At 26.4% G+C, this 115,343-nt stretch carries 105 protein-coding genes and 9 tRNA genes (2 of these 114 only partly in view); 30 read left to right on the top strand and 84 right to left on the bottom strand.

Annotation, left to right across the window (positions count from 1 at the left end):
* Both HF996_RS02090 and HF996_RS02085 read right to left on the bottom strand, forming a co-directional pair.
* Positions 1-692, bottom strand: partial view of a tRNA1(Val) (adenine(37)-N6)-methyltransferase gene (locus tag HF996_RS02090; RefSeq protein WP_168910415.1) — the 5' portion only. It extends 82 nt beyond the left edge of the window; the window shows 692 of its 774 coding nt (coding positions 1-692); the start codon lies at positions 690-692; the stop codon falls past the left edge of the window.
* Positions 679-1,686, bottom strand: a complete 1,008-nt coding sequence (locus HF996_RS02085) for a nicotinate phosphoribosyltransferase (protein ID WP_168910414.1) — start codon at positions 1,684-1,686, stop codon at positions 679-681. The genes HF996_RS02090 and HF996_RS02085 overlap by 14 nt, the downstream gene beginning before the upstream one ends.
* Before the next feature lie 283 nt (positions 1,687-1,969).
* On the opposite strand from HF996_RS02085, the gene HF996_RS02080 reads away from it, so the two are divergent.
* The 8 genes from HF996_RS02080 to HF996_RS02045 all read left to right on the top strand — a co-directional run bounded on the left by HF996_RS02080 (position 1,970) and on the right by HF996_RS02045 (position 9,999).
* Positions 1,970-3,175 (top strand): hypothetical protein, encoded by a 1,206-nt coding sequence (locus tag HF996_RS02080; protein WP_168910413.1) that lies wholly within the window; start codon positions 1,970-1,972, stop codon positions 3,173-3,175.
* Between the two features lie 46 nt (positions 3,176-3,221).
* Complete coding sequence (locus HF996_RS02075; RefSeq protein WP_168910412.1) at positions 3,222-3,482, top strand: hypothetical protein; 261 nt, start codon at positions 3,222-3,224, stop codon at positions 3,480-3,482.
* Between the two features lie 381 nt (positions 3,483-3,863).
* Complete coding sequence (locus HF996_RS02070; protein ID WP_168910411.1) at positions 3,864-4,865, top strand: NAD(P)H-dependent glycerol-3-phosphate dehydrogenase; 1,002 nt, start codon at positions 3,864-3,866, stop codon at positions 4,863-4,865.
* Positions 4,866-5,009: 144 nt separating this feature from the next.
* On the top strand, positions 5,010-5,453 hold the full coding sequence (gene mraZ, locus HF996_RS02065) for a division/cell wall cluster transcriptional repressor MraZ (protein WP_168910410.1): 444 nt from the start codon (positions 5,010-5,012) through the stop codon (positions 5,451-5,453).
* Positions 5,453-6,349: a 16S rRNA (cytosine(1402)-N(4))-methyltransferase RsmH gene (gene rsmH / locus HF996_RS02060; protein WP_168910409.1), complete on the top strand. Its 897-nt coding sequence runs from the start codon at positions 5,453-5,455 to the stop codon at positions 6,347-6,349. The genes mraZ and rsmH overlap by 1 nt, the downstream gene beginning before the upstream one ends.
* 56 nt (positions 6,350-6,405) lie before the next feature.
* Positions 6,406-7,509 carry a cell division protein FtsZ gene (locus HF996_RS02055; RefSeq protein WP_168910408.1) on the top strand — a complete coding sequence of 368 codons (1,104 nt, stop codon included), beginning with the start codon at positions 6,406-6,408 and terminating at the stop codon, positions 7,507-7,509.
* A 223-nt stretch (positions 7,510-7,732) separates the two neighbouring features.
* Entirely contained in the window at positions 7,733-8,962 is a 1,230-nt protein-coding gene (locus HF996_RS02050; protein ID WP_168910407.1) for a YbhB/YbcL family Raf kinase inhibitor-like protein, read from the top strand.
* A gap of 116 nt (positions 8,963-9,078) precedes the next feature.
* Positions 9,079-9,999, top strand: coding sequence for a site-specific integrase (locus HF996_RS02045; RefSeq protein ID WP_168910406.1), 921 nt, complete (start codon positions 9,079-9,081; stop codon positions 9,997-9,999).
* 64 nt (positions 10,000-10,063) lie between these two features.
* On the opposite strand, the gene pepF (HF996_RS02040) is transcribed toward HF996_RS02045, so the two are convergent.
* The 10 genes from pepF (HF996_RS02040) to pepF (HF996_RS01995) all read right to left on the bottom strand — a co-directional run bounded on the left by pepF (HF996_RS02040) (position 10,064) and on the right by pepF (HF996_RS01995) (position 41,759).
* The gene (pepF, locus tag HF996_RS02040; protein ID WP_168910405.1) at positions 10,064-11,896 is read right to left on the bottom strand and encodes an oligoendopeptidase F; all 1,833 of its coding nucleotides are present in this window, start codon (positions 11,894-11,896) and stop codon (positions 10,064-10,066) included.
* Positions 11,897-11,999: 103 nt separating this feature from the next.
* Positions 12,000-14,696 carry an ABC transporter substrate-binding protein gene (locus HF996_RS02035; protein ID WP_168910404.1) on the bottom strand — a complete coding sequence of 899 codons (2,697 nt, stop codon included), beginning with the start codon at positions 14,694-14,696 and terminating at the stop codon, positions 12,000-12,002.
* Between the two features lie 15 nt (positions 14,697-14,711).
* Positions 14,712-23,156 (bottom strand): PDxFFG protein, encoded by an 8,445-nt coding sequence (locus HF996_RS04090; RefSeq protein WP_168910068.1) that lies wholly within the window; start codon positions 23,154-23,156, stop codon positions 14,712-14,714.
* A gap of 184 nt (positions 23,157-23,340) precedes the next feature.
* Entirely contained in the window at positions 23,341-26,064 is a 2,724-nt protein-coding gene (locus HF996_RS02025; RefSeq protein ID WP_168910403.1) for an ABC transporter substrate-binding protein, read from the bottom strand.
* A gap of 17 nt (positions 26,065-26,081) precedes the next feature.
* Positions 26,082-34,979: a PDxFFG protein gene (locus HF996_RS02020; protein WP_168910402.1), complete on the bottom strand. Its 8,898-nt coding sequence runs from the start codon at positions 34,977-34,979 to the stop codon at positions 26,082-26,084.
* A complete protein-coding gene (locus tag HF996_RS02015; protein ID WP_168910401.1) occupies positions 34,979-36,301 on the bottom strand; it encodes an ABC transporter ATP-binding protein in 1,323 nt (440 codons plus the stop codon). The genes HF996_RS02020 and HF996_RS02015 overlap by 1 nt, the downstream gene beginning before the upstream one ends.
* Before the next feature lie 23 nt (positions 36,302-36,324).
* Complete coding sequence (locus HF996_RS02010) at positions 36,325-37,737, bottom strand: ABC transporter ATP-binding protein (RefSeq protein WP_168910400.1); 1,413 nt, start codon at positions 37,735-37,737, stop codon at positions 36,325-36,327.
* Positions 37,738-37,879: 142 nt separating this feature from the next.
* The gene (locus tag HF996_RS02005; RefSeq protein WP_334199183.1) at positions 37,880-38,707 is read right to left on the bottom strand and encodes an ABC transporter permease; all 828 of its coding nucleotides are present in this window, start codon (positions 38,705-38,707) and stop codon (positions 37,880-37,882) included.
* 1 nt (position 38,708) lies between these two features.
* On the bottom strand, positions 38,709-39,821 hold the full coding sequence (locus HF996_RS02000; RefSeq protein WP_168910399.1) for an ABC transporter permease: 1,113 nt from the start codon (positions 39,819-39,821) through the stop codon (positions 38,709-38,711).
* Between the two features lie 111 nt (positions 39,822-39,932).
* A complete protein-coding gene (gene pepF / locus HF996_RS01995) occupies positions 39,933-41,759 on the bottom strand; it encodes an oligoendopeptidase F (RefSeq protein WP_168910398.1) in 1,827 nt (608 codons plus the stop codon).
* 182 nt (positions 41,760-41,941) lie between these two features.
* On the opposite strand from pepF (HF996_RS01995), the gene efp reads away from it, so the two are divergent.
* Genes efp through HF996_RS01980 form a run of 3 tightly spaced genes read left to right on the top strand, consistent with a single transcriptional unit; the run spans position 41,942 to position 44,656 of the window.
* Positions 41,942-42,502: an elongation factor P gene (gene efp, locus HF996_RS01990; RefSeq protein WP_168910397.1), complete on the top strand. Its 561-nt coding sequence runs from the start codon at positions 41,942-41,944 to the stop codon at positions 42,500-42,502.
* Between the two features lie 2 nt (positions 42,503-42,504).
* A complete protein-coding gene (locus tag HF996_RS01985; RefSeq protein ID WP_168910396.1) occupies positions 42,505-42,816 on the top strand; it encodes an MMB_0454 family protein in 312 nt (103 codons plus the stop codon).
* Positions 42,809-44,656, top strand: a complete 1,848-nt coding sequence (locus HF996_RS01980) for a transketolase (protein ID WP_168910395.1) — start codon at positions 42,809-42,811, stop codon at positions 44,654-44,656. Before HF996_RS01985 ends, HF996_RS01980 begins: the two co-directional genes overlap by 8 nt.
* Before the next feature lie 54 nt (positions 44,657-44,710).
* Here the strand turns inward: HF996_RS01980 and HF996_RS01975 are convergent, their stop codons facing one another.
* Genes HF996_RS01975 through HF996_RS04085 form a run of 3 tightly spaced genes read right to left on the bottom strand, consistent with a single transcriptional unit; the run spans position 44,711 to position 50,098 of the window.
* On the bottom strand, positions 44,711-46,333 hold the full coding sequence (locus HF996_RS01975; protein ID WP_168910394.1) for an ATP-binding cassette domain-containing protein: 1,623 nt from the start codon (positions 46,331-46,333) through the stop codon (positions 44,711-44,713).
* 1 nt (position 46,334) lies between these two features.
* The gene (locus tag HF996_RS01970) at positions 46,335-47,957 is read right to left on the bottom strand and encodes an ATP-binding cassette domain-containing protein (protein ID WP_168910393.1); all 1,623 of its coding nucleotides are present in this window, start codon (positions 47,955-47,957) and stop codon (positions 46,335-46,337) included.
* Positions 47,958-47,959: 2 nt separating this feature from the next.
* Complete coding sequence (locus HF996_RS04085; RefSeq protein WP_254427742.1) at positions 47,960-50,098, bottom strand: class III lanthionine synthetase LanKC N-terminal domain-containing protein; 2,139 nt, start codon at positions 50,096-50,098, stop codon at positions 47,960-47,962.
* Positions 50,099-50,254: 156 nt separating this feature from the next.
* Between HF996_RS04085 and HF996_RS01960 the strand changes: the two genes are divergently transcribed.
* Together HF996_RS01960 and HF996_RS01955 are read left to right on the top strand one after the other, a co-directional pair.
* Positions 50,255-50,584, top strand: coding sequence for a restriction endonuclease subunit S (locus tag HF996_RS01960; protein WP_168910392.1), 330 nt, complete (start codon positions 50,255-50,257; stop codon positions 50,582-50,584).
* Between the two features lie 38 nt (positions 50,585-50,622).
* A complete protein-coding gene (locus HF996_RS01955) occupies positions 50,623-51,468 on the top strand; it encodes a restriction endonuclease subunit S (RefSeq protein ID WP_168910391.1) in 846 nt (281 codons plus the stop codon).
* Here HF996_RS01955 and HF996_RS01950 read toward each other — a convergent pair.
* Both HF996_RS01950 and HF996_RS01945 read right to left on the bottom strand, forming a co-directional pair.
* A complete protein-coding gene (locus tag HF996_RS01950) occupies positions 51,448-52,338 on the bottom strand; it encodes a restriction endonuclease subunit S (protein ID WP_168910390.1) in 891 nt (296 codons plus the stop codon). The two genes, HF996_RS01955 and HF996_RS01950, sit on opposite strands and share 21 nt — an antisense overlap.
* Positions 52,339-52,820: 482 nt before the next feature.
* A complete protein-coding gene (locus tag HF996_RS01945; RefSeq protein ID WP_168910389.1) occupies positions 52,821-53,657 on the bottom strand; it encodes an ECF transporter S component in 837 nt (278 codons plus the stop codon).
* Positions 53,658-53,881: 224 nt separating this feature from the next.
* Here HF996_RS01945 and HF996_RS01940 point away from each other — a divergent pair, with 224 nt between their 5' ends.
* A complete protein-coding gene (locus HF996_RS01940) occupies positions 53,882-54,409 on the top strand; it encodes a DUF402 domain-containing protein (RefSeq protein WP_168910388.1) in 528 nt (175 codons plus the stop codon).
* A gap of 63 nt (positions 54,410-54,472) precedes the next feature.
* Here HF996_RS01940 and HF996_RS01935 read toward each other — a convergent pair whose 3' ends face one another.
* Positions 54,473-54,793, bottom strand: coding sequence for a hypothetical protein (locus HF996_RS01935; RefSeq protein WP_168910387.1), 321 nt, complete (start codon positions 54,791-54,793; stop codon positions 54,473-54,475).
* Positions 54,794-54,907: 114 nt separating this feature from the next.
* On the opposite strand from HF996_RS01935, the gene HF996_RS01930 reads away from it, so the two are divergent.
* Complete coding sequence (locus tag HF996_RS01930) at positions 54,908-55,801, top strand: RluA family pseudouridine synthase (protein WP_334199182.1); 894 nt, start codon at positions 54,908-54,910, stop codon at positions 55,799-55,801.
* Positions 55,802-55,865: 64 nt separating this feature from the next.
* On the opposite strand, the gene HF996_RS01925 is transcribed toward HF996_RS01930, so the two are convergent.
* Genes HF996_RS01925 through HF996_RS01915 form a run of 3 tightly spaced genes read right to left on the bottom strand, consistent with a single transcriptional unit; the run spans position 55,866 to position 59,283 of the window.
* On the bottom strand, positions 55,866-57,494 hold the full coding sequence (locus HF996_RS01925) for an ATP-binding cassette domain-containing protein (protein ID WP_168910386.1): 1,629 nt from the start codon (positions 57,492-57,494) through the stop codon (positions 55,866-55,868).
* 13 nt (positions 57,495-57,507) lie between these two features.
* Positions 57,508-59,097, bottom strand: a complete 1,590-nt coding sequence (locus tag HF996_RS01920) for an ATP-binding cassette domain-containing protein (RefSeq protein WP_168910385.1) — start codon at positions 59,095-59,097, stop codon at positions 57,508-57,510.
* 21 nt (positions 59,098-59,118) lie between these two features.
* Complete coding sequence (locus HF996_RS01915; protein ID WP_168910384.1) at positions 59,119-59,283, bottom strand: hypothetical protein; 165 nt, start codon at positions 59,281-59,283, stop codon at positions 59,119-59,121.
* An 86-nt stretch (positions 59,284-59,369) separates the two neighbouring features.
* Between HF996_RS01915 and HF996_RS01910 the strand changes: the two genes are divergently transcribed.
* Both HF996_RS01910 and HF996_RS01905 read left to right on the top strand, forming a co-directional pair.
* Positions 59,370-60,053 carry a restriction endonuclease subunit S gene (locus tag HF996_RS01910; protein WP_168910383.1) on the top strand — a complete coding sequence of 228 codons (684 nt, stop codon included), beginning with the start codon at positions 59,370-59,372 and terminating at the stop codon, positions 60,051-60,053.
* A gap of 118 nt (positions 60,054-60,171) precedes the next feature.
* On the top strand, positions 60,172-60,555 hold the full coding sequence (locus HF996_RS01905; protein WP_334199186.1) for a restriction endonuclease subunit S: 384 nt from the start codon (positions 60,172-60,174) through the stop codon (positions 60,553-60,555).
* Here the strand turns inward: HF996_RS01905 and HF996_RS04080 are convergent.
* Positions 60,552-61,805 (bottom strand): restriction endonuclease subunit S, encoded by a 1,254-nt coding sequence (locus tag HF996_RS04080; RefSeq protein WP_254427741.1) that lies wholly within the window; start codon positions 61,803-61,805, stop codon positions 60,552-60,554. The genes HF996_RS01905 and HF996_RS04080 overlap by 4 nt on opposite strands.
* A gap of 156 nt (positions 61,806-61,961) precedes the next feature.
* On the opposite strand from HF996_RS04080, the gene HF996_RS01895 reads away from it, so the two are divergent.
* The gene (locus HF996_RS01895; RefSeq protein ID WP_168910382.1) at positions 61,962-62,117 is read left to right on the top strand and encodes a hypothetical protein; all 156 of its coding nucleotides are present in this window, start codon (positions 61,962-61,964) and stop codon (positions 62,115-62,117) included.
* Between the two features lie 545 nt (positions 62,118-62,662).
* Here HF996_RS01895 and rplQ read toward each other — a convergent pair.
* From rplQ to rpsJ, 29 genes are all read right to left on the bottom strand, one after another.
* Positions 62,663-63,025, bottom strand: coding sequence for a 50S ribosomal protein L17 (gene rplQ, locus HF996_RS01890; protein ID WP_168910381.1), 363 nt, complete (start codon positions 63,023-63,025; stop codon positions 62,663-62,665).
* Positions 63,026-63,027: 2 nt separating this feature from the next.
* Positions 63,028-64,029, bottom strand: a complete 1,002-nt coding sequence (locus HF996_RS01885) for a DNA-directed RNA polymerase subunit alpha (RefSeq protein WP_168910380.1) — start codon at positions 64,027-64,029, stop codon at positions 63,028-63,030.
* Between the two features lie 14 nt (positions 64,030-64,043).
* Positions 64,044-64,448, bottom strand: a complete 405-nt coding sequence (rpsK, locus tag HF996_RS01880) for a 30S ribosomal protein S11 (RefSeq protein ID WP_168910379.1) — start codon at positions 64,446-64,448, stop codon at positions 64,044-64,046.
* Between the two features lie 15 nt (positions 64,449-64,463).
* The gene (gene rpsM / locus HF996_RS01875) at positions 64,464-64,832 is read right to left on the bottom strand and encodes a 30S ribosomal protein S13 (RefSeq protein ID WP_168910378.1); all 369 of its coding nucleotides are present in this window, start codon (positions 64,830-64,832) and stop codon (positions 64,464-64,466) included.
* 6 nt (positions 64,833-64,838) lie between these two features.
* Positions 64,839-64,955, bottom strand: a complete 117-nt coding sequence (gene rpmJ, locus HF996_RS01870) for a 50S ribosomal protein L36 (protein WP_013302496.1) — start codon at positions 64,953-64,955, stop codon at positions 64,839-64,841.
* A 33-nt stretch (positions 64,956-64,988) separates the two neighbouring features.
* Positions 64,989-65,207 (bottom strand): translation initiation factor IF-1, encoded by a 219-nt coding sequence (gene infA / locus HF996_RS01865; RefSeq protein WP_168910377.1) that lies wholly within the window; start codon positions 65,205-65,207, stop codon positions 64,989-64,991.
* The gene (gene map, locus HF996_RS01860) at positions 65,208-65,963 is read right to left on the bottom strand and encodes a type I methionyl aminopeptidase (RefSeq protein WP_168910376.1); all 756 of its coding nucleotides are present in this window, start codon (positions 65,961-65,963) and stop codon (positions 65,208-65,210) included.
* The gene (locus HF996_RS01855) at positions 65,951-66,619 is read right to left on the bottom strand and encodes an adenylate kinase family protein (protein WP_168910375.1); all 669 of its coding nucleotides are present in this window, start codon (positions 66,617-66,619) and stop codon (positions 65,951-65,953) included. Before HF996_RS01855 ends, map begins: the two co-directional genes overlap by 13 nt.
* On the bottom strand, positions 66,613-68,052 hold the full coding sequence (secY, locus tag HF996_RS01850; protein WP_168910374.1) for a preprotein translocase subunit SecY: 1,440 nt from the start codon (positions 68,050-68,052) through the stop codon (positions 66,613-66,615). Before secY ends, HF996_RS01855 begins: the two co-directional genes overlap by 7 nt.
* Positions 68,052-68,498: a 50S ribosomal protein L15 gene (gene rplO / locus HF996_RS01845; protein WP_168910373.1), complete on the bottom strand. Its 447-nt coding sequence runs from the start codon at positions 68,496-68,498 to the stop codon at positions 68,052-68,054. Before rplO ends, secY begins: the two co-directional genes overlap by 1 nt.
* Before the next feature lie 23 nt (positions 68,499-68,521).
* Complete coding sequence (gene rpsE / locus HF996_RS01840; protein ID WP_168910372.1) at positions 68,522-69,196, bottom strand: 30S ribosomal protein S5; 675 nt, start codon at positions 69,194-69,196, stop codon at positions 68,522-68,524.
* A gap of 2 nt (positions 69,197-69,198) precedes the next feature.
* A complete protein-coding gene (rplR, locus tag HF996_RS01835; protein ID WP_168910371.1) occupies positions 69,199-69,570 on the bottom strand; it encodes a 50S ribosomal protein L18 in 372 nt (123 codons plus the stop codon).
* A 12-nt stretch (positions 69,571-69,582) separates the two neighbouring features.
* Positions 69,583-70,122 carry a 50S ribosomal protein L6 gene (rplF, locus tag HF996_RS01830; RefSeq protein WP_168910370.1) on the bottom strand — a complete coding sequence of 180 codons (540 nt, stop codon included), beginning with the start codon at positions 70,120-70,122 and terminating at the stop codon, positions 69,583-69,585.
* A 5-nt stretch (positions 70,123-70,127) separates the two neighbouring features.
* On the bottom strand, positions 70,128-70,520 hold the full coding sequence (gene rpsH, locus HF996_RS01825) for a 30S ribosomal protein S8 (protein WP_013302210.1): 393 nt from the start codon (positions 70,518-70,520) through the stop codon (positions 70,128-70,130).
* 1 nt (position 70,521) lies between these two features.
* Entirely contained in the window at positions 70,522-70,707 is a 186-nt protein-coding gene (locus tag HF996_RS01820) for a type Z 30S ribosomal protein S14 (RefSeq protein WP_168910369.1), read from the bottom strand.
* A gap of 20 nt (positions 70,708-70,727) precedes the next feature.
* The gene (rplE, locus tag HF996_RS01815) at positions 70,728-71,273 is read right to left on the bottom strand and encodes a 50S ribosomal protein L5 (RefSeq protein ID WP_168910368.1); all 546 of its coding nucleotides are present in this window, start codon (positions 71,271-71,273) and stop codon (positions 70,728-70,730) included.
* A 1-nt stretch (position 71,274) separates the two neighbouring features.
* On the bottom strand, positions 71,275-71,595 hold the full coding sequence (gene rplX, locus HF996_RS01810; protein ID WP_168910367.1) for a 50S ribosomal protein L24: 321 nt from the start codon (positions 71,593-71,595) through the stop codon (positions 71,275-71,277).
* A gap of 73 nt (positions 71,596-71,668) precedes the next feature.
* Positions 71,669-72,040, bottom strand: a complete 372-nt coding sequence (rplN, locus tag HF996_RS01805) for a 50S ribosomal protein L14 (RefSeq protein WP_168910366.1) — start codon at positions 72,038-72,040, stop codon at positions 71,669-71,671.
* Positions 72,040-72,342 carry a 30S ribosomal protein S17 gene (rpsQ, locus tag HF996_RS01800; protein ID WP_168910365.1) on the bottom strand — a complete coding sequence of 101 codons (303 nt, stop codon included), beginning with the start codon at positions 72,340-72,342 and terminating at the stop codon, positions 72,040-72,042. Before rpsQ ends, rplN begins: the two co-directional genes overlap by 1 nt.
* Positions 72,343-72,344: 2 nt before the next feature.
* The gene (gene rpmC, locus HF996_RS01795; RefSeq protein WP_168910364.1) at positions 72,345-72,554 is read right to left on the bottom strand and encodes a 50S ribosomal protein L29; all 210 of its coding nucleotides are present in this window, start codon (positions 72,552-72,554) and stop codon (positions 72,345-72,347) included.
* A gap of 4 nt (positions 72,555-72,558) precedes the next feature.
* The gene (rplP, locus tag HF996_RS01790) at positions 72,559-72,972 is read right to left on the bottom strand and encodes a 50S ribosomal protein L16 (protein WP_168910363.1); all 414 of its coding nucleotides are present in this window, start codon (positions 72,970-72,972) and stop codon (positions 72,559-72,561) included.
* Between the two features lie 3 nt (positions 72,973-72,975).
* Positions 72,976-73,704 carry a 30S ribosomal protein S3 gene (rpsC, locus tag HF996_RS01785; RefSeq protein ID WP_168910362.1) on the bottom strand — a complete coding sequence of 243 codons (729 nt, stop codon included), beginning with the start codon at positions 73,702-73,704 and terminating at the stop codon, positions 72,976-72,978.
* Positions 73,705-73,706: 2 nt separating this feature from the next.
* A complete protein-coding gene (gene rplV, locus HF996_RS01780) occupies positions 73,707-74,072 on the bottom strand; it encodes a 50S ribosomal protein L22 (protein ID WP_168910361.1) in 366 nt (121 codons plus the stop codon).
* A gap of 13 nt (positions 74,073-74,085) precedes the next feature.
* Entirely contained in the window at positions 74,086-74,361 is a 276-nt protein-coding gene (rpsS, locus tag HF996_RS01775; protein ID WP_168910360.1) for a 30S ribosomal protein S19, read from the bottom strand.
* A complete protein-coding gene (rplB, locus tag HF996_RS01770) occupies positions 74,361-75,206 on the bottom strand; it encodes a 50S ribosomal protein L2 (RefSeq protein ID WP_168910359.1) in 846 nt (281 codons plus the stop codon). Before rplB ends, rpsS begins: the two co-directional genes overlap by 1 nt.
* A gap of 2 nt (positions 75,207-75,208) precedes the next feature.
* Positions 75,209-75,685, bottom strand: a complete 477-nt coding sequence (rplW, locus tag HF996_RS01765) for a 50S ribosomal protein L23 (protein ID WP_168910358.1) — start codon at positions 75,683-75,685, stop codon at positions 75,209-75,211.
* Positions 75,685-76,566 (bottom strand): 50S ribosomal protein L4, encoded by an 882-nt coding sequence (gene rplD, locus HF996_RS01760; RefSeq protein ID WP_168910357.1) that lies wholly within the window; start codon positions 76,564-76,566, stop codon positions 75,685-75,687. The genes rplW and rplD overlap by 1 nt, the downstream gene beginning before the upstream one ends.
* Positions 76,559-77,254, bottom strand: a complete 696-nt coding sequence (gene rplC / locus HF996_RS01755) for a 50S ribosomal protein L3 (protein WP_168910356.1) — start codon at positions 77,252-77,254, stop codon at positions 76,559-76,561. The genes rplD and rplC overlap by 8 nt, the downstream gene beginning before the upstream one ends.
* Before the next feature lie 7 nt (positions 77,255-77,261).
* The gene (gene rpsJ, locus HF996_RS01750) at positions 77,262-77,576 is read right to left on the bottom strand and encodes a 30S ribosomal protein S10 (RefSeq protein ID WP_168910355.1); all 315 of its coding nucleotides are present in this window, start codon (positions 77,574-77,576) and stop codon (positions 77,262-77,264) included.
* Between the two features lie 353 nt (positions 77,577-77,929).
* Between rpsJ and HF996_RS01745 the strand changes: the two genes are divergently transcribed.
* The 4 genes from HF996_RS01745 (at position 77,930) to HF996_RS01730 (ending at position 80,990) form a co-directional block, all read left to right on the top strand.
* Positions 77,930-78,259 carry a hypothetical protein gene (locus HF996_RS01745; RefSeq protein ID WP_168910354.1) on the top strand — a complete coding sequence of 110 codons (330 nt, stop codon included), beginning with the start codon at positions 77,930-77,932 and terminating at the stop codon, positions 78,257-78,259.
* A 137-nt stretch (positions 78,260-78,396) separates the two neighbouring features.
* Positions 78,397-78,915 carry a hypothetical protein gene (locus tag HF996_RS01740; protein ID WP_168910353.1) on the top strand — a complete coding sequence of 173 codons (519 nt, stop codon included), beginning with the start codon at positions 78,397-78,399 and terminating at the stop codon, positions 78,913-78,915.
* 175 nt (positions 78,916-79,090) lie between these two features.
* On the top strand, positions 79,091-79,843 hold the full coding sequence (locus HF996_RS01735) for a sugar phosphate nucleotidyltransferase (protein ID WP_168910352.1): 753 nt from the start codon (positions 79,091-79,093) through the stop codon (positions 79,841-79,843).
* Positions 79,833-80,990: a WavE lipopolysaccharide synthesis family protein gene (locus tag HF996_RS01730; protein ID WP_168910351.1), complete on the top strand. Its 1,158-nt coding sequence runs from the start codon at positions 79,833-79,835 to the stop codon at positions 80,988-80,990. Before HF996_RS01735 ends, HF996_RS01730 begins: the two co-directional genes overlap by 11 nt.
* 7 nt (positions 80,991-80,997) lie before the next feature.
* On the opposite strand, the gene HF996_RS01725 is transcribed toward HF996_RS01730, so the two are convergent.
* The 9 genes from HF996_RS01725 to recU form a co-directional block, all read right to left on the bottom strand.
* Positions 80,998-81,825, bottom strand: coding sequence for a deoxyribonuclease IV (locus tag HF996_RS01725; protein ID WP_168910350.1), 828 nt, complete (start codon positions 81,823-81,825; stop codon positions 80,998-81,000).
* A gap of 7 nt (positions 81,826-81,832) precedes the next feature.
* Positions 81,833-82,603, bottom strand: a complete 771-nt coding sequence (locus tag HF996_RS01720) for a Nif3-like dinuclear metal center hexameric protein (RefSeq protein ID WP_168910349.1) — start codon at positions 82,601-82,603, stop codon at positions 81,833-81,835.
* Between the two features lies 1 nt (position 82,604).
* Complete coding sequence (locus HF996_RS01715) at positions 82,605-84,233, bottom strand: RNA polymerase sigma factor (protein ID WP_174813140.1); 1,629 nt, start codon at positions 84,231-84,233, stop codon at positions 82,605-82,607.
* Between the two features lie 9 nt (positions 84,234-84,242).
* On the bottom strand, positions 84,243-86,066 hold the full coding sequence (gene dnaG, locus HF996_RS01710) for a DNA primase (RefSeq protein ID WP_168910348.1): 1,824 nt from the start codon (positions 86,064-86,066) through the stop codon (positions 84,243-84,245).
* Positions 86,066-87,448, bottom strand: a complete 1,383-nt coding sequence (locus HF996_RS01705) for a glycine--tRNA ligase (protein WP_168910347.1) — start codon at positions 87,446-87,448, stop codon at positions 86,066-86,068. Before HF996_RS01705 ends, dnaG begins: the two co-directional genes overlap by 1 nt.
* A gap of 14 nt (positions 87,449-87,462) precedes the next feature.
* Positions 87,463-88,800, bottom strand: coding sequence for a signal recognition particle protein (ffh, locus tag HF996_RS01700; RefSeq protein WP_168910346.1), 1,338 nt, complete (start codon positions 88,798-88,800; stop codon positions 87,463-87,465).
* A gap of 50 nt (positions 88,801-88,850) precedes the next feature.
* Positions 88,851-89,741, bottom strand: a complete 891-nt coding sequence (tsf, locus tag HF996_RS01695; RefSeq protein WP_168910345.1) for a translation elongation factor Ts — start codon at positions 89,739-89,741, stop codon at positions 88,851-88,853.
* 1 nt (position 89,742) lies between these two features.
* Positions 89,743-90,747, bottom strand: coding sequence for a 30S ribosomal protein S2 (rpsB, locus tag HF996_RS01690; RefSeq protein WP_168910344.1), 1,005 nt, complete (start codon positions 90,745-90,747; stop codon positions 89,743-89,745).
* A gap of 191 nt (positions 90,748-90,938) precedes the next feature.
* A complete protein-coding gene (gene recU, locus HF996_RS01685; RefSeq protein WP_168910343.1) occupies positions 90,939-91,427 on the bottom strand; it encodes a Holliday junction resolvase RecU in 489 nt (162 codons plus the stop codon).
* Positions 91,428-91,505: 78 nt separating this feature from the next.
* Between recU and HF996_RS01680 the strand changes: the two genes are divergently transcribed.
* The 5 genes from HF996_RS01680 to HF996_RS01660 are packed head-to-tail and all read left to right on the top strand — an operon-like array spanning position 91,506 to position 96,855.
* On the top strand, positions 91,506-91,826 hold the full coding sequence (locus HF996_RS01680; RefSeq protein ID WP_168910342.1) for a 4'-phosphopantetheinyl transferase superfamily protein: 321 nt from the start codon (positions 91,506-91,508) through the stop codon (positions 91,824-91,826).
* 1 nt (position 91,827) lies between these two features.
* Positions 91,828-92,604: a lysophospholipid acyltransferase family protein gene (locus tag HF996_RS01675; protein ID WP_168910341.1), complete on the top strand. Its 777-nt coding sequence runs from the start codon at positions 91,828-91,830 to the stop codon at positions 92,602-92,604.
* A gap of 1 nt (position 92,605) precedes the next feature.
* Positions 92,606-93,355: a segregation/condensation protein A gene (locus HF996_RS01670; protein WP_168910340.1), complete on the top strand. Its 750-nt coding sequence runs from the start codon at positions 92,606-92,608 to the stop codon at positions 93,353-93,355.
* Positions 93,345-93,956 (top strand): SMC-Scp complex subunit ScpB, encoded by a 612-nt coding sequence (scpB, locus tag HF996_RS01665; protein ID WP_168910339.1) that lies wholly within the window; start codon positions 93,345-93,347, stop codon positions 93,954-93,956. The genes HF996_RS01670 and scpB overlap by 11 nt, the downstream gene beginning before the upstream one ends.
* Positions 93,949-96,855 (top strand): lysylphosphatidylglycerol synthase transmembrane domain-containing protein, encoded by a 2,907-nt coding sequence (locus tag HF996_RS01660; protein WP_168910338.1) that lies wholly within the window; start codon positions 93,949-93,951, stop codon positions 96,853-96,855. The genes scpB and HF996_RS01660 overlap by 8 nt, the downstream gene beginning before the upstream one ends.
* A gap of 17 nt (positions 96,856-96,872) precedes the next feature.
* Here HF996_RS01660 and HF996_RS01655 read toward each other — a convergent pair.
* A tRNA-Ser gene (locus HF996_RS01655) sits at positions 96,873-96,963 on the bottom strand.
* 56 nt (positions 96,964-97,019) lie between these two features.
* Between HF996_RS01655 and tsaD the strand changes: the two genes are divergently transcribed.
* The gene (gene tsaD / locus HF996_RS01650) at positions 97,020-98,012 is read left to right on the top strand and encodes a tRNA (adenosine(37)-N6)-threonylcarbamoyltransferase complex transferase subunit TsaD (protein ID WP_168910337.1); all 993 of its coding nucleotides are present in this window, start codon (positions 97,020-97,022) and stop codon (positions 98,010-98,012) included.
* Between the two features lie 53 nt (positions 98,013-98,065).
* Here tsaD and rpsT read toward each other — a convergent pair whose 3' ends face one another.
* From rpsT to HF996_RS01575, 15 genes are all read right to left on the bottom strand, one after another.
* Entirely contained in the window at positions 98,066-98,338 is a 273-nt protein-coding gene (gene rpsT / locus HF996_RS01645; RefSeq protein ID WP_168910336.1) for a 30S ribosomal protein S20, read from the bottom strand.
* Positions 98,339-98,427: 89 nt separating this feature from the next.
* Positions 98,428-99,084, bottom strand: coding sequence for a ribulose-phosphate 3-epimerase (locus tag HF996_RS01640; RefSeq protein WP_168910335.1), 657 nt, complete (start codon positions 99,082-99,084; stop codon positions 98,428-98,430).
* Positions 99,065-99,919 (bottom strand): ribosome small subunit-dependent GTPase A, encoded by an 855-nt coding sequence (rsgA, locus tag HF996_RS01635; protein WP_168910334.1) that lies wholly within the window; start codon positions 99,917-99,919, stop codon positions 99,065-99,067. The genes HF996_RS01640 and rsgA overlap by 20 nt, the downstream gene beginning before the upstream one ends.
* A complete protein-coding gene (locus HF996_RS01630; protein WP_168910333.1) occupies positions 99,920-100,666 on the bottom strand; it encodes a PP2C family protein-serine/threonine phosphatase in 747 nt (248 codons plus the stop codon).
* On the bottom strand, positions 100,666-101,244 hold the full coding sequence (gene gmk / locus HF996_RS01625) for a guanylate kinase (RefSeq protein WP_168910332.1): 579 nt from the start codon (positions 101,242-101,244) through the stop codon (positions 100,666-100,668). Before gmk ends, HF996_RS01630 begins: the two co-directional genes overlap by 1 nt.
* Complete coding sequence (gene rsmD / locus HF996_RS01620) at positions 101,245-101,796, bottom strand: 16S rRNA (guanine(966)-N(2))-methyltransferase RsmD (RefSeq protein WP_168910331.1); 552 nt, start codon at positions 101,794-101,796, stop codon at positions 101,245-101,247. It abuts the gene before it with no gap.
* A 12-nt stretch (positions 101,797-101,808) separates the two neighbouring features.
* Complete coding sequence (locus tag HF996_RS01615) at positions 101,809-102,501, bottom strand: recombination protein O N-terminal domain-containing protein (protein ID WP_168910330.1); 693 nt, start codon at positions 102,499-102,501, stop codon at positions 101,809-101,811.
* A 202-nt stretch (positions 102,502-102,703) separates the two neighbouring features.
* Positions 102,704-102,779, bottom strand: a tRNA-Phe gene (locus HF996_RS01610).
* A 3-nt stretch (positions 102,780-102,782) separates the two neighbouring features.
* A tRNA-Asp gene (locus HF996_RS01605) sits at positions 102,783-102,858 on the bottom strand.
* A 3-nt stretch (positions 102,859-102,861) separates the two neighbouring features.
* Positions 102,862-102,937: transfer RNA gene (locus tag HF996_RS01600), tRNA-Met, on the bottom strand.
* Between the two features lie 91 nt (positions 102,938-103,028).
* Positions 103,029-103,119, bottom strand: a tRNA-Ser gene (locus HF996_RS01595).
* Position 103,120: 1 nt separating this feature from the next.
* Positions 103,121-103,197 (bottom strand) — tRNA-Ile (locus tag HF996_RS01590).
* 21 nt (positions 103,198-103,218) lie between these two features.
* Positions 103,219-103,295: transfer RNA gene (locus HF996_RS01585), tRNA-Met, on the bottom strand.
* Between the two features lies 1 nt (position 103,296).
* Positions 103,297-103,373: transfer RNA gene (locus HF996_RS01580), tRNA-Ala, on the bottom strand.
* A 1-nt stretch (position 103,374) separates the two neighbouring features.
* Positions 103,375-103,451: transfer RNA gene (locus HF996_RS01575), tRNA-Pro, on the bottom strand.
* Between the two features lie 139 nt (positions 103,452-103,590).
* Between HF996_RS01575 and plsY the strand changes: the two genes are divergently transcribed.
* Positions 103,591-104,256 carry a glycerol-3-phosphate 1-O-acyltransferase PlsY gene (plsY, locus tag HF996_RS01570; protein ID WP_168910329.1) on the top strand — a complete coding sequence of 222 codons (666 nt, stop codon included), beginning with the start codon at positions 103,591-103,593 and terminating at the stop codon, positions 104,254-104,256.
* Between the two features lie 2 nt (positions 104,257-104,258).
* On the opposite strand, the gene HF996_RS04075 is transcribed toward plsY, so the two are convergent.
* The 7 genes from HF996_RS04075 to HF996_RS01540 form a co-directional block, all read right to left on the bottom strand.
* Positions 104,259-104,471, bottom strand: a complete 213-nt coding sequence (locus HF996_RS04075; RefSeq protein ID WP_254427740.1) for a hypothetical protein — start codon at positions 104,469-104,471, stop codon at positions 104,259-104,261.
* Positions 104,472-104,524: 53 nt separating this feature from the next.
* The gene (locus tag HF996_RS04070) at positions 104,525-105,001 is read right to left on the bottom strand and encodes a hypothetical protein (protein ID WP_254427739.1); all 477 of its coding nucleotides are present in this window, start codon (positions 104,999-105,001) and stop codon (positions 104,525-104,527) included.
* Between the two features lie 92 nt (positions 105,002-105,093).
* Positions 105,094-106,035, bottom strand: coding sequence for an L-lactate dehydrogenase (locus tag HF996_RS01560; protein WP_168910328.1), 942 nt, complete (start codon positions 106,033-106,035; stop codon positions 105,094-105,096).
* A 49-nt stretch (positions 106,036-106,084) separates the two neighbouring features.
* A complete protein-coding gene (locus HF996_RS01555; RefSeq protein ID WP_168910327.1) occupies positions 106,085-107,533 on the bottom strand; it encodes a hexose phosphate transporter in 1,449 nt (482 codons plus the stop codon).
* 125 nt (positions 107,534-107,658) lie between these two features.
* Positions 107,659-109,137, bottom strand: a complete 1,479-nt coding sequence (gene mgtE, locus HF996_RS01550) for a magnesium transporter (RefSeq protein ID WP_168910326.1) — start codon at positions 109,135-109,137, stop codon at positions 107,659-107,661.
* 18 nt (positions 109,138-109,155) lie between these two features.
* The gene (locus HF996_RS01545) at positions 109,156-109,749 is read right to left on the bottom strand and encodes a diadenylate cyclase (RefSeq protein ID WP_168910325.1); all 594 of its coding nucleotides are present in this window, start codon (positions 109,747-109,749) and stop codon (positions 109,156-109,158) included.
* 100 nt (positions 109,750-109,849) lie between these two features.
* Positions 109,850-111,715, bottom strand: coding sequence for a hypothetical protein (locus HF996_RS01540; RefSeq protein WP_168910324.1), 1,866 nt, complete (start codon positions 111,713-111,715; stop codon positions 109,850-109,852).
* Positions 111,716-111,982: 267 nt separating this feature from the next.
* On the opposite strand from HF996_RS01540, the gene HF996_RS01535 reads away from it, so the two are divergent.
* A complete protein-coding gene (locus HF996_RS01535; protein ID WP_168910323.1) occupies positions 111,983-113,191 on the top strand; it encodes a phosphoglycerate kinase in 1,209 nt (402 codons plus the stop codon).
* A 49-nt stretch (positions 113,192-113,240) separates the two neighbouring features.
* On the opposite strand, the gene HF996_RS01530 is transcribed toward HF996_RS01535, so the two are convergent.
* A protein-coding gene (locus HF996_RS01530; protein WP_168910322.1) for a P110/LppT family adhesin N-terminal domain crosses the window boundary here: on the bottom strand, positions 113,241-115,343 show its 3' portion. The gene runs 897 nt beyond the window's last position; the window shows 2,103 of its 3,000 coding nt (coding positions 898-3,000); its start codon lies off the right edge, out of view; it ends in the stop codon at positions 113,241-113,243.

Here is a 115,343-nt window from a genome sequence, read left to right as displayed (position 1 = left end):
AAATTAGGTAAATAGTGGGTTCCTCAAGTTGCTGCAAATGCTGATTCAATTAAAACAAAAGAAGGTTTGGTATCTATTCTGGCAAAAATAAATTGAATTTTTTTTGGTTCAAATTTATATTTTCTTAATAACTCGATTGCGTCAACAAATCTTTCTGTAGGTAAAACCATAGATAAAATACCTTTTTGTTGAATTATTTTAGAAGAACCTAAAATTATTTGTTCCAAATTAATACTTATTTCGTATATGGCTTTTTTTACTTGTTCACTTATGTTGTTTTTAATGTTTTTTGTACCTAATTTGTAATATGGAGGATTGGTAAAAATTAGGTCATACTTTCTTTTTTGTGCTTTTGTATGTTCTTTTCAAAAATCATTAAAATCTTGAGCAATTAAGTTAATTTGTGCTTCTTTTTTGTTCAAAATTACATTTTTTTTTGCTAAGTCTATTGCTTTTGGCTCTATATCTATTGCATCGATTTTCAAATCTTTATCTCGTTCAGCAACAAAAATTGCAAGAGCTGCATTATTAGTTCCGATTTCTAATAAGTTTTTGGTTTTTTTACTTAAACTTATAAAATTTCCCAGCATTATTGTATCTACTGAGTAATTAAACATTGTTTTATCTTGATATACGAATAAATTTGAATCAAAACCCAAAGAGTTTTTAACTACATTTTTATCTTTTATCATTTTTGTATTCTTTTAGTTTTGGATTAAAGCTATATCCACGTCCAAATTTAGCTATTTTTTTGTTGTTAATCATTGTTGCATCAGCGCTAAAATGAACTTTAATTTCAAGCATATATTCTCCAACACCGTATGAATCAACTGGAGCATTTTGTGCTTCAAATTCTGCAATTTTTTTAGCATTAAAACCAGATGAAACAATAATTTTTACATGTTTTCCACCGTGTTCATCTAAAGCTTTTCTTAGTCTTTTGATTTGCTCTACAGTAACACCAAATTGGTTTTCTCCGTCTTTAAACATTTTATCCTGTACAGCTGATGATGTATCTACTCTCACTCCGAAAAGTTTTTTACCAAAACGTTTTAATACTTTTAAAGAATCTGTAATTACATCATTATTAAAATCAACCAGAGCAATTAAATCAAGTTCAGGAAATAGTTCATGATAACATTCAAGCGCTTTTACTAAATCTCCTTCAAAAGATTGAATAAGTGCATGTGGAATTGATCCAAAAATATCTTCTAAGTTCTTTCTTGCTCCAGCTTCTGTACTATGTGTTTTTATTCCGGCTACTTCAGCTGCTAGTCCATCAATATGTTGATTTATATAGTGATCAGCACGATCTGCCATATAAATTATTTCTTTTCCATTAGCTGCTTGAATACATCTGTGTGCATTAGTTGCTATTGAAGATGATCTAGCTAAAATTCCATCTATCATTCCTTCAAAAACACCAAAGTCTTGATAATGTCCTTCTAATTCCAACACAACTTCTCTAGGCTGAATTATACTTCCGTCTTCTAAATATCTGATTTTGTACTTACTTGTATCTGTATGATCTTCTAAAAGTTTTAAGGCTTCTTTCATACCAGCAAGCATTGTGTTTTCTTTTCTTTGAAAAAATTGTAAAACTACAATTGCATCTGGATTGTATTTTTTAATTACTTCTTCAGTTCTAAAAAAATAATCTGATATATATTTTTTAATATTGTCCATATTTTTCCTGTTGTAAATTTATTTATAAATTTTAGCTGAATTAAATAAAAAAAGTAAATTTATGTTTATTTTTCTTATTTTTTTCTTTAAAAATCTATAAAAAAGAAGTAAACAGATTAGCTTTAATTTAATTATATTTTTATTGAAATTTAAAAAATTTGCTTCAAATGCTTGGCAAAAAAAAAAAAAAAAGTAAAATATTGCCACTCAAAATATTTTTTAGAATTTTACAAAACATATTTCAAGATTTATTTATTTATTCAAATACATAAAAGGAGAATTTATGAAAATAAAAAAATTATTATTACCTCTTGCATTAATGCCAACAATGGCGATGATACCAATAGTTGCACTAAGTTGTTCAAAAACAGAAGCTCAACCACCAAAACAAATTCAACCAACCAGAGCTAATAAAGAACAAGTAGATGAGTTAAAAACAGTATTAACAGAAGAAAACAAGAAAATTACTGATACAGTTTTACCAATAGTTAATAAAATTCAACTAGCAAAAAATGCAGGTCAGATAGGGTTTGTTAAATTAGCAAAATTTGATGGCTATATTAAACAATTAAAAAAAGAAAACGAAGAGTTGATTAAAGAATTAAAAGATGACCTTACAGAAGTTAAGTTTAACGAAATAAAAAGATCTCAGGCAACAAAAGCCGAAAAAACTCGTACACAATTTGAGTCCTTATTAGCTTTATATAATGAAGGAATTATTGAAAAAACACCTGATTTTGAATTTCAAAAAGATGAACTCTTTAAAGTGGCTGAAGAATATATAGCTAATAAACCTACAACAGAAAATACAACCACTCAAGGAACACCAACTCAAGGAAAAAGTACAACTAATGAAGGAAGTACAACTAATAACAAACCTAAAACCAAAACTATTAAGGAACAGGCTGATGAGCTAAAAACTGCATTAACAGAAGAAAACAAAAAAATTACTGATACAGTTTTACCAATAGTTAAAACTATTCAGCCAACTCAAACAGCAGGTCAGATACAACTTAATAGATTAATGGATGTTTATAGTGGTATTGAAAAACATCAAAAAGAAAACAAAAAGTTGATTCAAAGATTAGAAAAAGACCTTACAGAAGATGACTTTAGAAAAGTAAAATACTCTCTGGCAGAAATGTCCAAAACAATCGCTAAACAATTTCAGAACTTATTGTCTTTATATAAAGAGGGAATTATTGAAAAAACACCTGATTTTGAATTTCAAAAAGACGAACTGTTTAAAGTAGCTGAAGATTATATAGCTAAAGAAACTCCTATGGAAGCAACTAAAGAAACTCCTATGGAAGCAACTAAAGAAACTTCTATGGAAACACCTAAAGAAACTCCAATGAAGAAAAAAACTCCAACGGAAACACCTAAAGAAACTCCAATGATGAAAGAAACATCAATGAATAATAACACATCAATGAAGGAAAAAACTCCTATGGAAGCACCTAAAGAAACTCCAATGGAGCAACGATAGCATAGACATACATGGATATAAAATCCCATTAGCAGAGATTGAAGCTTTGTTAGAAAATGATGACAAAGTCAAAGAATTTTTAACAAATAAAGGTAAAGACGCTTATCCTTCAATTAAAAAGAAATATCAAGATGGTATAGATAAAGCAGATGAAGATATTGCCCAAGCACAAAAAGAGATGGACAATGAAAAACTAAAAGCTGCAGAGCAATTAAAAATGAATGCTAGACTTCAAAAATTAGCTGCTCTTTTTCCTCATTTAGATACAGTAAAATATTTATATCATTATCTTTACGGTGATAAGTAGTTAATAAGTTTGAGCTGATTAATAACTTACTATAACACTAGATAAAAAAGTAGGATTTCCTACTTTTTTGTTACTACTATAGAAATATAGAAAAACTGCTTCTAAATGAAGCATCCCAGATAAGTTGGTGTTCTTAATATTACACTTACCACCCACATAGGAAACATTAAATATTCATTTTATAATAATTAAAACATATTCTTTATATTTCCTGTTTGGTTAGTCTTCCGATTGGTTCCTAAATTCAACAACATCAAAAAGATAAACGGGATCTACTAAAAGGTCTTCAAACAGCAAATAATAATTTATACAATTTTGAAAAAACTAATTTTTATTGGTTTTTTCTTCATTTTTAAAGCTTTTTTATTAAAATTTGACTATATGAAACATCAAAAAGTTAGTATTATAGGTTCTGGAGCGATGGGTACTGCTATTGCAAAAGTAATCTATGATTCAGGTTATAAAAACGTTTGAATTTACGGAATTGATAATAAAGAATTAGAACAACTAAGTCAAGGAAAAAATACAAAATATTTTCCTGAAACAGTGAAAATTCCTTGTTTTAATACCTCTAGTGATTTAAAAAAAGTGCTTGATAATTCTTCATATGTTGTAATTGCTTTGCCTTCTAAAGTAGTAGATGTTGTATTAGAACAAATTCTTTTAAATCTAAATTCAAACGTTTATATAATAAATGCTTCTAAAGGTTTTTATCCTAATAGCTTTTTATCTTTGCAACAAGGAATCAGAAAAGCAAGTAGCAAAAATAAATACGTAAAAGAAGTAATTTCTCTACTAGGCCCTTCACATGCTGAAGAAATCATAAAATCAGCACATACTTTAGTTTGCTTAGTAAATAAAGATTTAAATATTTCCAAACAAGTTCAACCTTTATTTAATAATTCATATTTTAGAACTTATTTATTAGAAGACGAAATTGGTGCTGAAGTAGGTTCAGCTTATAAAAATATTTTAGCTATTGCTTCAGGTATGCTTTTTGCAAAAGGATTTGGCATTAATACTGTTGCTGCTTTTTTAACTCGTGGTTTATCAGAAGCTAGAAAATTTAATGCTTTTTTAGGTGGTAAAGAATCTACACTAATGGGTCTTACTGGTTTAGGAGATTTAATAGTAACTGCACTTTCAGATTTATCAAGAAATTATTCATTTGGTTTGGATTTTATAAAAAATAAAGAAAATGCTTTAAAAACAAGTAAAACAGTTGAAGGATTAACAGCTTTAGATAGTGTAATAAAAATAGCAAAAAACAAACATTTAGATCTGCCAATTATTTTTTCTTTATATGACATTATTTATAATAATCAAGATTTTGAATCTATAGTAGAAAAACTTTGAGCTAGAAAATTAAAACAAGAAGATTAATTATTTATAAATAAACATTAAAAAAACTCGGAAAAATTACAAAAAAGTAATTGTCCGAGTTTTTTATTTGAAAAAAAATAAAAAAATTTCTTTGCATTTGTAAAAAAAGTGTATAATAGTGGGGAATAGTGGTGAAAAGTAGATATGTACGGGACACATTTAAGAACATTAGACGAAAAAAATAGAATAGCTATTCCAAGCTCATATCGTGAAGAATTGGGTAATATATTTTATATAAGTCTAAGCTTAGATTATGTACTCGAAGTAAGATCTGCTGAAGAATTTGACAAGATTAAAAGCAAAATCGCGCAAGCCAACTCATTAAACAAAACAACTAGAAATTTTGCAAGATTTTTCTTTGCTAACACAGCTCAAGTTTCACCAGACAAACAAGGAAGAGTACTTTTACCGAAGAATCTACTTGAATTATCTGCTATTCAAAATAAAGAGCTCACACTTGTTGGAGTAGGGCGAAAATTAGAAATTTGACCAAAAGACAGATTTGATCAACTACAAAGCAAATTCCAAGATGCAAATAGCATTGAAGAACTAGAAAAAGAATTATTAGAAGCTGGGGTTGAACTATAATGGAACATATCCCGGTGTTGCTTAATGAAGTAATTGAACAACTCAAAATCAAAGCAGATGGTATCTATTTGGATCTTACATTAGGTCGTGGTGGACACTCAAGTCAAATTTTAAAAAAACTTACTACAGGAAAGCTTATTGTTTTTGACAAAGACAAACAAGCTATTGAAGAAACAAAAGAAAAATTACTTCAAATTTCTTCAAACATCGAATTTATCTGATCTGATTTTAAAGATTTTGATCTAGAACTTAAAAAACTTCAAGTTGATAAAGTAGATGGTATTTTACTAGATTTGGGAGTATCTTCTCCTCAGTTAGACGAAGCAAATAGAGGATTTTCATACAACAAACAAGCTCGTTTAGATATGAGAATGAATCAAGCTCAATCATTTTCAGCTTATGAGTTAGTAAATGAATATTCCAAAGAAAAATTAGTTAGTATATTCACAAATTATGGGCAAGTAAGTCATGCTAATAATATTGCTGAAAATATTATCAAACACAGACCTATTACTTACACAACTGAATTAGTAGATATAATCAAAGAATCTTTACCTAACTTTATTTTGCGTAAGAAAAATCCAGCTAAAAATGTTTTTCAAGCCATTAGAATTGAAGTAAATCAAGAACTAGAATCGTTAAATACATTTTTAGAAAAAGTTGATAAATTTTTGCACAAAGATTCTAAAGTAGCAATTATTACATTTCATTCTTTAGAAGATAAAATTGTAAAAAATTATTTCAAAAAATTGCTCGATAAAAATCAAACTTTATTTTTTGAACAAACCCAAGCAAAATATATAGTTAAAACCATTTGAGCAAAACAAAATGAAATAGAAAACAATAAAAGATCGAAAAGCGCTAAATTAAGAGTGCTTACAAAGCTCGAAAATTAAAAATACTTCATTTTTGTATATAAAAGTTAAAAGTGAAGATAACATGAGAAGGAAAAATGACAAATAACAATTCAAATATCCAAGTTATAAAAGCTAAAATTATCGCAATAGGTAGTTGTGGGTCAAATATCTTAGTAGATTTTATTAGAAATAAACAACTTCGTGATATTTCATATTTATTTGTAAATTCTAAAAGTGCTGGCAACACTTTAAGATTACTAAATCCTTCACAAACTTTGTTATTAGATGACAAAAGCAAAGAATTAGGATTTGAACTAAATCCAGATTTAGCTGAGCGGGCAGCTCTTTTAGCAGAGCAAGAAATTAAAACACAATTAGCAGATTCTAAGTTGCTATTTATTCTTGCCGGTATGGGCGGAGCAACAGGGACTGGAGCTTCACATATTTTTGCTAAAGTAGCCAAAACTCTGAAATCTATGACAATAGCCATTGTTGTTGAACCTTTTGATTTTGAAGATCAAAAACGACTTTCTATTGCTTCAGAAGGTATAGAAAAATTACAAAAAAATTCAGATGCGCTAATAGTAATTTCAAATACCAAAATTCAAAAGCAATTTGAAGGAATTATTGTTTCAGAAGTATGAAAAAAAGCTAACCAAATAATCTTTGATATTGTAAAAACTATCATCGATTTAATCAGCAAACCGGCTTTTATGCAAATCGATTTTTCTATCCTTAAAAAAGCCATTAGAAATAATAAAAAATTATTTGTAAACTCAGGCATTGGTTTTGGAAAACATATCGGTGACAGAGCAAAAAGAGCAGCTATTTCAGCACTTAATGATTCAATTATTGACTTTGATTTTAAACAAACTAAAGAAGTAATTATTATAATTTCAGTCAAAAATTCTTTCATAGAAGAAAATGAAGAAATTGTAAAAACAATAATAGAATTTTTAGAATCTAAAGGTGCACGTAATTTTGAATACTCAGTCGGAATTTATTTAGCACCAGAATTAGATGAAAATATTAAAGTAGGTTTAATCATCTCTGCAGATGAAAACACACAAAATTTAAAACTACAACTTGATTACGAAATTCAAAAAGAACCACAGGTCTTTGAAGAAGAAATTCAAGATACTAAATTAGAACAAGACGATGATGATGATTTTCTAAATCCTTTTACAGCTGATTTTTAAAATGTCTTAGTTTTATTTACTAAAATAATCTTACAAAAACAAAACAAAAAAATTATTATTGAAAAAAGCAAAAAACCAATTTAAATTTTAATAAATTAAATATCTGACTAAAACAAAACGAGGTCTTAGAAGTTATGTATGACAGATACCAATTTAGAAAAATTTAAATTGGTTTTTTGTATATTTTTGAAGCAAATTTTTACTTTTCTATTAAAATTTAACTATGATAAAAATTGAAATTAAAGATGTAAAAGATGGTGTTTTAGATACACAATTTGGTAATGCTAATTTAGGTGGAAAATATAAAAATACAGTAAGTTTTCCCATAAAATGAAGCAAAGTTAAAGATGCTAAATCCTATGCAATAACGCTAGTTGACTTAGAAGCTAGTGGAGCTATGGGAATTGTGTTTATTCATTGAATAGCTGCTAATATTAAAACTAATAAACTAAGTTGAGATTTTTCTTTTGAGCACAAAGACAAAATATATCAATTTGAAAATAGCATTACTGATAAAGCTGAAAATTATTTATTAAAGGCATTTTATACCGAACATCCTAATGGAGTTTATTACGGTCCTTTTCCTCCAGATCAAGATCATAACTATGAATTTAGAGTTTATGCTTTAAATGTTGATGATATTTTTGGTTCGCATCCTCAATTAAAAAATAACAATTTATTCTATGATGACTTTATCAATTTAATTCATAATAAAGTAATTGACCAAGGATTTACTACTTTTTTGTATCGAGCTAAAACAAAAATAAATGCAGATTATACACTAGAAAAACTAGATAAAAGTCCTAAAGAATTAAATGCTCCTTTAAAAAAAGAAAAACAAAATTTTTATGCTATAGAACATCCAGTAGACTTTCAAATTTTTTCTAATTCGCTTGAAAAAATTAATGATAATACTTTTTTATTAGATATTAATAATCTTATGTCTCTTGCAAATTTAGGATATTTTCATGGAAAAGAGCTCGAATTACAATGAAATAAAGTAGATTCTGTTCAAGAATATGTTATTTTACTTTATAGTATAGCAGAAACTAAAACACTCGGAGTTGGTTTAGTTGAATGAGTAAAAGTAGGTATTAGAAGTAAAGATTTTCCTAATAATGTCATTTCTTCTTTAAATTCAAAAGAAAGTGTGAAAATTTCTAATACTTTTTCTTCTATTAGTTTATTTAATATTGCTAAATTAGCTGACTTAGATGAAACTGCGTTTGATTATATTAAAAATGGTTATGGACTTTGCTATATTCCTTATTTAACAAATAATCAAGGTAATTATATTTTAAATGTATATGGACTTAATCAAGAAATTGACTGAGAACAATATCAAAAAGAACTTAATCGAGAGTTAAATTTAGCTGATGTATATAGGAAAATAAAGTCAAAAGTGATTGCAAAATCAGAAAAAATAATCAAAATAAGTCCAACATTAATATAATAAAATTACTCTCAAATTATTGGGAGTAATTTTAAATTTTTAGATAATGAATTTAGTAAAATGCTTCATTTTTCTTTTTAATTTTGCAATTTTGTGTGAATTGATACGGAGGAAAAATGAAAAAATTAGATATACTATTTCACGAATATTTTAAAAATTGAATATTTTTATACAAAAAAGATTCCATTAGAGCTGTTAGTTTTTTAAAATACCAAACTACTTTAGATTGAATTATCAAATTAGCTCCTGATTTAAAGCTAAAAGAAATTGATAGATACAAATATCAAGAAATTTTAAATATGTATGCGCAATGCCATGAAAAATCTACTACTTTGGATTTTCATCATCATATTAAAAGAGTTTTACTAGATGCATTTGAAGATGGTTTTATCAAAAAAGATCCAACAAGAAATGTTGTAGTAAAAGGGAAACCACCAGGAAAAAAACGCCCTAAATTTTTAAGCTTGTTTGAGCTACAGTTATTGTTAAAAACACTGGATTTAAAAGCTGAAATTAACTACGATTGACTTATTTTGTTAATAGCAAAAACAGGATTAAGATTTTCTGAAGCACTTGCTGTTACTCCAGCTGACTTTGACTTTACAAAACAGATGTTAAATATTTCAAAAACTTGAAATTATAAAGAAAATGGAGGTTTTTTACCTACTAAAAATAATTCATCAATAAGAAAAATACCTCTTGATTGACAAACTTGTTCACAATTTTCAACTTTAGTTTTAAATCTTGAACAAAATAAACCTATTTTTTTATTTAAAGAAAAGATTTTTAATTCAACTATTAACGAAATTCTACACAAAAAATGTTTATCAGTGAATATTCCACAGATATCCTTACACGGATTAAGACATTCCCATGCTTCGATTTTGCTCTATGCAGGGGTTTCTATAGCTTCTGTAGCTAAAAGACTAGGGCACGCAAGTATGAATACTACAGAAAGAGTTTATTTACATATCATAAATGAACTCGAAAGTAAAGATGTCGATATTGTAATGCGTTCTATTTCAACACTTAATTAAATTATTAATAAATTCAATTCACACAAATAAAAAAACAAAAGGAATTACCTTTTGTTTTTCTTGATTATTGTTTAATTTTGAAGATTTTTTGACCAAGTTTGATGTAGTCTTTAATGTTTTTATTAAACACTGAAAATGCTTGTTGATAAATTGATTCGTCTTCTAAATCAACTCCTGCTTCTTTTAATATAAGTGCAGGTCAGTCTTTCCCTCCAGCTGATAAGAATTTTTCAATGTATAAATCAAGCGCTTGTTTTCCTTCTTGTTTATATTTTTGAAAAAACACATTTGCAACAATATAACCAATTGCATATTTATATACATAATAACCATAGTAAAAGTGAGGAACTATTACTGAATAAATATTCGTAGGCTTATTTACTTTGTGCTTATTAGGATTTTTTTCATATTTATTTAAAACTTCGACATAAAGTTTTTCCATTTCTGTGTAGGAATTAATCGGAATACCTTGATCTACTTTTTTATACAACTCATATTCAAATTCAGCTCATTGAGTTTGTTTTATTACTGTTTGATAAAAATCTGAAATTGATTCATCAAGTAAACTAAATTTTACTTTGTCATCTTTAGTATTTGAAATTACATAATCACTTAACATTAGTTCATTGAAAATTGAAGCTATTTCAGCTAAAAAAATAGGATAAGAAGCTAATGAATAAGGCATAGTTTTATCAGAATAATAAGAATGCATAGAATGACCTAATTCATGAGCTAGTGTTGAGACTGAATTGAAAGTAAAATCAAAATTCATTAAAATATATTTTTTATCAACTCCATAAGATCCACCAATTGAATAAGCTCCACTTACTTTATTATCTACATTATAATAATCTACTCATCTTTGTTCAAAAGCTTGTTTAATTACTTGTTTATATTCTTTGCCAAGTGGTGAAATAGCTTTAAATACCAAATCTTGTGCTTCTTTTACTGAATAATTTTGTTTAACTTTTACTAATGGAACTAAATTATCTCAAGGCTTTAGATCTTTATTGAATTTAGCTTTATAAAATTGTTTTTTTGCTGTTTTAAATTTATCTAAAACTTTTGAATTATCTTGAACATTTTTAAACAATTTTTCTAATAAAGATTTTGAGATTTTATCTGGAAAAATACAGTAATCAATTAACGAATCGAATTTTCTTATTTTAGCATCAGTAGAAAGATGTTTCACGTGTTGATATAACAAAGAAGAATAAGTTTCTTTATGAACTAAATACCCATTTAAATAGTTTTTATAAGCCTGTTCTCTTACTTTATCTTCTTTGTGTTTTAATAATTTAGAATAAGTAGAAATAGTAAGAGTTAGTGATTTATTATCTTTTGTTTTAACTGACTTAAATTCAGTTTCTGAATTATTTAAAATAGAAAAAGTAGAATCTAATTCTATGTTTCCAAATGAAGTTTGGGTTAAATATTCTTCTACTTCGTCTGAAAGTTTGTGTTTTTTAGATTCAATTAAAAAATCAATTTCTTTTTTATAGTTTTTAACTTTTGGATTATCTTTTCAAGTTAAAACTTTATCTATATTTTTAAAGAAAATATTTTCAATAGAACCTAATTTTGCTTCTAATTGGGACATTTTAAAACTAAATTCACCAGAGTATTTATTAATCATTGCATCAACTAAATTAGTATTTAATTTATTAAAAATATAATTGTGCAACTTGTTTGTAAAAATCAAAAATTCTTCATATACATTTTTGTACTCTATGAATTTATCTACTGAATCAAATTGATTATCTTTTAATGAAACTAATTTTTCTGTATATAAATCAATTTTTTGAAGATTTTCTTCAACAGTTTTATTCTCTAAAAGAGGTTCTAGATCAAAACGATATTTTTGAGGAATATCTTGATATTTTTTATAAGTTTTCATAGTATTTCCTTTGTTTTTAATTATAAAATTTTACTAAAAAATATAAAAAACTAATCAAGAAAAATTCCTGATTAGTTTTAAATTAAGTTGTAATTAGTAAAGACTAACTAACATTTTCTACCGGAAGACCTCTAACGTTGTTATTAATATCAAAAGCAAATTGTAGTGAGAAAGTAAAATCACTTCCTACTCCTCTAAGTCTTGAAATTTTTCAATAAGTATCGACTTCCATTAATGGCACTATTGGAGCACTTTCTCTTAATATTTTTTCAAAAACAGCTATTAATTTAAAGACTTCTATTGAGTTTCAACCTTCACTTTTTTCTTTTGCAGTAAATACACCATTAAAAAATGCATTAACTCTTTCGTTATAGTCTGTACTAGATTCTGCAAAGACTGGAGTTTCAATTATATTTCCTTTAATATCTTTTGCGTAAATTAGTTTGTTGCCTTCAATTTTTTCTACTAGTTTTTTAGTTTTTACTTGTTTAGTTTGTGGGTCTATTTCCACTCTTCTTGTAATTAATTCTTTAAATTTTGACAAGAATTTTCCTTTAATTCCTAAACGAGTAACAACTTCATCTTGTTGTTGTTTTGTCATAGAATTTCATCAGTTTTGATAAGTAAATGAAGAAGACGGATTATAAACTAAACCATTAAATTTGTTATCTTCTGGATTAATTTCATCAGCTGTAAAAAATGCTGTTATATAACCTTGAGCAGTTGATCCGAAAGTATCAAAGTTTTGTGTAGTTAAATCAAAATCTCCACTTATTATTCTTTGTTTATAAATATTTTCTGGTAGAGCAACTATATCGACATTAATAAATTTATTAAATGCTCTATTTATTTGATCTTGAATACCAATTGCTATCCCTGTTTGACCAGCACCTGAATAAATAAATTCAAGTTTTATACCTTTTAAATTTGGATGTTTTGACTTAAATCTATTTAAGTAAAAATTGGCTGTTTTAATATCATAAGAAGGATCTTTACGTGAAACATTTTCAAAATTATAACTTTTAGCTAAGTGATCTATAAATGGTAGTGATTGAAGTGGAAATTCTTTTTCTTTTCCATCTTCTACATACTCACTTTTAAAAGTTTGTCCATCAAAAAATGTTTCTAAATTAATACCACGTTCTGTTTTAGCTTGACCAAAAGCAGTTCAAGTTGTAACTCCAAATGAAGAATCTAATTGTGATAATTTAAGCATAGATTCACGATCGATTGCATAGTAAATAGCTTTTCTTAAATCTGCATCTTGTAAATAACTATTTCCTTTTTTAGAATGATCTAAATTATATTGAAGAGCAATGGTTCCATATCCTTGTGATTTTTCCATAAACCTTCTAGAAGATAATTCTGATCAGAATTTTTTTTGAAATACTGGCGAAATTTGGGAAAAGGCTATATATCCGTCTGAAAATAAGTTAGATAATAACTCTGGTTGATCAGCAAAAAAGACTTTTACTTGATCTGGAACTGTTTTATCTGCAGAATAATATGATGATCTTTTAGTTAAAAGCATGTTTCCTTGAGGGCCTAATTTTAAGTCTTTAATATCGAAAGGTCCATTTCACAAAAACTTAGAAAGATCTGAACCTAAATCATCAATATTTTTTAAGTCATATTCAACATATTTTCTATTAATAGGAAGAAGTAAAGAAGAACTTATTACTTTATTGAAAAGATCTATAAAACTTTTTGGTGCTGAATCTTCAAATTCTATTCTTAAATCATATTCATCAGCTGCAAAGTTTTTGAATTTTGGAGTAAGTTCTGCACCTTCAAATTCTTGTAATGGATCTAAAAATGGATTTTTAGTCAAGCTTTTTCTAATTTCTTCACCTTTTTCGTTTAAGAAGGAAATTGAAGAAGAATTTGCAGAAAATGAAGGATTTAAAGATTTATTGTCTTTTAAAATTGTTCTTATTTCTTCATTTGAAAACTCATTAAAAATTCTTCCAGTATAAAGACCGATTGATCTTGCAATTTCTTGCATCTTTTTAACTAGTTCTTCATCACCTTTGTTTTGTGATTGGAAAATTGGCTGTGATTGATCTTCTACTATTTTGCCTTCAACATCTTTAATAAAGCTTCTTCTACCAAAAGGATTTTTATAACTAGTTGTAAAGCGTTTTAAATAATCATTTTGAATATCTCTCATAGCTCTTACATTTTTAATATCCATATTTAGAAGCTCGTTCAATCTTGTAGAGGCTGTATTAGTATCTAAAATATATAAAATATTGTCTATAAAATCTTGTGCTTTTACTTCATCTCCATTTGATCATTTTGAAGCACCTTTATTTAAGTGTGACAAGACAGTAACATATTTATTTTCTGAGTTTAAAACTCCAATAAATGAAGGCGAATCTTGTCCTGAAGGAGCTAAAACTCCTGTGGTAACTCCAAAATTTGCTACTGGATAACTTCTACCTTGTGAACTGATTGCACTTTTGTTTCTTAATAGTTTAGAACCTAATACTTCTGGAACGCTGCTACTGTAAATATCGAAAGTAATTGTTGGTAATTTTAAGATATTACCAATTGCAGTATTAGCTGCTGGAGCTGTTTTTACTAAACCTTCAACAAGTGATGGCATTATTTTAAATGATGCATTAGATTTTACATAGTTTAAAGAGTTAACTGGAGGAATTGCAATACCAAAACTGGCTTTTTTATTAGAACTACTAAAATTTTTAATTTCAGAACTAGGATTACAAGCAAGAGCTAATAAGGGAGTAAAAAGTAAAGGAGTAGATAATAGAAGTTTAATTTTTCTTTGTTTGTTCATATTTTTTTCCTTTTTTTAACTAAATTGACTCTTAATTGTGATCATATATTGATCATCTTGAGTTTTTTCTATATAAACTGGTGCTTGTGTATAAATTTTTCCATTTTCTGCTAAGTATGTTGTATCTTCAGGTAAGTGGAACAATCCTTTAATTTCGTTTTTGTTTTTATCTGCAAAGAAAATTCTTAATTTTTTCTCACCTTTAACTCCAGGATTAATTAATGCATTAGAAAATGTTGATAAAATTGATCAGTTAGTAGCTCATGAAGCATAACCTTGGTCTTTTAGTGTTCATTTTGAAGTCTCATCTGCTTGACGTTTGAAGTAGAAAATATTATTGGTATTTTCTTTTTGTACTTTTAAAAAATGTCTTTGTCCTGTACTTGTATCTTCAAATGCTAAATATTCTAATTTGTCATTATCTTCTAATTTGTTATATCCTCAAAAGGTAATTTGATCTCTTAAATGATCTCTTCAGATTGCAGAAATTGTTTGTTTTCCTATACCTTGAGATTCTAATGTGTAATATCAAACTGCAGAAGCTCTATCAGTTACTTTATTTCCTTTAAGATCTTTTATTTCTAAATTCTCGTCCTTAACTGGTTCACGATTTTCATCATAAATTTGTCAGTCAAGTACTTTTCTTTGGAAGCGATCTTTAAAGAATCCATTATTAGAAAAGTTTCTTTGTCCAATATAACCTTCTAATCTTATCCCTCTTCTTTCTTTTGGTCCTACTCCTGTATATGCACTATCTTGAGCAAAAGGTCCATAGTAATTTTTTCAAAGAGTATCTAAAAGAGTTGTGGTTGGAGTAATGTATTTATTTATTTGATCTAAAGCAACATCTTGGATATTTTGAATTTCTTGATCAGTTTTGTCTCTTAGTTCTTGGATTTGTTTTTTGATGTCTAAAATTTTTGGTTTTTTATCATCATCTATTCAATCGTAATTTTCTAATTTTTCCTTCTCGAATTCTTTTAATTTGTCTTCTTTTTCCTTGATTTGTTTACTTTCTCTGTTAAAAATTGAATCTGCGATAAGTACTTGTTTTTGCTTTGCTGCTTTTTTATAAATACTTAATAAATCAGCATATTGTTTATTTAAATCTGATTCAAAAATTCTTAAATAAAAGTTTGCAATATATGGATTTGAAGCAAAATCATAACCTAAGCCTTTACCTTGTGTTAGTGAAACAGGGTTTGTATAAGATTGTAATCATTTTCTAGAATAACTTGGATCAACCAAAAACTCATAACCTGTATTTTTTTCAGTAAATCCCTTTAAATATGAAGGAATATTTTCTAAAGTTGTAGTAGAAGGTAAGTATGTGGTTTGCACTAAGTCTCTAGTTAGTGATTCTGCAAAGTTATAAACATAATCTGAGAAGTAATCTTGAACTCTTTCTTCAAATCTAGATGAGTTGAATCTATCAATTGAAGAGAAATTAAAATCAGTTGATATAGATCTAGTTGAAATTCCTAATTGTCTTGTTCATCTTTGTTTTGGTTCTGGTAAGTCTGAATAAGTAAATAGATTTTTAGTTCCTATTAAATATTGAAGTTCAAATAATCTTGCATTTGAAATGTCAACATTTTTATCTTGTATAAAACGTCTTAGTAATTTATTTATTCTAGATTTTGAAGGATCACTATTTTCGATATCAGTTTCTACGATCGATGGTGTATCTAAATTTAATGTATTTGTTGGATCAATTTGTGAAATGTAGTCAATTCCTATTCTTCTTGGCGTTGCAGAAATAGAAGAATCAACTTGATACATTGTATCTATTCCATTTGAAGCTACTGAAGCTCCTCTATTTAAATCTAGAGTATTAAATCCATTATATCCAACTTCTGATAAAAATAACTGGTCTATGTTTACGTTGCTGAATTTATTGTTTTTAATTAATAAATTAAATGAAGAATTTTCAAACACATCCATTAAATTATTTGCTGTAATTTGAACAAGTTCTTTAATTTGTTCTTCAGTTTTATCACTAAGAACTAATTTTAATTTTTCAATTAATTTGGTTTCTGTTTTAATAGCAAAATCGGCTTCAAAAGCTGGTTTTTGTTCTTGATTTAAAATGTAATTATATAAGTCAAACTTTGTAAGAGCATAATCTACATTTCAATTACGATATAGATCTAGGTTTACATCTTGTGCAATGTTAAATTTATAAACATCTATAGAAATAAAGTCTATAAATGAACTTAAGCTTGTAAAAATAGTTTCTTTTTGATTTTCTTTATCTTTAACAAAGAAATTATCTTCAAAAAACTCTTCTTTATCTCAGTCAGCTAAGTAAATTTTAGATTTATCAAGAACAGTTTTTCCATTTTCTTCTTTGGATTTGAAGGCAAATTCACCTTTTTGACCAAAGTATTTCAAAGTTAAATCTTTTTTGATTTCTTTTCCGGCTGAATCTTTCTTTTTAAGTGAAGTTTCTAAGAAATCATAATTAAGATTTAATAATTGTCATAATGAAGATTTAATTTGTGAAATCTCTGTTCTTTGGATTTTTGTAGGATCTGTTTCTACAGGTGCTGTATATGTAGCATCTAAAACAATTTTAGTATCAGAACCACCTAGTTTTGCAAAGTAATCGTATTTTGGATTTTGGTAATATTCATTATCTCCAATTTTGATTACTTTTGCCACTGGCATTGAAGCTGTTGTTAAAGATAGTAATGGCTGACGTCTTAATGATCCTTCACTTATGTATCTGAAATATTCTTTTAACATATTAATAAAGAATGTAAGTTCTGAAAGAGGAATATCTTTATTAGTTTTATTGTCATGAATTTTAATAGCATCTAAGACTTTTTTTGCTATTAAATCATCAAATACTTTAGATAAAGGTAAAAAGTTTTTATATATTGAATATTTTCTATCTAATTTTGCTTGACCTACTTGTTTTAATGTTTGGTCTATTTTATCTAGAATTTTTTCTTCTAAAACAGTTCTTTGTTGACGAGTAATATATAAAACAATATTCATTAATTTATAAAATGAAGAATTTCTTAATGAAACTAAATCACTAAAATCAGCAAATAAATCTTTTTCTTTTACTTCAGAATATAAACTATCTTGTTTTAATATTGCTTTGTCTTTTTCAGATAGTTTATCAAATTGAGTTTTTGTATAGTATTTATATTTTGTTTTAAATGTAGATAAATCAAATACTTTTCCATTTTCATCTTTATTTCTAAAGGTGATTTTATCTGTTGCTGGAAAATTATAATATGGTGTTGTTTTGGTGTTTTTAGTAGATTTTGTTGTTTTTTTAGTTGGTGTTGAAGTAGTAGTTAAAGATGCAGGAGCATCTGCTAGCAATGCTGCTGCTAGCGAAGATGATGCTGGAGTTTTAGATTTTGTTGTTGTTGATTTTCTATTTTTAAGAGAATCAAATGAAGGAATTTCAGGTAATGAAAATTTTGGTGGGCTAGAAGTTTTTAGTTTATTTCTGTAATGTTTAGTAAAAGAATCAAATTTAATTTCAAAATTATTTTCTGACTTGGTTTTCTTGCTTTGTTCAGAATATTTTGCTAATTTTACATACTCAGCTTTATACTCAGGTCTAAATCTTGAAAGATTAGCAAGCGATGTTATTCTAGCTTCTACTATTTGTTCTACTTCTTCGCTTACATTCATAGTTGAACTATTTATTTTGCTTAAATCTAATTCAAAACTTAAATCTTTTTCTGTTGAGTCTTTAAAATCGTTGTAAGAGTAGAAAAATTCCTTTAAATTACCATTTAAAAATTGAGTTAAAAAACTTCAATATTTACTTGATCCTTGTTGTGAACTGTTAGCGCTTGCAACTCCATCACTCATTGTAAAGTTGGAAGTAGAAATTCTAGCAGATGAATCTCAACCATTATTTGCATAATCTACTTCTAACATAGACTTAAATGAATTAGTTAATGCTTTTATTGCTTCTTCTAATTCATTATATGATGTAGGATCATTGAATGTATCTATATCAATTAATGGTCTTCCATTTTTATAAAATAATGTTGGCTTGAAGTTTTTAAATTTAAACTCACCTACCTTTGTATCAGAAGGATATTTTTCAAATGTACCTGCAATAATTTGACCTTGCTGATCAAAACTAATTAAGTTTCCTTGTCCATCTAATAAGGATTTGTTATAAAGTTTTTCTATATCACCACCTAAAACATAACCATCTTCGTAGTCTTCAAAAAGACTGTTTCTGATTTCTTCAACTGTTTTTTTACTATTAACAAAATCAGTTATTTTTTTAGTTAATTCAGTTTTTGTTTGATTTAACTTATCTAATTGTTCTTTATTAGTTTGGTCTGTTTCTTTGATTTGTTTTTCTAGTGCTAAAAGTTGTGCTTGTAAATCATCAACTTCTAAACTAAGTGCATTAAAAAGAACTTCAACAACTGATTTTAATTGAAGTAAAACAATATCTTGTGGAAAAGTTCCTTCAGAAATTTTAGTATCTTCTTTTTGTGTTTGGCTAAGTTGTTTATAAGTTTCTTTTAATTGTTGAACATTTTGTTCTAATAATTTTATTTGCTCTTCTGAAAGATTTTCAAATCCTGTTTCTTTATTTTTAGCTTTAGTAATTATAGTTTCAAGATTTTGGATACCATATTTTTGTAAATCACCTAAAGTTTCTATTTTTACTTGCTGTAAAATTTGTTCAACTGTTAGTGATTTTACATTGAGATTTTGTTCTAAAAGTGCTATTAATTTAAGTAAATTTTGTGCACTAGTTAAAAAAGTTGTATAAATAACGTTTTTAACTTGAAGATTTGCAACTTCTGTTATTTTAGCAAGTTCTTTTTCAGAAATTGGCGCTTTAGGGTCTGATTTTTTTATTTCTTCTTGTATTGATTTTAGCTCTTGTGCTAATTTTTCTGATGCAGGTTTAAACTCTTTTTCTAATTCAGGAATTACTAAGGAAAATGAAGAAAAATTTTCTTTATAAAATGTTGCAAGTGCTCTGTGTACTTTTGCACGATAAATAGATTCTGCTTGTTCTTTTGTAAAATTTTCATCAACTTTTGCATTTGATACAATGTTAAATTCTTTTTTTAGAATATTTTTTACATCATAAAAAGAAACACTGGATTTTTTCTCTTTGTTTTTGTTTATTGAAGCAGATAGAACTTTTTCAAGAAAAGTATCTACAAAATCTGTAAATTGATTTTTGTCTAGTTTTGTATTTGAAATAGGTTTAGGAACATCTAAATCTTTTAGTTCTATTGGATCATGTGAAACAGAATCATTTTCATTAGCTATACGAGAAAGTATTTCATTACCTAGTTTGAAATACTCTGATTTTCCTTCTATTTTAGGACTAATTGTTCCTGAATCGAAGTCGAATGCATTTAATAAATACAAGTCATAAAGTTTAAGATTTCTTAAATCAGCAGCAGTTTTTAAATTCCCAAAAGTTTGTAAATATCTTCTGGATTTATTATCAATTAAATTTTCAATAGACTCATTTTGAAGTGAACCAAAAATGTCTTTTTCTGTTTCTCAACGTTGAGCTTCTTTATCTTTAGCTTTATTAAAAGTATAGTTTGAATATAAACCATCTTTTGATTCTTCATATGAAGCATTTGCTCTTCTGATTTTAAGCCCAGAAGATCTTGCATCTAGATAGAGTTGTAAAATATCTTTGTTGTATAAACCTTCTACAGCAATTCCGCTACTTGAAAGAGCAGCACCTTGAACTGCTTTTGATTTTTCCGAAATATTTTGAGCATATTGAAGAGTTTGGTGGTGTCCATATTCATGTTGACCTACATATTTTAGATAGTTAATTCCTGTAGTTTTGAACTTATCTGAGCTTGCTTTAAGAAGAGAAATGAAGGAAATACGATCTGTTGTATAAAATCCTGTATATTTTCCATCTGCTATTTTATATTTAATTTCACCTGTTTCTGAATCTATTGAAGTTTCTAAGTGTGTACCATCTATTTCTGTTGCTACATAAGGATCGTTTTCTAAAATTGTATCAATTAAGCCATCGTAGTAATCAAGATATAAAGTATAAGTTTTTGTAGGTTTTAAATCAATGATTTCGTCATTTTCTTTAATGATTCTTGGAGTGACTCTATCAAAATAATCAACTGATCACTTAAATGTTCTAAATTCTTCTTGTGCTTGTTTTAATTTAGGATTATCGCTTGCGAGATTGATAATTTTAGAAATTGTAAATTCTGAAGAAGATTTTTCTTTAGGTTTTGGTTTTTCTTCGATAGTTTTGATCAATGAAACAGTAGCGTCAACAAATGAAGAAACTAAAGAAATATCTGTTTCTAAATCAGTTTCAGTTACAGATGAAAGATGAGCATTAGTAGGGTCGATGAAATTTCCTGTAATTTCAAAATTGTCTAATTGTTTATTTCAAATTGTCTCTAATTGTGAAACAAATAAATCTAGATTTTCTGAATGTTCGATATTATGTTTAGTGTAAAACTCTTTTAGTTTTGCTAAATGTTTTTTCAAGAATGAAACTAATGAAGGATCTTGTATTTCTAACTCTTGAGTTTCTTCGTTGAAAGCAATAGCATCAGCTACTAAATTTGCTATATTTTTACCATTTAATGTTTGTTGACTTTGAACATCTGAAAAAGCTTTTTTAGCATTATCTAATTTAGTTGCAAAAGTTTTATCTTCATTAAATTTTTTCAAGTATTCTTCATATTTTTCTAAATCTGCAAGTTTAATTTCTAAATGATCTTTATCTTGTTTAATTACATCTACTATTGAAACTTTTTTTAATTTCTTAACATCAAAGTCTTCTGAATAATTATCTTGTGCAAATTTAACGCTTTGGTGAAAAGTAACTGCATCGTTATTTTCATACATAAAAATGGTTTTATCTTTTGTTGATTTGAAGTTATAAAAATTTCTAAAACCATTAGTTGATAATTTTTCCAACTCAGGTTGTGTTTCTTTCATAAATTCAAGCAACATTAAAGAATTTAACTCATCTTTATTTGAACCAGTAGCTGAACGGTTATATCTAAAGTTGTAACTGAAAGTAATTTTTTCTTTATTTTTAGAATCTCTTTCTTTTTTTGCATCAAAATCTGGATTTGATAATACAAAATCCACAGTTTCTAAGGCATCAGGTCTATTGAAGTCTTCTGTAAATAAACGATAATTAGTTCAACCACTTTCTCTATGTCTATTAATCAACTTTTCAATTGTATATTCTTTGTCAATTTGTGCATTATCAAAGACAACTTGCGGATTATCTGCTAAGCTAATGTTGTTGTTTTTAGCAAAAATATACAAAGCAGTTGTAAATTTTTGCAATAATTCATTATGTTTTTTAGCTGGGTCTTTTTCTTGACTAAAAGCATAGAAATAAGAAGAATCTAAAGACTGAATTTTTTTTAATTCATTATCATAGTTTATATTAATTTCAATATCTTGATTTGCATTATTAGTTTCAGTTGTACTAGTTGTCGTTGTAACTTTAACTGATCCATCTGTATTAGGTGATTTTAAAGCAATTAAATCCGGATCGTTTAAAGCATTGTCAAATACTTTTTGTTCTTGTTTAATTACTTCTTTTCTTGTCTTTTGGTTTGCAGATTTTTTAGCTGCTTCTAATGTATCTTCTAGAGCTTTTTTAAGGTCATATCTATGAATTTTTTTACCTTGTAACAAATCAAGTCCAACAACACCTCCGGCTGTAAATTCATCTCTATAGTTAGAAATTACTAATCTTTGAGGGAGGGTTTGAATGTATTCTTGTAATTGTTCTTTAGTAAAAGCAAGAGAATTAAGCTGGTAGGTTAAACTATCTGGACCATTTCCTCTACCTGCATAATTAGAAGCTAAAGGAAGAGAACCAAAAAAAGCATCAGGATAGAAAGTAATGTTGGTCTCTTCTTTTCTTTTTCCTTGGTGTTGTCCTAAAGTTATAGCATTTCCGTTTACTATAACTCCTTTTTTAAGAGTAAATGAAGAAAGTGAAAGAGTTTCAGGACCTCAAGAAACATTTTTAATAAATCATTTTGCATAGTCTACAAATTCTTGAGGACTTAATGCTTCAAAGTATTCATTTATGAAGGTCATTAGACCAATTTTTACTTTAAAATTAGGGGTTTGTCTATTGTAATTTTGTAAATATCATAAACGAAAATCGTCTACAGACATAGTCATTTTACCATTTACTCTTTGGTTTAAAATAACCATTGAATTTTTGTTTTCAGGTGTATTTTTTAAATTGAAATCATATTTAGCTACTACTTTTCCAACAGAATCTAGAAATTCTGCTGAACTTACTTTGGAAAGGTCTTCGACAGCATTTGAATCACTTTGTTCTAACTGTAAATGATAAACACCTAATTCATTATATTTTCCATATAACTTAATTCCTCCGACCACTACAGCTGAAGATGCTACTACTGCAGAAGTAGCTATTATAAATTTTGCTCCTGTCGTTAATTTTTTCATTATTTAAACTCCTTTTTTTATTGAGATACTTCTTTTCTTGTAGCTAAAACGAAGTATTTTTTAATAAGGTTTTTGCTTCATTTTTCTTTATTTTTTAAATATTTTTTTATTTTTGAATTATAAAAACTTATCGATATTTTTTCTTTTTTAACTGTTTCATATTTAATTAATTTATGAATAGATTTTATGCATCTTCGACTGGCAAACCATATTGGTTGTTGTTAATATCAAATGCAAATTGAAGTGCAAATGTGAAGGTATTTCCAACACCTCTTAGTCTTGAAATAGTTCAATAAGTATCAACTTCCATTAAAGGAACTACGGGTGCGCTTTCTCTTAATATTTTTTCAAATACAGCAATTAATTTAAACACTTCTAATGAATTTCATTTTTCATGTATTTCCTTAGGTGTGAATACTCCGTTGAAAAATGAATTAATTCTTGCGCTGTAATCTGTTGTACTTTCTTCAAAAACAGGAACTAAAATATCATTTCCATTCATATCTTTTGCATACTCTATGTCTTTTCCATTTATTTTAGAAACAACTTGTGTCATTATTGGTTTTTTAGTTTTTGGGTCTAATTTCATTTTTCTTGTAATAAGTTCTTTGAATTTAGATAAAAACTTACCTTTAATGCCTAAACGTTGAACTACTTCTTTTTGTTTTTCTTCATCCATTGAATTTCATCAATTTTGATAAGTAAATGAAGAAGCTGGATTATAAACTAAACCATTTAGTTTATTTTCTACTGGATTTATTTCATCAGGAGTAAAAAACGCTGTTATATATCCTTGAGCTGTTGATCCAAAAGTATCAAAATTTTGTGTGGTTAAGTCAAAATCACCACTAATTATTCTTTGTTTGTAAATGTTTTCAGGAAGAGCTACTATATCAATGTTAATAAATTTGTTAAACGCTCTATTAATTAAGTCTTGGATACCAATTGCAATTCCAGTTTGTGGACCTGAAGTGTAGATAAACTCTAATTTAACTTCTTTTAATTTCGGATATTTTCTCTTGAATCTATCAAGATAAAAATTAGCTGTTGCAACATCATATGAAGGATCTTTTCTAGATAAATTTTCAAAGTTGTATGATTTTGCTAAGTGATCTACAAATTCTAGAGACTGAAGTGGAAATTCTTTTTCTTGTCCATTTTCTACATACTCTGATTTAAATTTTTGAGTATCAAAAAATGTTTCTAAATTAATTCCACGCTCTGATTTTGCTTGACCAAAAGCTGTTCAAGTTGTAACTCCAAATGAAGAATCTAATTGTGCTAATTTGAGCATTGCTTCACGATCTATTGCATAATAAATTGCTTTTCTTAAATCAGGATCTTGTAAATAACTATTTCCTCTTTTTGAATTATCTAAATTAAATTGAAGAGCAATTGTTCCATAACCTTGAGATTTTCTCATGTATTTTCTAGCGCTTAATTGAGATCAAAATTTCTTTTGAAAAGCTGGTGAAATTTGAGTAAATGCTATATAACCATCAGAAAATAAGTTAGATAGTGTTTCTGGTTGATCAGCAAAATAAACTTTGACTTGATTAGGAACTGTTTTTTCGACTGAGTAATAAGATTTTCTTTTTGTCAAGGTCATATTTCCTTGTGAACCAAGTTTTAACTCTTTAATATCAAAAGGTCCGTTTCATAAGAATTTAGATAAATCAGAACCTAAATCATCCTTGTTTTTTAAAGTATATTCAACAAATTTTCTATTCACTGGTAATAGAATTGGAGAGGAAATAACTCTGTAGTATACATCAACAAATGATTTTGGCGCTGAGTCTTCAAATTGAATTCTTAAATCGTATTCATCAGCTGCAAATGCTTTATATTTTGGAGTTAATTCAGGACCTTCAAATACTTGAAGTGGATCTAAGAATGGATTTTTTGTTAATGTTTTTGTTATTTCTTGTCCATCTTTAAGATAAGAAATTTGACTAGAATTTACAGAAAATGAAGGATTTAATGAAGCATTGTTTTTGATTATGTCTCTAATTTGTTGATTAGAAAATTCGTTAAAAATTCTTCCTGTATAAAGACCTATTCCACTTGCAATTTGCTTCATTTTGTTTACAACTTCTTCATCACCTTTGTTTTCAGATTGATAAACATGTTGTGAGTGATCTTCAATTACTTGTCCATCTTCTGTTTTTACAAAACGTCTTCTACCAAAAGGATTTGAATAAATTTTCCCGAATTTTTTAAGGTAATCATTTTGAATTTCCTTCATTGCATTTACGTTTTTGATGCTCATTGTTAGTAATTCATTTAATCTAGACGAAGCTGTGTTAGTGTCTAAAATATATAATAAAGTATCAATAAAATCTTGTGCTTTTACTTTATCACCATTAGATCATTTTGAAGCACCCTTGTTTAAATGAGATAAAAGAGATACATATTTATTTTCTGAGTTTAAAACACCGATAAAAGAAGGATTCTCGTTTGTAGATGGAGCTAAAACACCTGTTGTTACTCCAAAGTTAGAAACAGTATAAGTTCTTGATTGAGATTTGATAGAATTTTTGTTTTCTAATAATTTAGTCCCTACAGTTTCACCATTACCACCTGAATAAATTTCGAAGCTAATTGTAGGCAATTTTAATATATTACCAATAGCTGTGTTTGCTGCTGGCGCTGATTTAGTTAAACCTTCAACTAATGAAGGTAATATCTTGTTTGCTGAAGCTGATTTGATATAGTTTAAAGAACTAATTGAAGGAACAGCAATACCAAAATCATTTCCATTTCTTCTTGTAGAAACTGTATTAGTGGCATTAAGCGTATTTGCTTCAACAAGTTTTTTAGAATCAGTTGGCACACAAGCTAGCGCTAGCAAAGGGCTTGCTAACAAAGGAGAACTAAGTAATAGTTTAATTTTTTTAGATATGCTCATAATTATCCTTTTAAATCCTAACTAAATTGGTTTTTAATTGTTAAGTAATATTTATTATCTTGTGTTTTTTCTAAGAAAACAGGCGCTTGTGTATAAATTTTCCCATTTTCTGCTAAGTAAGTTGTATCAGTAGGAAGTTTTAATAAGTCTTTAATTTCGTTTTTGTTTTCATCTGCAAAGAAAGCTCTTAATCTTTTTTCACCTTTAACTCCAGGACTTATTAAAGCATTAGAGAATGTAGATAAAATTGATCAATTTGTTGTTCAAGAAGCATAACCTTCATCTTCTAGTGTTCATTTTGAAGACACATCTGCTTGTTTTTTGAAGTAGAAAATGTTGTTTGTGTTCTTTTTGTTTACTTCTAAGAAATATCTTTGACCTGTAGATTCATCTTCAAATGCTAAGTATTTAATTTTGTCATTTTCTTCTTTTTTGTTATAACCTCAAAATACTAATTGATCTCTTTTGTTGTCTCTTCAGATTGCTGAAATTGTTTGTTTTCCTATACCTTGAGATTCTAATGTGTAATATCAAACAGCAGAAGCTCTATCTTCTACTTTGTTTCCTTTAAGATCTTTGATTGCTAAATTATCGTCTTTAACTGGTTCACGATTTTCATCATAAATTTGTCAGTCAAGTACTTTTCTTTGGAAACGATCTTTGAAAAATCCGTTGTTTGATCAATTACTTCTTCCAATGTACCCTTCACGTCTTACACGTCTTTGTTGATTGGTTGCTCTATTAGTTGCAAGGGTTGATTTTGGTCCAACAAGTGCAAAAGAAGAACTAGATCCAAATTCACCATAAAATTCTCTTCAAACATCATCTAAAGCAGAAATTGTTGGAGTAATGTATTTATTTTCTTGTTCAGTTGCTATGGTTTTTAGACGTTCTACTTCTTCATCTCTTTTATCTTGTGCAGCTTTAATTTCTTTTTTAATATCTAATAATTTTTGTTTTTTATCATCAGCAGCTCAAATGTAGTCATTTAATTTATCATCTCTAAATTTATTGAATTTTTGGTTTAAACCATTAACTTGATTTAACAATCTTTGTGTAATTGAATCTTTAATTAATACTTGTTTTTCATTAGCTCTTTTTCTATAAATAGATAGTAATTTTGAATAATGTTTACCTAAATCAGTATTAAACATTGTTAAATATGTCTGTGCAATTGAAGCATTTGAGACATAGTCATATCCTAATCCTTGACCTTGTGCCAAAGAAACTGGATTTGTATATGATTGAAGTCATTTTTTAGAAATAGATTCATCTACAAAGTATTCATATCCTGTATTTTTTTCAGAAAATCCCTTTAGATATGAAGGAAGATTTTCTAATGTTTTAGCAGAAGGTAAAAATGTTGTTTGTACCAAGTCTCTAGTTAATGATTCTGCGAAGTTATAAACATAATCTGAGAAATAATCTCCAACACGATCTTCAAATCTTGAAGAGTTGTATTTTGAAACACTTGATAAATTAAAATCGGTTGTACTTCTTCTAACACCATTGTCAAAAAGCTCATTTCAGTGTTGGTAGCTTTTTTTAGGTGTTTCTGAGTAGGTTAAAATATTTTTTGTTCCAATTAGATATTGAAGTTCAAAAAGTGAAGCATTTGAAAGATCTACTTGTTTATCTTTTGTAAATCTTTTAATTAATTTTTGAATTCTTGAATCAGAATCTTGTCCATCTTTTTCAATGTCAGATTCTAAAATTTGTTCTTTATCTAAGTTTAATGAGTTTGTTGAAGCGATTTGTGAGTAGTAATCTAATCATTTACCTTTTGAACTAGAAATACTTCAGTCTACATCATATAAAGCATCAATTCCATTTGAAGCTTTGTCTTGACCTCTGTTTAATTCAAGAGTATTAAATCCTTGATATCCTAATTCTGGTAGGAATAATTGATCTATGTTTTTATTGCTAAATTTGTGGTTTTTAATCAATAAATTAAAAGAAGATTTTTCAAATTTTTCCATCAAGTTATTTGTAGTTGTTTGAACTATATCTTTAATTTCTTCTTCTGTTTTATCAGTTAAAACTAATTTTAATTTAGCAATTAAGTCAGCTTCTGTGGTTATACTAAAATCGTCTTTAAAAATAGGCTTTTTCTCTTCATTTAAAATGAAGTTGTACAAGTCAAATTTAGTAAGAGCATAGTTTATATCTCACTTACGGTGAAGATTTTGGTTTGCATCTTGAGCAACTCTGTATTTAAAAACATCTAAAGAAATAAATTCTATAAATGAAGATAAAGTCGTAAAGATTGTTTGTTGTTCGTTTTCTTTACTTTTAACGAAAAAGTTTTGATCGAAAAACTCATCTTTGCTTCAATTATCAAGGTAAATACGTGATTTATCAAGAACTTTTTTTCCATTTTCTTCTTTAGATTTGAAGGCAAATTCACCTTTTTGACCAAAGAATTTTTCTGTTAATTCTTTTGATTCTACTTTGTCTCTTACTATCTCTTTTTGATTGTAGTTTAAAAATTCTTTTTGTTTAACAATTCTAGAAATTTTGTCTTTAAAGAAATTGTAATTTAAATTTAGTAATTTTCATAAAGGAGACATTGTTGCATCTGTTTCGTCAGAGCTTCCTTCATCTCCTACTACATGGGTTGCATCTAAAACTACTTTAGAGTTAGAAGAAATTGCTTTAGCTATGTAATCATATTTAGGATTTTGATAGTATTCATTTTCACCTAATTTAATTACTTTTCCAAGTGGCATTGATGAAGCTGTTAATGAAACTAAAGTTTGAGGTTTGTGATTTCCAAATGTTAGATAATGGAAATATTTCTTCATCATCTCTATTAAAAACTTAATCTCAGAAACTTTTATTTCTTTATTTGTTTTATTATCATGGATTTTTATATTATCAAGAATTTTTGGTGCAATTAAATCATCAAAAACTTTTGTTAAAGGTCATATTTTTTCATCAATGTATTTTTTGATAGCTGTTTTAGCTTCATCAGGTATTCTATAAGCTTGAATTTGTTGATTTACTCTTGCTTCTAATTCTTGTTGTAAAACTTGTTGTTGTTGTCTTGCAATGTATAAAACAATGTTCATTAGCTTGTAAAATGAAGAATTTTTTAGTAAAAGTAAATCACTTACTTCGCTAAATAAATCTTTAGAATCTTTTGTAGAATAAAAAGAATCTTGTTTTAATGCATCCTGTTGTTCTTTAGTTAATTTTTGAAAACTTTCTCAAGTAAAAAACTCATATTTTCTTTTAAATGCATCTAAATCAAAGACTTTTCCGTTTTCATCTTTGTTTCTGAAAGTGAAGGTTTCTGTTTTTGGCAGATAGGAATAGAAATTATTATCTACATATTTTGCTTTTTGATCTTTAAGCTCTTTTAATTGTTTTTGAAGTGCTTCTTGATCTTTTTTAACAGAATCTGGATTTAAACGACTGTTAAAATTTAACTTTCTTTGTAATGCATTAATAATATCTTGTTTTGAGTTTTTAGTTGCTTCATCAGTTGAGTTTTGAAGCTGTTGTTGTTTTAGTTTTATTTGTTGTTCTAAAGATGAATTATTTGTTCTATGAGAAACAGTAGATAATATACTTTGTTGACTTTTGAGTTTCTGTTCTGCTTTCTGAATAGCTTTAGTAATTTCTTTAGATTTAATGTCAATAGCTTCTCTATTTACTTTGGTAAATGCTGCAATTTTTTGTGTTTTTCCGAAAACAGAATCTTTATATTTATCAAGTTGCCCTTTACTTTGTAAAGACTTTAATCCAGCTTCTAGTTTTGCTATTATTTGTTTATTAGCTTCTTTTGCTTTATCAAAACTATCAAGAATTTCTCTAATTCTACCTTTGGCTTTTTCAATAGTTAAATTAGGATCGCGTGAAATTTGTTTTAAAGTTTGTAAAGTTGCTGATGCTTTATCTTCTTTAGATAAGTTAGTTAAATATTGATCTCATTCTTCTTTTTTTGTATCTGCAGCTTTATTCTGAGATATATAATCATCTTTTACTTTTTTAACAATATCAAAAACATTTGTAACTTTGTAATCTGAATTTATTTTACTTAAATCAAATGTAAAAGATAAATCCTTTTCATTTAGATCTTTAAAATCGTCATATGAGTAAAATAATTCTTTGTACTCACCACCTAACATTTGGCTTAAAAAGTCTCAATATTTACTTTTTGTAGCTGGTGAAGAAGAATTAGCAATACCATCACTAAATGAAAATGCAGAAGTTGAAAGTTCAACACCGGTATCTCAACCATTGTTGCTGTAATTCATATCTAATTTGTCTACAAAATTTTTAGTTAAATCTCTAATTTTTTGTTTTAACTCGTCTAATGAAGTCTTGTCGTCAAAAGAATTAATATCAATTAAAGGTTTACCATTTTTATAAAATAAGGTTGGAACAAAGTTTTTAAACTTAGTCTTAGTTGGATCATCTAAAGAAGTATATGTTTCATAAGTTCCAGCAATTATTTGTCCATCTTTATCAAATTGAATTATATTTTCTTTACCATCAACTAAAGAATTGTTGTAAAGTTCTTTAACATTATCACCAGCAATAAATCCTTGACTTTGGTCTTTAACTTCTTGAATTTGGCTATTTTCCCCAAAAAGATTTAAATTTATTTCATTTACTTTAGTTAGTAAATGGTTGTATTTTTCTAATTTAGTTTGAAGCTCTTGCTCTTTAGCTTCTGAAGCATTTAATTGCTGTTTTTGTTCATCATTTAAAAGATTTTTTGAAGATTTTAAAGTTGAAATCTTTGTTTGTTCTGATGTTAATGATGTAGTTAAATCGCTAATTTCTTGTTGTAATGCTCCAAGCAAGGAAAATATAGCAAAATGTAATTCAGATAAAACTGGATCAACAGGAATTAACACGGCAGGAATTTTGATTTTACTATTTGCAGTTGAGTTTGCAGAAGATTTTAAAATTTTAATTGTATTTTCTAAACTTTTAATTTGATCTTCTGAAATTGTATTAAATCCTGCTTCTTTATTTTTTGCTTTCTTAATTAATTCTTCTAGTTTTTCTGTGCTGTATTTTTGTGCATCTGAAACTGTTTGAATTTTATTTGCACTAGAAGTTGAGCTTAATATAGCGTCAGCACTTAATGATTTAATAGAAAGAGATTCGTTTAATTTTTCAAAAGTTTGCGAAATTAAATTCTCTATTTTTATAAATGTTTCATATTGTATTTTTTTAGTTAATAGTTGTAGAGTTTTTAAATTTTTACTTAAATCAGCAACACTAGGTGGTTTAACTTTTCCTGGTTTAGTTGTTGTTGGAGGAGTTGTTAATTTTGTCAAATCCTCTGCTTTTAAATCTGGATGGTCTTTATTAAATTGTTCTAAAGATGCTTTAAATTCTGAAGCTAAATCCTTTATATTTGAAGAAAAATCCTTGATTTGTAAAGCATAGAATTTTGTTAGTGTTCTTTTAACTTTTGCAGTATAAATATCTCCTGCTTGTTTTTTACTAAAGTCTTTGTTAATGTCTGCATTTTCAATAATACTGTATTGTTTTTCTAATAAAGTTTTTAATTTATCAAAAGAAACTACTACTGTTTTTTCTTCAGATTTCTTTGTAGCTGAAGCTAAAACATTTTCTAAGAAATCAGAAACAAAATCAGCAAATTGTTCTTTGTTGAGTTTTTGCTCAGATACTGGTTTTTCAATTTCTAAAAGCTCAAGATTAAGTTCTCTATTTTTAGCAAAAGATTCTTTACTTGCTATTCTAGAAACTATTTCATCACCTAGTCTAAAATATTCTGATTTTCCTACAATTTGCGGACTTATTGTTCCAGAATCAAAGTCAAATGCATTTAATAAATACAAGTCGTATAATTTAAGATTTCTTAAGTCTGCAGCAGTTTTTAAATTATCAAAAGACTGTAAATATCTTCTTGATTTATTATCTAAAACATCTTCTGCAGGTTGATCTTGTGTTGCACCAAAAATATCTTTTTCGGTTTCTCAACGTTGTTCTGTATCATCTTTTGCTTTATTGAAAGTATAGTTTGAATACAATCCTTTATCTGAAGGTTCATATAAAGCATCTGCTTTTCTAATTTTAAGACCTGAAGACCTTGCATCTAAATAAAGTTGAAGAATATCTTTGTTGTATAAAGATTCAACTGCAATACCATTACTGGAAAGTGCAGAACTTTGAACTAATTTAGATTTTTCAGAAATATTTTGTGCATATTGAAGAGTTTGGTGGTGTCCATACTCATGTTGTCCAACGTATTTTAGATAGTTAATTCCTGTAGTTTTGAACTTGTCTGAACTTGCTTTAAGAAGAGAAATGAAGGAAACACGATCTGAAGGATAAAATCCGTTGTATTTTCCTTGTTCTAAAGTATATTTTGTCTCACCTGTAGTTGGATCAATACTTTGATTTACGTAAGTTCCATTAATTTCTTTTGCAACATATGGATCATTTTCTAAAATTGTGTCAATTAAACTATCGTAGTAATCTAAGAAAAGAGTATATGTTTTAGTTGGCTGATTATTTACAATCTCATCATTTTCTCTAATCATTCTTGGAGTGATTCTGTCAAAATAATCGATTGATCATTTAAAGCTTCTAAACTCTTCTTTTGCTTGTTTTAAATTTGGATTTGTTTCAGATAAATCTATTTGTCTTTCTACTAAAAATTCAGGTTCTGTTTTTTCTTTAGGAGTAGGTTTTTGATCTAGAATTTCTAGCAAATTAACACTTGCGTTTACAAATTCAGAAATTAATTGAATCTGTTGTTCTTTATCTGTTGAAGTTATTTTTCTTAATGTATCGTCTTCTGCATTTGTAGATAAATAATTGTTATTTATTTCATATTCAGCTAATTGTCTATCTCAAACTTTTGATAAAAGGGTAATTAATTTATCTAAATTTTCAACATGTGCAATGTTGTTTGATTGATAAAGTTTAACAAATTGGTCTTTATTGTCTTTTAAAAATTGAATTAAAAGTGCTTTATTTATGTTGACTTTTTGAGAAGAATCAACATAATCAAGACTATATGAACCTAAACTCTGAACTGTTTTATTTACTTGTAATTCCTTAAATTTTTTTTTTACATCAGAAAAGTCTTTTGCAGCTTTTGTTAATCTTTCTGCAAAAGTGTTATTAGAATTAAAAGTTTTTAAGTACTCAGAGTATTTGCTCTCATCTACTAACTTAATATTTAAGTGATCTTTATCTTGTTTTTCAGCATTAATAATTGTGTATGGTTTTATTTTTGTAGCGTCATAATCTTCACTAAAATTATCTTGTGCATCTTGTTTAGATTTGAAGAAATTTACAGTGTTATTATCTTCATATAAGAAGACTTTTTTATCTTTTGCAAGGTTTAAATTAAAGAAGTTTCTAAAACCATTTTTAGACAATTTTTCTAGGTCTTTTTGTGTTTCTTTGATAAGTTCAGCTAACATTAATGAGTTTAATTCGTCATTATTAGTGGCTGTTGCTTGTCTTGTAATTCTAGGTCTGAAAGTAAAAACAACAGTTTTTCTATTTTTAAAATTTCTTTCTTCTTTTGGATTGTAATCAGGATTTGAAAGAACAAAATTAACTGTTTCTTGATTTCTTCCTGATCTATTGTCAAGAAGACGATAAGTTTGAGATCCTCTTTCTCTATTTATATTAATTATTTTTTCAACTGTAAATTCTTTTTTAAGTTGTTGATCATCTAAAACAATTTCTGGATTATTTGCCATACTTATTTTGTTGTTTTTAGCATAGAGATATACAGCAGTAGAAAATTTTTGTCTAAGTTCTGAAAGTTTTAAATTTTCATCTTGTTGATCACTAAAAACATAAAAATATGTACTTGCAAGTGAGTTAGGTTGTGGAACTTTTTTTAATAATTCATTGTAATCAACTTGGAAAGAAATATCGTTGTTTTCTTCTTTATTTTGAACGTTATTTACAACTTTTTCTTTAATACTTCCATCAGATTTTCTTTCTTTAACAGAGATTAAATCAGGATCGTTAAAACCATTTGTATAAACTAGTTGTTTGTTTTTTATAGTTTGAGATTGAACTGTTTTTTGTGCTTCTTTTGCTTTTGTTAATGTATCAATTAAAGCTTTTCTAAGATCGTATCTGTGGAATTTTTTACCTTTTAATAAATCAAGACCAACGAATCCACCAGATGTAAGTTTGTCTTCATAGTTTGCTATTACCAATCTTAGTGGAATTGTTTTAATATAGTCTTGAAGTTGTTCTTTTGAAAAAGATTTTGAATTTAATTGATATGTTAAACTATCAGGTTCGTTACCTCTACCTGCTGAATTGGTAAATAAAGGAAATGATCCAAAGAAAGAATCTGGATAGAAAGTAATATTTGTTTCTTCTTTTCTTTTTCCTTGGTGTTGACCTAAAGTAATTGCATTACCATTTAGAATAACACCTTTTTTAAGAGTAAACGAAGAAAGTGAAAGTGTTTCTGGACCTCAAGAAACGTTTTCAATAAATCATTTTGCATAATCAACAAACTCTTGTGGACTAAGAGCTTCAAAATATTCGTTGATAAAAGTCATTAAACCTATTTTTACAACAAAGTTAGGAGTTTGACGGTTGTGAGTTTTTAAATATCATAAACGAAAATCATCAACGGACATTGTCATTTTTCCATTGACTCTTTGTTTTAATATAACCATTGAATCTTTGTTGTCAGGATCGTTTGCATCTAATGTGTAATTAAAATCAGCGACAGTATTTCCTAATGTGTCTTGGAATTGTGCAGAATGAATTTGACCAAATTTTTCAACAGCATTTGAATCTTTTTGTTCTAACTGCAAATGGTAAACACCTAATTCATTGTGTTCTCCATATAATTTAATCCCTCCGACAACTGCAGCTGAAGATGCTACTACACTAGTAGTAGCTATTATAAATTTTGCCCCTGACGTTAATTTTTTCATTATTTATAAACTCCTTTTTTTCATTCAGATACTTCTTTTTTTGTAGCTAAAACGAAGTGATTGTTTCCTAAGTTTATTCATTCAGGTTGCTCTCTATCTGAATATTCATGAATTTTTGGATCATAAATATAGCCTAGTAGTGATTCTCCTTTAGAATCAATAGTAGGAATTGCTTCCATTAATGATTTTGTATACGGATGTAAGAAGTTGTTCATAATTTCTTTTGTTGGACCGATCTCTAGTAGTTTTCCTTTGTTAATAACTGCTATTCTATCTGAGATGTATTCAACCATACGTAAATCATGTGAAATGAATAAAATTGTTAGATTATATTTTTGTTTTAAATCTTTAAAAATGTTAATAACCTGTGCTTGAATTGAAACGTCTAAAGCTGAAATCGGTTCATCAGCTATTAATAACTTTGGTCTTAAAACTAAAGCACGAGAAATTCCAATTCTTTGTTGCTGTCCTCCTGAAAACTCTAAAGGAAAACGCTTTAATACACTTTCATCAAGACCTACAGATTTTAACATTTCTAAAATAAGTTCATGTTTTAATTTTGCTGTAGATAATCCTTCTTTTTGTTTTCTAATTTCTAGAGAAGATTGAACAAAATCAGAAGCATTATTAACATTTTTATCTGTTAAAGAAAAGATAAATTCGTTATATAAAAATTGAGTAGCATATTGTTTATTATTTTCAATTAAGCTAAAAAAATCGTTTAATGTTTTTTCTTGTCTTTGTTTAGTTCAGTTATTATCTTTTGTAAGAATATCAACGACTGATCTAAAAACATTTTCGTCAAAGTTTTGAAAAAAGATACTTTTGATTCCACCTTTTGTTTTTAGTTCTAAATTGTCAATTCCTTCTGATACAACTTTAAAAATATTTTTATGTGGATTTAATGAACTAACTGGATCTTGAAAAATCATCTGCACATTTGCTACTAAATAATTGTTTAATTTACCATTGATTTTTGTAGTTTTATGTGGAAGTACTTCATTTCCTATAGTAATAGAACCAAAACTATGTGAAGTTAGAGCAGCTAAAGCAGATCCTGTTGTAGATTTTCCTGAACCTGATTCACCAACTAAAGAAAGTACTTCACCTTTGTATATATTTAAATTTAAATCTGAAATAGCTTTAAGGGCGTTTTTACCACTTCCATAAGTGATATCTACACTTCTAAATTTAACTAATTGTTCTTTTTCTGGAAAGGCGTTTAGCATTTCAATAGTACCCTTAGTTAGTTTTCTAGCTATGGTTTGATTTACGATGCCAAATTTTTTAATTCTTTTTTCTAGATAATATTTTTGTTCCATATTTTCCTTTATTTTTAAAGCAATTAGTTAAATTTTCTTTGATGAGTTTGCGCTCATTTTGCGTGTTTTTCAGCTATTAATTTAGGTGGTGTTACTTTTGGTGCTCTTGGATCTAGAAGTGCAGATTTAACTCTATGTGTTTCTGAAAGATAATAAAATTTTGGTTCTTCATAAAAATCTTGCTCAAGAGCATAATCATTTCTAACTGCAAAAGCATCACCTACTATATCATTTAAAGAAGAAGGTACAACACCACGAATTGTTGAAAGTCTATCTCCTTTATTTACATCTGGCATTGACATAATTAATCCCCAAGTATAAGGATGTTGTGGATTGTTGAGAATTTCATCTCTTGTTCCTTCTTCAATTACTTGTCCAGCATACATAATTGAAATATGAGTTGCTAATGAAGCTACAACCCCTAAATCGTGAGTAATGAAAATTATTGTGATTTTAAGCTTCTTTTGTAAATCTCTTACTATATCTAAAACAAGCGCTTGAACGGTTGTATCTAAAGCAGTTGTTGGCTCGTCCATAACGATTATTTTAGGTTGTAGTGATAAGATCGCTGAAATAACCACACGTTGGATCATACCTCCAGATAATTCATGCGGATATAATTCCATAACATGTTCTGGGTTGTTGATTTTTGTTAATTTTAGATACTCAATTGCCTTTTGTTTTGCTTCTGATTTGGTTTTAGCAATTCCATTAATTAACATTCCTTCTGTAATTTGTTTTCCTACTTTTTTAGTTGGATTTAAAGTAGAAATAGGGTTTTGAAAGACAGCGGAAATTACTTTACCACGATAGTTAGATAACTCTCAATCTCTAAAAGAAAAATCTTGTACTTCGTTGTTAAATAATTTAATTGTTCCTTCTTCAATTACAGCATTATTTCCAGTTAGACCATATAAAGTTGAAGTAATAACTGATTTTCCAGAACCTGATTCTCCAATGACTGCGTGAATTTCTCCTTCATAAAATTTAATTGAAGTATTTCTAATTACTAAAGAACGATAATTGTGCATTGCTGGATTAGTAAATGAAAGTCTTAAATTATCAATTTCTGCTACAATTTTCTTCTTTCCTGAAGCAAAATTTTGATATTCTACATTTTTAGCAAAAGAATCAAAATCAAAATGTTTTCTGTTATAAGCTAAATGAAAACGATTAAAAATTCTTTTAAAAAATGGGGTTTGAGATCTTCTTTTTTGTTTTGTAGCTTTTTGTTTAAGAGCAAATTCTTTTGATTTAAATTTATCAGTTAGTGACTTAATTTTTTTACTTTTTAATTCTTCTGATTCATTAGATTTTTCAATTAATTGATATTTACTTGCGAAATCAGCAACATTTTTTTCTAATTTTTTTTCAAGTTTTAAATCTACTTTATTAAGCATTGGATTTAATGAAGATGAATCTTTTGTATGTTGCATTATCTTTGTCTCCTTAATGAATCTTGAAGTGCGTTACCAATCATTTGAACTGCTGATGTTAATAGAATTAATAAAAAGGCAGGAATTAAAACATATCTTGGATATAAAGTAACAATTGGAATACCATCATTTATAGCATTTCCTAATGTTGGTACGTTTGTAAAGAAAGACCAATAAATGCTAATCCTGTTTCTCCTAAAATTGTTCCTGGTATAACAAAAACTACGTTTGTAATTAACAATGGAATAATTAATGGCACAAAGTTTAGCAAGATTTTTCTATTTGGTGTTCCTAAAACTCTTGAAGCTGAAACCCATGTAAAGTTTTTTGCTCTTTTTACTTGTGCTCTTACTTGATTAGCTAATCCGATTCAACCTGTGATGTTAAATGCAAAAACTAATACTCAAAATGAAGGTCTTAAAACTAATGTCATCAAAATTAAAATCAAAATTGTAGGAACGTTTGAAACTACCTTGATTATGAAGGTAAATATTTTGTCAAACAATGTAAAGTGTCCCATCAAAACACCAAAAAATGTTCCAACAACAACTTCAATAATAGCGACAATAATACTTAATGTTAAAGAAAAACGAAGTCCATGTCATAAAAAGGCTCAAACATCACGACCGTAGTTATCTGTACCAAAAATAAACCCTTCTGTAAAATAGTTTAAGTTTTTTTGATCTGGTCTTGTTTCAATTGGATCTCCTGTAGTAAAAGGAAGAATAATTGCTAATACAATTAAAAAGAAAATAATTACAATTCCAAATACTCCAGCAAATGAACGAGCAAATCTGTTGATAAAGTCTTTAAAAGCGTTTTGGTGAGGTTGGAAAAAGTTTTGATCAAATGCTTCTGCTTCTTTAGACATCAATTTTCATTGCTGATATGCTAAAGGTTGTAAAACTGCATTTGGTGCTGCAACTTGTCTTAAATACTCGCTAATAGAATTTTGTTTGGTATTAGTCATATTATCTTGCCTTTCTTCTGATTCTTGGGTCTAGTAATTCATAACTTATATCTCTTAATGTATAGGAAATAATAGTTAATAAAGAATAAATAGATACTAAAAATAAAATTATATTAAAGTCTTTTGCTTGAATTGCATCAATTAAAATTCCACCTGATCCTGAAATTAAGAATATTTTTTCTACAAACACAGAACCAACAAATGAACCTAAAACTACTCCAGGGAAAAATGTTGCTATTGGAAATAAAGAAGCTTTTAGTGCATGAGTTCAAACAAATCTGTTTCTGGTTAAGTTTTTTAGATAAGCGAATTTAGCATGCATTGAGTTTAGTTCATTATTTAATTCGTATCTAATATATCTAACATATGAAACTATCGAACCTATCGAAAGAGCAATGGCGGGTAGAACATATGTAGCAAAATCTTGGACATCAAAAACATAAGGTACTTTAATTGCTTTTCCTATGATTAATAAAATTAAAGAAAAAACAAGTGAAGGAATTGAAGAAAAAACTGCAATTGCTACAGTAGAGAAATTATCTAAAAATTTTCCTGGATTTTTTCCTACTAAAATTCCAAGTGGTACTCCGATTGCAATTGTTAGAAACACAGAGAAGATACCCACAGAAAAAGAAGTTAAAAATCTTTGTCAAATAAATGAGTTAATATCAACTCTAGGTCTCAGTGTCATTGAAATACCAAAATCAAAATTAATAAAGTGTCATAGATAGTTAAAATATCTTTGAATTAGCGGTAAGTCAAGCCCGTATTTTGCAAGTTCAGCTTTTTTTTGCGCTTCTGATAATCCAGTTAGAATTCCTAATTCACCTGGAGTAGAATTTATTAGGAAAAACACAAGAGTTATTACTATTCAGGCAACAACAATAAATTCAAGAATTATTTTAAATAATTTTCATAAGAATTTTATTATAAATGAATCCTTTGAAAATAAGTCTTCTCAAAATGTTGTTTTGTGCCTAATATGGGTCTTATTTAAGTTTATTAAGTTATTATCAATATGTAGATTCGAAAGTGATTTTACTTCTTTTTCTGAAGCAAATTCGATGTTCGATTTTGTATTTTTAAATTTTCATTGTAATTTTTTTAATTTCATTTTGTTTCCTTTGTAAAATCATAAAAAAACTCACTAATAAAGGTTTTATTAGCATATTTTCCTAGTAATTATAAAAATTAATTTATTTTCTTTATGTTAGAAATTAAACACTTATTTTTTAAATAGTTTATTACCTAGTTTAATGTATTTGTCTACATTATCTTCGAGTATACTAAATGCTTGTTGATAAATTTTAGGATCTTCTAAGTCGATACCTGCTTCTTTTAATACTAATGCAGGTCAATTAGAACCTCCAGCTGATAAGAATTTATTGATGTAATTTTCTAATTGTGATTTTCCTTCTTGTTTATATCTTTGGAAAAATACATTAGCAACAATATATCCTATAGCATATTTATATACATAATAACCATAATAAAAATGAGGAACAATTACTGAGTAAATATTGCTTTTATTACCTATTTTTACTTTATTTTCTTCATTTTCATACTTATTCATTACATTAGCATAAACCTTCTCGATTTCAGTATATGAGTTAATTGGTTGACCTTGATCTATCAAATTATACATATCAAATTCAAACTCTGCTCATTTTGTTTGTTTAATCACTACTTGATAAAATTCCAAAATTGAATCTTCTAATAATTTAAATTTGGTTAAATCATTATTTGAATTTTCAAATGCTTTATCTACTAGCATTAACTCATTAAAAATGGAAGCAATTTCTGCTAAAAATATTGGATAACTAGCTTGTGAATATGGTAATCTCGTATCTGAATAATAAGAGTGCATTGAATGACCTAATTCATGTGCTAGTGTTGAAACTGAATTAAAAGTAAAGTCATAATTCATTAAAATATATTTTTTATCTAAACCGTATGAAGCACCAATTGAATACGCGCCACTTCTTTTATTAGGAACATTATTATAATCAACCCAACGTTGGTTAAATGATTTTTTAATCATATCGCTATATTCTTTACCCATTGGCTTTAAAGCTTCGAGCACTAAGTTTTGAGCTTCTTCAATAGTATAATTTTCTTTAATTTTTACTAATGAAACTTTGTTATCTCAATCCTTCATAGGTTTGTTAAACTTAATTTTGAAGAACTTATTCCGCGCCTTTTTAAATTTATCATAAATTTTTGTATGTTTTTGTACACTTTTGAATAAATTTTCTAATAATGAAACACTAATCCGATCTGAAAATAAAGAATATTCAATCAAGGAATTAAAATTTCTAGATTTAGCTTCAACAGATTTGTGTTTAATGTGTTGATATAGTAATGATGAATATGTTTCTTTATGTCTTAAATAACCATCTAAATAATTATTATAAGCTTGTTTTCTAATAGATTCATCTTTGTTTTTTAATAGCTGTGAAACTGTAGCAATTGTTAAAATATGCTTCTTATTTGAAGAAGAAATTACATCTTTGAACTTAGTTTCAGAGTTATTTAATACAGCAAAAGTAGACTGTAAGGAAATGTCTCCAAAAGAAGTTTTTGTTAAGTACTCTTCAACTTCATTTCCTAATCTGTGCTTTTCAAAATCAAGATATCTTTGAATTTCTAATTTGTATTTTTCAACTCTTTGATCATCTTTTCATTGCATTATTAAATCTTTTTTAGCAAAAAATAAATTTTGAATTGATCCTAATGCTGAGTAAAAGTTACTCATTTTAAATTTATATTGACCGAATAATTTATTCATTTGTGGTTCTACTAAATTTGTATTTAATTTGTTACTTATGTAATTAAATACTTTATTATTAAAAATAGAAAATTCTTCAGAAAGTTTCTTATATTCTAAAAATTTATCAACTGAATCAAATTGAGTATCTTTGTTTTCAATTAGTTGTTGAATGTATGAATCCATAGATAAAAGTTTGTCTTCAATAGAACTACCTTCTAATAGATAGTCTAAATCAAATCTGTATTTTTTAGGTATATCTTCATATTTTTTATAAGTTTTCATATCGCACCTAATTGAATAATAATTAGAATTTTACAAAAAAAATTAAAAAAGTAAACAAATTTATTATTTTTTTTAAATTCTGATATAAATTTATATACTACAAAACAGAGAAAATTTTTATTTTATACTATAAAAATAAAGTAAAATTTATTAAATTTATAAAAAAATTCAAAGGAAAACCAATGATAAATGTAAATGAATTCAAACCAGGAATCACTTTTAAAGATGATGGTCAAATTTATGCTGTAATTGAATCACAGCACTCAAAACAAGGACGTGGACAAGCTAATGTTAAAGCTAAAGTCAAAAACCTAAAAACAGGAGCAATTACTTTAAAAACCTACTCAGGTGGTACAAAAGTAGAAAAAGCTCACATTGAAAAATTAACAATGTCTTACTTATACAACGACGGAACAAGTATTGTTTTAATGAACGATACAGATTATGAACAAATTAGTATTGATCTTGAAAAAGTTCAATGAGAAGTAAATTTTTTAGTTGAAGGTGCAAAAGTTTTAGTTAGAAAATATGAAAACGAAGTACTTGATATCGAATTAAAACCAAAAGTTGAACTACTAGTAACTACAGCTTATGATGCTGTTAAAGGAAATACTTCTTCAAATCCTTCTAAAAAAGTTATTGTAGAAACTGGATATGAATTAGATGTGCCTTTATTTATTAAAGAAGGTGAAAAAATAATTGTATCTACTGAAACTGGAAAATACGTTTCAAGAGGAGATTAATAATGAATTTTGTAGTTGTAAATTATTCTTTAAATCAAGAATATTTAGTTTACAAAAAAGCATTTGCTTCACAAATTAAAAAAGCTTTAAAAAAAATTGATTCAATTGAAGTACAACATTTAGATATTAATATTAATTTAAAATCTACAAATTTGACTCTAAAGCTTTTTTTGAACACAAAAGATAATTTTGACTATGCAACTACTGTTAAAAAAATATTAGGAAAAGTTAAAGAATCTGTAAAGTTATTAATTAATATAGAGCCTGAAAATGTACACCTAATATTTGATAGAGAAATGAGAAAATATGTATAAAAATATAGACAAACTAGCAATAAATACTTTGAAAATGAACGGAGTTGCAGCAGTAAACAAAGCAAATTCAGGACATCCTGGAATAGTTATAAGTGCAGCAAAAATTGTTCATACATTATTTACAAGACACATGAACTTCGATCCTCAAAACCCTGACTGAATAAACAGAGATAGGTTTATACTATCAGTAGGTCATGGGTCTGCTTTATTGTATTCACTTTTAAGAATGATGGGTCTAATTTCAGAAAGCGATTTAAAAGATTTTCGTCAATTAAACTCCAAAACTCCAGGACATCCTGAATATAGACATACAAAGGGTGTAGAAGCTACAACTGGACCATTAGGTCAAGGAATAGGAATTGCTACAGGTGTGGCGATTGCTCAAGCACACTTAGAATCTAAATTTTCTGAGATCAATCACTATACTTATGTTCTATGTGGTGACGGGGATCTTCAAGAAGGTGTGGCAAATGAAACATTTTCTTTAGCTGGACATCTAAAATTAAATAAGTTAATTGTTTTATATGACTCAAATGATATTCAGTTAGACACTAAAGTAAATGCTACATTTTCTGAAGATATTAAACAAAAAATGACTGCTTTAGGTTTTAACTATATTTTTGTTGCTAAAAACGAAGTTGAAGACATTGATAAAGCTATTTCTGAAGCCAAAAAATCTGATCTTCCTTCTTTTATAGAAGTAAAAACAATAATTGGAGAAGACACACCAAAAGCAGGAACTTCTGAAGTACATGGAGCTCCACTTGGCAAAGATATTGAAATTTTAAAACAAAATTTAGACTGAAATTATGATGAATTTACTCTTCCTTTAGAAGTAAAACAACTATACGAAGATACTTTAGTAAAAAGATCTCAGCAAGCATTTAAAAACTTTAAAATTTCAAAAGAGCTACAAAATTGAATAGATGCTTCAGAAAAAGAACACAAAATTGAAATTGATATTAAAGAAAATATAGCCACTAGAGCTTCTTCAGGGGCAGTAATTGAACATTTAAATCAAACTTTATCTTCTTGAATAGGAGGTTCTGCAGATCTTAGTGGTTCTACTAAAGCTAAAGGTGGTGATGGTAATTTTTCTATTACAAACAGACAAGGAAGAAATATTTTATTTGGAGTTAGAGAATTTGCAATGGCAGCTATAGCTAATGGTTTAGCTCTTCATTCTTACTTTAAGCCTTTTGTTTCTACTTTCTTTGTTTTTGCAGACTATTTAAAACCTGCTTTAAGACTTTCTTCTTTAATGCAACTTCCAGTTACTTATATTTTCACTCACGATTCAGTACAAGTCGGAGAAGATGGGCCAACACATGAACCAGTTGAGCAACTAGCTATGTTAAGATCTGTTCCTAACTTACACGTTTTACGTCCTGCTGATGAAACTGAAGTAAAAGCTTCTTATGAAATTGCAGTAAATTCAAAATTAGTACCTACTGTTATTGTTTTAACTAGACAAAATATTGTATCTTTGAAAAATACTAATCAAGAAGAATTTAAAAAGGGTGCTTATTTTGTAAAAAGAAGCAATTCTGAATACGCTATTGTAGCTACAGGTTCTGAATTAGCTCTTGCAAAAGAAATAGCAGATGAGTTGGATTTTAATTTAATTTCTTTATCTAATTGACAAAATACACCTATTTGAGATCCTTCTAAATCTATTTCAATTGAGCTAGCTTCTACATTTGGTTGAACAAAACATGCTAGCTTAAATATAGGGATTGATACATTTGGGATTTCTGCTCCAGTAAAAGATATACTACAACAAATTGGCTTTGAAAAAGAAGCAATTGTGAAAAAAATTAAGGAATTTGTAAACAAATAGTTTCTAATAAACAACAAAAAAATATGAACGCTCTGTTCATATTTTTTTGTTGTTTTAATCTAAATTAATAACTTGATCAAAGAGTTGTTCTTGTTCTAGTTTGCTATGATGCGAAATGTAAATTAAAGTAAGGTTTTTATCATTTAACAGTAAATTTAAAGCGATATCTAAATTTTCTTTGTCAATGTTTGATAATCCTTCATCTATAATTAAAATGTCTTTTTTAAAGTATAAATTTCGTGCTAAAGCTATTCTTTGCATCTGTCCTGTTGAAACATCATTATCATCTTCTTGACCTAAAATTTTGCTTGCATCAATAGAAGATAAATTGAGTGTTTTAATTAATCAATCTATTTTTTCTAAATCAGGATTTTCTTCATATAAACTAATATTTTCAATTAAACTTCCTTCTACTAAATCAAAATTATTTCCTAAGTAATTAAAGTGTTTGTTAACTCAGTGAAAATCTAATGATTTTGCTTCACATTTGTTGTTAATTTCTACATTTCCTTCGTAATTGTGATTTAGTCCTAACAAAATTTTTGCTAACGTTGATTTTCCTGAACCATTTGAACCTTTTAGCAAATATTTTTGTTTTTTTTCTATATTCAATGACATTTTATTATACAAAGTTTTATCTTCTAATTTTAAGGATAAATCCTTTATTTTTATAGCAAAAACATTTGAATCTGAAGGAAAAATTTTATCTTTTAATAATTCAATATCAAAATGTGAATTCAGTTTTTTAGCAGCTTCATTTTTAGATTTTTTTACTTGAAGTCAATTTATTAAATCGTCTGTAAAATTACTTAAATCTGTATAAAATTCATCAAAAATGATATTTGCAAAAATTACTACAGAGAGATTAGATAATAATTTTGCTACATTATCTTTGTAATATATAGTAAAAAATATAGTAATTGCTGCTCCTAATGTAATGTGTAATATTTTGTTTAAGTTATAAGAAACAAAACTTGCTAAATTTTTGTACTTTAAAAATGACTTATAAACATTAATGTTTTTTCATATTACATTTGAAAATAGCTGGTTAATTTGCTGTGTTTTATTTAATGTATACATAGCCGGAAGATAATTTAAAATATTTCCTGTTTTTTCATAGAATTCATTTACAGCTTGATTTTTTTGATCGTAATATTTTTCTAATTTAGGTTTAATAAAGTAAGAAAAAACAAGAAAAATGAAGAAAGAAATTACTAAAATAGTTCCTAAAATTCAAGATTGATAAAATCCAAATGCTGAGGTAGCTATCAATAATAATGAATTAGAAATGATATTTAATAATGAAGCATAATATTTCTCAACTAATTCTGAATTAATATTTCTAATTTCTGATAAGTAAAATCCATCACCTTTTTGTTTGTATTGGTTAAGATTTATTTTGTCAAATATTTGAATTAATTTTTCTACATTTTTAAGTTTTATTAGTGGAGTAAATCCAGAAAAAATAGCTTTATGGTATCCTACACAAATTCCTCAGATTACTCTTGATAATATAAAAATAATTAAAGTTAAAATTACTTTATTAATGTTTTGTTCTCTTAAAAAATCAAATAAATAATAAGGTGCAACAACAAAAATAAAATTTGTAATTACTGTTTCTAAAACATAAAATACATTTCATGATTGAAATAAAATTAGTTTAGATCTTCTTGACATATTAACCTTTCACTTGAATTACATTATCAAATTTATTTAGTTGGTTTTGATCAAAATGATGACTAATAGCTATTATTGTTTTATTATTAGTCTTTAAAATATAATCTCAAATTTGATTGCTAAAATTTTTTTCTATGTTATCTAATGCTTCATCTAAACAAATTATTTCAAAATCTTGATAAAAAACCCTTGCAAGTGAAATTCTTTGTTTTTCACCTTCGGAAAGACTTTGTTTGTTTATTTGGGTATTTAAATCTATATTTTTAATTTTAAATTGTTGCATTAAATTTTCTACTTTAGCAAGATCTGGTTTTGAGTCTCAAAGAACAATATTATTTAATAAGGTGTCTTCAAAAATAACATTTTTATTATCAATAAATCCAATTTTTTCTCTTATATCATTTGCAATCATTGATTTTAATTCATATTTGTTATTTAGTAGTATTTGACCTTCATAATCTGTAACTAAACCTGAAATTATTTTTAATAATGTTGATTTTCCAGATCCAGAATCACCCAAAATTGCATATTTTTTATTTTTTTCTATTTTAAGTGATTTGTCTTTAAAAATAAAGGATTCTTCGTTATATTTAAAGTTAATATTTACTAATTCTATAGATAAAATATTTTCTTTAAAACTCATTAAATTTGTTTGACTACCTGCATTTTCTAAAATTTCATTTAAAACAGGTGTATATACTCTAAAAGCAACAACGGAGTTGGAAATATGAGTAAAAGAATAACTTATTCGAGTAATATATGTTATAAAAGCAAATAAAACTCCAATTTCAATATATTGATAATATATTAATACAACTAATTCTATAATTGATATTGCAATTGCAGAAAAATCTAAAGTATTTCCTAAAGAATCAAACCAATCAGTTTGTAAATTATTTTTAAAGAAAAATGAATAAAAATTAGACAATTTTTTTAATATTATTTTTTTAAACAAATCAATTTTATTGAAAAAATAATATAAATAAAAGACAGTATAGTGTTTAAATTCCTTCTGATTTGAAATTTTGTATTCTTCTAATAATATATCAATTTTTTTCTGTAAATAAGGAGAGCATTTATAGATTACAACTAAAATAATTAATCTAGCAATTAACAATGTTAGAATAAAAATACCTGATCAATACGAAATAGCAAGCATAAAAATAATAGTTATAAAAAAATTTCCAAAAGCTTCATATATATTAAACATAAATAAAGTCAATAAAGTCATTGAAGTTTCTGTATTATTTTTTAAAAGCGAAATTGTTTCACTTCTATTTGCAATAATGTATGAATATGACTTTTGTGATAAATTTAAAATAATTTTTTCTTGTAATTTTGCATATGTATTGGTTCTTATATTTACTACTAAAATATTTGAAACTCAATTTAAAATAATTGCCAAAATTACTGTCATAATTCCTACAACTAATCAAGCAATAAAAACATTGAAATTATCATTTTTATTCAAAAAATAATTTATTATAAAATTATATGAATAAAAATGTAATGACCAAATTGCAATATTAATATTTTTAACTAAAAATAAAGAAAAATGAAGCTTTTTTTCAAATAATAATATTTTAGAGCCATCTTTTATATTTTTTAAAAAACTGGATTTCATTGTTAGTTTCCTTTGTTTTTTTCTTTATTTTGTTTAATTATAGAATAAAAGCTTTTTAAAACATATAACTTGCCATTTATGTTTCATTCAAAATAGTTGTTGTTAATTTTTATAGTGTCTAAAATATCATTATCAGACTCGTTATATGATAAAAGTAATATTTCTATTAAAGATAAAATTTGTTTATAAGCTTTTTTAGAAGCTGTTTCTTTATAATAATTTATAAAAAACATTATATAACCTGAAATTCCAAATCATAAATTTGTTTTTAATGTAAAAGTTTTAAAAGCTTGTTTTAATAATTTATTAAATAATGTTTTGTATTCAGTGAAGATGTTTTTTACCTTAAAAAGAAGAAAAATCAAAGCTAAAATACCATTTTGCAAATACGGAGAAATTACATTTTTTATTTTAATTGCATAATACTCGTTATCTTTGGAAACTTTTGAAATTAAAATGTCAATAGTTTCTTTCAAGATTTTTTTATTTTCTGAGTTTTTATTTTTAATAAAGTTATTTAATAAATAAAAACAATAAAAAATTAAATTAGATACACTTAGTTTATTCAGATTTTTATACTGGATATTTTTGTTTTCTATATTTTCAATGTTTATGTTATTAATAACAGAAAAAATTAATTTATGTTTTCAACTTTTAAATTTAAACTTGATTTTAGGATTTTTAGCTAAAATATCTTCTACTTTATTGACTATATAGTTTTCTGAAAACATTAAAAATGCTTCTTTTTTATAGTATTTTTCTTTGATTTTTTCTAATTCTTGTACAAAATTAACTTTTTCTGGATTTTGGTATAGTAGTAAATTAATTGATTTAAAAATATAAGATTTTAAACCAAAAAACTTAGTAAATTTTCAAAATAATAGTAAATCCAAAGAAAATAAAGAGTTATCTTTTTTAAAATAAAAATGATTAAAAAAATGTTGTAAAAACATAATCGCTAACTTGAAGTAATCTTTTTGAAAATGTGTTAAATTATTGGATTTATCAATTTGAAATAAATCCGTATCCAAAATGACATTATTTTTTAAATCAAATTTCTTTTTAAAGTCTTCATCAATAAAAAAAGAAAAATCATAATCAATAAAATGAAATTCGTTTTTGTTTGTAATAATAAAATTTCCTAAATTAATATCTTTTAAAATAATATTATTTTTATGATGAAAATCAATAACTTTTACTAAATTTAAAATTATATTAAACAAAAAATCAGAATAATTTTTATGATCTAGTAATGAATAAATTAAATTTGAGTTTAATACATTGTTCAAATCTCTACCGTTTATAAACTCTTTTACTACATAAAAATAATTGTTTTCAAAAAAAGATTCTATAAAAATGGTAGGGTTAATGATTTTTCAAAACTTTTCTTCACGTTTTCTCAAACTAACTAAACTTATTTTAGAATCAAAATAAGTATAAATATGAGTTTGTTTAATAGTAATTAATTTATTATCATTTTGTTTCGCGCCTAAAAATATAAAGCCAGATGTATTTTGATAAATATTATATGGCAAATTATATTGTGAAAGTTTAGTAGAAATTATAGGTTGTTCTTCAAAAACATCCTTTACAAATGAAGGTAGATAAAAATAATTTTTACTTCTATCTGGTTCTTTTTTTAAAGTAATTGGATTTACGAAATAAGGTCTTTGGCTGTAATTTGTTCCATATCTATAAAAAATAATTGAATTTTTATACTGTTTGTCTACTATTACATTTAATCCTTTGTATTTTTTAAGTAATTGATACAAATTTTCTATGTGTAGTTTAAAATCTTCCTCATTTTTTGGGTAAATAGTAATTAATTTACCATACATTTGAAGATGTAAGCTTTTTGAAGAATACATCTTTGCTAATTCATAATTTTTTAGATACTTAAATTCTAAAAAATTATTTAGACAATATGAGTAAATAATTTTTATTACTTTAGAATAATCTTTTATTCTCGGAGCTATATGTATTTTCCAACCTTGAAATGGTAATGAATAATTGTCAAATGTTAAAAATTTAAAATACTCATTTTCTTGTTTTCTAGCAGAATTTATCACAATTTTATTTGGCTCATATTCATTAAGTTTTGATTGAATAGGGTCTGATTTTTGATAACCTTTTATCTTCATTTTGTCAACTTTTCTTCTTTTTTGTATATATTTTAAATTTTTCAGTCGATTTTTAAAATTATAGATTTAAATTATTAATTATTATATATAATTAAAATAATAATTTTTATACTTTAAAAATTTTACTAGCAAAAATGTTATCAAAATAAGGAAATTATGAATTATATTAGAGCAAAAAGATTAGTACCAGAGATTAGATTTAAAAATTTCACTGACGATTGAATAGAGGGTAAGGTTGGAGATTTATTTTATCTTAAAAGAGGAAAAGTAATTTTACAAAACTTTATTGAAAATAATAGAGGTAAATTTCCTGTATATTCTTCTCAAACTGAAAACAATGGAGAACTTGGGAAAATAAATACATATGATTTCAATGGTGAATTTATTACTTGAACAACTGATGGTGCTCATGCTGGAACAATATTCTATAGAAATGGAAAATTTTCAATCACTGATCGTTGTGGAATAGTAGAAATAAAAATTTAAAACTTTTTGATTATTTTTGAACCTCAAAATCATTAGCAATGATTTCAAAACAATATGTAAATAATTCTAGTGCAAATGCAAAATTAATGATTCATCAACTTTCTGATATTAATTTCAATTTTCCTTGTTTAAAAGAACAACAAAAAATAGGTCAACTTTTTTATACGTTAGATAAAATCGTAAGTCTTTATGAGAGAAAGTTAAACTTGCTGGAGAAAATTAAAAAATCATTTTTAGAAAGTATGTTTACAAAGGAAAATGAAGCAAAACCAAGTATTAGATTCAATTTATTTTCTGATATTTGAAAGAGTATAAAGTTAAGCGATTTTGGATTTTTCAAAGGAAGTACTGTAGATAAAGTTATTAGAAATCAAGATCATAAAGTAGCAATGTTGAATTATATGGATGTTTTTACAAAAAAGGAAATTAAATATTCGAATCTTAAAAAAAATTCAGCAACAAAAGAACAAATAAAAAATTTTAATATATTAGAAAATGATGTGTTTTTAACTCCTTCATCTGAAACACCTGAAGATATAGGAAAATTTAGTACATCTGCCAAAACAATTAAAGACGCAGTTTATTCTTATCATTTAGTAAGATATAGAGCATACACAAAAACATTTTCTACTTACTATTTAGATTATGCATTTTTAAATTCTAATAATAGAAATGTTTTAACTAAAAATGCACAAGGAGCGCAAAGATACACACTCTCACTTGCCTTTTTAAATGAATTGAGTTTAAAGGTTCCTAAAATACAAGAACAAGACAAAATTTCTACTTTTTTTACTAAAGTTGATTTAACTAACGCACAACTAAAGCGTAAGTTAAATTTAATAAAAAACATACAAAAATCGCTCTTAAATAAGATGTTTGTGTAAAAAAATATGATTTTTTCTTCAAAAAGTACTAAATTTCAAAGAAAAAAGGCCATTTTTTAGGCTTTTTTGCTTACGCTTTAGTTGTGCGTGAGTATTTTTGACCTTTAAAAATAGATCTCCGATTTTTTGTTGTTCTTTTAAACAAGGAACTTTTAATATTAATTCTTGAATTCCCTGATAAGTAAAATGAGGAATAGCACCGTGTGAATTAATATAATTTTTAGGCATCAAAGATAAAGACAGCAAATAAAACATATAACTAAATTTATTGTTATTCTGAATTGCTAATAGAAAGCAGTTGTTAGTTGTAGAAAATTTATCACCTTTTAAAAATACAGTTCCTGCATTTGCACCATGAGTAGTTCAAATTAAATGGTAACCTTCAAAATCAAAAGTGTTTATTTTACCTAGTATTCCATCTCCTGAAGTTTGAGAAGAATAAACTGGATATTTTCCTTGATTTTGTTCTAACTCTTTTTTTGTGATGTTTCTTCCTCTCTTAATTTCAAACATGTCTTCAACCTTAGCCTCTACTCAATTGTCGGTGAAATTTTTAAATCTAACATTCGATTTTCCTTCATTTTCCTTTACAAACATATTCGTCAAGAAAGCTTTTTCAAGCTTCTCAAACAAACTTATCTTTCTCTCGTAAAGACTTACGATTTTATCTAACGTATAAAAAAGTGAAGCAATTTTTTGCTGTTCTTGTGTACAAGGAATATACAGAGAAAAATTATTTAATTCATCTTTGGAGATACTATAAGGAAATGCATTATAGTTCACAAGAGAATAAATTTTGTTTTGATTAGAATAAAGATAAAAATATATAAATTTGTAAATTATATTTTTGTAGATTTTGAAAATAAGCAAAAACAAACATCATTTGCTCAAAACTTTGTAGATTGAAAATTGACAAAACCTGCAGAACCATATTGTGCTATTATTATTGTATTTTCAGTTCTATTAAATTTATTTATGAAACCCATCGGCTCAATGCCACCGCTAATCAAGGGGTATGAACCTTGAACTAATTCAGATTTAGTTATCCTTTCTCCTCGTATAATGTCTAATCAATCTTCAACCTTACCCTCTATTCAAGTGTGAAAAATACATTTTAATTACTTTTTTCTTCTTTTTTGAAGTTAAATTTTTATTATTACAAAGAAGCTTCATTTATTTAAGTTTTATTTAAATGCTATAAACATTAAATTACTTACTTGAAAATTTGCTCTTTAATTAATTTATAATTTCTTCAAATTTAAATATATTAAAAAATAACTTATAAATAAAATGTCTGAATTTTGGCTTAATAATTACTTTTACAAAAAAATAAAAAGCAGATAAACTGCTTTTTATTTTGCTCAACCTAATCTGAATTTAAAATTATGTTTTTTGTTTAGTTCTAAAACAACTGGAGTCAAAGTCACTAAACATACTGTATAAACAGGTAAGGTCACTGCTGATTTTAATATCATCGGAGTTAAATAGAAGAAGAAATAATCAGAAATATATCTATCTTTTCCAGTTCTATTTAAATATCTATTGTAATATCTAACAAAAGCAATTGGATGTCAGAAGTATCTAACAACAATCATAATAAAGACTAGTAAAACAAAGACAATAAAAGCTAATCTTCATTTTTTATTATTTGTTTTTAAATACATTAAAAACAGACCACCACCTATTAAGAATATAAAAGAATAAATAATGATTAATAAAGTAATAATTAATTGTTTATTAAATATTCCTTTTCATGATTTTGATGTTTTTTGAATTTGTGCATCACTCATAGATAAATAGTAGATAAATACTATAAGAGCTACTGTGAAGGTTAAAACCACTGGTAAAATAAGTCAAATATCTTTTTTTGTAGTTAATAAAAACATAAAACCTGCTGCTAGAATAGCTATAAATGGAGGGATAATTGCATATTCATAAGCCCAGAGGTGGATTTGACCTTTAATTAAAGCATTCATAACATCAAAAATTAGCGCTACTACTGCTCCTTTAAATGGACCTAAAATAATTCCTAAAAATAAATAAAATGGAATTTCAAAAGCTACATTTAATTTAGATGGTAAATGAACTTTTAGTATAAAAGATAAAACTGAAAAAATTGCTAATAAAAATCCACTAATTACAATTTCAAAAGTGGAAAACATGAAAAGTTTTTTTCAATTAACTTTCATAACACCTTCTTTCTTTTTAAAATTTGATATGTAAATTCATTGATTAATTTGTGTAAAAAAATTGTATAAACAAAATTATACATATTCAAATTTAAAACTTTTTAAAAAAATAAAAATATTTAAAAATTAACATAATTTACAAAATAGTGGTAGAATTTTTAATTATTCAATATATATAAAATTGTTTAATAAAACTTAAGAATAACCAGTAGAAAATAGGCACAATGACTAAAGATAAAGAAAAGTCAAATACTGTAAATGTGCAAGCTTACAAATTTAACGGAACACTTTATCGTCAATGGAATACTGCAAAAATTATTCAAAACACAGCAAAACATTTAATACTCAATTTAAAGTGAACAAAAGTAAAAAGTGATAAAGCTCATTGAGTAGTAAAAGATCCGACATTATGAATCTTTCCTAAAAATAAGTTTTATAATGCACTAATTAGATTTAAAGGCAATGAAGTAAATATTTATATCAATTTAGCTTCTTCGTTTATTTTCGAAGACAACACAGTTAAATATATAGATTATGACTTAGATTTAAAGATTTGTCCAATGAAATCAGTAAAACTTTTAGATGTATCTGAATTTTTTACAAATTCTTTAAAAATGAAGTATTCTCATAAATTAAAAGATGTATTAATTCATCAAGTAAACGAACTGGTAAAAGATAATTTAAAGAACAAATACATTTTTGATAAAGAAGTTGTATTTAATTATTTAAAGCTTGCAGAAATGAAAAAATAAAGAAATTTTAACAACAAAACCACTTGAAGTTTCAAGTGGTTTTGTTGTTACATAATATAATGATTATTTATCTTTTTCTTCATCTTCATCTTCAGATTCATCTAATATGTCTTCTAGTTCTTCTGATAAACCTTCTAAATTTTCTAAAAATTTCTCAGTTTTTTCAATTATTTTTCTAACTTGTTTTAATGATTTGTTCACTTTTTCTTTTTTATCACCTTTTAGTTCAGAAACAAAATCTTTAAATGTAAATTTAAAACTTGATTTATCAGAATTAGATTCATTTGAATCTTGGGTATTATCTATAATCACTTCGCCGTTTTTATTGTATCATTTACCATCTTTATAGATACATTTACTTGTATGTAAAATATATTTTGCCATAAATTCAATACTCCTGCTTTTGTAATATTTACTAAATTTTACTTTAAATAATACAAAAATTATTTATTTTTCCTAATTTAGTTAGCAAGTTTATTTTGTTATAATTTTACTACTGTGAAAAAAATTAATTTAATAGCTGATGAAGAAAAAAGATTAGATGTATTTTTAAGCAAAAAACTAGAACTAAGCAGAGTTTTTGTTCAAGAAATTATTATAAATAATCAGATAATCATAGATTCCAAAGTAGTTAGCAAAAAGAATTTTATTCTTAAAGAGGGAATGAAAATTGAAGGAAACTATGAAGAAAAAGAAGAACTTTTAAATGCCAAAGCACAAAATATAGATATAAAAATAGTCTATGAAGATGAAAATGTAATAGTAGTTGATAAGCCTACAAATATGGTTGTACATCCAGCGCCTGGAAATTACGAAAACACATTAGTTAATGCTTTATTATATAAATTTAATCATTTATCTAATGTAAATGGTGCATTAAGACCGGGGATTGTTCATAGATTGGATAAAGACACTTCAGGTCTTATGTTAGTAGCTAAAAATGATAAAATGCATAATTTTTTAGCTCAACAACTAAAAGATAGAAAAATAAAGAGAAAATATAAAGCAATAGTAGAAGGAAAATTGGAGCATCAAATTAGCCATATTAACTTACCAATTGCTAGAGATGAAAAAAATAGAAAAAAGATGGCTGTTTCTCACTTTAATTCTAAAGAAGCTATTACTCATGTTTTTGTAGAAAAAGTATTTTATTATCAAAAAAGAATTTTTTCACTTATACGTTGTGAATTAGAAACTGGGAGAACACATCAGATTAGGGTTCATCTTTCTTATATAAAACATCCAGTTTTTGGTGATCCTGTTTATGGAACAAAAGTAGATGCTTTTAATCAAAGACTACATGCATACGAAATTGAATTTACAAATTTAGACGGAACACTTTTGAAATTTAATTCAAAATTACCCAAAGAATTTGACATAGCAAATGAGTAAAAAATGCTTCAAAAATGAAGCATTTTTTTTACAAAATTAAATAGAAATTATTTTAATGTAATCTTTATTTATCTAAATCAATTATTTGATCAAAAAGACTTTCTTGTTCAGCATCATTGTGATGTGAAATATAGATTAGTGTAAGGTTTGCATCTTCTAGCAAGATCTTTAAAGCTTTTTGTAAATTATCTTTATCGATGTTAGATAGACCTTCGTCAATAATTAAAATATCTTTTTTGAAATATAGATTTCTTGCTAAAGCTATTCTTTGCATCTGTCCTGTTGAAACGTCATTATCATCTTCTTGACCTAAAATTTTGTCTTTATCAATAGAAGATAAATTTAAAATTTCAATTAAATTACTAATTTCGTTTTTATTTGAATTTTGGTCGAATAAATTTATATTATTTTCTATATTAGCTTCTATTAAAAGTGTATTGTTTGATAAATAGTTAAAATATTGATTAAGTGATTTAAAATCTATATCTTTAATTTCGTATTTATCATTGAATAAGACATTTCCTAAATAATTTTTTTCAAGTCCTAAAAAGATTTTAGCTAAAGTAGATTTACCTGAACCATTTGAGCCTTTAATAATATATTTTTTGTTTTTTTCTATTATTAAATTTTTGTTATTATATAAAGTTTTATTTTCTAATTTTAATGTCAAATCTTTAACTACAATGTTTGAAAATGCTTCATTTTCTAAAGAAAATTTATATTCTGTGATATTTAATTTAAAAGGAATTATATTTGTAGTATCTTGGATTTGTGCTTTAGCTTTTTCTACTTTTAAAAAGTTTAAAAAGTTTTCACTAGTATCAGATAAATAATCAAAAAAGTTCTCTAATAATATATTGACTAAAACTATTATAGAAACTGAAGCTATTAAACTACTTGCATCATCTTTAAAAAATATTCCAAAATAAATTATTACTACTCCACTTACTACTAATTTAAAAACTAAATTCATATTTTCTGAAATTAAAGAAAAAAACTTGGAAGTTTTTAAATAAGAATTGTAAATTTTTAAATTTTTATCTAAATTTTTAGAAAATAACTGTTTTAATTTTTCTTTTTTATTTAATGTATATAATGAAGGTAAGTATGAAAGAATTTGAGTAGTATTTTCATTAAATTCATTTCAAGATTCTGTTTTGTTTATATATATTTTTTCTAGTTTTGGCTTTATAAATAAAGAAAATATAAAAAACAATATCAACATACAAGAAAGTGTAATGCCTAAAACTCAATGTTGATAAAATGAAAAAGTTAAAATTGCAATAATATATAAAACATTTTTCGATAATTCAATCAAAGAATAATAATATTTTTCAAATCTTTCACCGTTGTTGTTTTTAATCTCTGAATAGTAATAACCTTCAGAATTTTTATTATATTCACTTAAGTTTATTTCATTAAAAACTTGAATCATTTTAGATATATTTTTTAACTTTAAAATGTTAATAAAACCAGCGAAAATTGCACTGTGATATCCTGAAAAAATAGCTGAGATTATAAAAGAAAAGATTAATATAATTGAAGCAATAACTAAGTTTATATAATTGTTTTCTTGTAAGAAAGTGAATAAATAATAAGGAGCAACAGTAATAATAAAACTAGTGATTAAAAATTGTAATACATAACAAACATTTCAAATATTATAGAAAATTAATTTTAATTTTGTACTCATATTTCCTTCTTTTTTATAGTCTAATTACTTCGTCGAATTGATTTAAAATCTCTTCTTCAAAATGGTGACTAATAGCTAAAATTGTTTTATCATCTTGTTGTAATATGTTTGTTCAAATTTGCTTACTAAATTCTTTTTCAATGTTGTCTAATGCTTCATCTAAACATCAAATATCAAAATCATCATATTTTAACCTTGCCAAAATTAGTCTTTGTTTTTCACCTTCAGATAAAGAATTTTCATCAAATTTTTCATCCAACTCTAGTTTTTTAATTTTAAATTCTTCTATTAATTTATTTACTTTTTCTAAATCTGGGTTTTCATCTCACATAACTATATTATTTAAGAATGTATCATTGAAGATTGTGTTTTGATTATTGATTAAACCTATATTTTTTAAAGTATTTTTAGGATTCAAGTCTTTTAAATCAATTTCATTATTTATAAAAATTGAACCTTCATAATTTTCATCTAAATTTGCAATTAATTTTAAAAGTGTTGATTTACCAGTGCCCGATTCACCAATTATTGCATATTTTTTATTCTTAATAATTTCTAAATTTAGTTTATCAAAAATTATAGTTTTTTCATCAGTCTTATAAGATAAATCCTTGATTGTTATAGTATTTATCTGGTCAATTTCTTCATATTTATATTTTTTAATTTCTTTATTTTCTTCTAAAATTTTAACTAAAGTAGGAGTATATGTAATTAATGGAAAAATTGAGTTAAATAAAAGAGAAAAAGCAGATGAAATAATTATTAAATATGATAATAAAGACAAGAAATTTGAAATGTCTATAAATTTGTAATAAATTAATACTGCTATTTCTGCTATCCCTACTCCTGTAAATAAAAATGAAATTGAAGTAGCTACTGAATTTGCTCAATCTGTTTTTAATTTAAATTTGAAATTATTTGCAAACACATTTTCTGTGTTTTTAAAAATTAATTTATTAAAAATATTTATTTTGTTAAAAAAGTAAAAAACAGAAAATAGAGAAAATGTTTTTACTTGTTTTTGTGCATATTCTTCATATTTTTGCATTAAATTTTGAAATTTTTGTTGAAAGTTTGGAACAATAATTAAGAAGAATATAAAAATTAAAATCTGAGAAAAAATTATTGTAAGAAAAATTATTCAAGATCATTGGTTTAATACAAACATAAAAATAAGAGGAATTACAAATGAAGAAATAAACTTAAATAAATAATTATGAAAGACTTCTAATAAAAGCATTGATGACTCTAAATAATCATTAAATAAAGCTACAGTTTTATTTCTTTGTTTAGAAATTTGTAAATAAGTTTGATTGGATAAATTAGTAATAATAGTTTCTTGTAATAATTTATAAGTTTTTCTAGTTACTGAAATCTTTAAAAAAGTTAAAATTCATTGAAGTAATATAGAAAAAAGAAGAGAAAACAAACAAATTAATAATCAAGGTATAAATTCTTCAAATCTGATTTGATTTAAAAAATAATCAATTATAAATTTATAAGAAAACAAATTCAATGATAAAAATGCTACAAAAAGATTTTGTAACATAAAGATAAGGATATTTTTGTTTCTGTCAAATGTTAAAATTTTTATTATTTTCATCATTATCTTTCTATTGTATTTTTATTGCTGTATTATTACACACAAAATGGTAAAACGGATTCTTGCAGCTTCTTGTTCTATTTCAACAATATTATCTTGAATAACAATATCTTTTAAAGCATCAATATCATCTAAAGTTGAAATTGAAAAATTAGATAGTTTGTTAACATCTAATAAAGTTTTCATAAAATTTCCTCCTTTCTTTAATGTATTGATAAACATTTTACATTATTTTTTTTTTTTTTTTTTTGCAATTGCCTTTTTTGTGAAAAATGATTTTTCACACTTGAATAGAGGGTAAGGTTGAAAACCTGTTTGAATATGCCTCAGAAGGAGGAACTCCTTCTACAGCTAATAAAAGTTTTTATGCTAATGAAATTCCTTTTGTAAAAATTGAAGACACTAACCAAAAATATATATTAAAAACTAATTCATACATTTCAAAACTAGGATTAAATAATAGTTCCGCTTGATTGATTCCTAAGAATAATATTATTTTTACTACAGGAGCAACTATTGGAAATGTTTCTATAAATAAAATTTTAACTGCAACGAAACAAGGAATAGTTGGAGCAATAATTAAAAAAACTTTTGACTTAGAATATGTTTATTACTTATTATCCTCTAATACATTTCAAGAAAATGTGCGTTTAAATTCTTCTACTGGAACTTTTTCTTCTTTGGCTTTATCAACATTTTTAAATTTACCGGTTGTTATTTTATTAAATAGATTTGAACAAGAAAAAATTTCTACTTTATTTTACACGTTAGATAAAATCGTAAGTCTTTACGAGAGAAAAATTAGTGTGTTGGAAAAGCTTGAAAAGCTTTCTTGATGAATATATTTGTGAAGAAAAATGAAGCAAAACCAAGCATTAGATTTAAAGATTTCAACTATAAATGATCTGCTAAAGAACTTGATAAAGTTGTCAACTCTTTTGGAGGTACATCATTAGAAGAATATTTTAATACTACTGGAAAATACAAAGTAATCAGTATTGGTAGTTTTAATGAAAATAATAATTATAATGACCAGAACTTACGAATTGATTTAAATGAAAAAGTAAAAACTTTATATTAAATAAAGATGATTTAGCTATGATATTGAATGATAAAACTCAAAGTTGCAACATTTTAGGAAGAGTTTTGTTAATCCCTGAAGATAATAAATTTATTTATAATCAAAGAACACAGAGAATAGTTCTTAATAAATTATTTCTCAATCCATTATTTACTTATTTTTACTTAAATTCAAAAGGAAGAGAAGGAATAATTAAAAACGCACAAGGAAACACTCAAGTTTATATCAATTGATCAGCTGTTTCAAACTTAAAAATAATTTTTCCTACATTAGAAGAACAAAAGAAAATTTCCGAGCTTTTAAAGAACTTCAGTTTAACTCACGCACAACTAAAGCGTAAGTTAAATTTAATAAAAACATACAAAAATCGCTCTTAAATAAGATGTTTGTGTAAAAAATATGATTTTTCTTCAAAAAGTACTAAATTTCAAAGAAAAAGGCCATTTTTAGGCTTTTGCTTACGCTTTAGTTGTGCGTGAGTAATATCTATATGAGTTAAAAAATTAGAAATTTGTTCTTGTTCTTCTTTGTTATCAGGAATTATACAGTTAATATTTTTAATCATCTGCACAGTGAATTGAGGTATACTGCCTATAGTCATTATGGTTCTTAAATTAGAATTTTTCAACACATAATAATAAAATTTTACATCTGAAAGTTGGTTGTCTTTAGCTTGTAATAGTCCTGCATTAGAAACACTGAATTTTTCGTTTCTATAAAATATACTCCCTGCTAAAGCTCCTCTTGTAGTTCAGGTTATAAATTCTCCATCATATTTATAATAATTTATAGAACCCATTTTCCCGTTATTCGAAGTTTGTGATGAATATACTGGATATTGCCCTGGATTGTTTTTTATTTCTTGTTTGGAAACAAATCCTCCACCATCTATAATAAAATTATCTTCTATGTTTTTTTGAGTTCATAAAGTGTCAAATTTATTAAATCTGACATTCGGTTTTCCTTCATTTTCCTTTACAAACATATTCTGCAAGAAATATTTTCGAAGCTTCTCAAACAAATTTATCTTTCTCTCATAAAGACTTACGATTTTATCTAACGTGTAAAAAAGTTGACCAATTTTTTGCTGTTCTTCAATTTGAGGAGTTTTTATTTCAATATTTAAAAACGATTTTTTAGATAAATTAAACCTAGAAGTGCCTCCATTGCTTTGGAGAATAATTTTGTTTCTTACAGCATCACTTCTAAATAAAAATGAAGCAAAATGTGGAAATAAAAAATTTGTTTCATTTAATCTATAACCAAAACAAAATGAATTTAAGTAAATTTTTTCATTCACTTTTTCAGTTACAACAGATGACAACCCAACTTCTTGATAAGTTTCAGAAGACATTGTAAATAAAATATCACCTTTTTCAATAACGTTTTGTTTATCATCAGGCTTAATAAAAACTGAAGATTTATCTTTTAAATCAGTATTAAAATTTTTGTAAACATTTAAATAACTAATATATTTTGAATTACCATTTGCAAAATCTTTTTTAGTTTTAGAAGTTAAACCTGAATATAAAAATCCTTTATTTTCAAGTTTCCAACTTTGTCAAGCGTCAGTGAAATTTTTAAATCTGATCTCTGGTACTAATCTTTTTGCTCTAATATAATTCATAATTTCCTTATTTTGATAACATTTTTGCTAGTAAAATTTTTAATGTATAAAAATTATTATTTTAATTATATAAAATAATTAATAATTTAAATCTATAATTTTAAAAATCGACTGAAAAATTTAAAATATATACAAAAAAAGAAGAAAAGTAGACAAATGAAGATAAAAGGTTATCAAAAATCCGTCCCTATTCAATCAAAAGTTAATAAATATAACTCAAATAAAGATGTGATAAATTCTGCTAGAAAACAAGAAAAAGAATGTTTTAAATTTTTAACATTTTTCAATTATCCATTACCTTTTCAAAATTAGAAAATACATATAGTACCTAGAGTAAAAGATTATTCTAAAGTAATAAAATTATTTACACATATTGTCTAAATAATTTTTTAGAATTTAAGTATCTCAAAAATATAAATTAGCAAAGATGTATTCATCAAAAAGTTTAAATCTTTAAATGTATGCTAAATTAATAACTATTTATCCAAAAAATGAAGAAGATTTTAAATTACATATCGAAAATTTGTATCAACTACTAAAAAATACAAAGGAATAAATGTGTAGTAGATAAACAATATAAAAATTCGATTATCTTTTAAGAAACATAACAAATTCGGCAAAATAAATTATTTCGTAATTCCAATGACTTTAAAAAAGAAGAAAATAGAGATTATAAGTATTTAAAAGAAATAGAGAGAGAGAAAATATTTAAAATATTTTTAAAAACATTTTGTATTGCAAAGAAATAATAAGTAAGTAAAAAGCTTTAAAAATGAAGAAAAAACCACTAAATTTTAGTGGTTTTTTAATACTTGTTTTTTAATAAATTAAAAACTAATTTTAATTTAAAATTGTAATTAAACTAGCTCTATAACAGCCATTTTAGCATTATCACCTAAACGTGGAGGTAATTTAATTATTCTTGTATAACCTCCATTACGGTCTTTGTATTTAGGTGCAATGGTTTTGAATAAATATGGCATTATTTCAATACCATCTTTGGTTTTTTCGTGACGTACATAAGCTAAAACTAATCTTCTTGCAGCTAATGTATCTTTTTTTGCTTTAGTAATTAATCTTTCTACATGTTTTCTTAATTCTTTAGCTCTTGGAAGTGTTGTTGTTATTTTTCCATGTAAAATAATTTGAGTGGCTAATGAACGAAGTACATGTTTTCTTCAAGTTGCATCACGACGGTAAATTTGATGTGGATTTGCCATTTTTATTCTCCTTTTTTAAGTTCTAAATTATGTTCTTTTAATTTTTCAACTATTTCTTCTACTGATTTTTTACCCAAGTTTTTAATGTTTTCTAACTCTTCTAAAGTAAGTTCTAGTAAATCAGAAACTTTATAATATTGTGCTCTACGAAGCGCATTTAATGATCTAACTGTTAAATCCAAAGTAGTAAGATCTGCTGAATTTTTCTTTGGTGGTTCTTTTTTTTGCTTTACTTCTTCAAAAAATGATTCAACTTCAGCATCTAAATTAGAAGTATCACTAACTAATTTTAAGTGAGCTATTAATATTTTTGCAGCTTCTGCTAGTGCATCTTTTGCTAAAATAGTTCCATCTGTTTTGATTGAAAATGTTAGTTTTTCTTCAACAATTGGATTTGATGAGTTTAGTTCTGTTGATGAAAAATTTACGTTTTCTACTGCTGAAAAATCAGAATCGACAGCGATTATTTTTCCATATCCTAATTTAGATTCTAATGCTGGACCTAATTCTTGAATTTTTATTTTGTTTGTTTCAAAATCAACAAAACCACGTCCATAAGTTAAAAACATTTCAAATTTTAAAGCTCCAGCTTCAGAAACATTTGCAATTATTTGATCTTTGTTAACAATTTCTAAACCAGCTGTATTTTCTATATCAGCTCCAGTTATTTTCCCTGCTTTTGTCGCTTCAAAAGAAACTACTTGAATTTCATTTTGTAAAAATACTTCTTTTTTGAAGGTAAAACGAAGTTTTTTAAGATTATTTAAGATAGTTACTACATCCTCACGAACTTTATCCTTTACAGAAAACTCGTGATCAACCCCTTCAATTTTTATACCAAAAACAGCAACTGAAGAAACTGAGGATAAAATTGTTCTTCTTAGTGAATTACCCAATGTATTTGCAAAACCACGTTCTAAAGGTTGTAATTCAAATGTTGTTTCAAAATCAGAAAGATGTTCTGCTTTATTTTCAATGTAGTACACTTTTGCACTTTTTTTCATTTAGATCCTACTTTCTATCTTTTGGTTAGTCTTTTAATTACTTTTCTTGGAGGTCTTGTTCCGTTGTGTGGAATTGGGGTTACGTCTTTGATTTCGATTACACTAATTCCGGAAACTTCTATTTGTTTTCTTGCTGAATCTTTACCAGGACCTAAACCTTTTAATTCAACTTTAACTTCTTTAATTCCGTGTTCTTTTGCGCCTTCACTAGCTGCAGCTGCTGCTAAAGAAGCTGCATATGGAGTTTTTTTCTTGGTACCTTTGTATCCGATAGCACCTGAAGAAGATCATGCAATAACATTTCCATTAAGATCAGTAAAAGTAACAATTGTATTTTGGTGAGTTGAATGAATGTGAGCAATACCAGTGGTTATATTTTTTTTCTTAATTTTTTTAGGTTTGTCTTTTTTAATTGCCATTATTTAATCCTTTAATTATTTATCCTTTTTACCCATAACAGTTTTTCTAGGACCTTTTCTGGTACGAGCATTTTTTTGTGTTACTTGACCTCTAACTGGAAGTCCTTTTCTGTGTCTGATACCTTTGTAGGATTTAATCTCTATCATTCTTTTGATGTTTAATTGTACTTCACGACGTAAATCACCTTCTGTTGTATACTCTTTTGCTACTTCTCTAATTGCTTGTAATTGTGTTTCTGAAAGGTCTTTAGTTCTGATGTTTTCGTCAATGTTGCATTTTTGTAAAATTTCTTTTGATCTTGATTTTCCGATACCAAAAATATAAGTAAGTGCTATAACAATACGCTTATCATTTGGTATTTCAATATTTAATATTCTTGCCATATTTTACTATCCTTGTCTTTGTTTATGTTTTGGTGAGCTTTTACAAATTACTCTATTTGTGCTTTTACGTTTGATAATTTTACAGTCATTGCAAATCTTTTTAATACTTGCTCTTACTTTCATATTTCTCCTGTTTTAATGATATTTAATAATAAATTATTTAAAACGATAAATTATTCTACCTTTGCTAAGATCGTACTGTGATAGTTCTACTTGTACATGATCTCCGACAATTATTTTAATACGATGTAGCTTCATTTTTCCAGCAACATGAGCTATTACTTTGTGCCCATTTTCAAATTCTACTTCGTATTCTTGAGTATTAAAAACTTGAGTTACTACTCCTTTAAAAATAATTTTATCTTCTTTTGACATCTATTTTTTAATTTCTCCTGTAAGGATTATTCCTTTATTGTTTTTAATTAAAACCATTTGCTCAAAATGAGCTGCGTTTTTATTTGATGCTGCAATAACAGATCAGCCATCTTTTAAAATTTTTACTTTATCTGAATTTTGCAAAATCATAGGTTCAATACAAATTACCATATTATCTTTTAGTTTTACAACATCATTTTTGTTTGGATAATTGTAAATATAAGGTTCTTCATGTAAAGAAGTTCCAATTCCATGACCTGAAAATTCTTTAGGTGTGTATAAATTATTTTGTTTAATTACTTTAAATATTGCATTTGCAATATCTAATGTAGTTGCATCTTTTTTTATTGCATTAAATCCTGCTCAAAATGCATCTTCTGCTACTTGAATAATTTTTTTATCATTGTAGCTAACTTGTCCTACTGCTTTAGTAAAAGCAGTATCAGAGTGAAATCCTTCATAAATCAAGCCTAAATCAATCGAAACAACGTCTGAATCTTTGATTATATATTCATCAGGAATTCCGTGAATTAACTTTTGATTAACACTGGCACAAATTGTTGCTGGAAAGCCTTGGTAGTTTAAAAATGAAGGTTTTGCATTTCGTTTTGTAATCTCTTTAAAAGCGATGGCATCTAATTCTTTTAAAGAAACACCTGGTCTTACGAGATCGTAGATGATTTGTTTTACCTCTGCCAGGAGTTTACCTGCTTTTTTTAATATTTCTATTTCTTGATCTGTTTTTATGATTTTCATAAAGTTTTAATTACTTGGTTTTTTAAAGTTTCTAAGTCTTGATCTGCACTAAATTCAAATAGTAAGTTTTTGTCTTTGTAATATTGAATTAAAACTGCAGTTTGTTGTTTGTAAACATCGATTCTTTTTTTGATTGCTTCAGGTTCATCATCTTTTCTGATTTGAACAATTGTACCATCTTTGTAGCAATATTTATTATCTTTTGCTGGTTTGAATTTTTCGTGATAAGTTGTTGCACAAGTTGGGCAATATCTTCTAAGTGAAAGACGTTCTAAAATAACATTTTCTGAAGCATTTAAATAAACTACTGCATCGATTTTAAAATTATTTTCTTTTAAAAACTCAGCTTGTGAAATTGTTCTTGGATAACCATCTAAAATTATTCCGTTTTCTAAGTTAGCTTTTTGTAAAAAATCGAGAACAATCTCATTTGTAATTTCATCTGGTACATAAAGACCTTGAGCAATAATTTGCTTCATTTTTAAAGCAAATTCTTCATCAGATTTAATTTTTGCTCTAAAAAGATCACCTGTAGAAAGATGTAAAATTTTTAAATCTTTAACAAGTTGTGCAGCCAATGTTCCTTTACCAGAGCCTGGTGAGCCTAGAAAGATTAATTTTAACGATTTAGGATTAGATTGAGTATTTTTTATCATAGTAAGTCTTTATTATTTGCTTGTTTTTTTACGGATTTATTAGTTGAATTCATTGCTTTATCAATTCTTTTTCTCTTAACAATAATTTTTTCAGCATCATAACGAGCTTTTATTTGACTCATAGTCTCAAGTGCTGTGGTTACTAAGATTATGACTGATGTCCCACCAAAAGTAATTTGTTGTGGCATTCCTAGCATTTGTTCAACAGGTTGAATAACACCTAAAATTGTTAAATAAAATGCACTAAAAATTGATAATCTAAAAACAACTCCGATTAAATAATCTTCTGTTTGTTCTCCTGGTCTAATTCCAGGAATAAATGTAGAATTTTTAGCAAAATCTTCTGCTATTTTATCAACTCTAGATTGTTGTAAACCCATTACTATTGAAAAAATTATGTTTACAACAATGAAAATAGTTAAACCAATAGGTTGATTTACTTGCATATGTGTTTGAATTCAGTGTCTAGTAGCTGAAGTATTTGGATCTAAAAAACCTGTAAATAAAGAAGGTAATGAAACTACTATTAATGAAAAAATATTAGGCATAATCCCAGCTGGATTTAGTTTTAAAGGAAGTGTAGAAATTTCTTTAATATTTTTTGACATCCCAGATCCGGTTTGTTGAATTGGAATTTTTCTTTCAGCTAAATAAACAAAAGCTACTATTAAAATCAAGACAAAAAAACCTAATAAGTATGAAAAGTATAAAACTATATCATTGATAATTGAGCTTGAATTTGAAGAATCTACAAAGTATTCAAAAGCAACTTTAAATTGATTTGGTAATCTAACTGCAATACCTGAAAAAATAATTAAAGATGTTCCATTACCAACACCTTTATTTGTAATTTGTTCACCTAAAAATAAAGCAAACAAACTACCTGCAACTAATATAAAAGGAATTATAAAATATTGATAAAAACCAGAATTATCTTCAAGTACAACAAAACGTAATGCTTGATTTCCTATTACAGTTCTTACTAAAACAACAGCTTGAATGGCAGCAATTAAAAAAGTAAGTAATCTTGTAATAATATTAATTTTTTGTCTACCATGTGGTCCTGACTGACTAAGTCGGTGAATTGGCGGTACTAACTTAGTTTGGGCAATTAACATTATTAAAGACGCAGTAATAAATGGTCCGATTCCTAAGGCAACAATGGAAAAGTTTAATAAACCACCACCACCTACAATATTTATAATTCCTAAAAATGAATTTCGATCAATAGCATTTTGATTAACAAGTCTTAGTCCTGGAATAGTTATTGTTCCTGCTACAACGAAAATTGAAAGCATTAAAAGTGTAAATAAAATCTTTTTTACTAATATCTTTTCTCGTCATAAGACTAAAAAAGAATGCTTAAAATTGATGTATTTATTTGCACTGTAGTCAAAAACTTTTCCTAAAATCTTTGTTAAAAATTTAAACACTATTTAACCTCTATTGATCCTCCAGCAGCTTTTACTAATTCTTGTGCTTTAACACTAGCTGCGTTTACTTCGATTGTTAATTTTTTAGATAATTTACCATTTGCTAATAATTTAATTGGTAAATATTTTCTTCTAACTAATTTGTTTTTAAATAATGACTCTAAAGTTACAGTTTCATTATTTTTGTATGTTTTTTCTAAATCTGATAAAGAAATTGTTTGGAAAGTAATTGAATTTACATTTTTAAATCCAATTTTTGGTACCCTTCTGTATCAAGGGTTTTGTCCACCTTCAAATCCTAAACGAACTTTTCCTCTTTTTCTTTGTCCGGATTGTCCTTTACCAGCTTGTTTTCCTTTTCCTGCTGCATGCCCTCTACCTTTACGGTGCTTATCTGGACGAGAATTTTCAGTTGGTTTTAAATTATGTAATTGTATTTTTGACATTTTTATTCCTTATTACTAATTTATTAATTTTGAGTTAATTTTTCAACTTCAATATCTCTAGCTCAAGCAATATCTTCTACTGTACGTAATTTTTGTAAAGCTTTCATTGTTGCATGCACAGTGTTGATTTTAGTTCTAGATCCGTGAGTTTTTGTATAAATATCTGTATAACCAGCTAATTCTACAACAGCACGAACTGTATTAGAAGCAATGATTCCTTTTCCTTTTGGAGCAGGTTTTAGTAATACTTTAGAAGCTAAGAATTTTTCTGAAATTTCATGAGGGATTGTTGATTTGTTAACAATTGGTACAGTAATTAAACGATTTTGTGCGTCTTTAACTGCTTTTTTAATCGCATCTTGTACTTCATTTGCTTTTCCGTGTCCGTATCCTACTTTACCTTTTTTGTTTCCAACTACTGCATAAGCTGCAAATGAAAAACGACGTCCACCTTTTACAACTGTTGTAACACGAGATATGTCGATAATTTTTTCTTCAAATTCTGATTGGAATTGATTTTTATCTTTTTTTACAAATCCAGGTTTTCTTTTAAAGGTTTTTGCTTCATTTTTTGAAGCAGTTGCTTTATCTGAAACTTGTTTTTTATCAGTAGATTCTTTAGTTGCTTGAACTGTTTGAGTGGATTTCATTTTGTTTTGTGTTTCTTGTACTTGTTTTTCGATTTTTTGATTTTCCATAATTAAAACTTAATTCCTTGTTGTCTTAAAGTTTCAGCAAAAGCTTTTACTCTACCGTGATATAAATAACCTGAACGATCAAAGATAAAATCGTTTTGATCTAGTTTTAGTTCTTTTAATTTTGCAGCAAATACTGGTGCAAGAGCTTGAGCTGCTTGAATGTTTCCACCTTTTGTTTTTGCTTCTTTTTTAAGTGTAGTTGCTGAAGTTAAAGTTTTTGCAGATACAGGATCAAAAACGTATGCGTAAAAGTGATTTAATGATTTATAAACACCAATTCTTAGTTTTTGATTTGTAGATAAATTAGAAGTTAGTTTGTTTAAAATTCTTTTATGTTTAACAATTCTAGCTTGATTTCTTGTTTGTTTTGCCATAATTAATTAGCTTTATTTAGAAGCTTTTTTCCCTTCTTTTCTTCTAATAACTTCATCTTTGTAAGCTACACCTTTTCCAGAATATGGATTTGGTTTTCTTTTCTTTCTTATTTGAGCAGCTAATTCACCAACTCTTTGTTTATCAATTCCTTTAATAATTACAACAGTAGGTTTTGGTACTTCTAAGGTTAGATCTTGAGGTATTTCTACTAAAACAGGATGTGAATAACCAAGTGCTAATTCTAAAACTTTATCTTTTAATGTTGCTCTATAACCAACACCTTTGATTTCTAGCTCTTTTACAAATCCTTGAGAAACTCCAGTTAACATCCCTTGTAATAATGAATTTGTTGTTCCGTGTAATTGTTTAATACTTTTTTCTTCAGATGATCTTTTAGTTAATAATGTAGATTCTGTTTTTTCAATACTAATAAAGTTTGAAAACTCTCTTGATAATGTTCCTAATTTACCTTTTATTGTTACTAAAGAATTTTGAATATTTACTTCAACACCAGCTGGTATTTGTAAAACACGATTTCCGACACGAGACATATTAATTATCAAATGTAAGCAATGATTTCACCACCTACATTTTCCTTTCTTGCTTGTTTATCAGTTAATAATCCTTTAGATGTAGAAACTATTACGGTTCCATAACCTGAAACAATTTTTGGTAAATCAGAAGCTGAAGAATAAACTCTTAAAGATGGTTTAGAAACTCTTTTTATTCCTACAATTGAACTTGTATTTCCTTTGTATTTAAGCTCTACATTAATTTCTTTTTTTACTTCTCCAGATACAGTAAATCCTTTTATATATCCTTCATCTAAAAAGATTTGTAAAATTCTTTCTTTTTTCTTTGAATGAGGAATAATAACGTTTTTGTGTTTACGTGTAAAAGCATTTTTGATTCTGGTTATCATATCTGCTATTGGATCTGTTATTATCATATTATCAACTCGCTTTCTTAATACCTGGTATTTGTCCTTTGTGAGCTAATTCACGGAAGCAAATTCTGCATATTTTAAATTTACGTAGTACAGCACGAGGACGTCCACATAATTGACATCTTGTATAAGCACGTACTTTAAATTTCGGATGTTTTTCTGCTTTTACTTTTAATGATTTTTTTGCCATGTATTTTCCTTTATTTTTTATTATGCTTTCTTAGCAAATGGTATTCCTAAGAGTTCTAATAATGCCCGAGCTTCTTTATCTGTTTTAGCTGTAGTTACGATAATTACGTCTAAACCTTTTAATTTACGAATTTTATCAAAACTAATTTCTGGGAAGATAATCATTTCTTTAACTCCTAAAGAAAAATTACCTCTACCGTCAAATGCTTTTGGATTTACTCCTCTAAAGTCTCTAATTCTTGGAATTGAAACATTGATTAGTTTAGCTAAAAAGTCTCACATATTGTCTCTTCTTAGTGTTACTTTTGCTCCCATTGGCATTCCTTGACGTAATTTTCAAGAAGCTAAAGATTTTTTTGCAACGGTTTGGTAAGGTTTTTGCGCTGAAATTAAAGACATTTCGTTCATTACTTCTTCGATAGCTTTTGAGTTAGTAACTTCTTTTCCTGCTGTCATGTTTAAAACTATTTTTTCTATTTTTGGAATTTCCATATCAGAAGAGTAGTTAAACTTTTGTTTTAAAGCAGTTTTTACTTTTGAATTATAGTGTTGTGCTAAAGCGTTCATATTAGATTACCTTCTTTGTAGTTTTTGCTATACGAAGTTTTTTATTGTCTTTAAAAATGTATCCGATTTTTGAAAATTCAGCTGGTTTGTCTTTAGATGCTTTTTTTGTTACAATCGCTACTTTTGAAACGTGAATTGGTCCTTCATAAATTGAAATTGAACCTTCAGTGTTTTGTTGGTTAGGTTTTTTGTGTTTTGTGATTTTATTAATGTCTTTGACAGTAACTGTTTGTTTTTTAGAATTTACAGATAATACTTTACCTGATTTCCCTTTTTCATCACCTGAGATAATAACTACTTCGTCATTTTTTCTAATTTTCATATTGTTCCTTTGTAAAAATTTGTTTATTTTGCTTCATTTTTATAGGATTTTGAAGTTTTATATTCAAATATTTTTATAAAACTTCTGGTGCTAATGAAACGATTTTGGCAAATTTTTGATTATCTCTTATTTCTCTAGCAATTGGACCAAATACCCTTGTTCCTCTTGGTGTTCCATCTTCTTTGATGATAACAACAGCATTGTCGTCAAATCTAATACGTGATCCGTTTTTTCTATTAATTCCGTATACAGAACGAACAATAACAGCTTTAACTACTTGTCCTTCTTTAACAATTCCACCTGGAATTGCTTTTTTTACTGAGCAGACAATTACATCACCAATATTAGAATTTTTCTTAACTGAACCACCTAAATTTCTGATTAATCCAACTTCTTTTGCACCTGAATTATCAGCTACTTGTAATCTTGATTGTTCTTGTAACATTATTTTTCTCCTTTAGAAGATGCAATACTTACTAGTCTAAAAGATTTGGTTTTTGAATATGGACGAGTTTCAGCGATTCTAACTACATCTCCAACTTTAGCTTTTTGTTCTTCATCATGAGTTGCGAATTTTTTAACTTTTTTGAATCTTTTTTGATATAAACGGTGTTTTACATAAGTTTCAACAGCAACAATTATTGTTTTTTCATTTTTATCAGAAACTACAACTCCGGTTAAACTTTTACGTGTATTTTGTCTTTTTTGACTTGCATCTTTATGTGATTTGTGATTAAAATGAGACATAATTATTTTCTACCTTTTTCTTGTTCTAATTCTGATTGTCTAATTGCTGTTAAAATTCTTGCTATATCTTTTCTTACTTGTTTGATTTTGTGAGTATGATCTAGTTGTTGAGTTTTGTTTCTAAAACGAAGAGTAAATAGTTCTGATTTATATTCATTTAATAATTTGTTTAATTCTTCAGAATTTTTTTTCTTTAAATCTTTAAATTCCATTATCTTAATTTTCCTTGGTTATTATTCTTCATTTTACTGGTAGTTTGTGTCCACCTAAACGAAGTGCATCACGAGCTATTTCTTCTTTTACTCCACCTACTTCAAACATTACTGTGTTTTCTTTAACAACTGCTACTCATTTTTCAGCTGAACCTTTTCCAGATCCCATTCTTACCCCGATTGGTTTTTTAGTAAGAGAAAGATGAGGAAAGATTCTAATGTTAACTTGACCTTCACGACCCATTCTTCTTGTAATCGCAATTCTGGCTGACTCTATTTGTCTTGCACTAACTCATTCAGATGTTGTAGCTTGTAGACCAAATTCTTCAAATGAAACTTCTTTTCCTCTAAAAGCAGCACGTTTGTCATGTTTTACTCTAAATGTTTTACGGTGTTTTGTTTTTTTAGGTTGTAACATTTTTTATTCCTTTGCGCTTTCTTTTTTAGATCTTGTAGTTCTTTTTGGTGCTTTTGTTTCAGTTAGTTCTTGCTCTTGTGCTTGATTTTGCTTTGCAAATACTTCACCGAGTGAAACTCAAACTTTAACTCCAAGAGCTCCATAAGTTGTTCTAGCTGTTGCTGTTGCATAACTTACATCTTGTCTTAGTGTATGTAATTTCATTTCACCTTCAGAGTATCCTTCTGATCTAGCCATATCAACACCATTTAAACGTCCACTTACTTTGGTTTTAATACCTTTAGCTCCAGCTTTTTGTGCCATTCTAATAGCATATTTTTGAGCCATACGGTATGATCCACGGTTTTCTAATTTAATAGCAATTGCTTCAGCTAATAATTTAGCATCTAAATCTGGTTTTTCAATTTCTACTGCGTCTATATTTAAAACAAGTTTTTTATTTTTAACAAACTTTTTAACATCTTCAATTATTTTTTTAAGATTACTTCCTGCTTGTCCTAAAAATGCTCCAAGTTTTGCTGTGTAAACAACAACTGTTACTTTATTGTCTTGATCACGACGAATTTTTGTATTACCAATTAAATATTCTCTTGTTAGTTTTTCGAAAAAACGGTGAATTTTAACATCTTCTAATAAATTTGATGCAAACTCTTTTTTATCTGCATATCAAATAGCGTTATGTTCTTTAGTAACTCCGTATCTAAATCCATTTGGATTGACCTTTTGTCCCATAATTATTTATCTCCTAACAAACTTACTTCTTCTACTATTACAGATAAATGAGAAGTTCTTTTTAAAATACGATACGCAACACCTTTTGCTCTTGGTTGAAATCTTTTTAGTGTTGGACCTTCGTTTACAATTACATCTTTAACAATTAAGCTATCACCATTTAATCCGTGATTATTTACAGCGTTGGCAACTGCTGAGTTTAATAATTTTATGAAGAAATATGAAGCTTTTTTGTTTGTATTTTGTAAAATAGCTAATGCATTTGTAGTTGGTTGTTTTTTAATTAAACGAGCCACTAAACGAGCTTTTTGAGCTGAAATACGTTGCATTTTAACACTAGCTTTTGCTTGTTGTAATTTATTTTCCATAACTAATTTCTACCTATTTTTTCTTCCCTTTATCTTGTCCATGACCTGTATAGGTTCTAGTAGGAGAAAATTCACCTAATTTATGACCAACCATATCATCAGTTACATAAACTTCGTTAAATACTTTTCCGTTGTGAACTAAAAATGTTAGTCCAACAAATTCAGGAAATATTGTAGATCTACGAGATCAAGTTTTAATTGGTTTTTTATTTTTTTGTTCATTCATCGCTTCTACTTTTTTAAGTAAATGCTCATCTGCAAATGGACCTTTTTTCAATGAACGTGCCATTATTTAGTATCCTTTCTTCTTCTAAGAATCAATTTAGTTGAAGCTTTTTTATTATTTCTTGTTTTAATTCCAAGTGCTTTTTTACCTCATGGAGTAAGTGGTGCTTTACGTCCAATTGGTTGTTTACCTTCACCACCACCGTGTGGGTGATCATTTGGGTTCATTACTGAACCTCTAACTGTTGGACGAATACCTAAATGACGATTACGTCCTGCTTTTCCGATGTTTACTAAGTTATGTTCTTCATTACCTACTACACCAATTGTTGCTCTACATCTTGCTAATACACGACGGTATTCACCAGATTTTAGTTTTAAAACAACATATTTTCCATCATCGTCTTTACCTTGGATTTGAATTGAAGAACCTGCTGAACGAGCTAATTGTCCACCTTTTCCTGGTTGTAATTCTACATTGTGAATAAATGTACCTTCAGGAATTCTTGATAAAGGAAGTGAGTTTCCAACTAAAATATCAGCTTCATCGCTTGAGACAACTTTTTGTCCAATTTTAATGTCTTTAGGAGCTAAAATATATCTTTTTTCACCATCTACATAATTAATTAAACAAATATTTGCTGATCTATTTGGATCATATTCTATAGATTTTACATAACCTGGAATATCAAATTTATTTCTTTTAAAATCTATAATTCTATATTTTCTTTTGTTTCTTCCACCTTGGTGTCTAGTTGTAATTTTTCCTGTGTTATTACGACCAGATTTTTTAGGTAAAATAACAAGTAATGATTTTTCTGGAGCATGTCCTGAAAGGTTTTTTGAATAATCTAAAGAGCTCATATTACGAAGCCCATTGGTTGTAGGTTTGTATATTTTCATCGCCATATTTACTCTCCTTTAGTTGCTTTTTTAGGTTTAGAAGCTGTTGTTTTTTCTGATTTTGCTTCTTGTTCTGAAGCTTTTGCTTTTATTCCTAATTTTTGAGCAACTTTTTCTTCTATTTTTTTAGCTTTTTCTTTTAATGTAGATTCTTTAGCTTTTGTTTCTTGTTCAGCTTTTAATTTTGCTTCTTTTTGTTCTTGAGTATCTTCTGGATAGAAGTTAATTGAACCTTCTGCTAAAGTTACAATTGCTTTTTTATATGCATTTGTAAACCCGTGGAAACGTCCTAATTTTTTAGGTTTTTTAGGTACATTAAAGATATTTACTTTTTCTACTTTAACTGCAAAAATATGTTCAACTGCTTTTTTAACTTCGGATTTATTAGTTCTTCTGTCTACTTTAAATGTATATACATTTTCAGACATTTGCTCATGTGTTTTTTCAGTTAATATTGGAGCTTTAATAATTTCATTTATATTCATTATTTAACTGTTCCTTCTAAGTTTTTAATATCTGATTCTGAAATTACAAACACATCTGCTTTTACTAAATCTTCTACTAAAATTGAGCTTCATTTTGTAACTTTAACATTTTTTAAATTACGAGCTGATAAAAATAGGTTTGAATCTGAAGAAATAATTAATATATTTCTTAATTCATTTAATTTTTCTGAAGCTAATTTTTTAACTAATGTTTTAGTTGATATTTCTTTTTGTGCAAAGTCAGAAACTAATACTTGATTGTTAGCAGCTAGTTGGCTTAAAGCTGATACAAATGCTAATCTACGAACTTTTTTGTTTAATTTTACTTTGTAGTTTTTATTATTTGTAGGTCCAAAAGCACGACCACCACCTACAAAGATTGGAGAACGTAGTGAACCAGCTCTAGCTTTACCTGTTCCTTTTTGTTTTCAAGGTTTTTTACCTGTTCCACTAACTTCAGCTCTTGATTTTACTTTATGAGTTGGATTTCTACGTGAACCTCTTTCATATAAGATAGTATCGAATATAGCTTGAGAATGAGCTTCTGTTTTTCCAAATAATTCTTTTGGTAATGAAGTTTTGTTTGAAATATTAACTTTTGCTACATTTTTAGATTGTTTAATTTCAACTTTTTTGTCTTCTTTTTTTGAAGCAACAACAGGTTTTGGAGTAGTTTTTGCAACTGGTTTTGGCTCTACTACTTTTTTAACTTCTTTAACTTCTTTTTTTACTTCTTTAGCAGGTTCAACTTTTTTAGCATGTGTGTGAGTATGTGTATGAACGTGCTTATGTGTGTGAGTATGAGTAGTTGAAGATTTTGGTTTAATAATTTCTTTTTTAGGGGCACTGTTGGTTTGAGTTGTGTTTTCTTTTTTATTCATTAGTTGCCTCCTTAGTTTCTACTTGTGTATAAACAACTAATACTTCTGGTTTTTTCTTAGTTGTTCTTTTAACTGCTTCTTTAATAATTAAATAAGACTTATTTGGTCCAGGAACTGATCCTTTAACAACTAAAATGTTGTTTGCTAAATCTATTTTAATAATTTCTAAATTTTGTAAAGTAACTCTTTCATGCCCTAAGTGTCCTGGCATTGTCATACCTTTAACAACTTTGTTTCCTGAAATATCACCAATTGAACCTGTTTGACGAATAGGTTTAGAACCTCCACCTCCACCGTGAGATTTAGGTCCGATGTGTTGGTTATATCTTTTAATAGTTCCGGCAAAACCTTTACCTTTGGATGTTCCAACTACATCTACAAATTCACCTTCTTCAAAGATTGATAAATCAATTTTTTGTCCTAATTCACCTTGCATATTTCTAAACTCTTTAACAAAACGTTTTGGGTTAGATTCTGCTTTTTTAAAATGTCCTAATTCTGGTTTTGTAAATCTGCTTTTTTTCTTGTCAAATGCTGCTAATTGAATAGCTTCATAACCATTTTTCTCTTTAGTTAAAACATTTGAAACTACATTAGGTTGAACTTCTATTACAGTAACTGGAATACTAATTCCTTCTTCTGTAAATAGTTGTGTCATTCCAACTTTTTTACCTAAAATACCTTTCATATTTCTCCTATGATAATTCTAGATTTACTTTAACACCAGAATTTAGTTGTAATCTTTTAATTTTGTCTACTAATACTTTTGAATTAGAACTGTTTGTTTTGATAATAATTAATCTTTGGTGTGTTCTACTTTCGAATTGCTCACGAGATTTTTTGTTAACGTGAACAGATCTCAAAATAGTGAAAATTTCTTTTTTTGTTGGAAGTGGAATTGGTCCACTTACTTCAGCATTTGCTTCTTTTGCAACTAAAACTATTTTAGCTGTTGCTGTGTCTATTAGACGGTGATCAAATGCTTTAAGTTTTATTTGAATTTTGTCCATAAAAAATAAATGTTGTCTCCTTTGGTTTTTTCTTAAACCAGACTCCACATAAAAACCGATAACTAACTAACAACTCTTTTTAGTGTATCGCAACCTTATGCTTCATAGTCCTAAATTTAGTTTTTAAATTATAATACTTTTTTTGAAAAACTCCAAATATTTTTTATTTTTATTTCGCAGATAATTATTGAAGTATAAATAGTACTTGTTAAATTAATCTTTTTTTATTGTTTAGTTTATATATAATAATATAGTTAGTTTGATCCTATGATAAAGGAAACTTATTATATTCAATAATATAAATTAATAATAACAAAGGAAATATAGTTAAATTAAACTATTAGCTAAATTTTATGAAGAATAAATTTCAAAGCAGAGCATTTAATTCTATAGAACTGGTCGAAAATAATTTAATTTTTAAATCATCATTTCAAACTGATAAATTATTTAGCGAATGAAACTGATATAAAAATTTACCAAGCGATTTAAATAAATTTGGTCCAGAAGTTTTCGATTTTAAATTTGCTCAAAACAAGCAAGAATTTTCTGGATATTATATGTCTTTTATTGATGGTTATAACCTAGCTTCTCTTTTAGTGAATAAAGAATATGATGAAAGTTTTTGGAAATCAATTGTAGATAAATGTCTTGAAATTCTTTTTAATTTTACAATCATCCTATAAACTATGAAGAAAATGAAGTAAATTTTCTTGATTTTATTTATTTAACAAAAACAAAACAAAGACTACAAGAGCTAGAAAAGATCGATTATTTTAATCATCTTATTAAATCTGAATATATATTTATTAATAATATTAAAATGAAAAATCTTAGCAAAATAAAAGATTGAATTTTTCAAACAATTAAAAACAAACTTTTTAAAAATGCTTTGATAAGAATTACTCACGGTGATTTTTATCCTGCAAATTTATTAATTTCGAAAGATTTAAATGAACTTAAATTTATAGATCCAAGAGGAAAATTTGCACAAAAAAACTCAATTTTAGGTGATCTTAGATATGATTTTGAAAAATTACTTCATAGTTTTAATGGTTATTATGATTTTATAAAATTTGATAAATTTACTTTAAAACAAAGACAAAACATTTATTTTGACTATGAAATTTTCACAAATGAAATAGTAAAAAAAACTAATTCTTATTTAGAAAAACAAATACAAAAACAGTTTAACTTAAACATTGACGACATCAAGTTTATTGAAGCATTATTATTTTTAACTATGATTCCACTCCATTATGAAAATCTAGAACATCAAAAAATGTTTTACTTATTAGCAATAGAAAAATTTAATTATTTAATGGAGAAAAAATGAGAATAGTTAGCGACTAGGACATAATCCTTTGTATCTAAAAGAAAAAAATTAAAGTCATAGGGAAGTAAAACCTTTTTTAAAAGCTATCGAAAAAATTCAAAAATTATATAGCTAAGTTGATAAAATTTTAATTTATACTACTAGAAATATATAAAATCAAAATCATAATTTAGGTAAAGTTATGCAAAAGAAAAATAAAAATGTTCAAATCGTCATTATTGCTGCCGGAGCAGGCGCTAGGTTTAAAAAAGAAGGATTTTTAGAAGATAAACCATTTATTTTAGTAAATAAAAAAATGATAATTGAATATGCAATTGAAAGTTTTTTAGATTATGAAAATAAAATAGTAGTTTTTCTAAAAGAATTTTTAAATAAATATCCAAAGCAAATTGAATATCTAAAAAATAAATACAAAATTAGACTGGTTTTTATTGATAAATTAACAAAAGGAGCTGCCGAAACTGCTTCGCTTGTTGAAAATATAGTATGTAAAAATAGAGCTTTATTAATTGCAGATTCAGATAATTTTTATATAAATAATCAAACAAGTTTTTTTATTGAAAAAGCTTTAAAAATGAAGGAAAATCAAGCAAATTTATCTGTTTTTGAAAATAATTTACCTCTTTTTTCATATATTAAAATTAAAAATAATTTAGTAGTTAAAACTGTAGAAAAACAAGTAGTTTCTAATTTAGCAATTTCTGGTATGTATTTTTTTAAAAAGGCAAAATTCTTCTTTAGAGCATTTAGGATAATGAAGAAAAATAATTTAAAAATCAATAACGAATTTTATCTTTCTAATATTTATAATATTTTAATCAATAAATTTAAACAAAAGGTTGGCTTTTATAAAATTCAAAATCAAAACTATAAAAGTTTAGGAACTCCTTTGCAAGTAAAAGAATATTTAAAGGAAATCAACAATGAGATTTAATTGAAAAAAATTGAAAAAAATTGATCAAAACGACTTAAGTGTAGTTTTAAATGGACCATTTAACAAGCACACTTACAATGCTGTAAAACGAGTTTTAAAGGTTCTTCCAAAAAGCAAAATTATAGTCTCATGCTGAGAACAAGATGATACAACATTAATTGAAAACATTCCTAACGTATTAATAGTAAAAAGTCAAGATCCGGGAGGATTAAAGCTACCTGGAGTTTTCCAAATGGGAATGAATTACAACAGAATGATTGTTGCTGTAAGAGCTGGTTTAAAGTTAGTAAATACAAAATATGTTCTTAGAATGAGAAATGATTTATCATTACATGATGATAGAATTTTAGTTGATTACAATTATTATTTCCCTAAAAAAGAAGAAAAATATAGTCTTTTTAAAGAAAAAATTGTAACTTTATCTTCTTTTACACAAAAAATTGCTGTACTTCCAGAATATAATGATGTCAACGTAAGTGTTTCAGATTGACTTCACTTAGGATTAACAGAAGATGTAAAACTTTATTGAAATAGAATAGAACTAATAGAAAATCAAGAAGAATTTGCTAATTATTATAGCAATCACCCAAAATATAAAGATAATGACTACGCTTTCAAAGCTTTTGCATTCCCTGAAGTTTATTTTACTTCTTTTAGTGTAAAAGAAAAATTTGAAATCAAAAATATAGGAATGTACGATACAAAATTAACAGATGAAGAAAAAGAAGTTAATAAACATATATTATTTAATAATTTTATTCCACTAAATTACAATATGACAAAGATTTGAAATCAAAAATCTCGTTATATGGTGGCACAGTTATTATCTTTTGCTTTATTTGAATCGTGATTTTATTTAGATTTTCTTTATTGATATCAAGAAACTTTTAAAGATAAACAAGTTCAAAGTCGATTTGGTTGAATAAATAAAACTAAAAATATGTATCTATCACATTGATCTTTTGTTAGAAAAATGAAAATTTCCAACAGAAAAGAACATATAGTGTGAATATTTAGATTACTAACTATTTGGTTTTTAAATATTTTATATATGCTTTTTGTTAAAGTATTTTATCGTTTTATTTTTCTTTTTGAAAAACGAAATTTCTTAAAATTTAAAATAAAGAAAACTAGTTGTCAAAACTAGTTTTTCTTTATTTTTGAAGTAATTTTTCAATTTCTTCTTTGTAAATTGGTTTATTATCTACTCATGGAGTTTCTAAAATAATTGGTATATTATCAAATAAAGGTTCGTGCACTATTTTTTGTAAAGTTTCAAAACCAATAAAACCTTTTCCTATATTTTCATGTCTATCTTTTTTAGAATTTAATTCATTTTTGGAATCATTTAAATGAATTACTTTTAAATAGTTTATTAATCTTGTTGATTTTAATTTTAAAATAAATTCATCATAATTATGTAAGTTATAACCTGCATCTCAAATATGGCAAGTATCTAAACAAACACCAACACGTTCTGAATTTATAGACTCAATTACATAAACAATATCTTCAAAAGTTGTTCCTACTTCTGTTCCTTTGCCTGCCATTGTCTCTATAGTAATTACAACATCTTTTGTTTTAGATAGTATGTATTTTATAGACTCGATTAATTGATTTAAAGATTCTTGAATAGTAAAAGTAGTATATGAGCCTGGATGTAAAACCAAGTATTTTGCTCCGATGTAGTTCATTCTATGGATTTCTTGTATTAAAAAATCGTTTGAAAATTTATGTTTAGTCACACTCGAAGGATTAACAATGTAGGGAGCATGAACAATAATATCTTCAGGAGTAATTAAATTCTGATATTTATCTAAATAAGTTTGCAAATTATACAAAGAAACATCAACTCTTTTAGTGGTTTGAGGAGCACCTAAAAAAATCATCATTGTGTTTGCTTTGTTTTGAAGCGATTCTTCTACTGCTGTTGTTAAATAACCGGGTTTTTTAAATGAAATGTGAGAGCCAAGTTTAATCATTTTTTCCTTAAATGTTGTAAAGTATTTCTTCTAATAATACTATTTTTATTTCAAATTGGTTAGAAAATTCTTTTTCTAATCTTTGTTTAACATCGAAAGCAAAAAATTGTTCTATCAAATGAGGAACAAGCAAAACATTAATGTTTTTAAAAGAAAAACTTAATTCATCTGATCATTTTAAATCAGATGTTATAACTAAATCTGCTTTATGTTTTTTAGCTAAAAAAACTGCTTCAATACCACCAGAACCTGGCAAAATTGCTATTTTATTTATATTAATATTTTTGTTTAAATTAGTTTGTAAATGCTTCAAATTTAAAGCATTTTTAACTTGTTTTACTAGATAAAAAAACTTAATTTTTGTTTCTACTAAAAGATTATAATTATCAATTGATTGAGTTTGTATAACATTTAAACCTAAATGCTTTAATATTGCATTAGCTGTGGCATTACTGTTAGAATCGTAATTTGTATGTAGCGAGAAAATGTTAATTTGTGCTTGTTTTATTTTTTTAACCATTTTTCTTTTATATGGACTAAATTTATAGTTCAAAGTTTTAGTATTATAAAATAAAAAAGGGTGATGAGTTATGATCAAATCAACATTTTCGTTTATGGCTTGATCTAAAATTTTTGGCGTTAAATCTATACATATAAACACTTTTTTTACTTCTTTTATGAAGAAAAAACTAAATCCTGGCTTATCTCAAGATTCAGCTTGTTCTATAGGAAATAATGTGTTTAAATAGTTAGAAATGTCTAAAATTGAAGTGTTCAAATTAAATTAAATCCCTTTGTTTTCATTTTTTCTGAGGATGTCTTAGTTTTTTTAGGATTTTTGACTCAATTTGTCTAATTCTTTCTTTAGTTACTCCTCTTTCTTTAGCTAATTCATCAAAACTGTGAATTCTGTATTGATTTCCGTTTGGATCAGTTCCAAAACCATAACGCTTCATAATAAAGACTTTTTCTTCATTATCTAAATTATTTTCTATCATTTGTCTTAGGATTTTGGTTTTTTCTTCTCGTTCTGAATAATCAACAGGTGAAATTACACTTTCATCTTTAATAAAGTCTGAAAAGGAGCTATCTTCTTCTTTACCAATAGCTTTATCTAATGAAATGGGATCGATATTAATTTTTTTAGTATATCTTACTTTGTCTGCAGTAAAGTCTCCACCCATTGCTTGAGCTATCTGTTCATCTGTTGGAGTTACTCCATATTCTTGTTGTAATTCTCTTTCTATTTTGTTGATTTTATTAATAGTTTCTACCATATGAACTGGAATACGGATAATTCTTGCTTGATCTGCTACAGCACGTGTGATTGCTTGTCTAATTCATCAAGTTGCATAAGTTGAAAATTTATAACCTTTGGTGTAATCATATTTATCAACAGCTTTTAAAATTCCTTGATTTCCTTCAGAAATTAAGTCAATAAAAGTCAGACCTCTGTTTTTATATCTTTTTGCATTATTAATAACTAAACGAAGATTTCTTTTAATTAAAGTATGTCTTGCTCTTTTACCTACACGACCACCCATTTTTGCTGTTTTAGCTAATCTCAACTCTTCTTCTGGTGTAAGTAATTTTCCATACTTTCCGATTCAACGCATATATCATTTAATGATGTCATTTGTATCAGAAAGTTTGTTTCTATAAGAAGCGTCATTTAATATATAAGGAGTTTTAGAACTAATATGAATTTTATCCAATTCAATGTCGTGAATATCCTTGATTTTTAACTCATCGTCTGCATCAATATCTTCGAAATCACCATCGTCTAAATAATCATCATCATTGTGTAATGAATCCATAAAATCATCATCAGAATCTTCGTCATCGTGGTGGAAAAATTCTTGTGATTTTTCTTTTATATTTTGAGCAAATTCTTTTAAATCCAACTCTTCTTGATCTAAATCATCTGTTTCTGTATTTAAAATTTTATTTTTAATTAATGTACTTAAAAACTCATCAACAGCTTGATCTGTGTCAAGTTCTAATTTATTTTTTTCTAAGAATTTCATCACCTCATCTTGTGATAAAAACTTTTTATTTAAAGCTTTCATTCCAGATTTAAGTTCTTTAATCACAAAGGAAATGTCGTTGGTTTTAGATTTGTTTTTTGATTTAGTTTTTGATTTTGTAGATGCAGTTTTTTTAGTAGTTGTGCTCTTTTTAGAAGATGTAGATTTTTTTGTTGTAGAAGATTTTTTAGTGCTTGTTTTTGCTTCTTTTTTCTTTGTAGTTGTTGTTTTTTTGGTTGAAGTTGCTTTTTTAGTAGATATACTTTTTTTAGTTGATGAAGATTTTTTAGCAGTTGTTTTTGCTTCTTTTTCTTTGCTATTAGTTTCTTTTTTAGGTGCGTTTATATCTGTAGATGTAGAAGTTAATTTTTTCGCTGTCATAATTACTCCTTAATAAATTTCATTTTTTTGTTTGTTTCTTTGTTGGATTATAGAGATTGCATCTTTTGCTTCTTGTTCAGTCATCATTCCGTTTTTTCATGATGCTAAAATAGATTCAATATTTCGATTTTCTTGTTTATTTTGTAAGGTTTTTATTAAATTTTCAAATTTATCTTGTGTGTTTTCTAATTTAACACGTTCGCCAGTTTTGACTGTAGATGAAGTAAGTTTAAAATATATTGTTTCTATGTTTTCTTGTTTAAAATTAGATGAAACTAGTTTGGAAAAATACATTTTAAATTTAGGAGATTGAAATTCATAATTATATTTTTTAATGACTTCGATAAATGAAGGAAAAAGTAATAAAGAAATAAGAGCAATTTTTTCGCTGTTTTCCATTTGGAATTCCTTTTTAGGCTTATTTGTGGATTTTTTTTGTTCTTGAATTTTAGGTTCTGCTAATTCAACTCCAAGATTTTCTAAGTCATCTTTATATATTGGTGTTACTTGATCTTTATAATATTTAGGAAGCTCTTTAATATAATGATTATTAAAATAACGTTGTTGTTTTTCTAAATTTGTTTTTAAAAATTTTCAAGAAGTAGGGGAGATGTTAAAATCTTTATTTATTTTTTCGATGAAAAAGTCTTGAATATTTTTTGTACAAAATTGTAAATACTTGCTAAATTCTTTAATAAAATGATCTAATGAAGAAAGATTATTCAAGTCAATAGTTTTACTAAGATGTTCATAAACAAAATTTATTCCATCTTGTCTATTTTTTATTGCTTTTTGTAAAGAACCAGGTCCAAATTTGGAAAAATATTCATCTGGGTCTTTGGTAGATAAAGGTTGCAACACTTTAGTTGTTATTTTATGTTCTAATAATGTATAAATTGATTTTAAAGTGGCTTCAATACCAGCTTGATCGCTATCTAAAACTAATAAAATTTCATATGGTTTTAAATGTTGAATGTGATTTTTAGTTAGTGCTGTACCCATTATTGCAATTGCATTTTTAATACCATCTTTGTAGAATGCAATAACATCCATAAAGCCTTCGCAAATTATTAAAGTCTTTGAAAAAGAAGCAAATTGAACTGCATTTGAGTAATTATATAAAACTTCTGATTTAGAAAATAATGAGTTTGTTGATGAATTAAGGTATTTAGGGCCAAGTGTTGAATCTAAAATTTTACGACCTGAAAAACCAATTACTTTATTGTCAAGGTTTTTAATAGCAAAAACCAATCTGTCTTGGAAAATATCTACTTTTTTTTCTAAAGAAATCAAAGAATAATTTATTAAAAGTGCTTCGTCGTGTCCTTTTTTAAGCAACTTTTCTTTGATACCTGATTTAGGACAATAACCTATAGAAAAAAAGTCAATGATTTCTTTATTTAAATTTCTTTCTAATAAAAATTTTTTGACATAATCAGGGCTGTTTTGTTTTAATTCTAAAGAATAAAATAAAAATGCATCATCAAGAGCTTTTAATGCTTGTAATTCGTTTTCACTGTAGTGTTTAATGTTGCTTTGAATGTGTGATAAATCAATATTTAAATTAAATTGATTTTTAAAATACTCTAGCGTTTTTATATCATCTCAGTGATTAAATTTTTTTACAAAATAATAAGCATTGCCTCCAACGTTACATGAAAAACATTTAAATATTTTTTTACTAACAGAAACTGATAAAGAAGGAGATGAATCTTCATGAAAAGGACATAGACCTAAAAAGTCATTACCTTTTTTTGTTAAATTAATAAAGTTTGAAATTACTTCAAAAATATTTACTTGATTAAGAATTAAATCAACTTCTTTAACATTCATTAATTGTGTTTAGCCTTTTCTAAAAATATTAATAAATCATCTATTGAAATTCTAAATTGTTTCATTGAATCACGTTCTCTAATTGTTATTGTATTATCTTCTAAAGTTTGATAATCAATGGTGATACAATAATAAGTTCCGATTGCATCTTGAATTCTATATCTTTTTCCAATTGAATTTGCTTCATCAAAGGTGGCGGAAATAGAATGTTTTAATAGTAAATTGTATATTTCTAAAGATTTTGGGCTAAGTTTTTTAACTAAAGGTAAAATCGCCACTTTGAATGGTGCAAGCGAAAAGGGAAGAGATAAAAGTGTTCTTTTTTCTTCATTTTCCTTGATTATTTCTTCTTTGTAGCAATTTGTTAAAACAGCTAGCAATAATCTATCAACACCCATAGATGGTTCTATTATATAAGGGAAAAATTTTTGATTTGTAAATGGATCTAAATAGTCTAATTTTTCTCCTGAAGCTACTGAATGAGCTTTAAGATCAAAATCTGAACGGTTAGCTAATCCTATTAATTCTCCTCAACCAAATAAGAATAAAAATTCAATATCAGATGTAGCAAGTGAATAATGAGCTAATTCTTCTGGCTCATGGTGCCTAATTCTAACAAGATTTTTATTTATTTTTAAAGTGTTAAAAAGGAAATCTTGAATTTTATTTAAATAATCTTCAAAAATTTGTTGCGCTTGATCAGGATGACTAAAAATTTCCAATTCCATTTGTTCAAATTCTCTTGTTCTAAAAATGAAATTACCTGGAGTTATTTCATTTCTAAAAGATTTTCCAATTTGACCTATTCCAAATGGTAGCTTTAATCTCATTGATCTCTGAATATTTCTAAAATTAATAAAAATTCCTTGAGCAGTTTCAGGTCTTAAAAATATCTTTGACTTTTTATCTTCAACTACACCTTGTTGTGTTTCAAACATTAAATTAAATTGTTTAATTTCATCTCATTGTGTTGATGAGTTGTCATATTTTAGTACTTTTTCTTTAAAAAGTCCTAAAATTTTTTCTTGTGTAAAGTCATTAAAATTTAAGTCAGGGAATAATTCTTCGAAAAGATGATCTACACGATAACGTTTTTTATTGACTTTATTTTCTATTAAAAGATCGTTGAAATTACTTGTATGTCCTGAAGCTTGTCAAACATTGGGACTTAATAGAATTTTGCTATCAATTGCGAAGTTATTATGAATTTTGGTTATAAAATAATCTCACCAAAGATCTTGAATATTTTTTTTGAGTAAAACACCTAAAGGTCCATAATCTCAAGTATTTGCTAAACCGCCATAAATTTCTGAACCTTGAAAAACAAAACCGAATTGTTTTAAGTGATTAATTAAAGTTTGCATTTCTATTTTGTCTTCCATAATATGTCCTTTATTTAAAATTTATTTTGCATCATTGAATTGAAAATACCGCCTTTGTTTTGCGATATTTCCTTCATTTTTTTAGACATTTGTTCGAATTCATTTAAAAGTCTATTAAATTCTTGTGAACTTCTTCCTGAACCTTTTAAAATCCTTCTTTTTCTTGAATCGTTTTTTAATAATTTAGGTTTTTTTCTTTCTTCCATAGTCATAGAAGAAATCAAAATTTCATAAAGTTTGATTTTCTTTTCTGCTTCTGTAATTTGATCTGAATTTATTTTATCTGCCATACCTGGAATAAGTTTAATTATTTTAGTCATCTTACCCAGTTTTTGTATTTGGTATAAACTATTTAGTAAATCATCTAAATTAAAGTTACCTGAAAAAATTTTTTTACCGATTTTTCCTATTTGATCTTTATCAATTACTTCTTCTGCCTTCTCGATTAAAGAAAGGACATCTCCCATTCCTAAAATTCTTGAAGCCATTCTGTCTGGATAAAATAAATCAAAATTTGTAATTTTTTCACCTGTTCCAATAAACACTATTGGAATTTTTAACAGCTTAGTTAATGAAAGAGCAGCTCCACCTCTTGCATCTGAATCTAATTTAGTAATAATGGAACCAGTTAAAGAAATATGTTCATTAAATGTTTTAGCAACATTTATTATGTCCTGACCAGAAAGTGCATCTGCTACAAAGAAAATTTCATGTGGTTTAGCAGTTTTTTCTATATCTTGTAATTCTTGCATTAATTTTTCATCAATAGAAAGTCTTCCGGCTGTATCTATAATAACTAAATCAAACTCATTATCTTTTGCAAATTCTAATCCTGCACTAACAATTTCTTGTGGTGAGCTATCTTTTTGCGAAAATACAGGAATATTAATTTGTTTTCCTAATTGGATTAGTTGTTCAATAGCAGCTGGACGATAAATATCAGCAGCAATTAGTAATGGTTTGTTAATATGTTTTTTACGAAGTGAAAAATGAGCTAATTTTGCTACTGTAGTTGTCTTACCAGAACCTTGAAGACCTACTAAAACTATTTTTTCAATCGGTTTGTTATACTTAATTTGTTTTGGTTTTTCACCTAAGACTTTTACTAAATTTTCATTTACTATCTTAATAAATTGTTGTTGTGGATTTAATGTAGTAGTAATCTCTGTTGCTAAAGCTTTTTCTTTAATTTCCTTGATAAAATCTTTAACAATCAATAAATTAACGTCAGCTTCTAATAATGCTAATTTGATTTCTCTAATAACTTCATTTAAGTCTTCTTCCTTAAGTGTAGTCTTAGCATTCATTTTAGCAAATGATTTTTGAAATCTTTTACTTAAAAAATCTAACATAAAAAAATACAAAAATTTTTCTATTTGTAATAGAAAAATTTAAGTTTATATTATTTTTGATTCTCTTTTATTTGAGCTGCTACTTCTTGAGCAAAATCTACTGATTGTTTTTCAATTCCTTCACCTACTTCAAATCTTACAACTTCCAATAATTCAGAATTATTAGCTTCTAAATATTTTTGTACTGTGTATTGTGATTCTAAAGCAAATTCTTGAGCTACTAAAACAAATTTACCTAATTCTTTGTTCATCATACCTCTTAGGATATTTTCTTGAATTTTTTCTGGTTTACCTGCTAATGCTGGAGAGGCTTTGAATTCATTTTCTAATTTTTTAATTTGTTCTTGTGGAACATCTTTTATAAATATAAATTCTGGATTTAAAGCTGCTACATGCATTGCAATATTTTTAGCAACTTGTTCTTTTTGAGATTTAATTAAAACTATTGCTGCTATTTGTCCATTGTGGTGAATGTAAACTCCTAGTTGTTCTTCTGGTTTAATAGCAACTTTTTTAAATCTTCTTAAAGAAATTTTTTCTCCAATAGTTGCTGTTGCATCTGTAATTGAATCTTCAATAGTTTTACCTAATTTTGTTTTTAATTTAAAAGCTTCTTGTTCTGAAGAAAAATCATTTTCTAATAAAGTTTCTGATACTAAGTGAAGTAATTCAACAAAATTTTTGTTTTTTGCAACAAAATCTGTTTCAGAATTTAGTTCTACAATAACTCCATGTGTTTGGTTTTTAGTTGCAAAAACTAAACCTTCTGCAGCGATTCTATCTGCTTTTTTAAGAGCTTTGGTTTTTCCGTTTTCTTGTAATCAAGCGATAGCTTTGTCTAAATCTGCACCAGTTTGCTCTAAAGCTTTTTTACAATCTATAAAAGGTGCATCTGTAATTTCTCTTAACTTTTTTATTTTTTGCATTAAATCTGCTGACATATTATTCTCCTTGTTTTTGTTCTTTATTTTCTTCTTTTTCTTTTGAATGAGCTTCTGGTTTTACTCTTGCAGTGAAGTTTTTTTGGTGAATTTGATTTTGTGCATCTGCGCTGAATTTTTTAAATTTATTTATAGCTTTTTGTTCTTTGTCAGGATCTTCTGGAAGAACAATGCTTTCTGTAGGTTGGTAAGCAAATAAAGCTTTACCTCCTTTAGCTGTTGCAATAGCATCTGCTAATATTGTAAAGATTAAAGTTATTGATTTAACAGAATCATCATTTGCTGGAATTCCAAAATCCAATAAAGATGGATCGGTGTTAGAGTCCATAATTCCTATTACTTTTACTTTAGCTTTTTTAGCTTCTTTAATAGCAATAATATCTTTGTTTGGATCTGCTACTAACATAATTAACTTATCATTATTTATGAATTTCAATCCTCTAATACCATTTAAGTTTTTTTGTAACTTAGCAAGTTTTTTAGCCATTAAAACACCTTCTTTTTTGGTGTAATTACTGAAATTATTTTCAGCATGCACTTCTAATTCTTGCATTTGTTTTAATCTAGATAAAATTGTTTTTTTGTTTGTTAAAGTTCCACCTAATCATCTTTCTGAAACGAAAATTGAATTAGTTCTTTCTGCTTGTGCTTCTACAACTTTTTTAGCTTGTTTTTTTGTACCAACAAAAATAAATGAAGCTCCTTTTGAAGCTAATTTGTGAATTAATTGGTAAGCAATTTCAAGTGTTTTTTGAGTTTTAACAACATCTAAAATGTGTGTTCCATTTTTAGGTTTTTTTAAAATGTAGGATTGCATTTTTGGATGTCATTGTGAAGCTTTGTGTCCAAAATATGTTCCTGCTTCTAAAAGTTTTTGTTTTGAAACAATAGGAGTAGCTTCTGTTTGTTGTGTTTGTTCTTTGTTTTGTTCATTTGCTGAATTATGTTCAGCTGATTTTGTTTTGATTTCTTTTTCTGGTTTTAAGTTTTCAGATTTTGCTGTCATGTTTTAGTTTCCTTTAGTTTGTTTTTTTCTTCTTAAAATTTCTAACGGCTAGCACAATTTTTGCACACCCAACCGAATCCATTTTAATGCTTATTTGTTTATAAATATTTTGTCAAAATCAAAAAAGTTTGACATAATTTGTAAGTAATAGTTTTTGAATTTTAGCAGAAAATAAAAGAAAAAGAAGAAAATTACAGCATTTTATCTATAAATTCGACAAAGTCAATAATTCCAGGATAAGTTAAAATAAGTTCAAAGCCATTTTTACTTAAGTAGTCAATTGTTAAAGATTTTTGTTTTTCAAAGTCAATTTTATCAATACTGATCAAGAAAAAACGTTCATCTGTTTTAAATAAAATGATAAAGAAAGCACAACCAAAATGTTGTTTAATTTTTTTTAAATAGTTTATTTGATGCTTTGGAATGATGTTTAAGTTTAATCTGTTTTCGTTTGTACTTTTTGCTTCAAATGCTAAAAAAATTCCTTTGTATATACCATAATAATCAACTGTGCTTTTTTTAGAAATATAGCTTTTGTCTAGCTTTAAATTTTCATTTACTTTTTTAAATTGAATATCTAAGTTTTTCTTATGACAAATTGCTATATTATTTTTTCAATAAAAGTCGATTGTTAAGTTAATAATTTTTTCTAAGATCATTCCTTTGTTTTTTACTATCATATAATTTATATTTATAATTTTTAGAGTATTTTCAACAAAAAAGAAAAAAATTAGGAAAAAAGAAAGAGAATTTACTATATGATAGGAATTGATATCACGAATAAACAAAGATTTAAGAATAAATCAGAAGCTTTTGTAAAAAAAATACTTCATAATGAAGAATTTTTAAAATATTGTTTACTAAATGCGGAGGAAGAAAAGCTAAATTTTATAGCTACTCGTTGGGCAATTAAAGAGGCTTTATTTAAATGTGATAATTCTTTTTTTAATTTTAATAAAATTAATTTAAAATATAATGAAAGAAAATACTTCATAGAAAATTTTGAAAATCAATTTTTCATTACTACTTCAAATGAAGAAAACATTGTAGTAGCTGTGGTTATGAAGGTCAAGGAATAATATGATAATTAAATTAAAACTTGTATTATGAAGCTGATTATGAGCTTATAGAATCAACAAAATTAGATCACTTTCAACTAAACATATAAAGAAAAAGAAAGAACTTGCACCTTATTTTAGATCTAGCTTAATTTTAAAATATGCAAAATCTTTACTAAAACTTTTTAATGTCAAAGTGGTTATAAAAGGTTATGAAAATATACAAAAAACACCAGCAATGATAGTGGCAAATCATGCTTCAAATGCTGATTCATTATTTGTATATTTAGCTTTAGAAAAACAAAATAAAGATGAACAAGATAAAGAAAATGTCTTAACTTTTTTAGCAAAAAAAGAATTACAAGATAAAAAAGTAACAAAATGAATCTTGCAACTAATTGATACTTTCTTTATAGATAGGCAAAAAATTAAAGAATCATTTGCAACTTTAGTAGATTTTGGTAAGTTTGTACGTGAGAAAAAAACTTATGGAGTTGTGTTTCCAGAAGGAACAAGAACAGAGGATGGAAATATTCAAAATTTCAAGATTGGTGCATTTAAAATTGCAAAGAAAAATTATTTACCTATAATTCCTATCACTATTAATAATTCAGGTGCAGCTTTTGATACCAATAGAAAAGAGAAACTTACTGTCGAAGTTATTATTCACAAACCTATTAAGGCAACATTTGTTTCCTCCCAACCTGCAGAAGCACTAGCTCTAAAATCTAAAAATATTATTGAACAATCTTATATAATTAATCCTTCAGAAAAACAAATTAAAAAGGCAAGAAAATAATATGTTTTTAAATCAAGAATTAAATATCCAAATTAAAAATTATGATGGACCTTTAGATTTATTACTAGATCTTGTAAGAAGTAAAAAGATAGAAATCAAAGATGTTGATGTTGTCGAATTAGCTGATCAGTATATAAAAATCATCGATCATTTAAAAGATAAAAATATTAAATTAGCTTCAGAATATTTAGTAATTGCTGCTACTTTAATTTACATTAAAGCAAGAGCTTTATTAATTGATAAAACTGATGAAGTTGATGAAGAATTAGAAATAGATAAAAATAAAATTTTGGCAATGCTTTATGAATATCAACAAATAAAAGCAATTGCAGAAATGCTTAGAGAACAACTAGAACATAGAAATAATTACTTTGAAAAACAAGCAAGTAGTTATGCTGATTACAAAAGAAAAAGAGAAGATTCAAAATTAGATGGAAAGTCTTCTCAAATGAAGCTAATTGAGATCTTAAGGATGATGTTTGAAAGAAACTCTGCAAAAGAAAAAATTCAAATTAAAACTGATAATGTGCATGTAAATCCTGAAGAACAAAGCAATTATGTCTTGAATCTTTTAAAAGAACATGATATGCTTGATTTTGAAGAAGTTTTTGCACTTCCTACGCTAAAACACTTTTCTATTACATTAATATCAGTATTAGAAATGGCTAAAAAACATATACTACATTTAAAACAAGAAAAACAATTTGGTGATATAAAAATTTACAAAGGTGGAGAAGAAAATGAAATATAGAGTTATTGAAGCTTTATTATACATTCAAGGTGAACAAGGTTTAACTTCAGAACAATTACAACAGTCTTTAAAACTAGATAAAGTCAATGAAGCTAGAAAAATTTTAAAAGACTATATGATTAAATTTAACAGAGAAAATAGAGGAATAACTATTGTAGAGTTTAATGATGTTTTTAAATTTGTTACAGCAAAAGATGTAAAACCATTTTTAATTGATTTTGTAAGTAATGAAAGAAAATACAAACTAACAAATTCAGCAATTGAAGTCGCTGCTATAATAGCCTACAAACAACCAGTTACTCGTTCAATGATAAATCAAATTAGGGGTGGGAAGATTTCAGATTCAATTGTTGGTTCTTTATTAGCAAAAGGAATAGTAGAAGAATTGGGAAATGCGCCTACAGTAGGAAATCCAATTTTATATGGAGTAACTAATAAATTTTTTGACTATTTTAAATTAAGATCGCTAAAAGATTTACCTAAATTTAAAGAATTTGATTATTTTGTTGCAGATAATAATGCAGATGAAGTAGTTCAAAAAGAAGCTGAAGCATTTGATCTTTATAGTTCACAAAGAGAAGAAGATTCTTTTGATGAATAGTATTTATACTAACAAAATAAATTATCAAACTTCTTCCAAAAATAAAACAAATGATTTGGAATCGTATTTTATATCAACTTTAAAAATTCAAAACTCTAAGATTTTAGCCCCAGTTGGAATTTTAGAAAATGAATGAAACGAAGAAAATGTCTTTAATTTTGCTATGAAATTAAAGCATTTTTTATTGTTGCATAAGCAAAAAATTAAATTAATGCTTTATTGTAATAAAAGCGAAATTACAACTGTTTTTGGAAGTATCATCTCTAGTGTTTTATCTGAAGAAACAAAAATAGAAGTATTTTTATATGATAAGGACACTAATTTTTCGCTTCAACAATATAAATCTGAATTTATACAATTTGACTTTGATTTTTTTATTAGTTTAGATGTATTTCAGTACAAGAAAAAAGATTATGTTGAATTACAAATTAAGCAAGAAGAGCTAAAACCTTTAGACTCTGAACAAATTAGTTATTTAAATTCTTTAGAAAATGAAGTTTTTCAAGAAAAATGAAGTATTGAGAAGTTAAAAAATAATAATCAAGCAAAAATATTAAATCCTATAGAAATCAAGCAAAATATAGAGAAAAATGCAAATTTTCTTTTGTCATTGCAGGAAAATTTCAAGTTCAAATTTGGTATTTTTAATAACTTAAATGATGATAGCAAAGTAGCTATTGATTATTTTAAAAAAAATAATATTGATAATATAAAATCATTGTCTTGAAGCTCAAAAAACAATAATTTATTTAACAAATTTAACAAAAAAATTATTTGAAAAAAACTTACAAAAAGGGTTGAAAAAAATACAGATTTTATCTTCTGAATTAAAGATAAAAATATTGATATTTTGTATAAAAATAAACGCTTTTTTGAATATCTAAGCACAAACGAATTACAACTTATTTGTTTGGAATATTTAAGAAAATTTTTTATAAACAATAGGGAAGTTAAATTTATTGTTAATCTTGAAAGTCTTGATTATGTAAAGACTTTTTTAAAAGAACATTTCCAAGAGCAAATAGTTTTTTATTCTAATCAGAATCAAGAAGAATATTTAATTCAAAAATATTCTAAACAACAAGTATTTTTATTTAATCAACAAAACTTTTTTTTCTTCAATAATAAAGAAAATACAGATTATAGTTTAACTTCACAGGCACTATTTTATATTAGAGTTTTAGAAGCTTTAAAAGAAGAAAATGATTGCTTTTTAAAACAAATCGATAATTTAAAAACTAAATATAATTTTCAACCTATATATCAATTTAAGCAGCGTCTAAATTATGATAATTTTAGAAATTTTATTCATAAACTTAATGAAGAAAAAGTGTTAGTAGATTTAACAATAAAAAGTGTTAAGTTTTTAGAAGCAATTTCTTCAGAAAATGAAGAAAAAATTAAGATTGTTCTAGATAAAAATACTATTATTTACTTTTTGTATAACAAGATAAAAAGAACTTTAAAAACTACAATAATATCTGATTTAACAAAACAAAATTATAAAGATGCTATCATCAATGAAAATGAAATAAAAAAAGAAATTAAGACATTATCAAAACATGAACTTCAAAAACAACAAAACAAGAAAAACGCTTTAAAAGCATTTGTTTTAGCTTCAGTAATTGTTGTTATTTTGTTTTTTTTATTTTACCAGGTTTATAAAATAACAAATCAAGATGTTGGACAGTCATTTAGTTCTTTATTAAATGGATTTTATGATGTTTTTTTAACTAATTTAAAAAAGCGTGTATTTATTTTATTCATAGTTATATATTATATTTTCTTCTCGCTTGGAAATGGTTTTTTAATGTATAGAATTATGAAAAAACTTCATATTCCTATCAAATTTAGACATATTTCAATGTCATTATTTTTAGGAGTGTTTATGGCTAACTCAACGCCTTTTTATTTTGGTGGAGAAATTATTCAGTATTGATATTTACAAAAAAAAGGTTATAAACTAAGAAAGATTCTGTCAGCTTTTACTTATGCTGCTTTTTTACACCAAATTTTTATATTAATTTATTCTTTAATAATGTTGCCCTTAGGTTTTTATTTTTACAAAGATAACTTATTGGTATTTGACAGTGTAGACAAAATTATTCTTTTTGTTTGGCTAATTTTTAACATTTTTATTAATTTATTTGTTACTTTAATTATTTTAGTTTTATCCATCTGAACTAAATTACAACACAAAGCAATATTAGTTTTTATTTGATTATTATCCTTCAATCCAGTTCAAATTATTGAAGATAAAAGTAGATTAAATTATTTTTTACAAGCAGAGGCTGAATTATTTAGGAAAAACTTTTATTTCGTTATCAAAGACTTTAAATTCTTTTTGGAAACCTTGTTTTATAAAGCAATTGTATTTTCTTTGATAAATATGAATTTTTTTATCTTATTAAGAACAACACAGACAGCTATAGAAAAAAGTTTACATCCAGAGCTTTATAATAATGTCTTTGATTTTGTAGGTTATATAAAATTCTTATCTGGAACTAATATTTTGATAATGTCTAATAATTTAAATCCAACGCCTAGTGGACTAGGTTCAATTGATTTAATTTCTTTAATGGTATTTAAAAACTACTTTCCTGTAGCAAATTCAGATCCTACAATTGCTCAAGAAGGTGATTATTATCTAAAAGTCTTTAATTTTTCAGGCAGAGTTCTAACTTGATTAATTCCTTATATTTCTTCAGGTGTGTTTTTAATAATTGTTTGAATAGGTGAAAAAAGGCTTGAAAAATATAGAACTATTCGGCATGCTATTAGTTTAAATCCTGAAATAAAAAATAAAGTAAAAAGAACATATTCTATTTACTTTAAAGTTACTTATTCAATAGTTGCTGTTGTAGTCATTTCTTTATTGCTTACAATATTATTTTTTTAAAAAAGGCAATAAAAAAATGGCGGGTCAGACAGGATTTGAACCTGCGCGGGTTTTCACACCCCTAACGCGTTAGCAGTGCGTCCTCTTCAGCCTCTTGAGTACTGACCCATACCAGATACTATTTTATCATAAATTTAATAAAAACCAAGTTATAGGAAATAATAATGAAAATTCAAAATAAATATTTTTTAGCTATTGAATCATCTCACGATGACGCATGTATTGCTGTTTTGCAAGGATACAAAGTTATTTTTATGTTTAGCATTAGTCAAATTGATGTTCACCAAAAATATGGAGGAACTATTCCTGAACTAGCTTCGAGAGAACATACAAAGAATTTAGCCATCATTTTAGATCAGTTAAAAGCAGTCTTTGATATATCAAAAGTAGATTATGTTTTTTATACAAAAGAACCTGGTTTACTAGGTAGTCTACAATTGGGTTATCTCTTTGCAAAAGCAATTTCTCTTGTAATTAATAAACCAATTTTGCCTATCAATCATTTAATAGGGCATTTTTGGTCTGCTTTTATAGAAGAAATAGAAGAAAAAGAAGAAAATATTAATCAATTAGATATAAAATTCCCTGTCTTAGCTTTGTTAGTTTCTGGAGGACATAGCCAGTTCTTTTATGCTAAAAATGACACCGATATTCAAATTATAGGTAAAACTCAAGATGATGCGCTTGGTGAAATTTATGACAAAATTGCAAGACGATTAAAATTAGGTTTTCCAGGAGGTCCAGTTATTGATAAGTTAAACAAACAAAATCCTGATTTGAATGTAGAAAAATATTTTTCTATTCCTATAACTGATAACGTTTACGATCTTTCATTTAGTGGTATCAAAACTCAAGTAATTAATCGAATAAATAATCTTGAAAATCAAGGAAAAATTGTTAATTCTGCTCAGATAAGTGTAGATTTTCAAAAAAGTATAATTAAATATTTAAAGATGAAAATTGACAATATTTTGAAGGATTTTAAAGATATAAAGACAATTTCATTAGTTGGTGGGGTTGCTGCTAATTCAGAGTTAAGAAATTTGATTTTAAGCTATAAAAATGAAGGATTTATTACTAAAATTCCCCCTTTAAAATATTGTACAGATAATTCAGCTATGATTGGTTATGCAGGTATTAATTTACTTAAAAAATAAAGAAAAACTCACTTTAAATAGTGAGTTTTTATTATTAAATGTTAATTACATTTTTAAGCGTTTATTGTTTGGTGTTTTTTAACAAATAAATCAAGTCTTGAAGCTTTTCTAGATGCATTATTTCTGTGAAATACACCTTTTGTAACTGCTTTGTTAATTTCTTTGTGAGCTTTTGCTACTAAAGCTGCTACATTTTCTTGATTATGCATTGCAGCTACTTTTGCTTTTTTAATAGCTGTTCTAACTCTTGACTTGATTGCACTATTTCTAACTCTTGCTTTTTCATTTGAAGCAATCGCTTTGATTTTGGATTTTATATTTGCCATGAAATCTCCTTAAAAATATAATTAATAAAAATTTTGTCGAAACAAAAAGTATTAAAATTATACTATAAAATGTATTTTTTAAAAGTATTTTAATCTCTTACAAGGCTTAATATTTTTTGTTTTGTAGGTTTAACAGCTAAGTAGGTTCCTGAAACTATAACATCTGCTCCACTATCAAAAACTTGTTTTGCATTAAAATCTTTAATGCCACCATCAACTTGGATTAAAAACTTATAGTTATTTTCTTGTCTGATTTTTGCTAAGTTAGCAATCTTTTTATAGCTACTTTCTATAAAAGACTGACCGCCTTTACCTGGAAAAACTGACATAATTAAAACTAAATCAATTTCACTTAAAAATGGTAATAAAACCTCTTCAGAAGTATTAGGATTTATTGCTATTCCAATTTTAATTTTAGATTTATATTTTTTAATAAAATCCTTTATTTTTGAAGCATTTTCGAAGACTTCATAGTGAAATGTTGCATATGTTACAACGTTAAAAATTTGTTCCATTATTACTTCTGGATTGTATGCCATTATATGAATATCACTAATTTGATTTGGAAATTTTTTATGTATTTTTTTAATTTCTGAAACTTGGATTGCAGTGTTAGGAACGAATTTTGCATCCATGTAATCATAGTGAATTCACTTGATTCCTAAATTAAATAGCGTTTTGCTTGTTTTTAATCTTTGATTTTTTGAAACATTTAATAAAGAAGGGCTAATAAGTTTTGTTTTCATGATGAGTTAAAAAATAAATGTAATTTTCGTAGCGAGATTGAGGAATTTGCTTGTTTTTTAATTCTTGTTTTACTTTGCAATCTTGTTCTGGTTCAAGATGGTGAAAACAGGAGCTAAATTTACAAAATTGAGATAGGTATCTAAAATGAGAAAAAGCTTTAGGTAAGTCATTTTTACTGATTTCTATATCAAAAGAAGAAAAACCTGGTGTATCAATAATTTTTATTTTGTTTGAAAAGACTATTTGCACAACCCTTGTTGTATGTTTTCCTCTGTTAAGGCTTTTAGAAATTGCTTGTGTTTTGAAGCTATTATTAGTTAGATTATTAATAAAACTTGTTTTTCCAACTCCTGTTTGACCCATAATAAAAATGAGTTGATTTTCAAGCATTTTATAAAGTTTTTGATCTAAAGAAAAATTGCTATTATCAACAAAAAATATAGGATAATTCATATCTATATAGTCTTTTAAAATGGTTTTATAATTATTGTTTAAATCTTTTTTTGTGATAATAATTATGGGCTGAATTTGTTTTTGTTCAACAATTAATAAAAATTTATCTAAAAGTCTAGAAGAAAAATTAGGTTCTTCTATAGACATACATACAATGGCTTTATCAATATTTGCAACTTTTGGACGAATAAAAAAGTTTTTTCTTGGATGAATATTATAAATAAAACCTTCTTGTTCAAAGTCTACAAAATCTCCAACTAGTGGAGACATTTTGTTATTTCTAAGATTGCCATTGCATTTTAATAAATTAAAAAAAGTGTTGGATTCCGGAATTCATAAATCGTAAAAACCTGCAATTACTCTTGTTACTTGAGCCTTCATTTACTTGTTTAGTCCTATTAAAATCAAGGATAAATTATCATCAGATTGATTTTTAGTTGCTGTTTTTAAAAGTGAAATTGCTACATTATCAAGTTCTCTTTTAGAACTTAAGATTGTTTTAAATTCATTCTCTGATAAAAAATTAAATACTCCATCTGAAGCTAGTAAAAAGTAATCTAAATCTTGTGTTGGAACTTCAAAAATATCTAAAAAGAATTTACTTGTTGGTCCGATGCTAGATGAAATTAAATGTCAATCTTTGTTTTTTAACGCTTCTTCTAAAGTTAATTTTTCTTTTTCTAAATAAATTAAGTTTAAACGGTTGTGATCTTTAGTTATTTGGTTAAATTCTTGATTATTTGAAAAGCTATAAACTCTAGAATCGCCCGCATTTAAAACAAAAGCTTTTTGTAGTTTTTTTAAGTAAAAAACTGAAGTAAATGTTGTTTTAGTATCTAAATATCTTTCATCTTTTTTAGCAAGTTCAGAAAGTTTGTCTCTAGCAGCGGAGATAGTTGTTAAGTATCAATCATAAATTGAAACTTTTTCTCAAAACTTCGGAAAATTTTTATTATTAAAATGTGTTTTGAAGGTTTTTGTAACAGTTGAAGAAGCTACTTCTCCTGCAAAATGTCCTCCAAGTCCATCACAAACTATAGCTAATAAAAAGTCTTTATTTTCTACTACTAAAACTGAGTCTTGGTTGTTTTCTCTTAAACCGGTTTCTGTTAATATTGAATATTTCATTAGTTCTTGTCTTCTTTTATAATAATTTCTTCTACTTCTTTTGCAGCTTGTTTTAAATCTTTGTTAATTACTATGTATTGAAATTTATCTTGTTCATTTAATTCTTCTAAAGCTTTTTGAATTCTTAATTTAATTTGTTCTTCTGAGTCAGTTTGTCTGTTGATTACACGTTTTTTGAGATCTTCAAAAGTTGGTGGAGCTACAAAAATAGTAATAAGTTCATTAGTTTTGTTAGCTTCTTGGTACATTTTCATAATGTTGAGTGCACCTACAGTTTCTATCTCTAAAATTGGGTTAAAACCTTGAGATATTATGTTATCAACTTCAGATTTTAGTGTTCCATAGTAATTGTTAAAGTGTTTGTTTCATTCTAAAAATTCATTATTTTCTATTTTTGTTTTAAATTCGTCTTTAGAAATAAAGTAATAATTCTTGCCATATTCTTCATTTACTCTTTTTTCTCTAGTAGTTGCAGAGATAGAAAGTTTAATTTTTAACTTAGGATTTTGAAAAAGAATTTCTTCTATACTTCCTTTGCCAACTCCTGATGGTCCGGTTAATACTATTAATTTTGCCATTTATTCCTCATTTTTATACTGTAAAAAATATACTGTGTTTCTTGCATATTTTTTTTCTTTTAAAATTTTAAAATTATCAGGAATTAGTTTATTATCTAAGTTAGTTTTATAAATTAAAAATCCTTCTTTTTCAAGTATTTTATACTCGTAAATTTTTGAAAATGATTGCTTAGTTACTTCAATTTCAGCGTGTGGTGGATCTAAAAAGATGACTGAAAATTTTTGATTTTTTACTTCATCTAGTAATACTAAAGCACTTTTTCTTTGAATAAAATAATTTTCTATTTTGTATTTGTTTTTTAATTCTTCAATATTTTCGAAAACTTTTTTATTAAGTTCAGAAGCTATAACTTCTTTAGCACCTCTAGACAATGCTTCAATTCCAATAGCGCCAGTTCCAGAAAATAAATCTAAAACTCTTTTACCTGGAATAAAAAATTGCAAAGATGAAAAAATCGCCTCTCTTGTGCGATCTGACATAGGTCTTACAATGTTAAAATCTGGATTTTTAATTAATAAGTTTTTGTACTTTCCTGCAATAATTCTTATCATAAATTTTAGAAATTATAACAAATTTTTAGGAAAAACATAAAGGTTAGTTTCTATAAAAAGCTTTAATTCTTGGTAAATTAAAAAATTATTTGTTGTACTTACAAATTTTAAATACTGATCAACATTTAAACTTAAAAAATAATATGATTTTAACAAGGAAATATTTTGAAATTTATTATTTTTATAGTGAGTTTTACACAACATTCCGCCTTGTGAAAAATCAAAGTAAATTAAATTTTTATTTTTTAAACATTTAATACATTTATTAAAACTTATAAAATAACCTTGTAAAACTAGATGATTAGCAAGTAAAAAGACGATAATATGAAGATAATTATGTTCATTAACTATTTTTCATGAGAGTTTAATATTTTCAAAAAAATAATTACTAGTTTTGTCTAATTTATTAAGAAAAAAAGAAATAAATCTTCAAAATTCAAGGATTTTTGAGTTATTTAAATTTAAACTCAGTTCTGAATTTGCTTTTTTGAGTTTTGATAACTTGTTATTTAACCTTGATAAAAAAACTTCCAGCTCTGAAATACTAGATTCAAAAATTCCAAATTTGTTTTTTGATTCTGATTTTCTTGTTCCTAATGCAATAAAAGAAAAAATACTTTTATTTGTAATGGTTTTGACTATTAAATCGTTTTCTTGAAAATCATAAACTTGTAAAATAAGACCTTGGATTACTTCTGCTGACATAATTTGCTTATAAAGTGTAAAAAACCCTAGAATTATTAATTAAACTTAACAATTCTAGGGGTGCAGAAACTATTTGTAGTGAGTTAAATTATGTATTTTCACTTTCTAAACAAAAAGTTTCTTTAATTTTTAAATAAAAATGCTTTATTTAAAAAGCAATTTATTAAAAACTGTAAGAATCGATATTCTTATTAAGAATATATGGTGGCTCCGACAGGAATCGAACCAGTGACACACGGTGCTTCAAACCGTTGCTCTACCTACTGAGCTACAGAGCCATATGGCGGTCCAGACGGGGATCGAACCCGCGATCTTCTCCGTGACAGGGAGACGTATTAACCACTTTACCACTGAACCTTTTGGTTGCGGAGACAGGATTCGAACCTATGACCTTTGGGTTATGAGCCCAACGAGCTTCCAACTGCTCTACTCCGCTATGTGTTTTAATGTAAGCATATTATAGCATAAGTTACATTAAAATAAAAATTTTTTTGACTACTAAAAGTTTTATACTTCTTCGTAATATATGGCGGGCAATGAGGGATTCGAACCCCCGCGGGCTTTAACACCCCTGCCAGTTTTCAAGACTAGTCCCTTCAGCCTCTTGGGTAATTGCCCATGGTGGACCCAACTGGACTCGAACCAGTGACCGACCGGTTATGAGCCGGTTGCTCTAACCAACTGAGCTATAGGTCCAAATCGGTATGTCTAAATATATGGTGGCTCCGAAGAGATTCGAACTCTTGACCTTTCGGGTATGAACCGAACGCTCTAACCAACTGAGCTACAGAGCCATGGTGGAGAGGAAGGGAGTCGAACCCTCTACCTCCTGCGTGCAAGGCAGGCGCTCTAGCCAAATGAGCTACCCCCCCATGGTGAAGAAGACAGGATTTGAACCTGCGACCACTACGTCCCAAACGTAGCGCTCTACCAAACTGAGCTACTTCTCCAACTTCTAAAAGTTTTGAAGTAATAAAATTATACATTAATTTTCAAAAATGCAAAATATTTTTGTAAATTAAGTTATTTTTACTTAGTTTGACAACTGTTTCTTATAAATTATAAATTATTTTTATAAAATTACAAATTATGAATTTATTAATTCTTTTTAATATAGTTATTTTTATAGTTGGATACTTGATTGGATCAGTAAATTTTTCGATTTTAATTTCTAAATTATTTAAGAAAAAAGATATTCGTGAAGTTGGTTCTAAAAATGCTGGTTCTACTAATATGTTGAGAATTTATGGAAAAAAAATTGCAATTATAACTTTAATCTTAGATGTTTTAAAATCTGCTATACCTACAATAATAGTTTCTGTTTTACAGAAAAATGTTGAATTATTTATTTTTGTGGTTCCATTAGTAATGGCTTTAGGAGTGATTGTTGGACATATTTGACCACTTTATTTTAGGCTTAAAGGTGGAAAAGGAGCAGCTTGTCTTTTAGGTGCTTTTTTTGCTTTTAATTTAGTAATTGTATTAATTGGTTTTGTAATTTTTTTTGTAATATTATTAACTACTAAGTATGTTTCTCTTTCTTCTATTGTTGCTCCTTTTATTTTGGTTTGTTTATCATTTATACCTTGATTTTCTTTAGGGCAACTTGCTTTTTTTACCTTTGATTTAGAAGAATATTACTGATTAAATCCTTTATTTTTATTAATTGGTGATATTTTTGTAGTAATAGCACACAAGGAAAATATTGTAAGATTAATTAACAAAACAGAAAGAAAATTACAATTTAAAAAGTAGAACTATTTTTGTTTTAAACTACTAATTTGTTTAGCTTTAGTAATTAATTTAATTTGTTTATTATTTCAGTGTTTGTTTGCTTGATTTTTGTAGCGAATTTCGTAATCTAAGCTGTCTAAAGTTTTTAGAAATTGTTTAATAATGATTTGTGCTTGTTGTTTGTGTTTTTGCAAGATATTTTGTTTAATTTTTTCTTCCTTTGTAAATAATAACAAGGACTCTTCAAAAACTTTATTTTTAGAAAATATAGATTTTTTGATGTTTGCTTTTATCTATTATTGAATCAAAATTCATTATGTTCATTGGCTAATTGTAAAATTTTAGTTTGAAACAGAGAGTTAGTTGTATCATAAAAGACGCTGAAAATATTTATTTTTTGAGTATTAATTACTTTTTTAGCAAAATTAAAAAATTTTGATTGTAATTTAATATTTAAAAAATCTTTGTTCAAAATTTTATTTTGAATAATTTTTATATCATTTTCTTTAAAAACATATAAATTTCCAAGATCTATTACAGAATCGATTTTTATATTATCTTGAATTTTAGAGTTTAAATAAAAGAGATTTGGATTATTTAAATCAAATTCTAAGTCTAATTTACGAATAATAAAACTGTATCAAAAATCTTCTTTTCATTTTCAGCTAAATGCAATAAATTTTTGATGTGATTTTGGTTTAATAGGTTCTAAAAAATTATCTAAATATGCATTGTATAAAGTTTTTGAATTAGTTTTTGTATCCATAATATTAATTTAAAATTGTATAGTAAAATGAAGAAAAAAACAAAAAAAGCAAGAGAAATTCTCTTGCTTTTTACTAAATTTTTAAACTATTATTATTCTTCTGCTTCTTTGTACATAGAATCAATGATTTGAACTGATTTAGCAAATTTTTCTCTTTCTTTTGCATTTAAAGAAATTTCAATAACTTGTTCAATTCCATTTCTTCCAATTATTGCTGGAACACCAACGTTTACATCGAAAAATCCGTATTCTCCATGTAAGTTTGCTCCTACGATCATAATTTTACGTGAATCTTGAATAATATTTCTAATAATTGAAGCTAAAGCAGCACCAATACCGTAGAATGTTGCTCTTTTTCTGTTAATAATTTCATAAGCTTTTCTTGACACAGGATATTCAAGTTCTTGTTCATAATTTTCTTTTGTAATTCCTGTTGTTTTTGAAAATCTGCATAGGCATTCTCCAGCAATCTTAGCTGCTGAAAAAGCAACAAATGAGCTATCTCCATGTTCTCCCATTACATATGCTTGAACTGATTCTGTAGAAACTCTTGCTCTTTTGGCTATTTCAAATTGTAATCTTCTTGTATCTAAGATTGTACCAGATCCGATAACTTTAGCATGATCAAAACCTGTTTCATCACGGTAAGCTCTAGTAATAATATCAACTGGATTTGAAGCAATTACTGTAATTCCTCTAAATCCACTTTCTTTTACTTTTCTTCCGATTTCTCTAATGATTCTGATGTTGTCTTTGATTAGTTCTAATCTAGTTTCACCTGGTTTTTGAGGTCTACCAGCTGTAATAACTATAAAATCTGCATCTTTTAAGTCTTCATATTCTGCTGAAAAAACTTTAAAAGGTCTTACTGATGATGCAATAACATCTTCAAAATCTAAAACATTTCCATCACGGAAGTCATTATTTAAATCAATAATTCCATATTCTGAAGCTAATCCTTGATTCATTGCTGAATATAAAAAGGAGTTTCCTACGTTACCTGCTCCAATTAAAACTATTTTTGTTGCTTTCATTTTGTACCTCTTTTTTTCTTTTTTTCTTCTTTTTTATAGTGTTTTTAAGTTATTTATTAACTTTTTCAAGACCTTGAGAAGGTCAAAGTTTGTATGATGAATTTGGTTCTTTTGAAATAAGAATTCCTAAGACTGAAAGTGCTGCGAAAATAATAAATACTGCGTAAGCACCTTCTGTTGATTTTGATTGGATTCCAGCTACAATAACTGTTGCTATTGAGAAAAAGGCATAACCTAATCCTCAAATAAGTCCAAATTGGTATCCAACTTTTTTAGGATTTGAACCTTTGTATTCGTGAGGTAGATTTAATATAACACCTTGAATTCCTCAAAGCATTACTCCCATCAAGAATCCTAAAATATAAAATAATCAAGTACCATTACCTAATCCACCCATTTTTAATGTTGTTTGTTCAGCATTTAAGTTAGATGGAACAACCATGTATAAAAATACTATAGTTGCTAAAACGTAAAATAAAACTCCTAAACCTAAAATTAATGCAATAAAGTGTTTTCTTTTTAGTTTATATTTAGATCAAAGTCCAACAGTGAATGGACCTGCAAACATTCCACATAAAAATATAATTAAAAATACATTGATTATTGGATTAAATTGGCCTTTGATTTCAGTGTCTAATGCATAAATATTGTTTGACATTCCAGCAAATAGAGTTTTTGAAAAACTGGAAGGGAAAACAACAGCAATTAATCAACATCCATACAATAATGTTCAAATTCAAGTATCTTTTTGTTTTATGAATCTTCAAATTGATAATTTTTCTTGATCTGGATTTGTTAATTGTGCTTCTTTTTCCTTTCTAATTGTTGAAGGATAAATATCGAATCTAGAACCTAATAATATATAACCCAATAATGGAATTAAAGTTACTAAACCAAATCCTAAGTAGATTTCTTGTCAATGTGCACTAACTGCTTTTGAAACTGAAGTATCAACTGCAAATGGTGCTAGTGTAATAATTGTACCTATTGGATAAAATCAAGGTGTAAATTGTGAAATAACTGCTTTTTGACGATTGTTGAAGTATGCAGACACAATAGGTTGCACTAAAACAATCATTGTTGTACCTCCAATAGCTAGTAAAGCTCTCATAATAACAAAACCAGCATATGTTGGTGAATAAGGTGCAGCAATTCCAAAAAGCATAAATCCAAGCGCTAAAATAACTGCATATTTATGTGTAAATTTTGCAATTGCTCAACCTACAGCAACTGAACCTATGGCTCTTCCTATTGTAATTCCAAAGTTAGTCCCTTGCTTAGTGATGTCATCTACTCCTTCTTTTGGAAAGTAGTATCCCAAAGTTCCATATCCGTTTTCACCTGCTGCTCCATTTAGACCAAAAGCTAAACCTCAGTCAACAACGAAAAGTAAATATGAAAATACTAACAGGAACCATAAAATAATTCCTACTGAAAATGTTAGTGGTTTTTCTTTGATTTTTTCCGGCACTAAATATTTTCTAATATCGAAGCTCATTTTAATCTCCTTTCTTTTAATATATAACTATTTAATTATAAATTAAAAATCAAGAAAATAAAAAGTTTCAAGACAAAATCTTGAAATTCAAAATTAAAGATAGATAAATAGAGACTAAATGAAAGTTAAATAAGTATAAAAACTAATATAGTGATTCCGAAAAAAATAAATGTTGAAATAGAATCTGTTAAAGTAGCTAAAATTGGTGCAGACATAACTGCTGGATCTCTTTTAAGAATCTGTGCAAGTAAAGGAATTGATGAACCTAATATTTTTGAAAAAATTATTACTAAAAACAAAGAAAAAGAAGCAGCTGCTGAAATAATTAAAATATAATCTCTTTGAGTTAAGCCATTTTGTACGTGTTTTATCATAATTGTATGATCGTTAGTTGCAACTTCATAGTGCGCTAATTCTGTATTGAAAAGGTCCTTGCTGATTGTAAAATAAATTATTAACCTAATAAAGTTTACAACCATTAAAATTGAGCCTATTATGCTACCAACAGCTAATTCTTTTAAAAACACTTGCTTAAAGAAATTTTTACGTTCAATTTCTGATAATGAAATAGCTCGTACAATGGTAGTTGCAGATTGAGAACCTGCGTTTCCTGCAGCTCCTGAAATAACAGGAATTATCGAAACAATAGTGCTAATAAAAATTGATAAACCTAATATTTTAAGGCGTTGATTTTCTGCAATAGAATCGGTAAAAAACTGAATTATAACTTGAGATAAAGTAGAACCTAACATTAAAATAATTAATCAAAAAATCCTTGATTTTACTATCTGTAATGTGGTAGTTTTTATATAAGAATCTTCTATTTCTTTTGAAGAAATTCCAGCAAGTTTATACACATCTTCTGTTGCTTCTTCTTGAACAATATCGATTATGTCATCTGCTGTTATCATACCAACTAGTCTATCTTTTGAATTAACCACAGGTAAAACAGAAAAATCATTTTCAGCAAAGTGGTGGGCAACTTTTTCTTTTAAATCTGTAGTTTTCACAATCGGAGTTGCAAAGCAAATATCTTTTACAAGTTTGTTTTGATCAGAAAATACAATATCTTCTAAAGTAATTGCACCAACAATTTGTTTTTGATAGTTAACAACATAGTAATAATGAACTAACTCTGCTTCATCTTTATAGTTTCTGATTTTATCTAAAGCTTGTTTTGAAGTCAAATTTTCATTAAGATAAACGATGTCAACAGACATAATTGAACCAATTTGTTCATCTGTGTATTTTAAAAGTAAATTAATAGTATTTCTGGTGTTTTTATCAACGTTTTTTAATATCTTTTTTGCAACATTATCTGGAACTTCTTCGATAAGGTCGGCGATTTCGTCTGTATATAATTCTTCAAGCAATGCATTCATTTGCTCATCTGGTAAACCTGAGATTAATTCTTCTTGAATTTCTAATGAAAAATAAGAAAAAACTTCAGCAGCAGTTTCTGTTGTGAGCATACGAAAAAACATAGATCTTTCATATAAAGAAAATTCTGAAACTTCTTCTGCAAGTTGAGCAGCAGTGACCTGATTTGCGTATTGCCTAACTGCGTTAATGTCTTTATTCCGAATTAGTTCTAAAAGTGTCATAACTGCTCCTTAATTTATTTATGTACTAATAATGTTGTGATTTTTAAGGATAGCTTCAAGTTTACGAGCAAAATTATCAAAAGATACTGGCTCGATTTTTCCTTTTTGACTTATCCCTATTTCTCCTCTTTCTTCTGAAACAATTATTGTTGTTGAATCAGATTGTTCTGAGATACCTAAAGCTGCTCTATGTCTTGATCCATATTTACTTGGAACGGATTTTTGCGTTAGTTTAAAAAACGTAGAGGCATAAATTATTTTATTATCTCTAATGACTATTGCGCCATCGTGTAATGGTGATTGTTTGTTAAAAATAGCAAGAATAAGTGAAGAAGAAATATTTGCATCAATTTTAATTCCATCAGTTCTTAAATTATCAATTGCTACTTTATTTTCTATAGTAATAATAGCTCCGGTGTTGGTTGCTGATAAGTATTTAACAGCTGTAGTGATTTCGTGAACCAAACGCTTTTGGGTCGAATTCGAAAGCTCTTCAAATTTCGTTCTTTTCGAAGGTATTTTTTTAATAAGAAAAAATAGTTGTTTTGCTACAAACAACAAAAAAAAGATAATCAGTAATGTTAAAATTGCAATTTCATAATTCTGAGACATAACTACACCTTCTTTTAATGTATTATATTTTAACAAAAAAAATAAAAGATACTTAAAAAAGTATCTTTTAAAATATTAATTGTAAGCTTATTTGTTTTTATTATTGTACACGAGCGTAAAATACAAATACAAGAACTATAAGAACCACTACACCAGCTAGTAAGAATCATACCAAGAATCAAAGAATTAAGTTTTTATTTGATCATCAACTAACTTTATATTCTTGTTCTGAATCTGTTCTAGAACTTAAATATGATTCTGAAGATTGTGGGTCAAGAACCATTGGTAAGTTTCTTCTTTGAACTTCAGCTGCTAATTGATCGTTTGACACTAAGAATAGATGTCCACATCCACAACTTAGGCAACCACCTTCTTGTAATTGTGAACATTCTGTTGTTTTTCCTACTGGACAAGTTCCTGTTGAAGTTGTATTAAATACTCTATTATCTGGAGTTTCAGTTTGGATTAAAACTTCAGCTTGTCCTTCATTTTCTACTAATTTGTGAACATGTAAGTCTTCTGTTGGTTGTTCTTCTTCAAAATGATGTAATTCTTCGTGTGTGTGTTCTACAACAAGTGGGTTAGCGTTGTAATCAAAGTCGCAACCACAAGATAATGTGTGTTCAGGTTTTTCTGCTTGTTCAACGATTTCTCTACATCATTCATCATGACATCAGGATTCATTATCTTGAACATGTTCAATTTCAATGTGTTCTACTTGTTCATTTTCGAAATCTTCAAATAATCTTGGTTCTAAGTCTTCTAGTTCTGTGTTTTCTAATTCACATAGTTCACAGTGAATCTCTTCATCAGAAACAGTAGTAACTTGGCAAGTTTTGTTTTCTTCATCTGTGCAACCACAATTTTCTTCTGATTCATCAAATTTACATTCTTCACATTCTGAACAATCTAAACAAGCTTTATCTTCATCTGTGCAACCACAATTTTCTTCTGATTCATCACATTTACATTCTTCACATGCACAAGCTTCTTCAGTTGTTTTTGATTCACAACCACAGTCAGTTTCTTCTTGTTGTTCTTCTTCTGGTTCAACTACGTGTTGTTCTAGTAAGTTAATAACAGTTCCATCTTTTAATTTATAAAGAACTTCATGTTCTTCCAATCTTTGACATATTTCACATGAAGCAATGTGTTGACAAGCTAAACAAAATTCTTCTTCTAGATGAACAGTTTCAAAATGATCTTCTTCTAATTGAGTTAATTCTAAAGGTTCTTCAAAAGTTGCTTCTTCCTCAACAAATTCTTCTTGAACTGGCTCTTCAATATAAATTTGTTCTTCTTCATTTAATGACTCGCAACTTTCACAGTTAAATTCACCAAATTCTTCAACTGGTTCTTCTTCATTTAATGCTTGGCAATTTTCACAATCTTTATTGCTAATTAGAGGTTCTTCAACTGGTTCTTCAACAACAACTTCCTCTTCCACAACTTCTTCTTCAAGATCTGGCTCTTTTCCTTGAGCTGCTGCTCTACAGATTTCGCATTCTTCTTCGTGAATTTCTTCTTCAGCTTCTGTAGTTTCAATGATAGATTCTGTATCTTCTTGAAGTTCTTGAATTTTTTCTAATGAAACAATTTTAGCTAATTCTAGTGTTCTTTCTTTGTTTTTTTCAGCTAATTCTTGGAATTGTTCTTCAGCTAACTCAATAGAAGTAGAAAGTTCTTTTTTATCTGAAAAAACATCATTGTAGAACTCTGATCTTTCTTCAGTAGTTAATTTGTCTATATTCAGTGGAAATCTAAGAACTCTTCTGAAATTATTGTCTTCTCTAACTCAAAGCCTTGCTGGTGTATTGAATGAGTTAATTAAAACTACAATATCATGAAAATTATTATAAATACCATGAACTTTTTTTGCATATCTTAATCTATATGTACAATTTGGCTCACCATTTTCCTGTGGTTCTTTAGCACAAATGGTTGTACAGTAAAATTTTAATACCATAATTTTCTCCTGTTTGTTAAGTATATAGCTTACAATAAGTTATTAATCATATTTTATAGGAATTTGTAAAGAAAAAAAGCAAAAAAATTATTTATTTTTCTTTGTTTTGCTTTATTTTTCTTCATTTCTTCCTTCTTTTGGTTAAAAATGAAGAAAAAGAAGGAATTTTGTACAAATATATATAATTTTAGAAGAAAAATTATCTTTTTTCTTTTCTTCTCATATATAATTACAAATCGAAAAAAATCAAAGGAGAACCTAAACACTATGCAAAGTTTTTTAAACAAGAAAAATATTGATGATTTAGTTCTAAAAGATAAAAAAGTTTTAGTACGTGTTGACTACAATGTTCCAATACAAAATGGTCAAATTACTTCAACTAAAAGAATTAAATCTACTTTGCCTACTATAAGAAAAATAATAAATGAGGGTGGAAAAGTAATTTTATTTTCTCACCTCGGAAGAGTAAAATCTCAAGAAGATTTAGCAAAAAAATCCTTGAGAATAGTTGCAGAAGAATTAGCAAACGAATTGGGTCAAGAAATAATTTTTGTTCCTACAACTAGAGGAGTTGAATTAGAAGAAGCTATTAGTAGCCTCAAAGCTGGAGAGGTTTTATTAGTAGAAAATACAAGATTCGAAGATTTAAACAACAAAGCAGAATCCAAAAATGATCCAGAGTTAGGAAAATACTGAGCTTCACTGGGAGATGTATTTATTAACGATGCTTTTGGTACATTGCATAGAGAACATGCTTCAAATGTTGGAATTGCACAACATATTAAAGAATCAGCTATTGGTTATTTAGTAGAAACTGAACTAAAAGCTCTTTCAAAATTAATTGATCAACCAAAAAGACCATTTGTTGCTATAGTTGGAGGAGCAAAAATTTCTGACAAAATCGGAATTATTTCTTCTTTATTAGAAAAAGCAGACAAAGTTTTTATTGCTGGAGGAATGTCATATACATTTAAAAAAGCTTTGGGATTTGAGATTGGAATTTCTATTGTTGAAGATGACAAAATAGAACTAGCTAAAGAGTTATTAGCTAAATACTGAGATAAAATTATTTTACCAATCGATAATGCTATGGCGTATGAATTTAAAGACACTGAAAGACTTTATAATCCTAGATTTCCTCTTCAAATTTTAGAAAATGCTGAAGGATTAGATATAGGACCATGAACACTAAGATTGTTCAAAAATCAACTAAAAGGCGCTCATACAGTTTTATGAAATGGAACATTAGGAGTTGCAGAATTTAGTAATTTTAAATGAGGAACTGAAGAGTTAGCTAAAGAAATTAGTAAATTAGAAAATGCATATACAGTTATTGGTGGTGGTGATTCAGTTGCAGCAGTTGAGGCAAATAATTTACAAGATAGTTTTAGTCATATTTCAACTGGTGGTGGAGCTTCTATTACTTTCATTGAAAAAGCTGATCTTGTTGGTTTACATCCAATTCAAGAAAAATAAAGTAAATAACAACAAAAAAACCTTGATTTTTCAAGGTTTTTTTGTTGTTTTATTTTAAATATTGCTCTGATAATATTCTTGATATTTGCTCTGAATCTTGTTGATTTATATGTTCAAAAACTAATAAGGATTTAAACAAAATAGAACTTTTTTGATCCACAGAATTCGAACCAATTACTGCAAAGTCAATTCCACGATTAAATAAAGCCTTTATTTTTGTATCTTTATTATCTGTTTTAAGTACTGATCTATAAACATTATCTTTATTTGCTTTGGTTCTTAATTCAAATTCTAATGAAGAATTTTCTTGAGTATTATTAACTTTAATTTGCAAAATTATTGTACTTAAAGCATTTGCAAAGAACACATTTGAAAAGTTTTTGTTACTATCTAAAACGCTAATATTTAAATGTGATTTATCTACTGCAGAATTAGAATCTAATGTAATTGGTTTTACCTCTGTTTTTTTATCAGAAGAAATCACAGCAACTATTGATTCATTGATTTTATCATTATTTGTATCTGTAGAATTTGTCGAAATATTTTTGTATTCTAAGCCTAAAACAAAACTTGGTTGATCGCTAAAATCTTTTGTTTTATCCTTATCTAATTTTTTTATAAATAAAGCCACTTCTCCTAATTTTGAATCTTTTAAAGAACTTAAAATATAGTGTTTTTCATTATCATTTATAGTGTCTAAAAGTTGGAATGTGAAGAAAATTGAACCATTTTTAATTGTTGATCCTTGTTGAATTTCTTCAGGTGAATCAGACTTAATACTATTAATTTTTAAACCTGAATTATTTAAAATTATTCCTGATAAAACATCTGAGTTTACAAAATATGTTTTGTGTTGTGTATCAACGCTTGAGTAAGAAACTGAGTCTGTAGCAGAAGAAGAAATATTTTTAAATTCAAACAAATGATTTTCTAAATGTTTTTTTAGTTCTGGTGATAAATTAAAACCTAAGTTTGACTTTTCTATCACAGCTGGTATTTTTTCAGAATTAGAAGCATCTAAAAATACTGTAGGTAAATAATTATTTTTAATTTGATCAAGTAAATTTGGTTTAGCAAAGCCTTTTATTATGATTTGTCTTGATTTTGCTTCTTCTTCATAGCCATCTGCTTCTGGAGACATTACAAAACTAATGATTAATTCTTGTGCAACAGAATCGAATCTTAAATCAAAATTAACCTTAGTAGGTGAAAAGGTTTTAGGCAATGGATTACTTTTAGTATTATTTACTTTTCTAAGAAGCTCTTTAATAATATAACCTGGTTTTCGTGAACTAGAATTTAAATGATCATCTAATAAAAGATTGTTAAAATAATTTTCTATAAACTTAAATATTATACTAATTTTATTTGAGTCGTTTAATCTTAAAAGCTCTTTAAAAGAATATGAATAAAACTGTGAATCTTTATCTCATCTATCTTGATTACTATTACTTATATTTTTATAATAAGAAGGAATTACTGTATTTAAACCTCTTAAAATGTCTGAAATTAACATGAATTTATTTTCAGGTTTAATATAAAAAACATTGTCTGAATTGTGTAATTGTGCCAGTTGAGCATCGTATTCAAGTTTTAAATAATTATCAAATTGATTATTAAATAATTTAAAATCAACATCTTTAATTATTGAAGAATAAGTTATGTTATTTGATTTGTTTTTAAACATTATATTTAAATCTGCGCGAACTTTTCCTTCATAATTTGCTAAATTTTTAATAGTTTCTTTTTCAGATTCTGTTCTATTTTCTATGAAAATTGGTTCAAAACTAACTTCATAAGCAGAAGATATTCTTCTAATATTATTTGTATTAAATTGTAGGAAATCCTTTAAATCTTCTTGATTTTTTACAAGTTCTGAAGGAGCAATTAAGTTTGTGTCGTATTTTATTTTTTTAGATTTTTTGTCATAATATTTAGCTTCTAATTTAGTTTGTAATTTTTCTTTTAAACTAAAATCTTGAACATTATTTATGTCAAATTTATTATAAAATTTATAAGCATTCGGAAATATAGATAAGTCTTTTTTTATTTCTTGGGTTAAATCTTTTATTGAATTTAAACCTCTAATCTCTAGAAAAATTGTATTAATTATTTTCTTATCTTGTTCTAAATTAAATTCTAATAAAAGTTT

The sequence above is a fragment of the Mycoplasma sp. 1654_15 genome (genome assembly GCF_012516495.1).
Taxonomy (GTDB): Bacteria; Bacillota_I; Bacilli_A; order Mycoplasmatales; family Metamycoplasmataceae; genus Mesomycoplasma.
The sequence above is the reverse complement of the archived record's forward strand: the minus strand, read 5'-3'. Positions and strand labels throughout refer to the sequence as shown.